Here is a 112722-nt window from a genome sequence, read left to right on the forward strand (position 1 = left end):
GAGCAGGGGGACCAATGCGGCCGGTTCAAATACGCGCAAGCCCGGGCGCAGAATGATCAGCACGCCGACAAAGCCGATGGCAATTGCCACCCATCTGCGCCAACCTACACGCTCCCCCAAGACCGGGCCGCTGAGGGCCGCGATCAAAAGGGGGTAGAGTGTGAAGACCGCGTGGCTTTCGATCAGGCCCAGCAATGTGAAGCTGGCGACCATGACGCAAATTTCCGCCACCAGCAGGACACCGCGTCCGATCTGAAGCCAGGGTTGCGAGGTGCGTGCGGTGGCCATGACGCCGCCGGGATGCCGCGCGCTGAGCGCGATCACGAAGGCCGCGAAAAACCAGTAGCGGATCATGACCACCATGATGGTGTTATATTCGGATGCGAGATGCTGACTGATCCCATCCTGCGCTGCAAAGACAAAGGTTGTTGCAATCATCAACCCGATGCCGCGCTTGGTGTCGTTCGATTGCATTTGCCAGCCTCCGGTCCTGCGGCTAGGTGAGGGGCGATGCACATCCACGTCAACATCAAACCACCGCCACTGGAGGACTATCATCCGCCGCAAGGTCCGCTTTGCGTCGTGCATGAAGACGAAGCCCTTTTGCTGGTCGATAAACCCTCTGGCCTGCTTTCAGTGCCGGGCAAAGGCGCACATCTTGCGGATTGTCTTGAGGCACGGGTGCGGGCGGCCTATCCCGAAGCGCTGCTGATACACCGACTTGATATGGACACGTCGGGTCTGATGGTGTTTGCACGCTCCCCGCTGGCGCAGAGGCATCTGAACTGGCAGTTCGAAAAGCGAACTGTGCACAAGCGCTATCAGGCGCTGGTCGAGGGCCGCGTGGCGGGACAGGCCGGGTTTGTCGATCTGCCATTGATCGCGGATTGGCCGAACCGCCCCTTGCAGATGGTGGATTTCGAACGTGGCAAGCCGTCGCTGACACATTGGTCCGTGCTCGACCGGGGGAGGGATTGGACCCGCCTCGATCTGCGGCCAAAAACCGGCAGGTCCCATCAACTGCGGGTTCATTGTCTTGCCATGGGACATCGGATCGTTGGCGATCCATTTTATGGGGGGGACCGGTCAAGTCGCCTGATGCTCCATGCGCACAGTCTCACCCTTCGTCATCCAATTGGAGGAGCTTGGCGTATATTTGAGTGCAAGGTCCCCTTCTGATCCCGGAACACCACATGAAAATCAGCCAAGTTCTTGTTGCTGGAAGCATCCTTTGCGCCACGCCAGGTCTGGCTGACATTGATGTCAACTTCCGCGAAGGGGCCCCAAAGGATCGGTTCACGATTTCTCAAGACGGCACATGTCCGCTTTCCGGCCGCTTGGTGATTGATCTCGGGACGGCGCCCGCTGGTCTGATCTTCGATACCGATGTGCGGGGGGTGGGCTTCGAAGTTGCGCAACCGTTCGAGCTTGTTGAAGGCGGTCAGTATCTGGCAGCAGAGCCAGCACTCCTCGACGGAGACAGCTCCATCGCGCTCGATTTGCTCGATCTGCCAAACGGCGCGCCACTGGTCTTTACGATTGACATCGACAACACCATCGGCGCGCGCGGGATCACGGTGACCGGCTCGGAAATTGCGGGCAGTACAGTTGTGTTCAACGACGGCACGCCAGCGGTCTTCGAGAGCACCGCGCGGGCGTCGGTCGTTGACGCGGAATGCGCAGCCGGAACCTAAACACGCCTGCAATCGTTGATCCGCCGAACTGAAATTTCGGTGAGGACACGATGGATATCGTCAGAATAATTTTTGCAATCCTGCTGCCGCCATTGGGCGTGTTCCTGCAAGTCGGCTTGAAATGGCCGTTCTGGATCAACATCTTGCTGACCATCCTGGGCTACATCCCCGGCATCGTGCATGCCGTGTGGATCATCGCGCGGAGGTAAGGATCGTGGACAATACAGCGCGTCTGAAACGGATCGAATGGCTGGCCGAGATGCTCGACAGCCGCTACCGCATCCCCGGAACCAAGATTCGTTTCGGGTGGGACGGTATCCTGTCCGTGCTGCCTGTTGCGGGTGACACTGTCGCGCTGGGACTGTCCGCCTACCTGATGTACGAGGCGTGGCAAGGTGGTGCGTCGAAAACCACAATGGCGAAGATGGCCGGCAATACCGGAGTGGACTATGTGATCGGTTCCATCCCGGTTATCGGTACGGTGTTTGACATCGCGTTCAAAGCCAACACACGCAACCGGGAACTGTTGCTGACGGAATTGCGGCGCAGAGAAGAGGCACGCTTGAACGAAATAGAGCGAGACGCCGCCTGACGCGCGGACCGTCAGTCCCCGCCGCCCCCATCGCCACCGCCGAAACCGCCACCCCAACCATCGCCGTCGTTTCCGCCAAAGCCGATGCTCCAATCGCGTCGGTCGCCGGTCTTCTTGTTCCACTCGCCGCCTTCCGCGTCCGGATGAGTGCGAGAGAACATTTCAACGCCTCTCGTATCCGTCCAGTACCAGAGCTCACCTTCTTTACGTAAGGACGACCGCATTTTCGCACGTTTTTGGTAGACGACCAGTTTGTAGATAAAGAAAGCGAGTGCTGCGACTATGAAAATATATAGCATCGGTCCTACGTCTCACTGAGGCTCATTCTAAGATCGTGCATCAGAACAGAAAAACAAAGGCCCCGATGTTTCCACCGGGGCCTTCTGCATTCCAATCAGAAAGGAGGATCAGTCCTCTTTCTTGATCTCTTCGCCGGTTTCCTGATCCACGACTTTCATGGACAGGCGGACCTTGCCGCGGTCGTCGAAGCCCATCAGCTTGACCTTCACTTCCTGACCCTCGGACAGGATGTCCTTCGGGTGGCCCACACGCTCATTGGCGAGTTGGGAGACGTGGACGAGGCCGTCCCGCTTGCCAAAGAAGTTCACGAAGGCGCCGAAGTCCATCAGCTTCACGACCTTGCCGGTGTAGATCATGCCCACTTCCGGCTCTGCCACGATGGAATGGATCATCGCGCGGGCCTTCTCGATCGCCTCACCGTTCGGGGATGCGATCTTGATGGTGCCTTCGTCGTTGATGTCGACCTTGGCACCGGACTCTTCGACGATGGAGCGGATGACTTTACCGCCGGAGCCGATCACTTCACGGATCTTGTCGGTCGGAACCTGCATCGTTTCGATGCGCGGCGCGTGGACGGAGAATTCCGCCGCACCGGTCAGGGCCTTGGACATTTCGCCGAGGATGTGCATCCGGCCGTCCTTGGCCTGCGCCAGAGCGGTCTCCATGATCTGGGGCGTGATGCCTGCGACCTTGATGTCCATCTGGAGCGAGGTGATGCCGTTCTCGGTACCTGCAACCTTGAAGTCCATGTCGCCCAGGTGATCCTCGTCACCCAGAATGTCGGTCAGGACCGCGTAGTCGCCATCATCCTCAAGGACGAGGCCCATCGCGACGCCAGCCACAGCGGATTTCAGCGGAACGCCGGCATCCATCATCGACAGCGACCCGCCACAGACCGACGCCATGGAGGAGGAGCCGTTCGACTCCGTGATCTCCGACACCACACGCACCGTGTAGGGGAAATCTGTTGCTGCAGGCAGCACCGCCTGCAGCGCGCGCCATGCCAGCTTACCATGACCAATCTCACGACGGCCCGGGCCCATCATCCGGCCTGCTTCACCGACGGAGTACGGCGGGAAGTTATAGTGCAGCAGGAAGTTGGAGCGGCTCTCGCCATGCAGTGCGTCGATGATCTGCTCATCGTCACCGGTGCCGAGCGTCGTGACCACAAGGCCCTGCGTCTCACCACGCGTGAACAGCGCGGAGCCGTGGGTGCGCGGCAGAAGGCCGGTCTGACAAACGATGTCGCGCACTTCGTCGAGGCGACGGCCATCGATACGGTTGCCGTTCTTGACGACGTCGCCGCGCAGAACACCGGATTCCAGCTTCTTCATCGCGGAGCCAAGGTTGCCGTCTTCCAGCTCTTCCTCGGTCAGCTCTGCCTTGATCGCTTCGCGGGCGGCAGAGATTGCGGCCTGACGCTCCTGCTTGTCGCGGATCGCGAAGGCGGCCTTCATCTGCTCTTCGCCGAGGCCTTTCAGGCGCTCGAACAGGGCAGAGTAATCGGGCGGTGTGAAGTCGAACGGCTCTTTCGCACAGTCTTCCGCGAGGTCGATGATCATGTCGATCACCGGCTGCATTTGAGCGTGGCCGAAGTTCACAGCGCCCAGCATGACCTCTTCCGAGAGCTCATAGGCCTCGGACTCAACCATCATCACGGCGTCCTTGGTGCCTGCAACGACGAGGTCGAGCTGCTGCTCGGGGTTCTCGCGCAGCTTGTGCATGTCATCGACGGACGGGTTCAGCGTGTACTCGCCGTTCGCATAGCCGACGCGCGCACAGCCGATCGGGCCCATGAACGGCGCACCGGAGAGCGTGAGCGCGGCGGAGGCTGCGATCATCGCGACCACATCGGGGTCGTTTTCCAGATCGTGGCTGAGCACGGTGCAGATCACCTGCGTCTCATGCTTGAAGCCCGGCACAAAGAGCGGACGGATCGGACGATCGATCAGGCGGGAGGTCAGCGTCTCTTTCTCGGTCGGACGCGCTTCACGCTTGAAGAAGCCACCGGGGATCTTACCGGCGGCATAGTATTTTTCCTGATAGTGGACCGTCAGCGGGAAGAAGTCGAAGCCCGCCTTGGGCTGCTTCTCAAACACGACGGCAGCCATCACGGAGGTCTCGCCATAGGTGGCGACAACAGCGGCATCGGCCTGACGGGCGATCTTGCCGGTCTCCAGGGTCAGCGTGTCGCCGCCCCATTCGATGGACTTGCGGAATTCGTTAAACATTCTCAGTTCCTTACTGAGGCTCACCCGGCCCTCCGGGCGCCCCTTTGCATACGCGGCCCCATTGCCGCCAACCCCTCATCCTCTTCGCGCGCACCGGGGTCGGAAATGCAGCGTTCCAGATGCGCGCGTGTGTAGCTGATTTTGTGAAGGAGCGGTAGGGGGTGTAGAAATGCAAACCGCGCGCAGAGTACGGCTCTGCGCGCGGTCGAACTGAGCTCTTGTGCTTTTAGCCCCGGCGTTCCATGACCCGGAACATGGCAACCAGCACGATGCCGTAGAGGACGTGGCCGACAAGGGCGACCCAGGTGATGCCGGTGAAGTTGAGGAAGAAGGGCAGGCCAGCAACGCTCGTGATGCCGCCAATGGCGAAGACCCAGAGACCGAAGCCGTAGATTGCGGATGGTACGAACCAGCCCAGTTTGGTGCCGACAACCCGGCTCCAGATCGGGGCGAAGACGAAAAGCCAGCCAACCGGATAGCCGATCAGGCCCACCAGATAGAAGTGCACGAAATAGCCCGCGAAATTGTTGTTGGGCAGGCCGAGCGAGCCGAGCAGGCTGCGCGCGAGACCATGGGGCGACAGGTTGGCAAAGCCAAGCGCCGGGCTGATCACCTGTCCCCAGAGGTCAAAGGCATTGGTCGCCATGAAACCTGCGATGAACATCGCCCCGATCACGGGGATACCGAGTTTTGGAAGCGGGCGGGCGGTGACGAGGGACATGGTGTTTTCCTAACTTGAATGGTGCGTTTCTCGATTGCATCCGAGTTAGGCAGTCTGACTTTCCATGTCCAAACACGTCCCCTGACATACGGTCACGACCGGGCGACAGCATTGAAACATTCCTGCACATCCTATGCGTTGCGAACGCCCCGGTCTCGGCTTTGGCCAATCCATTTCGGGCGCGGTGCTTGCTGATTGATCGGATTTCAAGCGACTCAAACTCAATCGATCCAAGGGCCATTGGAGCACTGCGTGGGCCGCTATTCGCGTGAGCATCTGATGACGCGCTTGTCCATCGCGACCAGGCCGCTTCAGCCGCACGCGCGCCCTCGACGACGCGTAGATTGAGATCCCAATTCCAAGGCGCATTGGGAAAAAGGCGGGGATTTCAGCATAAACCTTCGGCCTAAGCCGGTGCAGATGGGCTGAAAGTCCAATTTCGATACGCCGCGCATCCCGCGAGATCGAGGGAGCCGCATCATTGTGGTGAGAAACGATCTTGAAAGGATGATCACATGACGACTTTGGCCAAATCCGCGCTCTTCGCTGCTCTGTTCGCGCCCGGCATCGCCTTGGCACAGGTGGATATCGGCGACCGGCTCGGCACGACCGAAAATGCCATCCGCGCCTCGCTTCAATCGCAAGGCTACGATGTGCTGGAAGTGGAGCGTGAGGGCGATGAGATCGAGTTCGAGGCTGTGCGGGACGGCACGTATTGGGAAATTGAGGTTTCCGCCGTCACTGGTATGGTCGTTGGGATTGAGCTGGATGAGGATGACGACGCCAGCTGACCGCTGACCGGATGGGGAGCCGTTTTTCATTGCTTCCCCGCTTCATTCGAGGAAGATCGCAATGTCCCGTACCACGATCCTCTGGTCGCTCTTCGCACTTCAGGCGGCATGCTGTGCCTATTTTCTATACGACATCACGATTGACTTGTTCTGGCCCGCCGCTGCGGGCGCGCTTGTCGAAAGCGATGTGATAGAAGGCGTCGTGACGCTGGCACTGTTTCTGGGCCTCGCGTTCACTGGTAACGAGCTGCGTCAGGTTCAAACCCGCCAGACCGCACTGGAAGAACAGATCAGAGTGGCGTCTGGCGCGTTTGCGGAGGTGCTGGACGCCCGGTTTGCGGAGTGGAAGCTGACCGAGGCAGAGCGTGCCGTCGCCGTATTGGCGATCAAGGGCTATTCCGTCGCTGAAATGGCCGACCTGCGCGATACGCGGCAAGGCACGATCAAGGCGCAATGCGCGGCTGTCTATCGCAAGGCCGATGTGTCGGGCCGGTTGCAGCTTCTCAGCCTCTTCCTCGACGATCTCATGGCGGACACGCTCGTTCCTGCGATGCGGTCCGGATCCTAAGGAAATCTCATGAATCCAATTGGATTGCTCCTCATAGGCGCCTCGGCGCTCCTTCCGGCATGGCAAATGTTCGGCTTCGCTGATCTTGCGGATCATTCGGCATTGGTCTCGCAATATCTGGGCATGCTGGCCTTGGTCCTGATGGCATGGACCCAGATCCTCGCAGCGCGCGTTCCTGGCATGGAGCGGCTGTTTGGTGGGCTCGACCGCATCTATGTTCTTCACAAATGGTCCGGGATCACGGCGCTGCTCGCCCTCGTGATGCACGATCTGATCGATGCTGAGGTCGCTGGGGCGCGCGCCGGCGCCCTGGCGGATCTTGGGGAGGGGTTGGGTGAATTCAGCTATTATGGCCTGCTGGCTTTGACCGCACTCTCGGTGGCGATGGTGGTGCCCTATCATCTTTGGAAATGGACCCATAAGGCGATGGGGGCGATGTTTGCGCTGGGCGCGTTGCACTTTGCCTTGGTGGCGAAACCGTTCGCGATGACAGATCCGGAAGGGGCCTTCACTGGCTTGCTCTGCGTCGCGGGTGTTCTGGCCTATTTCTGGACGCTGATCCCTGACAGGTTGCGCCGTCGCCAAAGCTATGAGATCGCGCAGGTCGAGCGCACGGGGGACGCCGTTGCGGTCACGCTCTCACCCCGGGGTCGCGGTTTGCGTCCGGAACCGGGACAGTTCGGTATCGTCGCCTTTCAACAGGGTGAACCACACCCGTTCAGCATTTCCGGGATTGGCCCGGACGGGCAGGTGCGGATCACGATGAAGGCGCTGGGCGATGATACATCCCGACTGGCAGAGCAGCTGCGAGTCGGTCACACAGTGGCAGTGCAGGGGCCATTTGGACGGTTCCGTCGACGGGGCACCGGACCGCAGGTCTGGATTGCCGGTGGGGTTGGGATCACGCCGTTTGTGACCTGGGCAAAGGCTCTGCCAAAGGGGACAGGTCCAGTGCATCTGATCCATTGTGTCCGCGATGCGTCATGCGCGGCTCACCATGAGGAGCTGACGGCTCTTGCCGCAGAAAAGCCCGAACTCCGCGTCCATCTGGTCGAATCCGGGCGGACCGGTCGTCTGACGGCCGACGGGCTCGCCGCAATTGTTGGACCAGATCTTTCGAGGTCCAGTATCGCATTTTGCGGCCCGACCGGGCTGCGAGAGGCGCTGAGCCGCGATTTGGCTGCGCGGCGGCTGCATTCTGGCCGAATGCAATATGAGGCCTTCGAGTTCCGCACAGGTATCGGCATCGAGGCGATTGCGCAGTGGATCGGACATCGCCTGCTGCAAACGATGCGAAGGTATCGGCTGTTACCGCTCTAGTCCCAGACATGAAAAAAGCCGCCCCGATGTCGGGGCGGCCTTGGATCGTTTCTCAAGTCTGGGCTGCAATTAGCGGCGGATGCCAAGCTTGCCGATCAGATCCTTGTATTTCGCTTCGTCGCGCGCGCGGACATAGTCCAGCAGCTTGCGGCGCTGGGAGACCATTTTCAGAAGACCACGGCGGGAGTGGTTGTCCTTCTTGTGGGTCTTGAAGTGCTCGGTCAGCGTTGTGATGCGGCTGGTGAGAATGGCGATCTGCACGTCGGGCGAACCGGTGTCGCCTTCCTTCGTCGCAAACTGCTTGATGAGCTCTTCTTTTTTCTCAGGCGTAATCGACATCGGGTATCCTTTCCAAATGAAGGGTTTAAAAGACCTCTGGCCGCCGGCCAGCGCCGGGATGTCGTCCAGCGCGGTCGGGAATGACCGAAGGGTCGCGCACCGGTCCCGATCCGCAACCCGCGCCCTATGCCATGATTCCCGTCCGGGGAAAACCCCCTCAACTTCGGCGCAATGCGGCCAGGTTCGACAGCAACAGGGCAATGACAACGATCCCACCTCCGATCAGGGCATTCTGGCCAGGATTTTCACCGATGATCCACCAGACGAGGATCGGCGCGAGTGCGGTCTCCAACAGCAGCATCAGGCTGACCTGAGCGGAGGGGATGAACCGCGCCGCGGTTGTGAGCAACGCAAAACTCAGCGGGGCAATGACTGCGCCTATGACGAACAGAAGCGGCATGTCTCCGGGCAGGGGCATCACAGCCCCACCCATCGCCGCCCCGAAACACAGCGGTAAAACAGTTGCCACCGCAAGACCCGGGATCATCGAACGGTCCCCCGCGCGCCGTGCAAGGGTGAAGCCGATAGCCATGCCTAGCGCACCACCGAGCGCGCAGAGATTGCCGCTCCAATGCGCGATCCCGCCGGGATCTTTGCCGACGGCGATCAATGCAATTCCAATGCCGCAGACCGCCATCGTCGCCAGCACACGCGGCTCCAGCCGTTCGCCCAGCCACCTGCGTGACAGCAGTGCGGCCCACAGCGGCGTTGTTGCCACAATGAACAGCGTATTCGCCACGGTTGTCCAGGCGATCGCCAGATTGAAGCAGATCGCCGCAAATCCCATGGCTGCGGCAAAGGCAGGGCCAAACCAGCCGAGTTCACGCATATCGATCAGCAGGGCTCCGCGCCGGGTCAGACACAGCCAAAGCCACAGGACAAGCCCCTGGTAGAAGGCACGCCAGACCATCAGCACCCAGATTTCGGATTGCACCATCCGAAACAGAACAGTGTCGGGCATCAGGATCAGAATGGCCGCCAGCGCGGTTAGCACGCCACGCGATTGATCGCTCATTCCCATGCTTCCGGCTGCTGTGCATAGGCGATGTAAAGCGGATGCTTTGGATGCCCCGCCTTGCTCAACCCCAAATGCAGCAAGGGTCGATGAGTGTCTCGCAACAGCGCTTCGACGGCCTGTCCGCGATTGAGATATGCACCATGTGTGCCCCACGCGCAGACCGTCGCGTCGGCCCAGTTCGCACCCTCCAGGATCGCGACGTCATTGGCCGAACCACCGACAGGATCTGCGGCGGCCCGCATGACCTTTGGATCGGTCGCGCGAAAGGCGAAGATGTTGGTGACCCGGAACGCCCCATATCCGAGCGTGCGCGCACGCCGCTCGCACCGCTCCACGGTCGGGTCGTTCCTGAACTCATCGGCGGTAGAGGGGTTCAGCATCACGAAATGCAGCTTTCCCCCCGCTGCATCCCAAACGCGGGTCAGGCGATACCGATAGTGCTCACAATCCGAGAACAGTGCTTCGCTTTTGGCACGGTCATCGCTGTTGGTGCGTTGGATCATGATGTGCCTTCGCAAGTTGACGCCGGTGCGTGCACCACTCTGAACCACCTCAGAGATTGAATACCCGGCTTGGGTGAAGTTCCCCGGCCTTGAAGATGCCGATTGCAACGGGCTCTCCATCGAAGCTGGCCCAGACCTCATCGCCATATTCGGCCTGTGCTGCAAGGACCATGCCCGGATTGCCGTTGCGCAGGCGCGCGGCCCCCTCAGCCGTCGCGGGAACCTCATCCAAGTCCTGCAAGCCGACACGTAGCGGGTGAACCTTTGCATCGAGTTCGGGGGTGCGCGCCAATGCTTCGAGTTGGTCCAGCGTTATGCCGTCGCTTGGCTCGAACGGGCCTGACCAGATGCGGCGCAATTGCTTCACGTGTCCAAGGCACCCAAGCGCCTCTCCCAGATCACGCGCGATGGATCTGACATATCCGCCCTTACCGCACACCAGTTCCAGCGTGGCAATGTCGCCCGCCACACCGACCAGATCGAGGCGCTCCACATAGAGTGGGCGCGCGGCAAGTTCCATTTCTTCCCCGCCGCGGGCGCGGGCATAGGCACGCTCCCCATCCACCTTCACAGCGGAGAATTGCGGGGGAACCTGTTCGATGTCGCCAACAAAAGCGGGCAGAGCCGCGCGGATCGCATCTGCATCGGGCCGGGTGTCTGATGTGGCGATCACCTCTCCCTCCGCATCATCGGTATTCGTGGCCGCACCCATGACCATGTCAAAGCGATAGGCTTTCAGCGCGTCAGTGACATAGGGAACCGTCTTCGTGGCCTCGCCCAATGCGATGGCCAGAACGCCGGTAGCCTCGGGGTCCAGCGTGCCCGCATGACCGGCTTTTTTGGCGTCCAACGCCCATCTGACCTTGTTGACCACACTGGTCGAGGTGATGCCCGCAGGCTTGTCGATGATCAGCCAACCGCTGATCGCCCGTCCTTTTTTGCGTCGTGCCATGCCGTGTCCGTCTGTCGCGCGGCTCAGGCACCCTCCGCCTGCAACCGCTCGTAAAGCTCAAAGTCAGCGCGATACAGGTTGCGCACCACCTCGGCAAGCTCTGGTGTCAGGGCTTCGCGCCACATCTCCAACCTAGCATCCTGTGCCGCACTCATGGGCAGCCCCCCGGCATTGACCGGGTCAGCGCCGCAGACAGGTCGCATACCCTTGTCCAACGCGGCCTGCACATAAGGCTGCTGCGGGTCCAAGCCATGACGTGCGAGCAGGCCGGGCAGCTTGCGGATGATGCCGACAAAGGACGCAACCGCACCCAGGATCTGCTCAGGCGTTTGCGGCTCCAGCGGCCATTGCCCGCCCTGCTGCGACCTCCGCCGCGCACGGCCATAGCGGTTGATATGCATCTTCCCATCAGAGCCGAGCGTCATTGTGGCCTCAAGGAAACGATCCACAGGATCGCGCACCAGCACCACGCCGCGCGCGGAGAGGGAGCCATTTGCAAAGTCCTGAACTGTGCCGTCCAGCCGCTCAATCCCGCTGAGCATCGCGCCGGTAACAGGGCGCGGTTCTACACCGGCTGTAACCAGAACCCGATGATGTCCGATCAGCGGTACGGGTGCGGCTGGGTGTGGTGTCATCTCGGGCGCAAAGGGCGCCCAGCGGGCGCGGGCCTTCTCGTAATTGACCCAATCCTGCCCATAGACGGTGTGGATATGCCCGATCAGCGCGTCATCCAGAATGCTGGCAGCCGCGATGGGCGGCCTGCTGACGTTACGCTCCGTCACAGCGGCCATCTGCTCGGCTATATTCGGCAGGACCGGGCCGACAAGCTTGGGCAATTGCCAGTCTAATCCGTCGAGCGTCAGGCATTGCACAGGAAATCCACGGCCCCGGCGCAGGCGGGACGTCTGGCGCCGCCAATGATAGTTCAGCCCAAGCTCGGTTTGCCCGGCCAGGTTCTGTTCCAGCCATCCGATGAAGTTGCGAGCGTTCTGTTGGTGGATTTCAACGTCGCCGTCTTCGGCGGGCGCGATGACACCGCGCGCCATCAGATGTTCGCGCACTTGAGGAAAGCTGGTCGGTCCGGTGCCCGCGATCTTGTCGAAATAGAGGGACGTGAACCGCGCAACCGGATCGCGCAGGACGGTAAAGCAGTATGGGCTCTCGCTCACGGCATCGAGGTCACCGGCAGCAACCCGGGCCAGCGCCGTGTTTTCCTCATGGATATGAACACCAGACGGATGATCCTCCCCATGATCGAGCCGGTAGAGCAGATGCTTTACAAAAGTACATCCGCATTTGGTGATGGAGAGATAGTAGATCGGCGCGGTATCGCAGGTGTAGAAGAGGTTGTCCGCACGAGGTTCAGGAGCAGGTCCACCCCGCTTGTCAGCGTCGCGGCTGCGGCGCGCGCGCGCCATCTTTGCCCGAACGGTCGACAATAGGGACATCACATAGCGTCTCCGGCGAACTTTCTTGCGCCCGGAAACCCGTGCGCGGCCTAGTCTTCTTCGCCCCCAAGGTCGCGCCGCACTTCCTCGCTGTCAAGCAAACGGCGTGTTTCATCCATTTGATCGAAACTGACATCGGGACGAAAGCGCAGATCGGGGGAGAATTTTAGTGTCATGGACTTTGTGACCGCCCGGCGCAACTCGCCCTTGTTGCGGGCAAGTGCCTTGATCACAGATTGCACATCTCCGCCCCCCAGGGGCATCACAAAGGCCGTCGCGTGTTTAAGGTCCGGACTCATTCGCACCTCACCAACCGTGACAGAGGTATTTGCCAGGTCGGGGTCGTGAATGTCGCCACGCATCAGGACATCGGACAACGCCCGGCGCACCAACTCGCCAACCCTGAGTTGCCGTTGAGACGGGCCTGCGCCCTCATGAAAGGTTCGTTTTGCCATGGCGCGCATGTCGGGCAGAGTCCGTCCGCTGTCAAGGTCACTTGCGAAATTGAGTGATTGTCGCGGGGGTCGCGACCACGCTATGTGAGGCAAATTCAGGCAAGGAGGCTGCGATGATTGACGTGACGGTGACCGGTGTATCGGGACGTATGGGCCGCCAGCTTGCCAAGGCGGTTGAAGAAAACGACCGCACCCGCCTCGTGGGCGCAACTGTGATTGAGGGCGATCCGTGGGCCGGGCAGCGCATGCGCGATGTTTTGGACCTTGAAACGGACATTGTGGTCGAGGTCGACCCTCTGGAGGCGATTGCAAGGTCAGACGCGATCATCGACTTTACCGCTCCGCAGGCAACACATGATCACGCGACACTTGCGGCACAGGCGGGGGCTGCGCATGTGATCGGAACCACGGGGCTGGAGGCGGACACGCTTGCCCATCTCAGCCGGTGCGCGGTCCACACCAAGATCGTGCGTGCAGGCAATTTCAGCCTCGGCGTCAATCTGCTCACGGTCCTGACCCGCAAGGTTGCTGCGGCCCTCGGCCCGGAATTTGATATCGAGATTGTCGAGATGCACCACAGGCACAAGGTCGACGCCCCATCGGGCACGGCTCTGATGCTGGGCGAAGCCGCGGCGGAGGGGCGCGGCATCGACCTCGCCGCCCACACCGAAAGCGGTCGCCACGGCCTGACCGGCGCGCGCGAAGAGGGCGCGATTGGCTTTGCAGCCTTGCGCGGCGGTGCCGTAATCGGGGAACACTCCGCGATTTTCGCGAGCACCGGGGAGCGGATCACGCTGGGCCACATCGCAGAAGATCGCATGCTGTTCGCACGCGGCGCGGTGACTGCAGCGATCTGGGCACACGCGCAAAAGCCTGGCGAGTACGACATGATCGACGTGCTGGGCCTGCGCGACTAAACGGCCAGAGCCGCCTTCAAATAAGGCAGCACCGCAGCCGCGGCGATCCCGACAACGGCACCAATGGCCAGCCGAGACATTGGCTTGCCAAATGCGGGGCTGGCAAAGCTCAGTACCCCGCAGATGATCGCATAGAAGGTAAGTGCTATGATATCCATGCGGGCATCATAGCACGTCTCCTCAAGGTTTGATGAAAACCTTACCATCCTGAATTTTCGTGGCCGCGGGCAGCTTGTCCATCGCCTCGCCCAATGGCACGACAGCGGCAACATCCGTGGTCCAGGCGCTTGAGACGAAGCGCTCCTGCACAGCCGCGATGGTCTTGCCAATCGTGGCCTGATCGACTTCCTGCATCCAACGCGTCAGCCAAAAACCCTCGATCCGCTTGTGCTGGAAAATCAGCTGACCCATCTGGCTGAGCTTCGGCGGCTCGGTAGAGAGCTTGCCATAATTCACCCAGCGCGCCCGGTTGGGCATGGCAAAGAACAGATCGGCCGTGTGCTGATCACCGACCGCATCGAGCAGCACGCGCGGTTTCATCGCACGCATGATGCCCTTGGCCTTGTCCATAAAATCATCGTCCGAGGTCACCAGCACCTCTGCTGCACCCAACTCCTTCAAGGCATCCGCCTGCTCCGTCCGGCGCACCACCGCAATCGGCGCACAGTCATGGTCACGTCCCAGCCCGATCAGCAATTTGCCCAGCTGCGATCCGGCGGCGTTCAGGATGAAGCTTTTGACATCCCCCTCCCGCGCGATATCGAACATCGCCATTGCCGTCAGCGGATTGACCAGCTGGCCGGCGGCATCCGCCTCCGCCAGATCAGGGCGGCAGGGCACCAGACCCGCAGCATCTGTCAGCGCATAATCCGCCCAGCAGCCCGAATGGGCGGCAAAGAAACTCACCCGCTGCCCCACAAAGGGCGTGTCGCCAGCAACCACCTCGCCAACAGCCTCGAACCCGGCGGGGCGGTCCTTGACGCGCGGCTGGCCATACTCGCCCTTGATGAAATGCAGGTCAGAGGGGTTCACGGCGGCAAGATGCACCTTGATCAGCGCCTGACCCTTCCCGACCTGCGGCACCGGAACCTCACGAAATTCCAGATAGGGTTCCAACGTGTCGATGGCCGGGCCTTCTGCCGTGCCGGAATAGCCGTCATGCAACTGGACAAGCGCTCTCATCGTTTCGGGCAGACTCATCGGTGTTCCTCCTGATTTTGCTTTGGCTGCAAAGCTAGGCACTCCCCCGCCTGCTGCACAGGGTGACGCTGGGGCATCGGGCCGGCTTCTTTCACTTTCCACAAAATATCCCCGCCGGAGGCATCGCACCGATGGCTCCCTTACGTCACATTTGCCCTTCGCACGACTGAGCGCCATGCTGCCCCAAACAAAGAACAACGCCCCCCTCGGGCGGTCAGGGAGACATTCATGAGCTATCTCGACAACCTCTTCTCGGTCTCTGGCAAGGTGGCGCTCGTCACAGGCGGCGCGACAGGCATCGGCCGGATGATCGCAGAGGCACTGGTGATGGGCGGCGCACATGTACTGATCGCCAGCCGTAAGGGCGCGGCGTGTGAGGCGGTGGCCGACGAGATCAATGCCGCAGGCGGCGCTGGCCGGGCCGAGGGGTTCGCGGGTGATGTCTCGACCGCCGACGGGATCGCGGCGCTGGTTGCTGAGGTCAAGGCGCGCAGCGCCCGGCTCGACATTCTGGTGAACAATGCGGGCATCACATGGGGCGAGCCCTATGAGACCTTCCCTATGGAGCAGTGGACCCGGATCATGGATGTCAATGTCGGCGCGATGTTCACGCTGACCCGCGATCTCACGCCGATGCTCGAAGCCTCCGCGACGGACGCGGACCCCGCCCGCATCATCAACATCGGTTCTGTCATGGGCACGGTGCCGCTGGCGGAGGGGGCCTATTCCTACACCATGTCCAAGGCTGCGGTGCACCATATGACCAAGACGCTCGCGACAGAGCTTGCGGGCAGGCGCATTACTGTGAACGCTTTCGCCCCCGGTCCTTTCCCCTCCAAGATGACGCGCTTTGCCACGGGTACGCCCGAGAAGGCGGAAAAGGTGGGCAGCAACGTGCCCCTTGGCCGGATCGGCAATGCAGAAGATATGGCCGGTGCCACGCTATATTTGTGCGGGAAGGGCGGGGCCTATGTCTCTGGCGCGATCTTGCCGCTCGATGGGGGGATGAGCGTCCAGACCCCGCTCAACCTTTTTGCCAACACGTAAAGGATCGCCGCAATGTTTGAGAACAGAACCGTCCTGATCACGGGTGCCGCCGCGGGTCTTGGTGCCGCTGCCGCGGAAGCCTTTGCGGCCAAGGGCGCGACCCTCATTCTGTCGGACCGCTCCGACAAGGTGATGGGGGTGGCAGAGCGTTTGGGCGCAACCGGCCTGATCGCGGATGCAGCGTCGCTCGACGATCATAAGATGCAGGTGGCCAAGGCTGTGGAGCAGACCGGTCACCTCGACATCACCATCAATAATGCAGGCATCGCGCATCCGCCCATGCGGATCGAGCAAACGCCAGAACAGGTGGCCCGCATGGTGGTGGAGGTCGATCTGCTCGGCATGATGTGGGCGCTGCAAACCCAGATTCCGCAAATGCAAAAACAGGCGCTGGAGCGGGACGGCGATGGCGGCTGCATCCTCAACGTGGCCTCCATTGCGGGCCTTGTGGGCGCAAGCACGCTCGGCATTTATGGCGCGGCGAAACATGGTGTGGTCGGTTTGACGAAAGCCGCCGCCATCGAGAATGCGCGGCGTGGCATCCGGGTGAACGCGATCTGCCCGGGCTTTACCCGCACCGCAATGACCGGCGATCTGATCAACATGGCGCCGGACGCCGAAGCAGCCGAAGCCGACATGGTGCGCGGCGTGCCGATGCGCCGTCTGGGTGAGCAGGCCGAGATCGTGTCCGCGATGCTCTTCGCCGCAAGCCCGGAGAACAGCTTCATGACGGGCCAGACCATCGCCCTCGACGGTGGTGTGACGGCCTATTGAGGGCGGATGCGAATTCAACACCAGTGTGTTGAAGTGGCGGTGCTTCTCCTGTGCTCTTCCCCGCTATGACAGTTTGAATAGCGCCGCCCCGTGGGGACGGAACGGCGCGGCGCAACAGTTCCTGTTGCGCGAACGACTTGCTCTGCGCGTAAGGTTTAAGTCTTAACCTCGAAAACTAGCGACTTGGCGCGCGACACACTTGATATCAACGGAACACAATCCGGCAAGATGTAGCGTTCTGCTCTCCCGAGTCTCTCACTCCGTGTAACCACCCGAATGGCAGAGGCAACATACGGTTCGCTCGCCCCCCAACATCCTCTGGACCATACGGTGTCTCTCCGCTAACAGAGGGGCCATGAGACGGACCCAGATATACGCGATCCGAATTAGCCGCCCGGCACGCTGAACGCGCTGCCGGGTCAATGGCGTATGGATCAGCCGCGCCGCCTGCCTTTCCCAGACATTCCAAGACTGACGGAGCCGCATGATGTGCGCCGATACGCCTGAGTATAAAGACACGCTCAATCTGCCCGAAACCGATTTCCCGATGCGCGCGGGCCTGCCCAAGCGCGAACCCGAATGGCTCGCCCGTTGGGCCGACCTCAACGTATATGACACGCTGCGCGCGCGCGCTGAGGGGCGGGAGCCGTTTGTGCTCCACGACGGCCCTCCCTACGCCAACGGCCACCTGCATATCGGCCATGGGCTGAACAAGATCCTCAAGGACATGGTCGTCCGCTCGCAGCAGATGATGGGCCGCGACGCGCGCTATATCCCCGGCTGGGACTGCCATGGGCTGCCCATCGAGTGGAAGATCGAGGAGAAATATCGCGCCAAGGGCCGCAACAAGGACGACGTCCCTGTCAACGAATTCCGGGGCGAGTGCCGCGACTTCGCCGCCGAATGGGTCGGCATCCAGTCCGATGAATTCCAGCGCCTCGGGATCACGGGCGACTGGGCAAACCCCTATCTGACCATGGATTTCGGGGCCGAGGCGACGATTGCTGAGGAGTTCATGAAATTCGTCATGAACGGCACGCTCTATCAGGGCTCCAAACCCGTGATGTGGTCCCCGGTCGAGAAGACGGCGCTCGCCGAGGCGGAGGTCGAGTACCACGACCGGCAGGTCGATGCGATCTGGGTAAAGTTCCCGGTGACGGCGGCTGCGGTCGATGCCGATGGCTCTGACGGTCACGCCAATGCGAAACTTGCCGACGCCACTGTCGTGATCTGGACCACCACGCCTTGGACGATCCCGTCCAACCGCGCGGTCTGCTTTGGGCCCACGATCTCATACGGTCTCTACGAAGTCACCGGACGTCCCGAAGAATGCTGGATGTCCATCGGTGAGAAACTGGTTTTGGCCGACGCGCTGGCCGAGGAAGTGCTGGCCGCCGGTCGCATCCAGCCGGAGATGTTCCGCCGCCTGCGCGATGTGACGCCTGCCGAACTGGAAGGCTTGACCCTAGCCCACCCGTTCGCAGGTATCGCAGACGGGCAGGGCGAGTGGGACTTCGCCGTTCCCATGCTCCCCGGCGATCACGTCACCGATGACGCGGGCACGGGCTTTGTGCACACCGCGCCCGCACATGGCGACGACGACTACCAGATCGGCCTCAAGCATGGGCTGGAGATGAGCTATAATGTCGAGGTCGACGGAACCTATCGCATCTCTCTGCCGCTCTTCGGTGGTGAGGCGATCATCACGCCCAAGGGCAAGCCGGGCGGCGCGGGCAAGGCGGTGATCGCCAAGCTCAAGGAGGTCGGCAAGCTCGCCGCCACCCGTCGCCTTACCATCTCTGACGCGCATAGCTGGCGCTCCAAGGCCCCGGTGATCCGCCTCAACCGTCCGCAATGGTTCGTTGCCATCGACAAGGCCGCCGGTGGCGATGATACCTATGGCACCACGATCCGTGAGCGCGCCCTGCGCTCTATCGACGAGCTGGTCACCTGGACCCCTCAAAAGGGCCGCAACCGCCTGCATTCGATGATTGAAAGCCGTCCCGACTGGGTCCTCTCGCGCCAGCGTGCCTGGGGCGTGCCGCTTACCTGTTTTGTGAAGCGGCATGACAACGGGCAGGTCGAATTGCTACGCGACGATGCGGTCAACAAGCGCATCGGCGACGCGTTCCGCGAGGAAGGCGCCGATTGCTGGTTCGAGGACAGCGCCACCGAACGCTTCCTCGGTGATCGCGCCTCCGAGGGGTGGGAGAAGGTTGAGGATATCCTCGACGTCTGGTTCGACTCTGGCTCGACCCACGCCTTCACCCTGCGCGATCGGGGTGAACCATGGCCTGCGGACCTTTACCTCGAAGGCACCGACCAGCATCGCGGATGGTTCCACTCCTCGCTCTTGCAGGCGTGCGGCACGGTGGGCCGCGCCCCCTACAAGGGCGTGCTGACGCACGGCTTCACGCTCGATGAAAAGGGCCTGAAGATGTCGAAATCCATCGGCAACACCATCGCGCCGGCGGATGTGGTCAAGCAATATGGCGCGGATATCCTGCGCCTATGGGTCGCGCAGACGGACTACTCCGCCGATCAGCGGATCGGGCCGAACATCCTGAAAGGGGTTGCAGACAGCTATCGCCGCCTGCGCAACACGTTCCGCTTCATCCTTGGCAACATGGACGATCACATCGCCGTCGAGCATGCCGATATGCCAGAGCTGGAACGCTGGGTGCTGCATCGTCTTGCCGAACTGGATGTGCAGGTGCGTGAAGGCTACGCGAAATATGACTTCCAGGGCGTCTTCTCAAAGCTGTTCCAATTCTGCACGGTCGACCTTTCTGCGGTGTATTTCGATATCCGCAAGGACGCGCTCTATTGTGATGCGCCCGGCAGCATTGAGGCGCGAGCCGCACGGACCGTCTTGATCGAACTGCACCGTACGCTGACGACATGGCTCGCCCCGATCCTGACCTTCACGATGGAGGAGGTCTGGCTTGATCAGAACCCGGATGGCTGCGTCCATCTAGAGGATTTCGTGGCAATCCCCGCCGCTTGGCACGACGCCGCACTGGGCGAGAAGTGGTCCCGCATCCGTGCGGTCCGCCGCGTCGTGACCGGTGCGCTGGAAGTGGAGCGGACGGAAAAGCGGATCGGCGCCAGCCTCGAAGCTGCCCCGACCGTCTATGTGGCGGACGCCGATCTGCGTGAAGCGCTTCATGCGCTGCCCTTCGCGGATCTCTGCATCACCTCGCAGATCACGCTGAGCGGTGAAGCGGCACCCGAGGCGGCATTCACCCTGCCAGATGTTGAAGGCGTGGCCGTCTTGCCCGCCCGCGCGGATGGGGAAAAATGCGCCCGCTGCTGGAAGATCCTGCCGGATGTTGGAACGCACAACCACGCTCAGACCTGTCAGCGCTGTGACGAGGCGCTGAGCTAAGCACAACAGCAGATGTTAAGAAGGGCCGCTCGTTCCGGGCGGCCCTTTTGGGTCGACGATACTGTCCGCGACTGTCAGTAGATCGTTGTGCGCGGCTCCGCCTGCTCAACAGGTTGATAGATAAGCCCCACAAGCCCGTCTTGATCAAGGATCAGTTCCGCCCGAATGAACTCCGTCGCGGTCTGCTCGGATGGCTCCAGCGCCACACGGTCGCAGGCATCACCTTCTAGGATCGGGCTGAACTTGCACAGGTCGGACAGCAGGTTTGAGGCACTTGCGTATTCCATGCCAGAACGTGTGGGCGCGTCGGCTTCCGGTATCACTGGCTCTGCCACCACCGGCGCGGCGGCCATTGCTATGGCTAGGCAGAAAACTCTCATTGAACCACTCCAACACATTGGGCTGCGTGGTCGTCTAACGCAGCACCCCGGTCAAAGGTTCGCTCTCAGAAGGCGGTTTTACGCCATGCTACCGGTCTTTTCAGTTTTTCGCAGGGACCAGTTGTTGAACGATACCAACCAGTAACAGGTATAGGCTGGTGATCGCCAACCCGACTTGCGCAATCACTGGGCCGTCAAAATTCAGCCAGGCCAGCCAAGTGGCAAAGCCCGCCCACGCGAACATGATCGGCAGGCTCACCGCGCGCCAGCGCACTGTCCGGACGGGATGGATGAATTTCAGCGCAAAGAACTGGGAAATGGCAATCGCGATCAGCAGGAACATGGCGGCCCACCCGCCCATATCGATTGCGAAGAGCACAAGAACGATCATGTTCCAGCAGCCCGGAAAACCCGAAAAGCTGTTATCTGACGTCTTCATGCGCGTGTCCGCGAAATAGATCACGCCGCTGACACAGATCAGAAGCCCGGCGGCCAGCGACCAGCCCGGGCCGATCAATTCTGCACTGACCAGCGCATAGGCCGGAATGAACACATAGGTCAGGTAGTCAATGATCAGGTCGAGCAGGACACCATCCCATTGCGGCGCATTGGTCTTCACGTCCACCTTTCGGGCCAGAGGGCCGTCGATGCCGTCGACGATAAAGGCCGCAATCAGCCACAGCCACATCACCGCCCAATCGGCCTGAGCCGCAGCGATGACGGCCATCAGCGCCAGGCCAGCCCCGGTGGCGGTCAACAGGTGGACAGAAAAGGCACGCACGAACATCCAACACTCCAGTCCCGAATTGGGCGCAACCTAAACGGCACCCCACCTGAATGACACCCCCCCATTTGTCGCCAAGCCGTACCCACAGGCGTGATTACGCGGACTTTGCGCCTAGGTCAGTGCAATTTCTGAGAGTGTGAAGCTTTAGTTAACATATTGATTAAAATTAAGGTTTCGCGCGCGAAACCTTCGGTTGTCATTGTCAGTGGAGGTACTCTCCAAAGCTACAGACGAAACTAACGCCGCTTCGGGCGGGCTGCGTCGTAAACATCCATCAGCCGGGCCTGATCGAGCGCGGTGTACACTTGCGTTGAGCTCAACGACGCGTGTCCAAGCAAGGTCTGGATCGCCCGCAGGTCTCCGCCGGCTTCCAGCAGGTGCGTCGCAAAGGAATGGCGCAACGCATGTGGCGTCGCGGTAGCGGGCAACCCCAGTCGCGCCCGCAAATTCGCAACCGTCTTTTGCACAGTTGATGCGTTCAGCGCCCCACCCCGCACGCCCAGAAACAAGGGGCTTTCTGCGTTGGGCGCATGGGGATGGAGCGCGCGGTACTGTTCGACGGCCTCTCGCGCGACGGGAAGGACAGGAACAAGGCGCTCCTTCCCGCCCTTCCCGGTGATCCGCAGCATGTCAGGCAGCGGTGCGTCGCTCTGGCGCAAACTCAGCGCCTCTGAAATGCGCAGACCGCAGGCGTACAGCAATGTGAGGACGGCCATATCGCGCGCCGCAATCCAGTCGGTCGGCGTCTGCCCGGCTTCCGCGATCAGGGCCTTTGCGGCATCGGGCGCAAGCGGGCGTGGCAGGCTCGCCTTGATCTTGGGGGAGCGGGTGGCGATCACAGCCGTGGCGTCGATGCCTTCAGCTTCGGCCAGCCATCGGTGGAAAGAGCGTACCGCGCTCAGCGCGCGAGCAGCCGAGCGTGCTGACAGATCATCTCCACGCAGGCTGGCGATCCAGGACCGCATCTCGGACGTCGTCACCTCACCCAAACCCGCCTTACCGACAGGACCACCGCGATGTCCGTTGAGAAAACCAAGATAGCCCGCCACGTCGTGCCGATAGGCCTCAACCGTTTTGGGTGAGCGCCCGCGCACCGCGCCGAGTTGATCGAGCCATCGCTGCATCAGCGCGAGCGCGCCATCGGTCCCGACAGGCGCGGTCACGTAGAAATCCCCTGATGGGAAACGGGCTTCATCTCAAGGCCATCCGTGGTCTCGGTGCATTTGCCCTATGATCATGCCGCAACCCGGGATGATCTGTCGATCCCTAGGCCAGCCACCGTCGCACGGCGCGCTCAAAACAGCTTGCGAAGAAGTCGAGAAGATCGGTGCCCTGATCAGCGGCAAAGCGCGCCGGATCGCTGGCCCCGAAAACAAGCATGGCAGAGCGTCGGCCCTGTCCCAGATCTAGGCGCAGCAGCGCTTCGGACTGGATGCGCAATGTTTCTTCCTCGAACACGGCGGCCGCTTTCTGCCCCGTGGGTCGCAGCGTGATCCGAGCGGGATCGCGATCCCGGCCTGCGCCGATATAGCTGTCGATACCGCCCGGCGGAACGGCGACGAGCCCCGGGGCCGCAAGGCGTTCATCGTCGCGCATTTCAAGCACGAGACGCACGGTATCGACCGCCAGAATATCGGCAACCTCACCCTGAAGCACAGTCAGAAGACCAGCGAAATCCGTCGGGGTGAGCAGCGCGACAACCGCGCGCTGCACCTGATCATGCGCCGAAAGATTGTCATAAGCTGCCGCGATCACCTCACGGTGCGTACGCTCAAGCTCCCCCAGCCGGCCCTCCATCCGGGCGATCACGCGACCGCGCAAGTCGGTCACACGATCATTGGCCTGCGCCTCTGCCTCAACAAGTGAGCGCATGACATCCCCATCGCCCAGCACCAGTTCAGGCTGGGCGAGAATGGCGGAGCGAATGGCGTTCTCATCCATGGCGCGTATCCCGGCGGATCAGAGGATCTTCTGGCCGGTCTTGGCCCAATCGGCCAGGAACGTGGCAAGCCCTGCATCTGTCAGCGGGTGTGCTGCGAGTTTTTGCAGAACGCCCGGAGGCGCTGTGACCACGTCCGCGCCAATGCGGGCGCACTCGGTGATGTGATTCACAGTACGTGCCGATGCGGCGAGGATCTGTGTCTCAAAGCCATAATTGTCATAGATGATCCGGATGTCTTGGATCAGATCCATGCCGTCGAGGTTAATATCATCAAGCCGGCCGATGAAGGGTGAGATGAAGGTCGCGCCCGCTTTCGCAGCCAGTAGCGCCTGATTGGGCGAGAAGCAGAGCGTCACGTTAACCATCTGGCCCTCATCGCTGAGCGTCTTGCAGGTTTTCAGACCGGCCCAGGTCAGCGGAACCTTCACGGCGATGTTATCTGCGATCTCGGCCAGCTTACGACCCTCTGCGATCATCTCGTCTGCTTCGGTCGCCGCGACCTCGGCGGATACCGGACCATCGACGAGCGCACAGATTTCCTTCGTCACCTCGATAATGTCGCGGCCCGACTTCATGATCAGTGACGGGTTCGTGGTCACGCCATCCACAAGGCCCAGATCGTTGAGTTCTGCGATCGCGTCAATTTCAGCGGTATCGACGAAAAATTTCATGATGGTCCCTTCGGCTTGTGACTTTTCGCGCGGACCTTACACAAGGGGGCTGGGAAGCGCAAAGCAGGTTTCACACAGCGTCAGCTTTGCTGCGCGGCGGCCCTGCATGGGGTTGAAGACGGGGCGCAACTGCTCACATTGGAAGACCCGTTCCGGGGCAGGGGAATCGTTGTTTGAATGCCGATGTCGAATTTCTGGAGGAAGGCGCGCTTGCGGCGGTTCTGACAACCCAACCGCTTGACCGCACGCTTGACTATGTAGTGCCGGACGGCGGAGTACGCATCGGTGCCTTTGTGAGCGTCCCGCTGGGCCCCCGCCGGGTGATGGGCGTCGTCTGGGGCCCCGGCGCGGGCGACTATGACCGCTCGAAAATACGCAGCATTGCCGCGATCTTGGATCTTCCGGCGATGAGCGCTGTGATGCGCAATTTCGTAGAAAAGGTTGCCGCCTACACCATGACACCGCTCCCCGCCGTTCTGCGACTGGCGACGCGCGTTCCGGGTCTGGGAGAGGCCCCGGGCACGCGCAAGGTCTTGCGCCTGACGGACGTCCGACCGGATCGGTTGACCAGCGCGCGTGAGCGTGTGCTCGCTTTTCTGGAAGAACATGAGGGCATGGCATTCGCCCCCGGAGAGCTGGCTTCGCTAGTCGGCGTGACAAGCTCGGTCATCAAAGGGCTGGAAGGGCAGGGGGTGCTGGTGCGCGAGGAGGCGCCGCGCGACGCCCCGTTCCTGCCCCTAGACCCGGACTTGCCGGGCAAGGAATTGGCAGAGGGGCAGCGCCGGGCCGCGGTGCAGTTACGCGAAGCCGTCCGCTCTCGCCGCTATGGCACGACTCTGCTCAAAGGTGTGACCGGGTCGGGCAAGACCGAGGTTTATCTGGAGGCCGTGGCAGAATGCCTGCGCGCCGGTCGGCAGGCGCTGGTTCTGCTGCCGGAAATCGCCCTGACCGGAGAGTTCATCGCGCGGGTCGAAGCGCGGTTTGGGCAGGCGCCTGCGGAATGGCACTCCGGTGTCACTCAGGCCGGTCGGCGGCGCGTCTGGGCCGGAGTTGCCAACGGACAGGCTCAGCTCGTTGTCGGGGCCAGATCATCCTTGTTCCTGCCCTATGCCGATCTGGGATTGGTGATCGTGGATGAGGAGCACGACGGCTCTTACAAGCAGGAAGATGGCGTCCTTTACAACGCGCGGGACATGGCCGTTTTGCGCGCGTCGCTGTCAGGGGCGCAGGTGGTGCTGGCCTCTGCGACACCTTCGCTTGAAAGCTGGGCAAATGCCGATGCTGGAAAATACGCGCGGATTGATCTGACCGAGCGGTTTGGCGCAGCGGTTCTGCCAGAAATGGCCGCGATTGATTTGCGCGCGGATCCGCTGGAGCGTGAGCGCTGGATGTCCGAGCCCTTGGCCCGCGCGGTCGCAGATCGCGTCGCGGCGGGCGAACAGGCGCTGTTGTTTTTGAACCGTCGCGGCTATGCCCCGCTGACGATGTGCCGGGCGTGTGGTGCTCAGGTCGGGTGTGACGATTGTGACGCGCGGATGGTGGAGCATCGGTTTCACGCCCATCTGATGTGCCATCAATGTGGTGCGACAAAGCCGATCCCGACAAGCTGCCCCAGTTGTGGCAACCCGGATCACATGGCGGTTTTGGGGCCGGGGGTGGAGCGCTTGGCCGAGGAGGTCGCCGCGCGCTTTCCCGATGCCCGCGTAGCCGTGTTGTCGAGCGATATGGCCATGAGCGCGCGCGCCCTGAAGGCAAGGATCGAGGAGATCGCCAAAGGTGCGGCAGACATCATCATCGGAACCCAGATGGTTGCGAAAGGGCATAACTTTCCCTTGTTGACGCTGGTTGGTGTCATCGACGCGGACCTTGGCCTTCAGGGGGGCGAGTTGCGGGCGGCAGAGCGGACATTTCAGCTGATCCGACAGGTCGCGGGGCGTGCGGGGCGCGCAGACCGTCCCGGTGAGGCGCTCATTCAGACGCATCAGCCCGATCATCCCGTCATCAAGGCGATCCTCAGCGATGATGAGGAGGCGTTCTGGCGGGCCGAGGCGGCATCGCGGCAAATGGCAGGTGCGCCACCCTATGGCCGGATGGCCGGTGTCATTGTCAGTGGCCCGGAGGAGCGTGAAACCTTCGAGCTCGCCCGCCAATTGGCCGCGCGGGCGCGCATTTTGACGGATGCGGGCGCGCAGATGTTCGGACCAGCGCCGGCCCCGATTGCGCGGGTGCGGGGGCGGACACGGGTGCGCCTTTTGGTTAAGGGACCAAAGGGGCTAGCGCTGCAACCGGTGCTCGCCCGCTGGGTGGACGGGGTTCGGCCCCGCGCGAATTTCCGCATCGCCCTCGACATCGATCCGCAGAGCTTTTTCTAATTCCGGCCGTCAGATGTTGAGGCGATAGGCGACAGCCTCTGCAATATGATCGCGTGAGACCTGCGCTTGCCCCGCGAGGTCAGCGATGGTGCGGGCGACCCGCAGAATCCGGTGATAGCCGCGGGCGGTCAGGCGGTGTGTCTCTGCGATTTGGGCCAGCAGGGCCTGGCCCTCTGCATCCGGGGTGGCGATCTGGTCGAGCAGATCACCCTCTGCATCCGCATTGGTGGTCAACTCCGCGTGGTCGGCAAATCGTTGCGCCTGCAGGGCGCGGGCCTGCGCCACGCGCTGGGCGATGGGGGCCGACGGCTCCCCCTGCTTTGCCCCGGCCAGATCGGCGACCGCGACGGGGGCCACGTCAATGCGCAGATCGAACCGGTCCATCAGAGGGCCAGAGATGCGGGATAGGTAGTCATGGCCACAAATCGGGGCCTTGGCGCAGGCGCGCGACGGATCGGGCAGATAGCCGCAGCGGCACGGATTTGCGGCTGCGACCAGCATGAAACGACAGGGATAGCGCACATGCGCGTTTGCGCGGGCCACGACCACGTCGCCAGTTTCGACGGGCTGGCGGAGTGTCTCGAGCACCTGCCGTGGATATTCTGGAAACTCGTCCATGAAGAGCACGCCATTATGCGCAAGGCTGATCTCTCCGGGTCCGGCGCGACGCCCTCCGCCGACGATTGCGGCCATGCTGGCCGTATGATGGGGTGTGCGAATGGGCCTGCGGGGCGAGATGCCACCATCCTCGATCAGGCCCGCAAGGCTGTGGATCATCGAGGTTTCGAGCGCTTCGGCGGCTGTAAGGTCCGGCAGGAGGCCGGGCAGCCGTGCGGCCAGCATGGATTTGCCCGATCCCGGCTCACCCACCATGATGATGTGGTGACGACCGGCGGCCGCAATTTCCAACGCGCGGCGCGCCCGCTCTTGCCCTTTCACATCGGCCATGTCTGCAATCGGCGTGTCGTCTGAAATCAAACCTGGTTCTGCGGGCGGCAGGGTCATGCGCCCGGCAAAATGGTTGACGAGGGCGAGCAGGCTGGGTGCGGCGAGCACCTGCACGGCCCCGACCCACGCGGCCTCTGCCCCGCACGCCTCGGGACAGATCAGGTCGCATTCAAGCTCTGCTGCCGCGACGGCGGCGGGCAGGGCGCCGGTCACTTTCACTGTACTGCCGTCGAGGGAGAGTTCGCCCAAGGCGACATGCCGTGCGGCCTCTTCCCGCGGGATGACGTCCATTGCGGCCAGTAGGCAGAGCGCGATGGGCAGATCGAAATGCGATCCCTCCTTTGGAAGATCGGCAGGGGAGAGATTGATCGTGATCCGCTTGGCGGGCAGCGCGAGGCCCATGGCCGTCATCGCAGAGCGCACACGTTCCTTCGCCTCACTGACCGCTTTGTCGGGCAATCCGACGAGGGAGAAAGACGGCATACCCGGTGTAAGCGCGCACTGGATTTCAACCGGGCGCGCCTCCACCCCCTGAAAGGCGACGGTATAGGCGCGGGCAATGGTATTCGCAGCGTCGAGCATGGCGCAGCGTTGCTGCACATTGGTTTATGAGGGGTTAACGCGGCGGCGGCAGATCGAAGCCCTTTGCCGTGATCCGGGCGCAAAGCCGTTCGAGGAAGTCAGGTGCGCGCGGTGCCAGGCATTGCGTCTCAAGATGCCAATACAGATAGGCGGCATAAGGCCAGTCTTGTGCCGTGGCCATTGCCATGGCTTGCGGAATCTGCCCGGCAGAGCGCGCCGTCACACCGTTGTGGTGAAAATCGGTTTGGCCGCACAGAACGGCCGGCACCTGGTGCACGAATCCTTCGAAGGCCACGGCGGAGGTTTGGGTGACGCAGAGCGACGCGTTCGCCAGGATGTCGTGGATCGACGCGTCCCCGACAATAACGCCATTGGCCGGATTGTGGTGCTGCATCAGTTGCCTGCGGACCGCATCTGACTGCAATGGATGGGGCTTGATATAGACGGGCCGCCCGTCGCGATGGGTCAGCACTGTCTCGATCATCGTCATCAGGTCCACATGGATGACGTTCTGATCCGCCGGGTGGATCTCTTGCGTGAAGATCGCGATGAGGTCTTTGGGCAGGTTTTCGTCGCGGTGCGATTGATCGAATTTGGAGCGGTTGTTGCCGATGAACTTTCGCTTGAGCCGTTCGAGAAGGGCGTTTGCGGCCTCTGCGTCAATCTCTGCCGGGTTGAAGGGAAGAAGCCGAAGGGTGGAGTTGTGGCGTGTCGCGACCTCATCGCAATACCAATACCCGTTGAGGTAATGCGGGGTTGTGAAAAGGGTGCCAGGGGCGAAGCCGGGGCGATCTGTCACAAGGAGATGCAAGTCGTCTGGCGCCCGGTCCAGCTGAGCGGCTCCACCGCGCAAATCATAGGCGTGAACGTGTATTCCGAGGCTTTCGGCATGGGTGCGCAACCGCTCGAAAAACAGAAGCTTCCCCGCCAACAGGGCTTCGAGCCGCGCCTCCTGCGCCATGATGTGGATGTTGCGCGGTCCCGTGCGGGTCAGGGCCGGTCGGAACCGGCCCAGTTTGGTCAGAACAAGGTTCGCCACGGCGGTTAGCCGCGCACGGCCTCTAGCATACGGTGGACATTGTCCGGGCTGGCGTCGGGTGTGATGCCGTGGCCCAGATTGAAGATATGCGCACCGCCCGAGAAGCCCTTGACCACGTCCTTGGTGGCCTTGGTCAGCGCCTCGCCACCTTGCACCAGCAGCAGCGGGTCGAGATTGCCCTGCACGCAGGCATGGGGCTGAACATGTTTTGCCGCCCAGGCCGGATCGACCGAGGTATCAAGTGCGACGCCCTGCACCCCCGTCTGCTCGACAAAGGTGGCGTAATTGCCGCCCGCGCCACGCGGGAAGCCGATGATCGGCAAATCGGGGTGTTCTGCGCGCAGCGCATCGACGATCTTCTTGCCAGGTGCGATTGCATATTTCTCAAAGACCGGTCCGGGCAGGGCGCCAGCCCAACTGTCGAAGATCTTGACGACTTCGGCCCCGGCCTCGACCTGCTTGAGAAGGTAGTGGATCGTGGCAGCGGTGATTTTGTCCAGAAGCGCCTCGAATGTGGTGGTGTCACCATACATCAGGCGCCGCGCCGGGGCCTGATCGGGTGTGCCGCGACCGGCGATCATGTAGGTGGCAACGGTCCAGGGCGCACCGGCAAAGCCGATGAGCGGAACCTCGGGTGGCAACTCACGACGCAGGATGCGTACGGTCTCGTAAACCGGTGACAGCACCTCATCAATGGCATCGAGGGGGCCCAGCCTGGCCAGATCATCCGCGCTGGTGATTGTCGACAGGCGTGGCCCCTCCCCCTGAACGAAGGTCAGATCCGCCCCAAGCGCCTGAGGCACCAGCAAAATGTCAGCAAAGAGGATCGCTGCGTCGAACGCGTATTTGCGGATCGGCTGCAACGTAACCTCTGCGGCCAGTTCCGGTGTGTAACACAGGTCAAGAAAGCTGCCTGCCTGGGCGCGGGTTGCGCGATACTCCGGCAGGTACCGTCCGGCCTGCCGCATCATCCAGACGGGCGGGGTTGGCAGCGTCTCGCCTGCGAGGGCGCGAAGAAGCAGTTTGTCGGACATTGGCAAGACTCCAGCATTGTCTGGCTCCGGTATGGCGGAGGGGTGGGGGCGGTGTCCAGCGTGATTTACACTTATGGCTTGGCGCCAAAACGCGCACCCAGCGATTCCGCGAAGTGATTTCCCAGCTTTCGCGTATCGTCCGCAGGCACGTTCAACAGCTCAGCCTCCATGAAGGCGGAGGAGAAGGCGACAAGCAGCATCATGCGCAAGAGCTCTGCCACCTCGATGTCATCTGTAATTGCGCCGGCGCGCTGGAGGGCATGGAGCCTTTGGCCGATATTGCTTTCGTGCTCGTCCGTGATGGCCGCCATCATGTCATCGCGAATCTCGGGATTGGTCAGCGCCTCGGTCACCACGATCCGCAACATGGCACGGGCGTCGCGATCAGCGTCATAGCGCTGGCGGAACCAGCATCGGGCCTCGGCCTCCAGCGTCGGCTGCGGGGGATAAGGCAGATCACCGGTTTGTTTCTCGGCCACTTCGCGTTGCATGACAGCGATGAAGAGACCGCGTTTGCTGCCGAAATACCGGTTGATCAGGGCAACATTTGCCCCTGCGGCTGCTGCGATGTCCTGCACCTTGGCGCGGTCGAACCCGTTGCGCGAAAACTCGGCGCGGCCAGCGTCCACAAGGCGCGCCATCGTCGTTTTGCGGCGTCCATTTGGTGAAGGTTTCGGCTCAGTCATCTCTGAGTAGTAAATCATTATTTACTTAATCGCAAAGTGGGTCTAAGAGTAAATGAAGATTTACTTTTGAGGGTGCTATGGTGGGGCGAGGTGCAGAATTGCGACTTTTGCGTCGCGTGGGACGCATCGAAGGGGCGACCCTGCTGTTGCTTCTGTTCGTCGCAGTTCCCGCAAGGCGACTCTTTGGTTTCGAGACAGCGACCGGGCTCATGGGGCCCATTCATGGCGTCGCCTTCACCCTCTATTTCCATGTGGCTTGTGCGGCCGTGTTTGATGGGCGGTGGAGCTTCGGGGGGATCGTTCGCGTGTTGGGCGCGGCCCTGATCCCCTTTGGGACGTTCCTCAACGAGCGCCTTCTTACGCAACAGTTGAATGCGCGAGGATTGAGCGATGTATGAACTGGCAAAGCTTTTCCATCTGATCGCTGTCCTGCTTTGGACCACCGCAATGCTTGGAGGCTGTGCGCTGCTATTGGCCGCAAAGGCCGAGGGGCGCGTCCGCGCGGCCTTGCCGGTCTTGAGGCCGTACTATTTGCGATCCGGCGGGGTCGGCTTGATCGCTGTCTGGGCGTTTGGCCTGCTGGTCGCCACATTGGGAGGCTGGCTGACGGCACCATGGCTGGGTGCGAAGATGGCAGTCGTTTTCTTATTGAGTGGGGTGCATGGGGCGCTGTCGGCGCAAATCCGACGCGCGGCGGAAGATCCGGGATACACCATCACGCCGCGGATAACGGGCCTGACCGTTGCTTTGGCCGCGGGTTTGGTCCTGGTGCTGACGCTCGTGATCTTCAAACCCTTCTGACCGTCGGTCACTTGATCCTGATCAAGTCGTGAAGTCTGGAATTGCTCTAAAACTTGACGCAAGCGTCTGGTTTGACGCAATGAACATTCAGACGTGCGGCGTTCGGGCGCTGGCCAAGCACTGGCCGATAGCCTAGATGAGCTGCAGACCGATCAGGGACGAGACGACGCATGGATTACGACGCGCTTTTTCGCACGCAGCTCGACGCACTGAAGACAGAGGGCAATTACCGTGTCTTCGCAGAGCTTGAGCGCTTTCGCGGGGCCTTCCCGCGGGCCAAGAACCACGGCGCTGGTGCGGAAGAAGTCACGGTCTGGTGCGGCAATGACTATCTGGGCATGGGCCAACACCCTGACGTGCTGGAAGCCATGCATGACGCGCTGGACAAATGCGGGGCAGGTGCGGGGGGCACGCGCAATATTTCGGGCACAAATCACTCGCATGTGCTGCTGGAGAACGAGCTTGCCGATCTGCATGGCAAGGATGCCGCGCTGCTCTTCACATCGGGCTATGTGTCGAACTGGGCGGCGCTGTCTACACTGGGCGCGCGTCTGCCTGGCTGCACGATCCTGAGCGATAGCTACAACCACGCCTCGATGATCGAAGGCATTCGTCATGCGCGCTGCGAAAAGCGCATCTGGGCGCATAATGATCCAGAGGATTTGGCACGCAAGCTGGCCGATCTTGATCCTGACGCGCCGAAGGTTGTTGCCTTTGAGTCCGTTTACTCGATGGATGGTGACATCGCCCCGATCGCTGAAATCTTAGACGTGTGCGAGCAGTACGGCGCGATGAGCTATCTGGACGAAGTTCATGCGGTGGGTTTGTACGGTCCGCGCGGTGGCGGGATCGCAGAGCGTGAAGGTCTGATGGACCGGGTGACGCTGATCGAAGGCACCTTGGGGAAGGCCTTTGGTGTCGTTGGCGGCTATATCACCGGCTCGACCGAGTTGGTCGATTTCATTCGTTCTTTTGCGAGCGGCTTCATCTTCACCACGGCCCTTCCGCCAGCGGTTGCGGCAGGTGCGGTTGCGTCCATCCAGACCCTCAAAGGGGCAGAAGGCACTGGCCTGCGTGCGCGCCAGCAACGTCAGGTCGCACGACTGCGGGCGAAGCTGGATCAGGCGGGTATTCCGCATCTCGACAATCCGTCTCACATCGTCCCCGTGATGGTGAAGGATCCGGTGAAATGTAAGATGCTGGCTGATTTCCTGATGGAGCGTCACGGCATTTATGTGCAGCCCATCAACTATCCCACGGTGCCGAAGGGAACCGAGCGTCTGCGCTTTACCCCTTCGCCGCTGCATGATGACGGCGATATTGATGCACTGGTTGGTGCGCTTCATTCCTTGTGGAGCCAGTGTGCGTTGGCTCGGGCTGTCGCCTGATCGCATTGATCGGGACGCTCTTCGAAAATTGATTGCGGTGCGGTGTGGTCCGATGGACGCATTGCGTGCGTATACCTATATTAATGATAACTAGGTCTGGCGCCTGCAAAGACGAAGGCGTCGCGCATGGGAGGACATCAATGTCTCGCAATCTCGTAATCGCTCTTTCTGCACTGGGTCTTGCCGCGACGACGGCACCTGTGATCGCGCAGGACGCCTCGACATTTCGGCAGTGCCAATCCTGCCACGTCGTGACCTCCCCCGATGGGACGAATATTGCGGGGCGCGGCCGCACAGGCCCCAATCTTTATGGCATCATCGGCCAGCAGGCCGGAACGGTTGATGGTTTCAACTATGGCCCGTCGCTGGTGGCGGCAGGGGAGCAAGGTCTTGTGTGGACGGAAGAAAACCTCGCGGCCTATATCGAAGACCCGACTGGCTTCCTGCGTGAATTCACCGGTGACAGCTCGGCACGCTCGCGCATGTCCTATCGCGCGCGCAGCGGACAGGCCGAAGTGGCAGCCTTTCTGGCTTCTGCGGGTTGAGCCCTTCGCCGATGCACGGGTCACCTTTGCGGGTGGCCCTCGTCGCACATGACGCGCGGAAGGATGCGCTGATCGAGTGGGCAGGCGGCCATCTCGATGCGCTTGAGCAATGTGAAATCTCGGCCACCGGTACGACCGGCGGTCGCTTGAAGGGCGCCTATCCAAAGCTGAATATCACAGCTTTGAAGAGTGGGCCGCTGGGTGGCGATCAACAGATCGGCGCGTTGATTGCGGAAGATCGGATGGACGCCATCATCTTTTTCATCGATCCGCTGTCACCCATGCCGCACGATGTTGATGTGAAGGCATTGACCCGCCTTGCGGTAGTCTATGATTTGCCGTTGGCCCATTCCCCACGGGCTGCGGATGTCTTGATGTGGGGCTTACGCCATGGCTGACATCCCGGCCTCGCCCGGGAGTGTCGCGGTCGCCGTACAAGAAGACGGGCTGCGACTGCGCACGGTCCTGAACCTGCGATGGCTCGCCATCGCGGGACAGGCGGCGGCGGTTCTGGTCGGGTGGCTGGCACTGGGCATGGACTTGCCCGTAATTGCCTGCTTTGCACTGATCCTGCTTTCGGTCTCGCTCAACGGTCTTGCCGCGATCGTATTGCCTGAGACGCTGCGGCTGTCGTCGCGATACACCACGGGTGTCATGCTGTTCGACCTTGTCCAACTGGCGCTTTTGTTGTTGCTGACAGGCGGACTGACCAACCCGTTTTCGATCTTGATCGTCGGCCCAGTGATGATTGCGGCCACGGCGCTGCCGTTTCGTATCACAGCAATGCTGGGGCTGGTCGCCGTATTCCTTAGTTCGATCTTGCTGGTTTGGTACATTCCGCTGCGCATGGCGGATGGAACGGTGCTGTCGCTTCCAGATGTCTATCTGTTTGGCATGTGGCTGTCGTTGACCATCGCGGTCGGTTTCTTCGGGATTTACGCAGCGCGTGTCAGTTCGGACACGGCCGCAATGTCGGACGCGTTGATCGCGACGCAGAGCGCTTTGGCGCGGGAACAGCAGCTCGCGGCGCTTGGGGGCGTGGTGGCGGCTGCGGCGCATGAGTTGGGCACGCCGCTGGCCACCATCAAGCTTGCCGCGAGCGAGTTGGTTGACGAGCTGGATCGTGACACGTTCGATCCAGCCCTGGCGGACGATGCGCGCCTGATCCGCGACCAAGCGGACCGATGCCGCACGATCCTTGCAGAAATGGGCAAGGCAGGACGTGAGGATCTGCATCTGCGCCACGTCCCGATCTATACTTTGATCGACGAAGCTGCTGCACCGCATCGGGATCGCGGTCCGCGCGTCTGGCTGCGGCTTGAGGGCGATGCGGATGGAAGCGACAATCCCAATCAGCCCGTCATGCGTCGGTCCCCCGAAATCATCCACGGATTGCGCAATCTGATCCAGAATGGTGTGGATTTTGCGCAGGGCCATGTCTGGGTCGACGTCACCTGGGATACGGACATTGTGCGCATTGTGGTCGGGGACGATGGACCCGGCTATGCCCCTGATCTGCTGCGCCGTATCGGAGAACCCTTTGTCGGTCGGCGCCGTCGACAGATCCGCCGTGGGGAATATGAGGGGATGGGCCTGGGCCTTTTCATCGCGAAGGCCTTGCTTGAGCGATCTGGCGCACGGCTTACCTTTGCAAATGGCAGCGAGCAGGGGCGCGCCCGGCGTGATTTGGGTACGCCCGATTTTGCCCGTCCACCCGGCGCGACGGTGGAGGTTGTCTGGCCGCGCGCACGGGTCGCCCCTCTTGATGATCCCAGCCGTCACGGGCTGGCGCGCAATCCTCTCAATCCAACATCTTAACACGGCGTTAACCTTTTCCGGGCCAGCGTGAACAGCGCTATTGGAAGGAAATGAGAATATGGAAGCCGTCATGAGTCTTGCCGGCCAGCAGTTGCTTGCCCTGAGTGCTTCTGGGTTGGCCATGCTGTTGTTGTCCGTTTGTGTTGTGCTGAGCCTGCGAGGTCAGAAGCGGCCGCGCGAGCAGTCTGATCCGCAAGGCGTTTGTGGTGTGCGCGAGGCGGTTATCATTATTCGCGCCGGTCAGGCCGAGGCGCTGAACGAGGTTGCGCGTAAAGCGCTGGGGGCTGCGTCCTGTACGGCCCGTGACCTTGCACAAGCGCTTCTGTTGAGCGACGGGCCGGGTTTCGACGCCTTCATCCGCGACAGTGTCGATCCGGGGCGGGCCCCGGCCGGACCGCGACAATTTCCCACCAAAGATGACAGGGTCTTGGACATTCGCGCTGACCCTGATGGGTGGCAGGTTCGCCTGTCTGTTCTTGATGTGACGCGGACCGCTGCAAGAGAGCAGCTCGCCGTCGTGCAGGCGCAACGCTTCCGCGACGCCTTTGACCGCGTGTCGGATCTGGCTCGTCGTGCGCCGGTACTGCAATGGCGGCAGGCCGCGGACGGGAGGGTCATTTGGTCGAACGTCGATGCTTTCGCGCGGCTTGGGTGGGAGGAAAGCCTACTCGCCCGGCTGATGGCATTGCCCTGTGATCGCGATGCGGAGGGCATCGCGCACGCCTTTCAGAAACGGGTCAGCTTGGACGATACGAACCATCCTGATGGCAAAGTCTGGTTCGAGGTCACCCATGTGCCGGACATGCAGGACGAGGTGTTGAGCTATGCGGTGCCTGCGCAGAAGGTTGTTGATGCCGAAAACAGCCTCTCCCGCTTTGTCGAAACACTGACGGAGACGTTCGCCCATCTGCCCACTGGATTGGCGATTTTCGATCGCAATCGCGAGCTGGGGCTTTTCAATCCGGCGCTGTCACACCTCTTGGGCCTCGATCCCGCGTGGATGGCAGCGCGCCCCAGTCTGGCGGTCGTGCTCAACACTTTGAGGGAGCGACGCGCGATCCCCGATCAGAGCGACTTCCGCAGCTGGCGCGATGCGCTTTTACATTTGGGAACACCGGGGCATCCCGATCACTATGAAGAGGAATGGCTGCAGCCCTCGGGCCGAACCCTTCGCGTGGTGGCGCGGCCCCACCCTCATGGGGCGATGGCCCTTCTGGTCGTCGATATCACCACGGATCTTGAGTTGGAGCGACAGTTTCGCGCCCGAAGTGACATGCGTGATGCGGTGCTCGAACTGGATGGAACCCCGCGTGTCATCATCGACATGGATGGGACAGTTCGCTATGCGGCGCCGGAGGTTGAGCGCTTTTCGCAAGAAGCATTGGAACAGGCCTTGCCGCCCCGTTTTGCGGCGTTTCTGGACCGGCTCAATGAGCGGTTTGTTCAGGATGCGTCTCTCGATGTGGCACGGATGACCCGATTCATCTCAAGGGCCGGTAAGGTGGATACGGTCCTGTTTGCGCCATTGCGGACCGATGTGGTGATGAAGCTGCAAAAGCTGCGCGGCGGTGCGACGTTGGCGACGTTCCGCGGACCCCTTGTAGATGCATCAATGCCGTCCAGCTGTGGTGGAGCGGGCGCGGGCGAGGTTTTGCAGGATGTGCTGAGGCAGAACGATCACCTCTTCGATTTGATTGTTCTCGCCCCCCCACTGATCAGCGACGATTTTTCGGCCCTTAGCTGCGAAAGGCCGGACCTTATGCGTCGGGTTGTTTTCAACATGTTGCTCAGCATGAGTGAAATTGGACGGAACCGCGGGACGATGCAGCTGGCCGCGGACCGCCTTGATGATCAGGTGGTGCTATCTGTGCAGCTCGTTCTGGCGACCCGAGACAACGATGTAATCGGACTTGAGGGGTTGCTGCCCGTAACCTTGCTTCGCCGCTATGTCGATGCCGAAGGTGGAACGGTCGAGCTGACCACCGAAGGCGGTGCGGGCATGCGTGTGTTGCTACCATTGACCACCCTTCAACCGGTGGACAGCGCGGTGGTTCCCGCGATTTCTGCCGCAGGATAGAGGGGCAAGCCGACTTTCACCGCGCAGGTTGCTCTGCTAGGTGTTGGGTATGACTAATCCCCCTGATGTAACTTACGAATTGGCGGATGCGGATGCGACCTCAAGCGTCGCCTCTGCCCTCGCAGCAGTGTTGGGGCCGGGCGATGTTGTGTTGCTCAATGGGCCTGTTGGCGCGGGGAAAAGCCATTTCGCACGAGCCGCCATTCGGTCGCAGACCCACGACGGGCAAGAGGTGCCGTCCCCGACCTTCACACTGGTGCAGGACTATACCGGGCGGAACGGTCCGATCTGGCACATGGATCTTTATCGTCTGGGCGATTCTGGTGAGTTGGTCGAGCTCGGTCTCGACGATGCAATGCAGGATGCGATCTGCCTGATCGAATGGCCTGAGCGTCTGGGCGAATTGCGACCCGAGCGGGTGCTGGACATCACCCTGATACCCCATGAGGATGCGGCTGATCGGCGGACGATGGTTGTTCAGGCAATCGGGCCGGCCTGGACACAAGCGCTAAAGGCGCTGGAGGATGTGAATGTCCCGACAGGATGAACTGGCCTCGTTTCTCGCTGCCAGCGGCTATGGGGATCGCGATGTCACGCTGCTGGCGGGGGATGCATCGAACCGGCAGTATTTTAGGCTATCGGGGCAGCCGCCATTGGTCGTGATGGATGCGCCTCCTGAAAAGGGCGAGGATGTGCGCCCGTTCGTGCAGATGACAGACTATCTGAGAGGTCTGGGATATAGCGCCCCTGCCATACCCGCACAGGATGAAAAGCGCGGGTTCTTGGTGCTCGAAGACTTGGGTGACGACCTTTACGCGCGTGTGGTTGAGCAAATTGGGGAGCAAGCGCTTTACTGCGCGGCCGTCGATCTGTTGGTCGACCTGCACCAGCGCACCTCCGCGCCGGATTTGGCACCTTACGATTGGACGGTCTACGCGCGCGAGCTGCGATTGCTGACTGAATGGTATCTGCCAGCGGCAGGCGCCCCCGTGTCGGATGCAGCGGAACGCGCCTTTTTGGAACTGTTTGAAGATCTTTGTGCGCCGCTGGCGACGGAGGTCACTGTCTTGCGGGACTATCACGCAGAGAACCTGCTCTGGCTTGGGGAGCGTCCGGGGTTAGGAGCTGTTGGTCTGCTCGACTATCAAGACGCGCTGATCGGGCATCGCGCCTATGATCTTGTTTCGCTGCTCGAAGATGCCCGGCGGGATGTGTCAGAACCTGTTCAGAAGGCAATGCTCGACCGCTATATCATGGCGACAGGAGTGGAGGCCGACGCGTTCCGGCGTGAGTATGCGATCTTGGGCGCACAGCGAAACATCAAGATCCTTGGTATTTTTGCCCGCCTTTGCAGGCGTGACGGCAAGCCCGGCTATGTTGACCTGATGCCCCGTGTGTGGGCGCATTTGCAGCGCGATCTCGCCCATCCCGCGCTTGCTCCGCTACGCACCTGGGTTGCGGCAAATGTGCCAGCGCCGACGGCTGAAGTTCGCGGTCAAATGGTGGCGCGGTCGTGAGCTTCCCGTCGCAGGCCATGGTCTTTGCCGCCGGTTTCGGCACGCGCATGGGAGCGTTGACCGCAAATCGTCCGAAACCACTGCTAGAGGTGAAGGGTATATCGTTGCTGCAACGTGCCATTGATCAGCTGCGTCGGGCGGGCGTGACGCGCATTGTGGTAAACACCCACTATCATGCGGATCAGGTCGAAGCGGCGGTCGGCGATGATGTTACCCTGTCGTATGAGCCTGAAATTCTGGAAACGGGGGGCGGGTTGCAGGCGGCATTGCGCCACTTCGATCCGGGGCCGGTCCTGACCGCCAATCCAGATGCGCTGTGGGCACCGGGCGCAGATGCATGGGGGACGTTGTCAAAGGCGTGGGATCCCGCGCGGGCGGATGCCTGCCTTTTGCTGGTGCCACGATCGCGGGCGCAGGGTTCGGTGAGCGCGGGGGATTTCTTTTTAGAGCCCGACGGCCAGTTGACGCGCCGTGGAGCGCAGGATCACGCCCCCTTTATCTATAGTGGTTTGCAGGTGCTGAACCCTGCAATGCTGACACAGATGGAGCGGGGGCCTTTTTCCCTCAATGTTCTTTGGAACCGCTTTGCCATGGATGGCAGATTGTCTGGAACGGTTCTGGACGCGGATTGGGTTGATGTCGGCAGGCCGGAGGGACTCGAACTGGCAAACCGGATGATGGACGATGCCGATGTTTGAGCCGCAGGATGGGCCCCGCTTGTTTCATCTGCCGCCCGGTTGCGATTTTGCGGGACGCTTCCTTGACGGGTTGGCCAAGCGGCTTGCGCCGCTCGGTCCGATTCAGCGGGCGCGGGTCCGGGTGATTGTCAACACCCGGCGGGCGGCGCGGGTGCTTGAGGACCGGATGGTGCGCGATGCACGTTTTGATGGTTTGTTGCCCCGTATCGAGGTTTTGGGCGACCTTGCTGACCGATCCGCGCAACCTGCCGCGATCCCCGATGTCAGACGCATGTTCTGGCTTGCCCGGCTGGTCGATGGGTTGTTGCGGGCGGAACCGGATCTTGCCCCCCGCTCGGCTCGGTTCGATCTGGCGCGCGCTTTGGGTGGCCTGCTCGACGAGTTGCAGGAGGCCGGGCTGTCGCCGGAGGAGTTGAGCGCCCTCGATGTTGCAGGTCTGGCCGAGCATTGGCAAACCTCTTTGCGCTTTGTCGATCTGCTGGTGCGGGCCTGGCCCGAGATGCGGGCGCAGGAAGAGGCCGGCATGCTGGATGCAGCAGAGCGGACGCGGCTGGCTCAGATTGCCTTGCTCGATCAGTGGAGAGAGACCCCGCCCAAGGACCCGATCATCATAGCAGGATCCACCGGAAGTCGTGTGGGTACGCAGGCTTTGATGCGCGCAGTCGCGCAACTGCCGCAGGGCGCTGTCGTTTTGCCGGGATATGATGCGCATCTGCCGGATCGGATTGTCGCAGACCGGAAAATTGCCGCCGATCATCCGCAGTTCGGATTGCGGCAAGTGATCAATCAGCTGGACGTGACGCAGCCGCAGCTTTGGGCCGCTTCAGTCGAGGACAATGCGCGCCAGCGCCTTGTCTCTGTCGCATTGCGTCCTGCGCCCGTGACAGATGAGTGGCTTGCACTGGCGCCCTCGCTCCAGCCGGAAATTGCCACTGCATTGAACGGGTTCAGCTGGCTTGATGCACCCGGTCCACGGGAAGAAGCCGAGGCGATCGCCTTTGCCATGCGCGAGGCGGTGGAGCAGGGACACACTGTCGCCCTCGTCACACCGGACCGGAGCGTGTCGCGTCGTGTCGCCTCCGCTCTCGACCGGTGGCGCATTGTCCCGGATGACAGTGCGGGGCGTCCGCTGCACCTGACACCACCGGGCGTTCTGATGCGGTTGCTGGGGCGGCATCTGGGTCAAGAGATGACACCTTCGGGGCTGATCGAACTGCTCAAGCACCCACTGGTCGGGGGCGATGGAAAGACCCGCAACGCCCATCTGCGCCGCGTGGGCGGTCTGCAGACTGACAGGGATGTGTTGGCGACAGCGACGGTTGATTGGGCGTTGCTGCGTGAGTGGGCCGGTGCGCGGCGGGATGCTGAGACGCGCGATTGGGTCGGCTGGTTGCAGACGGCGCTTGCGCCCTTGGCCGAAGGTGGAGCGGGCGATTGTGCGGCCGGGCTGGATGCATTGCGGGCCACGGCCGAGGCGTTGAGCCTGCCTTACGATAATGGCTCCTCGCCTTTGTGGCAGGAACGGGCGGGCGAAGAAGCACTGCGCAGTTTCGAAGCTGTCCGCACCGCGTGCGAGATGGCCGGTCCGATGTCGGACGCAGAGATCGCGTCTGTGCTGGAGGCGGAGTTCAGCACAACCCCCGTACGTGAAGAGGGCTTTCTGGCCCGGCCCGGGGTCTCGATTCTCGGCGCGCTCGAAGCGCGGATGCAGCACGCGGATCTCATCATTCTGGGGGGGCTGAACGAGGCCACATGGCCCGCACGTCCGTCCCCCGATCCGTGGATGAACCGGGAGATGCGCGCCCGCCTCGGCCTGCCCTTGCCAGAGCGTGAAATCGGCCTTGCCGCACATGATTTTCAGATGGCGGCCACGGCACCGGATGTGTTGGTCACGCGGTCTGTCCGGGTTGACGGGGCGCCAACAGTGGCGAGCCGTTGGCTGATCCGGCTTGAGAATTTGGTGAAGGGATTGGGCCCGTCGGGTGAGCATGCGCTGTCATCCGCGCGTGCACGCGGGGCGCGGCTTCTGGGTGAAGCCCACGCGCTGGACCGGCCCACGCAACCCTGGCCCGTCCCGGCGCGCCGCGAAGCCCCTGCGCCACCGTTCAAAGCCCGCCCGCGGGAGTTGGCGGTCACACGGGTCGAAGCGCTGATCCGCGATCCCTATGCCATCTATGCCCAAAAGGTTCTGGGCCTCTATCCGTTGAGCGGTGCGGGGCAGGAGGCTGATGCGAGGCTGCGCGGCACGGTGCTTCACAAGATCATGGAACGTTGGGCCGAATGGGTGAAGCAGAACCCTGCAGGTGATGCGCGCGCGGCGCTGGAAGAGATCTCGCTCTGCATGCACGCGGCGTTGGTACCATGGGCCACTGCACAAGTGTTGTGGCACGCGCGCCTCATGCAAATCGCTGACCCGCTCTGCGAACATGAATTGGCCCGGCAATCTGATGCTCATCCAATTCGCTATGAAATCGAAGGCCGGTGGACATTTGATGACATCAATTTCACGCTGACGGCCCGGGCGGATCGGTTCGATCTGACGGACGATCAGCGGTACCGGATCTATGATTACAAAAGCGGCGATCCACCCTCCGAAAAGCAGATCGCAGCCTTTGCCCAGCAATTGCCGCTAACAAAATTGATCGCTGAAAGGGGTGGATTCACGGGGATCGGCAGACGGCCTGTCGCGCAGGTTGCCTATCTGGGTCTGAACCGGGCGACGAAAATTGTTGCTTTAGACGATGGTAGCCCAGAGTTGGCTGAGGTCGCCGCGCGCTTTCCCGCGCTCATCCATGCCTATGACGATCCGGCCAAGGGTTACTCTCCACGCAGCCGTCCCGCCTTCATGAAGGACTATGAGACGACCTACGATCTGGTGTCGCGCTATGGGGAATGGGGTGACGAGGTTGAGGCGGTCACGGTGGAGGTTGGCCGATGAGCGTTCAATCCGCCGCGACGGCGCAAAACCGCGCGTCCTTCCCCTTCGGCTCGGCTTGGGTTGGTGCGAATGCCGGTTCGGGAAAGACACGTGTTCTGACGGATCGCGTGGCCCGGCTGTTGCTGCATGGGGCAGACCCGCAGAGCATCCTCTGCCTGACCTACACCAAAGCAGCCGCTGCCGAGATGAAGAACCGACTGTTCGCCCGTTTGGGCGAATGGTCGATGTTGGACGATGAAGCTTTGTCGGACGCGCTGCACGCGCTGGGCGAAGACCAGCAGGTGCATGTAGAAGGCCTTGCCAACGCGCGCCGTCTGTTTGCGGCTGCATTGGAGACACCGGGTGAGCTGAAAATCCAGACGATCCACGCCTTTTGTGCGGCGGTACTGCGGCGTTTCCCGCTGGAGGCGCGCGTGAGCCCGCAGTTTCGCGAAATGGACAGTCGTCAGGAAGCAGAGTTGCGCGAAACTGTCTTGAGCGCATTGGCGACGCAGGCGGAGGGGAGCTTCACCGCTTTGGCCGCTCATCTGCCCGGGGACGGCCCTGAAGCACTGCTGGCCGCTATCAGATCAGAGCGGGCGGCCTTTCGTCGTCGCTATGACCGGGATGCGTTGATCGCAGCCTTCGAGAGCGGCGGTGGCAATGGTGGGCCGCTGATTGGGCCCGAAGAGGTGACGCTGTTGGAGCGTCTGGCAGATGCGTTGCAGGCCGTTGGGTCGCCGGCGGAACAGAAGACCGCTCTGCCCAAGGTCAGGGCGATTTTGTGCGCATCGACACCGGAGCGCGCGGACCGATTGGCAGAGTCGGTGTTGTTGTTTGAAAAGAAGACAGACAAGCGCGACTACCTGACGAAACGAGACAAGTTTGCCAATAAGGGTACGATGGCCTCACTGGATGCCCGCGATATCGCCGCGATCAATGATCTTTGCGATGCGGTGGAGGCGGCACGGGCCGAACGTATCGCGCGGCTGACGCTGGCGCGGACTGATGCGCTTCACGCCTTCGCTCAAGACTATATCGCAGCCTATGAGGGCGAGAAGGACGCGCGGGGTCTGCTCGACTTTGACGATCTGATCGAAAAAGTGCTCAAGCTCGTGGATGAGGATCAGGGCGGTGCCGCGGCCTGGGTGCTCTACAAGCTGGATGGCGGGATCGAGCATGTGCTCGTCGATGAGGCGCAAGACACCTCACCGCTGCAATGGCAGGTGATCCGGGCGCTGACAGGGGATTTCTTCGCGGGCGAAAGCACGCGCGACCGACCGCGGACCATTTTTGTCGTCGGCGATGAGAAACAGTCGATCTATTCATTCCAGGGGGCAGAACCGCGGGCCTTTGGTGAAATGCGGGCAGCTTATGGTTCTCAAATCGCCCAGAGCGGTGCGAAACTGGCCGAAGTGGAAATGGCCTATTCCTTTCGCTCTGCCACGCCTGTCTTGGCGCTGACTGATAAGGTGTTCGACGTCGCCGGTCGTGGCGCGGTGAGCGGCCCCGTTACCCATCTGCCGACCGATCCTGACAAACCCGGACGTGTCGACCTGTGGACCTGGCGAGAGAAGCAGGAGGCGGAAGAAGCCCCCCCCTGGTGGACCCCGCTGGACGCCCCCTCGGACGAGCGGGCAGACCTCGCCCTTGCTCGGGACATAGCGGCAGAGATTGCGCGGATGATCCGCGAGCGTGATCCATTGCCGCGAGGCGACCATGTTCGGCCGGTGCAGGCAGATGACATTCTGATCCTCGTCCAGCGTCGCAGTGTCCTGTTTCACGCGTTGATCCGTGAGTTGAAGGCGGCCGGTGTCGCCGTGTCCGGTGCTGATCGCATGAAGCTGGGGGAAGAGCTTGCCGTGCGGGACCTGATGGCGCTGATGCAATGGGTCACGACGCCTGAGGACGATCTTGCATTGGCCGGGGTGCTGCGGTCCCCGCTCTTTGGGATGGATGAAGATACGTTGTTCCGCATCGCGCATGGGCGCAAAGGCGCGCTGCTGATCCAGCAGTTACAAGAGGTCCCCGCGCTCAAGCCAATTGACGACGTTTTGCAAGATCTGCGCGGGCAGTCCGACTTCCTGAGGCCTTTCGAGTTTCTGTCGCGCGTGCTGGTGCGCCATGATGGGCGGCGCAAGATCTTGAAGCGTCTGGGGCAGGAAGCGATCGACGGGGTGGATGAATTGCTGGCGCAGGCCATTGCATATGAGGCGACCGAGCCTCCGACGCTTACAGGTTTTCTGGAGTGGTTTGCCAGCGACGAGACTGAGGTGAAGCGTGAACTCTCCGATGGTCAGGGTGAGGTCCGTGTCATGACGGTTCACGGGGCCAAGGGTCTGGAAGCGCCGATCGTGTTTCTGCCTGACACTGCAAAGCGGCAAGGCAATCAGGCGGAACCGCTCTCAAATGTTGCGGACACGCCCGTGTGGGCCGGGTCTGAGCGGCCAGATGCCGTGAACGCCGCGCGCGAACTGGCCGCTGAAAAACGCAAGCGGGAAAGTGAGCGCCTGCTCTATGTTGCGCTGACGCGCGCGGAACATCACCTGATCATCGCGGGTGCCGGTGATGCCCGGCTGCGCAAAGGCGGCTGGTATGAAATGGTCGAGACGGCTTTTGCGGAGATGGAGCATCAGGTTCGTCCCTTCGGCTTGTCGCTGTCGCACCATTGGCCAGACGACGGCCCGGCGGGCCAGTTGGAGCAAGTCGATCAGGCCGACGTCGCGCCCAGCTTGATGCATCCGCCTGTTCCCCCAGCGCAATCTCGGGCCCTGCTTTCGCCTTCTGCGCTTGGCGGGGCCCATGCACTCCCCGGTGAGGGCGATTCCTCAGAGCTGGCCATGGCGCGCGGTACCGCGATCCATAGCTTGCTTGAGACGCTGCCCACATTGCCCCGGTCCCGCTGGGACGAGATGGGGGCCACGCTTGCGACGGACATGCCCGAGCTTCTTGCAGAGGCGATTGCCGTGCTGGATGCACATCCAGACGTGTTCGGCCCAGATACGCTGGCTGAGATCGCCGTCGCCGGAGAGATTGCGGGACACCGGGTGAGCGGGCGCATCGACCGGATTGCTCCGCGCGCCGATGGCTCTGTGTTGATCGTCGATTTCAAATCCAATCGCGTGGTGCCCGATAGCCCGGAGACCGTACCAGAGGCCGTTTTGCGCCAGCTTGGTGCCTATCACGCAGCTCTTGCGCCAAGGTTCGCCCCTGCCAAGCTTGAGGTTGCGGTCCTGTGGACTGCAACTGCGACCTTGATGAAGGTGCCGCACGCCCTTGTGAACGCGGCCTTGGGCCGAGCCTCTCTTGACCCTTCGGGGGCCGCTCCCTAGGTTTGGCCCCTGACGCGATATTGCGCACATCATATTGCTTGAAAGGAGCCAGGTTATGGCCACCGTCAAAGTCACCGATGACAGCTTTGAGGCTGACGTTCTGAAGTCCGACATTCCGGTCGTGGTTGATTTCTGGGCCGAATGGTGCGGCCCGTGTAAGCAGATCGGCCCGGCGCTCGAAGAGCTTGCGGATGCCTATGAAGGGCGCGTGAAGATCGCCAAGGTCAACGTGGACGAAAACCCCAACTCCCCGGCTCAGCTGGGTGTGCGTGGTATCCCGGCATTGTTCCTGTTCAAGGACGGTGCTGTTGTCTCGAACAAGACAGGCGCGGCACCGAAAGCAGCCCTGCAAGGTTGGATTGAAGAGAACACTTAAGCGATCTTTTTAAATCGCTTACTTTTGCAGACATTTCAGACGCCCCGGCCAGCACTGCCGGGGCGTTTTGCGTCTTCAGTCCACCGCCACGCGCCCGCGCAACTGGTGGAAGAGATGCGTGTAGGCGGCAACGCCGACAAAGGGAATGATGAGGTTCAGGATGGGAATCGATAGTGGCACCGCCATTGCGATGCCCATAACCCAGATCCGGCCCTTGTTCGCCTTGCGCAGCGCCACGGCCTCTCTCTTCGGCAGGCGGCGCAGTGCGACGAGATGAAAATATTCGCGGCCCAGAAGATATCCGTTCACGATGTAGAAGATGAACGGTGCGAGCGGCGCAACAAAGATGTAGATGATCAATGCGGCGAGGTTCGCGGCCACGAGAATCCCGAAGAATTGCAGGGAGTCGATGATCGCAGCCGGGACACTGAGCTTATTGGCCTTTGGCAGCGACGGATAATACCGATCCTCGACGGCGCCCGCGATATCTTCGAGGAAGAACCCGATACAGATCGAGGCAACCGGGATCATCAGGAAGACCGAGGCGAGCAGCATCGCGCCAATCGCCAGCCCGGTCAGCCAGCCGGAGGGGTCAACCTCTCCAATCCAGGGTAAGGTGAACGGGTCGACGCCTGAAACCGTCCAGCCTACCAGGGTAAACAGCGCCACAAGGACTGCAATTGTCAGCAGGATGGCCTTGATCAGGACGCCGCGAAAGCGGGGGTCGCCCAATTGATCCAGGGCGCGAAGAATGGCGGTGTTCATGCGGTGATCCAATTGGTGATCGCGGAAAGGTCGGGGCGCGGCCGTTCGGGCGCGCGCTGGCTGGCAGCGCCGATGTGGATGAAACCAGCCACGAAGTCCGGGTCCGACAGATCCAGCGCTTCATGTAGCCAAGCCCGATCATAGGCCATCCAGCCGGTCAGCCAGCTGGCCCCCCATCCGCTGGCAAGTGCCGCATTGACCAAGCTCAGGCAAACGGCTCCGGCACTCAGATGTTGTTCGACGACGGGGACTTTTGCACCGGGAACTTCACGGGTTGTCACCGCGACGACGACAGGGCTGTTCTCAAAACTGTCCGCATCTTTGGCCAATTTGTCCGGCGCATGGCCCAGATCCTTACCCCTGCGGCGCGTGATGGCGGCCAGGCGCTCAAGAGCTGCGCCCTCCAACACGGTAAGCCGCCAAGGTTCTAACTTTCCGTGGTCGGGAACGCGCACGGCCATGCCCAACAGGTTTTCGAGCGCCGGGCGGGATGGGCCGGGTCCTGCCAGTAAACGCGCAGGAGAGGATCGTCTCGTGCTCAGAAAGTCGAGAACATCGGGGCGGACGGGCAGGGTCATACGGGCTGGGGTCCTTCGCAACTTGTGCGACCTCATGTCGTGACTTTGCGAAAGCATTTCAAGCGGAACGCTTGATCCCAACAGTCGCGCGGACCACCATAGGCGGCATCAATTGCCCGGGTGCCCCATCATGTACCGCTTCGTGCGCTATACCGCCTTTCTCATTCTTGCGTTTCTTGCCGCAGTCTATCTGACGTTTTGGCCCACTGGAATTGCGCCCGTTGCGTGGGAGGCGTCGGACGATCCGGGGCTGACCGGCATGTTCGAGCCAAACCCCGATCTTGCCGCGCTCGATATTCTCGTGCCGGGGGAGGAACACGGACCAGAGGATCTGGCACTCGGGCCGAATGGCGATATCTGGACGACGACCGCTGAAGGCGGACTGTGGCGGATGGCGCCTGATGCGCTGGAACTGAGTTACGTCGGCCCACTGGCCGGACGACCGCTTGGGTTAGAGTTCGGGCCCGACGGTGCGCTTTATATCGCAGACAGCTATTTGGGCCTGCTGCGGTGGACCCCTGATGGCGGCTCCGAAGTTCTGGTGGATGAAATTGGCGGTATTCCTCTGCGCTATGCCAACCAGATCGATGTTGCGTCGGATGGAACGGTCTATTTCAGCGTTTCGACATGGCGGCACGACCCTGAAGCTTTGGGCGGTACCCTCGCCTCGTCTGTTATCGATCTTTGGGAGCATCGGCTGACAGGGTCGGTCTGGAGCTGGAAAGATGGCGAGATTGCCGAGGTGGCGCGTGGCTTCAGCTTTGCAAACGGTATCGCACTGACCCCGGATGAAAGCGCTCTGCTTCTGGCGGAAACCGGTGGCTATCGGATTTGGCGGATCGCACTGGGCGCCGATGGCCCGGGGGAACCGGAGGTCATTCTGGACGCGTTGCCGGGATTTCCGGACAACATTCAGGCGCAGGGCGATGGCACGTTCTGGGTTGGTATCGTCTCTCCCCGCCGGGCGATCGCGGATATGCTGGGCCCTTATCCGGGCTTGCGCAATGTGATCTGGCGGTTGCCCGAGGCTGTCCGTCCCAAGCCCGTGTTGCACGGTATCCTGATGCGGATCGACGCGAACGGCGAAGTGCTGGACGTGATGCAGGATCCTGACGGCGGTATGCACACCGTCACCGGAGGTCTGATCGTCGGCGAAAGACTGTTTGTCAGCTCGCTCAGCTCTGCCGGACTGGGCGTTATGCCAAGACCATAAGGACGAAAAGCACGCCCAGCCCGATGGCCCAGCTGCGCCACATGATGCGCACGGCTGCGCGAATATGCGTGTGGTCGAGCTCTCTTTGTCCCGAAGCGTTCAGGTAGGGATCAGTCGACGGACCTTCCTCATATTGGCGGGGGCCGGACAAGGCGACGCCAAGCGTTGCAGCCATGGCGCTTTCCGGCCAGCCCGCATTGGGGGAACGGTGTTTGCCTGCATCTGCCCAGACGACGGACCACACGGCACGTGGCTGGCCGCTGGCCAATGCAATCAGTCCTGCCGTCAGACGGGCCGGGATCAGGTTCAGCACGTCGTCCAGCCGCGCAGCAGCCCAGCCAAATTCAGCGTGGCGTGGCGTGCGGTATCCAATCATGCTGTCAGCGGTGTTTACGACCTTATAGATCAGAAGGCCCGGCAAGCCGCCGACAAGAAACCAGAAGGCCGGGGCGATGACACCGTCTGAAAGGTTCTCCGCGCCGCTCTCGATTGCCGAACGGGCTATGCCCGATTGGTCCAGCGTCTCGGTCTTTCGCCCGACGATCATGGCAACCGCACGCCGCCCTGCGTCCAGTCCCTTATCAAGACTGTCTGCCACGGCGAGGACATGCTCACTCAGGCTGCGCTGTGCCAACAGAATTGCGGCGACAATCGCTTCGATGAGAACGCCGGGCACGGCCACCAGGATGGAGCCGATCAGCCAAGCGCCAAGAACCAGCAACATCACTGCACCGACACCCTTCGCTTTGCGGGCGCTTCCGCTGTTCAGTTGCCTGTCGAGGGCACCGACCGCACGTCCCATCAATGCAGCTGGGTGCGGGATCCGGTGCCACAGAACGTCCGGCTCTCCAAACATGGCATCGAGGATCAGCGCAATCAGGAGGACGGCAATCATGCCAATGCCCTCTTCAACCGCTCAAAATCTTCACCAGGCGCGGGCAGCCCAATGCGCAGCCAGCCGGGCGCATAGTCGAAGGTCCGGGTCCAGATGCGGTGATGGGCAAGCTTTGCCTGCCATGCCCTGCCGTCCCGGACATCGTAGAGCCGAAAGAGGGTGGTTCCGCCAATGCAGCGTCCGCCACAGGTTTCGACCAATTGATCCAGCCGGTCCGCGTCCTGCTGCAGGCGGCGTCGGGTTTGCGCGATCCAGTCCAAGTCCGAAAGCGCACGCGCCGCGATGTGCAAGGCAGGGCCGGAGGCGTGCCACGGGCCGAGGGCCTGGCGCAGCGCCTCTGCATGGTCAGGATCACAGATCGCGAATCCAAGGCGCACGCCCGCCAGCCCCCAAAACTTGCCAAAGCTCTTTAGCACGATTGCCGGTCGTGGCATGGCCGCAAGGCTATCGACGCCGACATCCGCGAAACTCTCGTCCACAATGGCCAACGGGGCAGATTCAAAATCATTCTCTTGCCGCAAGGCGCCGTCAGGATTGTTTGGGTGAACGCCAACGATCACATCGGATGCATTGCCTGGATCATTCACGAGCCAGCCCGCCTGCGCGAAGGCTTTTGCATGTTCCGAATAGGTGGGTTCCAGAACGCGGACTGTCTTTCCGGACAGGATGCGGGGCAGGGCCGCGATGATGGCACTTGCGCCCGAGGCCAGAACCACGTCCTTCCCGGAAGGGACATGCCAAAGGGTCCTCGCCGCGTCGATCACGGCTTGGTATGCGGGTGTGTCTGGAAGGGCTGTCCACGCTGCCGGGGGAATGTCCCCGACCGGATAGGCCACCGGATTTATGCCTGTGGACAGGTCCAACCACGCGCCCGGTTCGCCGCCGAAAAGCGCGGATGCGCGCATCAGGTCGCCGCCATGAAGATGAGAGACTTGCACCATCCGGGCCGCGTCCTAATTTAGGTGTAATTGTTGCGAAGTTTTATCGGCTACCGTTGACATGTGCCAGTGAAACCGGTCAGCAATACAGGACCCCAGGGGGCTGGGGTGTGAATGGCAAAAATCTGAGATTACCGGTATCGTTTTACCGCATTTCGTGCAGCAGAACCGTACCGGACCTATGGTCCAGATGTCGTTCCGTGGGGTGCGGCGGTTCTTGCGGGGGCAAGATCAAACTGCCGCACCTCATTTTTTCCGAGTGGATGATCAGATTACGCAGCGTCGCGCCCGTGCGGCTCGTTCCAGTCGATTTCCGGCCCGATCGGCACGATCCGATAAGGATTAATGCTCTCATGGCTGACGTGATAATGTCGGATGATGTGGTCCAGATTGACGGTCTCCGCCACGCCCGGCCATTGATAGAGTTCGCGCGTGTAGGCCCATAGGTTTGGATACTCGATCAGCTTGGCGCGGTTGCACTTGAAGTGCCCGTGATAGACCGCGTCGAAGCGGAAGAGTGTCACGACAAGGCGCCAGTCCGCCTCGGTTATCTGCGCGCCCATCAAATAGCGATTTGTGGCGAGGCGCTTTTCGAGCCAGTCCATCGTCTCGCTCAGAGGGACGACCGCTGCGTCGTAGGCGGCCTGTGAGCCAGCGAAGCCGGATTTGTACACCCCGTTGTTGAGCGTGTGGTAAATCCGCTCGTTCACTTCCTCGATTTCGTCGCGCATCTCTTCTGGCCAGAAATCCAGAGTGTTGCCCGTCAGATCATTGAATGCCGAGTTGAACATCCTGATGATCTCGGAGCTTTCGTTCGACACGATCTGCGCCGTCTGCTTGTCCCACAGGATCGGCACCGTGACCCGACCCGTCACGTCAGGCTGTGACGCCTGATAAATCTCACGGGCATAGCGCTTGCCCATCAACGTATCGCCTGTTGCGCCGGGATAGCTGTCGTCAAACGTCCAGCCATCATCATACATATCGGGATGAACGACAGAGATATCGATATGCTGCGTCAGGTCTTTCAGAGCGCGGAAAATCAGCGTCCGGTGGGCCCATGGACAGGCATAAGAGACATAGAGATGATACCTGCCGCTTTCCGCTTTGAAGCCACCGGTCCCTGTGGGGCCGGGCGCGCCATCTGACGTGATCCAGTTCCGAAAGGATGAAGGCTGACGATTGAATGCGCCGCCATCTTTGTTTTGAACCACATCATCCGTGATCCACTCACCATCCACCAGCTTACCCATGTCGCTCTCCTCTCGAACACTTGTGTGGGAGATGTGGCCGCATGGGTGTGTTGCAATGGCCTAGATTGGCTCAAACTGTTTCGAATTTCGATACAGCGCCGCGGTGTCACAGGAAATTAACACTGTTCCCGGAAGAATCTGAGATAGTGCGCGAAAGAATCGGTCGCGGCGGTTGAAACCAATCGAGTCCGGTGCACGTTCGAAGCAGGCAAGGGCCGGCAAAAGGTGACGACATGGATGTTTATGTTCCAAAGCAGATCGCAGATGAGATTGTGCGTCAGGCAAATGCGGAAAACAAACGTCGCACCGCGATGGAGGTGGCTGACGCGAATGGTCAGATCATCCCGCTTTTGTCGTTCGGGCCAGAGGGCTTTTCGGTTGCCGATGATGCACCCCGACTGCGCGGAGAGGTGAAGATCAAGCAGGGTTCACGCCATATCCTTGATTGCCTGATCGTCGCGGCGACAGCTGAACCGGGCGCGATAGTCTATGAATACAAGCGGCGCACGCATGTTCTGGCAGGCCAGCCGCTGGACTATGTCTCTGACCGCGTGCGCCCAATCGGCCTGATCGAGCGCGGCTAGATTCTCGCCGGGCCGGTGCGGGCTATGGGATCGGTATCTACTCCGAGCCACACTCTGAGCCGCGTGCCCAGGAACGACCCTGCAAATCCCCAGATCAGCCACCAGACACCGTGCAGCGATCCGCTGGTCAATCCGCCGAGATATGCGCCAATATTGCAGCCATAGGCCAGCCGTGCGCCATATCCCATCAAGAGACCGCCTATTATCGCGGTCATCAGATCCCGTCCGCTCAACTGCCACTTTGGTGCAAAACGTCCGGCGACGCAGGCCGCAATCAGCGCGCCCAGGATGATTCCGACATTCGAGGCATTGGTACGACTTGATAGTGGTCCGCCCTCAACATGGCCGCTGCGCCATCCGCTCCAATAAGTCCATGTGAGCGGGTCTGCGCCAAGGCTATCGACGGCCTGCGCGCCCCAGACGGCAAAGCCATAGGTTATGCCCCAGGGCCGCCCCGTAATCAGAAGGAAGGCGAGCGTGACCGCGGCCAGCAGGACTGCACCGGTCCAGATACTCCAGACGGAATTGCCGTGTCCCCGTTCCAAGTTGCCGTGATGGCTTTTTTCCAGCCAGACACTTGTGGCCCAGATCGCGGCGAACAGGCCCAGCATCATTGCCACTGCGCCCGGTGCTCCAAAGGTGCGGATCAGCGACGTCCCAGAGTTGGTGCGTGGCAAGGCCGCCCAGAAATCCCAATGAGCCGTGGCCCAAACACTGCCGCCTATGAAGAAGGCGAGCACTACGATCATACGGGTGGAGCCGCCGCCGACAGTGAACAGCGTGCCGGACGCACAGCCTGATCCCAACTGCATTCCGACGCCAAAGACAAAGGCGCCGAATGCGGATGCGAGACCGAGTGGCAGGATCGTGCCGCGTACGTCCTGGCCCATGAACGAACCAGTTGCCAGAACGGGGTATGCGACAAGGATAACAATTCCCAGCAGGAGCATCTGCGCGCGCAGGCCCCGGCCGCGCCGGTTCAGCACCATATTGCGCCAGCCAGCGGTAAACCCGAAGCTGGCATTATAAAGCACCACACCGGCGGCCAGACCGATGGTCATCGAGATCAGGTGCCCTGACCCCTCCTCCCAATAGGCGTAGATGGCCAGAGAGATTGTAACAATTGAGGCAAAAATCAGGGCTTTTCTGTTCATAAACCGTGCATAACCCATGTTTTGGGGCTCTGTCTGGTCACGGGCACGTTATCTCACCCAATGGTGAAGTGGGCTTTGCGCGGCAGTAGGATATGTACGATTCAACCACAAATTCGAGCGGATGGATTCCTGCCCATGCAAACCGACATCAACGGATGTGACATCAGCCTCAAGACCCAAGATGCCGTCGCTCAATGGAATGCGATGCAGCGGGCTTTCCTGTCGCATGGGGCCGCGACGCCAGAGCTGCTCGGGGCGGTTCTGAAAGCCGAGCCTGAATTTGCACTCGGCCATGCCGTCAAAGGTTTGCTCTATCTATCGCTTGGGCGTAGCGAATTGCGCCCGACGGTGATGGAAGCGCTCGAATTGGCGCAAAACGCGGCGGCTCAGGGTGATGTCACTGCCCGTGAACGTCGGTTTATCGTGGCACTTGGTCTTGCCGTTGAAGGGCATATGGGACGGGCCGCTGCCGTGCTGGACGATGTCGTACGCACAACATCGGGCGATGCGCTGGCAATGAAGCTGGTCCAGGCCCTGCGTTTCATGTTGGGCGATGCAGCAGGCATGCGCGCCAGCATCGTTCTGGCGAAACCCGGATTTGCCGGCGATCATTCATTCCGCGGTTTTGTTCTGGGGTGCGAGGCCTTCGCGCTGGAAGAAACCGGTGACTATGCGGGCGCTGAACGAGCGGGGCGCGCAGGGCTCGAACTCGCGCCAGATGACGCGTGGGGGCTGCATGCCGTGGCCCATGTTCATGACATGACGGGACGTGCCGAAGATGGCGTGCGTTGGCTTGCTGGCCGGTCTTCTCACTGGGCGCATTGCAACAATTTCGGCTATCACGTCTGGTGGCACCTGGCGCTGTTCCATCTGGATCGTGGCGCCTATGGCCCGGTTCTTGAGCTCTATGATCGCAAGGTGCGGCCCACACAGACCGATGATTTCCGCGACATTTCAAACGCTGCCTCACTTCTGTATCGGCTAGAAGTGGAGGGCGTCGATGTCGGCACCCGTTGGGAAGAGTTGGCAGAGCTTTCGGCCAACCGGATCGATGATGGTGCGCTTATTTTCGCGGACCTGCACTATCTGATGGCCTTGGCTGCAACGGATCGCGGTGCCGAGCTGGAGACGATGACACAGCGCATCGCCCGTGATGCGGCCTCGATGGAACATGATCAGCACGAGGTCGCGGCGCTTACCGGCCTGCCGATGGCGCAGGGCCTGCTCGCACTGCGCGATGGCCACTATGGTCTCGCGGCGCAACAGTTGCAGCATGGTCTGGCGTTTTTGCCACGCGCGGGTGGCAGCCACGCACAGCGCGATGTGTTCTGGCGTCTGGCCGTTGAGGCGACATTGAAGGCCGGGGACTGTTCGGGTGCTGAAACGCTTTTGACACGTCGTGTGCTGGATCGCGGAGCCGAGGACGGCTATACCGCTCGCAGGCGGGAGCAGATCGCCGCACGCCGTGCCGATCTCGCCGCCGCTGGTATTGCTGCTGAGTGAGTATACTGACATGACGAGCAATTCTGCCGCCCCTGCTGGCAATGCAGCGGATGTACCGGGCACGCCCGCGACGAAGGTGCGCGATCCGCGTCTCGACTTCTTCCGCGGGGTTGCGATGTTCATCATCCTTCTGGCCCATACCCCGGGAAACGCGTGGACATTGTGGATCCCCGCGCGGTTCGGATTTTCCGACGGTGCCGATATATTTGTGTTCTGTTCCGGGATGGCATCAGCACTGGCATTTGGCGCAATTTTTGCCAAGCGGGGCTGGTGGCTGGGCGCGGCGCGTATCGCGCACCGGATCTGGCAGGTTTACTGGGCGCATATCTGCGTTTTCCTCGTCACTGCAATTATGCTGTTCACCATCGATCACCTTGGGATCGGCAATAAGGACACGCCCTACATCACCTCCCCCTATGTCGTGCCGTTCTTCAACGAAACGGGCGAAGCGATGCTGGGACTGCTCACCCTGACTTATGTGCCGGGGCTTTTTGACATCCTGCCGATGTATATCGTGATCCTCGCGATGATCCCGGCCTTGATGTTCATTCATCGTATTGCCGGTGTGCCTGCCGTTCTGGCGGCGATGGCGCTGCTTTGGCTAGGCTCGAATCTCGCGGGTTGGGCCTATCAGGTCGATGATCCGGCCGTGCTGGGCGGCTTGGGCTCTTTTATCTACAGTGTAGGCAGCACGCTTGATTTTCTGAACCTGCCGTCCAACCCATTCGGCAATGGGCGATGGTTCTTCAACCCGTTCGCGTGGCAGCTGATCTTTTTCACTGGCTTCTGTTTCGGCATGAAATGGCTTCCGGCCCCGCCGGTTAACCGGACATTGATCATCATCGCTGCGACCTACGTGATCCTCGTGATCCCCTTTGCATGGTTCAAGATCCACCGCGGACTGTACCTGCCCGATGATTGGGCGATCCAGAACTTCATTGAAGAGACGCGGGCTGCCATCCGTCCGCTTTGGTGGAAGACGGAGCAGGGTGCCTTGCGCTATCTGCACTTCCTTGCGGTCGCCTATCTGGCCTGGGTTGCCGTCGGTCCGATGGGTGCGCGTCTCAGCACTGGGTTCCGCGCGCCCGGCGCTGTCGGCAGATTTGGCTTGATCATCGCCGCCGTCGTTTTCGTCGCCACGATCCCCTACAATTATGTCGAATGGATCATGGTCTATGCACCGCCGCTGAACGACTTCATCGTATGGCTGTTCGACCCTGTCGCCACGTCCATATTCGGCACAAACCTTTTTGCCGATCCTGAGAAGATCGGAATGCTTCAGATTGCCCATGGCCTTGCAGCGATCGTGCTGATCTGGGCCGCGATCGGGCCAGAGCGTCGCCATTGGATGACCCATGATCTGGTGCAGAGGGTCGTGCCGGTTGTGCGGAAGGTCGGCACGCAGAGCCTCGCCGTCTTCATGCTGTCCATTCCATTGTCGCGGTTCAACGGCTTCCTGCTCGACCTGATCGGTCGGGAGTGGTGGAGCTGGTGGCTGGTCCATATGTGGGGCGCGGCCTGCCTGATCGCTTGCGCCTATTTCGTCGGGTGGATCAAGGGGCAGCCTTGGCGGGTCCCGCGCAAGCCAGCCCCAGTATCCGCGTCCAGCGCGAAACCGGTGCCTGCCCAATGAACGCAACACCGCAGCGCACCCTTGCCCCACTTGTGCCGGAGCGGTTCCGGGATGGACCGGTCGTGATCGCGCAGCTGGGCCAGACCCTCGACGGGCGGATCGCAACCGTGACCGGTGCCTCCAAATACATCAACGGGACAAGTGCACTCGACCATCTTCACCGTTTGCGGGCGGAGGTTGACGCCGTGCTCGTCGGTGTTGGTACCGCCATCGCGGATGACCCGCAGCTGACAGTGCGTCGCGTGGATGGGGCGCATCCCGTCCGCGTAGTGGTCGACCCGAATGGGCGTTCGCCGCAACATCTGACGATGTTTTCGGATGGTGAGGCGCCGGTCCTTGTCATCACCAAACCGGGTGTGCGCACGCCTGAAGGTGTCGAGCACCTTGAAATCGCCCCTGATCCGTCGGGCACGTTGCCACCATCTGCAATCATTGCAGCTTTGGCGGCACGCGGGTTGAACCGCGTTCTGGTTGAAGGTGGCGCAGATACGCTTGCCCGCTTCATTGATGCGGACAGCGTGGACTTGCTTCACATCCTGATGGCGCCCATGATCCTCGGATCGGGGAAATCCGGTCTTCTGCTCAACCCGGTGGAACGGCTGGACGAGGCCCGCAGGCCAGAAACGCGGGTGCATGTGTTCGAGGACGGAGATGTCCTGTTCACCTGTGACTTGCGCCGCAATTGGGAGAGATCGTAATGACCACCAACACCTATTCGCGCACAAGACGCTTTTTGCACTGGAGTATCGCGATCCTCGTGATTGCAATGATCCCGGCGGGCAGCATTTTCACCGATTTCGACAATCGTGCGGCGATTGAGGCGACGTTTGGGGAGGGGTCATTCGGCTTTTTCTATGACATGCACAAGAGTGTCGGGTTCCTTGTGCTGTTCCTGATGGTCGCGCGGATCGCTATGATCTTCATCCATCCAAAGCCGGACTATGACCCCGAACTGACCAAACCAGAGAAGGCAGGGTCCGGTGCTGTGCATGGCCTGCTCTACCTCGTGCTGATTGCAATGCCGATTCTCGGCTGGGCGGGTGTGAGCGCGTTTGATGCACCACTTCCGGTGTTCGGCCTGTTCGACATGCCTGCCATTCTTGAAAAGGATCGGGAGCTTTCGCGCACCCTTCTCGATTGGCACGAGATCGTGGGCAAGGTCATCATCGGCCTTGTTGTCGTGCACATCGCCGCCGCGCTCTTCCATCAGTTTGTGAAGAAAGACGGGCTTATCCGGCGTATGTTAGGCTAACAGCCTAAACGGGCGGCAGGGCCAGAAGGTCGAGATGACCAATCTCGACATGGCTCGCCGCCAGACGACCCTCGGCCCAATCAGACAAAGCCTGCGCAGGCAGTGCGCCGGTTTCCTCAACGGCTTGAATGCTACCCGCAGCCAGCTCTCGTATCAGTGGGCCATCCTCTGGCGCCAATCGCCAATCGCTGCGGGCGATGGAGACATTCCAGCCGCGTGCGGCCAAGCGCTCCGCCAGGTAAGTTGTGGCATCTGGCCCAAGGGCCGCACCAAATCCTTTGTCCCCGGCCTGATGCGCGTGAAATGCTGCAAGTGCCCGTTCTTCGTGTGGGGGGGCGGGGCGCCACGTTTCCTTGCCATCGTAGCTCAACGCCATGTACAGCGCCGTTCGGTCGGGTAGGCCGTCGGCAAGGGCGTCGAGCCATTGGGCTGATGCCAGATCGATCAACGCCGATCCGCTGACAAGGTCAGGATCGGTTTTCCAAACCTCATCAAGCTGCGTGGCCAGATCGAGCGGCAAACCCTCAGCAACGCGCGGGTCATCCCCGTGCGCGGCCCACAGTCGTGTCAGAAGGCCGCGGTCAATCTCCACCATTGTCCAGCGCCCCGGCACCGCTTCTGCCAGTGCGCGGAAGGTGGAACCAGTCCCCGATCCCAGATCTGTGATCCTCAGGGAGCGACCGGCACCCCATTCGGCCAGCTTGCGGACAAGCCCTGCATCCCGCGCGGCATGGTCGGCAGGTTCCCGCAGGCTAAGCCAGTCGGCAGAAAAACTCATTGAGCGATCCTTTTGATTGTTGCGGCGAACAGGGCTGCCTGATCGGACCAGCTTGGCAGGGTCAGGGCATGCGCCCGTGCCGCTGCCGCCATCCGTGTCGCCTGATCCTGGGATGTGAGCAGCGCGCGTAGCCGGTCCCCAAGTGCTACAACGTCGCCGGGTTCGACGATATGTCCGGCGGCACCTGGCACAACATCCGGCACGGCACCTCCGGCACAGGCAAGTATGGGCAATCCGGCCATCATCGCCTCGGCAAAGACCATGCCATATCCCTCATAGTGCGTCGGAAGCACGAAGAGGTCCGCGCCCGCCAGCATCTCATCACGTGCTTTGTCAGAGACGGGACCACGCCGCGTGATCCGTGCGCCAAGACCTGAGGCCGCGATGACCTCCTCAATCCGGTTGAGCCAGGCTTCATCCGGCTCGGCCCCCGCCCACACCGCCTGCCATGGTAGGTCTGCGACCCGTTCCAACGCACCAAGCAGGACATCATGGCCCTTGCGTGGCGTGAATGATGCAAGTGTCAGCAAGGTTGGCGGGGTATTGCCGCGCGCCGCGACTGGGCGCAGCGCAATCCCCGGCTCAATCACGACAGGGTCGTTCACATCGAATTGCGTGCGCAGGATCTGCCCCGTCCGTTCGCTCGTCGTGATCACGGCAGCGCAGGCGGAAAGTGCCGCACGCTCGCTCTCCATCAGGCGGGTCGCTTGATCTGGGGCGAGACCTGTTTCCAGTCCCAACGGGTGATGGCACAAGGCAATGATAGGTCGGTTGAGGCTGTTCAGCAGCGCGGCAGGCAAAACCCCCAACGCAAGTCCGTCGATCACAATCGGTCCGGTGCCTGCAAGCTCGCGCGCGGCGCGTTCCAGCGCCGCGTTGTCCGGGTCGAGGCCAAGATCCGTCAGGTGCACAAGCTCCAGCTCGGGCAGGGCCGCGAGCATCGCGCGATCATAGCCGTAGCCACCTGTGGGAAGGTTCAGATCACCGGGAATGGCAAATGCGCCAAGGCTCACAAAGGCGCCTCATACCAAGCCTTTGCCACGTGGCTTTCGTTGAGCGTAATGCGCAGCGCGCTCAATCCCTCAGACCCAGGACCCAGCGCGCCCTCACGCGCGGCAGACGCAATCGCCCCATGAATATGGCGGCACAGAAACTCTGTCGTCGTGACTTCCCCGGGGAAGACCTCGTCCAGATTGGCATAGTTGAGCGGTCCCAGGACGTCTTTCAGAACATCATGGGCCCGGCCCATATCAACAACGATGTTATCAGCGCTCAACGTCTCGCGCAAAAAGCAGACATCGACCACGAAAGTGGCGCCATGCATCTTCTGTGCTGGGCCAAATACCTCTCCCTTCAGGGAATGGGCGATCATGATGTGATCGCGGACTTCAACGGCAAACATCTTGTGTCCTTTCAATAGGTGATGACGGTTGCGATGCCCTCTGCGCCAGCTGCCAATCTGGCTGGCAACAGGGTGGGGGTCTCGCGAAACGGAATACGGTGGGTGATCAGAGTGTCGAGCGCAGGATCGTCGAGCAGCCCGATTGCGGTGGCCATCCGCTGGGCATGGTTTGTCGAGGCGCGGCGCGAGGGGGCAACGGCCCCGACTTGCGAACAGCGAATGGTCAGGCGATTGGCGTGAAAGGCGCCCCCAAGAGGTACCGAAACTGGCCTGTCGCCAAACCAGCTCATCTCGATCACTTGGCCCTCGAAGCCAAGCGCGTTGATCGCCGTTGCAAGCCCGGCATCATTCGCGGAGCAGTGGAACGCGGTGGGCACATCCGTTGGCGCCGCGTCTGGATGGCAAAAGGCCAATCCGAGCGCCTGCGCAATCTCTTCTCGTGCTGGATCAATGTCGATCAGTGTGACGTCGGCCCCGCCAATGCGGCTTGCAAGATAGGCCGTCAGACAGCCCACCAGCCCCGCGCCGACTACGATCACCGGGGTGTTTCGTTGTAATTCGCTATCCCAGATCGCATTCAGCGCCGTTTCCATATTCGCGGCCAACGTTGCACGCTCCACCGGCAAATCCGGGGGCAGTAACGCCAGACTGTCCCGTGTCGCCCGGATATGGGTTTGGTGGGGGTTGAGCGAAAAAGCATGCGCCCCGATCAGGTCCTGCGGGCCTTCAATAACCCTTGCCACATTGGCATATCCGTATTTCACGGGGAACGAGAAATGCCCCTCCATCCAGGGCAAGGCCATGCGGTCATATTCGCTTTCTGGCACTTTCCCTTCGAAGACCAATCGCTCGGTTCCGCGCGACACACCAGAGGCGAGGGTCTGCAAGATCACATCTCCCTCACCAAGTTGTGCACGCCGCAGTGCGACATGACCCTCGCCAAGATACCAAACCCCGTCTATTTCCATTGAGAACGCCTTTCGCAATGCAGCACGGACCATAGCCACATGACCGACAAGGTCCAGAGCGCCAACCTCCCACACGGTCACGAGACCGTGCGCACCCCTGCCGGATTGCAGGACGCCCGAGTCCTGACGTGGCGGCGGCGGATGGTTTTTGCGTTGAACCTTGTCACAATCGCAGCCTTGTTGACCGCGCTGCTCTTCGTGTTCGGGGAAGGCGGGTGGAACCTTACCGACATCGTGATTTTCGTCTGTGTGATGATCGGCGCGCCTTGGACGGTCATGGGGTTCTGGAATGCTGTCATCGGGCTGTGGCTGATGCATGGCGCGCGCGACGGTTTGCGTGCTGCTGCGCCGCAGATGCTCGATGTCCCGGACGCGGCGCTTTCCACGCGGACGGTGCTGACGATGTTCCTGCGCAACGAACCGCCAGAGGCGTCCTTTGCGCGACTGGTCGAAATGCGCCGCACGCTGGATGAGACGGGGCAGGGTGCCGCATTCGATATCGCAATTCTTTCTGACACGGATGATCTTGAAATTGCGGCAGAAGAGGATGCGCTGTTTGCGCAGTCGCGTATGCTGCTGGGAGCGAATGCCGTCTATCGCCGCAGAACGGACAATACGGGGTTCAAGACCGGCAATTTGCGCAGCTGGTTGTCCGCCCATGGCCGGGCCTATGACTTTTTCCTGCCTCTTGATACTGACAGCCTGATGTCAGGCCCCGCGATTGTGCGGATGGTCCGGATGATGGAATCGCATCCAAACCTCGGCATTCTGCAAAGCCTGGTTGTGGGTGCCCCCGCACGTTCAGCCTTCGCCCGCATCTTCCAGTTCGGCATGCGCCACGGGATGCGGTCCTTCACGATTGGGGCTGCGTGGTGGCATGGCGATTGCGGACCTTATTGGGGTCATAATGCCCTCATCCGCACCACGCCGTTCCTGCGCCATTGCCGCCTTCCAATCCTGCCGGGAAACGGGCCGCTTGACGGCCATATCATGTCCCACGATCAGGTTGAGGCCGTGTTGATGCGGCGTGCCGGGTTCGAATGCCGGGTCATGCCGGTTGAGGGCGAAAGCTGGGAGGAGAATCCGCCGACCCTGCTCGACTTCACGAAACGGGACCTGCGCTGGTGTCAGGGCAATATGCAGTATTTCCGCATCCTTGGCTGGAAGGGCCTTCAGCCGATGAGCCGGTTCCAGCTCTTTGCCGCGGTGATGATGTATTTTGGCGCACCCGCATGGATGCTGATGACAGGTGCTGCCGCCTTCAAGTTGATGGAGGGCGATTTTCAGCAGGTCAATCTCGCCTTTGGTCTGTCGATGTTCTTCATCATGGTCGCGATGAGCCTGTTCCCAAAGATCGCGGGCTGGATCGATGTCATGTTGCGACCCGGTGGAATCAAGACCTATGGCGGCGGTTGGCGCTTTGCTGCAGGTGCGCTGATCGAGACCCTGTTTTCAATCTTGCTTGCCCCGGTTGTTGCCTTTCGTGTCACGCTGTTTCTTATCGGGCTCCTGTTCGGGAAATCTGTGATCTGGGGCGCACAGAACCGCGACCCCTATGCGCTGCCGCTGGGCACGGCGATCCGCGGGTTGTGGCCGCAAACTCTGGCGGGGACCATTCTCGCCGGTCTTCTCCTCTCAATGGCTCCGGCCGCGCTGGTTTGGGCCCTTCCCGTCCTTGCAGGTCTCATATTTTCCATACCCTTAGCGCTGATCACGGCCTTTCCCGCACTGGGTCGACTACTCGCGAAGCGGGGGATCTGTGCCGTGCCGGATGAGGTCACGGAGCACCCTGTGCTCAAGGGTGCGACCCTTCCCATTCCGCTTCCGACAGAGGCGCGGCCGGCGGCGTAGAATAGCTTTGACGTGGCTCCACTTTCGGCCTTAGCTAGGCGCGATTTTGAGACTAGGAGCGCCGTCTGATGATACCTCACCCCTATCTGCTGTTCCTCGGCGATGCGCCCGATCCGCTCGCTGCAAAAGTTGCACAGGGCATCAAGGACTGGCGTCCTGACGCCGCGGCTGGCCAGTTCCGCCTACCGGGCTGCAACGCCGATATGGGCCTGCGTGATATGACCATCGCCGAAGCTGCGAAGGCAGGGTGCGGCACGCTAGTGATCGGCGTGGCCAATCGCGGTGGCGTCATTTCCGCCGAGTGGATGGACGTCCTCGAAGAAGCGCTCGCTGCAGGCATGGATATCGCCTCCGGATTGCACAACCTTTTGCGGGACGAGCCCCGCCTTGTTGCCGCAGCCGAAAAGCATGGCCGTACGTTGCACGACGTGCGCGTGCCCGTGGTTGATTACCCCATCGCAAATGGTGTGAAGCGATCGGGCAAGCGCTGCCTTGCCGTTGGTACCGATTGCTCCGTCGGCAAGATGTACACGGCGATGGCGATGGAAAAGGAAATGCGCGCGCAAGGCATGGATGCCACGTTCCGCGCCACCGGCCAGACCGGTATCCTGATCACGGGCGATGGCGTTCCGCTCGACGCTGTTATCGCCGACTTCATGGCCGGTGCGGTCGAATGGCTCACACCTGACAATGCGGCGGATCACTGGGACCTGATTGAAGGGCAGGGCAGCCTGTTTCACGCGTCCTATTCCGGTGTCACCATGGCTCTGGTCCACGGGGGGCAGCCGGATGCTCTGATCCTGTGTCACGAGCCGACGCGGACGCATATGCGCGGCTTGCCGACCTATGATCTGCCCACCCTGGAAGACCTGCGCGATACAGCGCTGCACCTGGCCCGTCGCGTAAATCCTGACTGCAAGGTGGTCGGCATTTCGATCAACACCGCAGCCTTGGGTGAGGACGAGGCGAACGCCTATCTCGCCGAGGTGGAAGAACGGATGGGCCTGCCCACCGTCGATCCGTTCCGGCACGGGGCCGCGCGCCTTGTCAATGCGCTCGACTGATCTTCAGTTGTTCTGAAATACCGCAGCCCGAGGCGCCCAGCATATGATCCAGGTCACCCAAGATCGCTTCCCTCTTGCCGAGGTATTCACAATCGCGCGCGGCTCCCGCACGGAGGCGCGTGTGACCACCGTGACAATCACGCGGAACGGCGTGACGGGTCGCGGCGAATGTGTGCCCTATCCACGCTATGGCGAGACGCCAGAGAGTGTCGCTGACCTGATTGAGGCTTTGCCCGCGGACATCACCCGTGAGCAGTTGCAGGTTGCTCTACCCGGTGGTGCTGCCCGAAATGCGGTTGACTGCGCACTTTGGGATCTTGAGGCAAAGGCCGCCGGTCAGCCTGCTTGGCAACTGGCGGGGCTTGCTGAACCGGGCACCTGTGTCACTGCCTACACCCTCTCGCTGGGCACGCCTGAGGCGATGGAGGCGTCTGCTGCCAAGCATGCCCATCGGCCCCTTCTCAAAACGAAGCTTGGGGGTGGGGATGAAGATGTCGCCCGCATCCGGGCCGTGCGTACAGGCGCCCCACAAGCCCGTATCATCGTAGACGCCAATGAAGGCTGGACGGCAGACCAGTACCGAACCCTCGCACCGGTATTCGTCGAGCTTGGCGTGGAGATGGTTGAGCAACCCTTCCCCGCCGGCCAGGATGATGCACTGTGCGATCTCGATCGCGTTCTGCCGGTCTGTGCGGATGAGAGCTGCCACGACCGCGCCAGTCTGCCAGATCTTGTCGGCAAATATGACATGATCAATATCAAACTCGACAAAACCGGTGGGCTGACCGAAGCGCTCGCACTCAACATCGCGGCACGCGAGGCCGGGTTCAAGGTGATGGTGGGTTGCATGGTTGGGTCGTCGCTGGCGATGGCCCCTGCCATGCTGGTCGCCCAAGGGGCAGAGATTGTGGATCTCGACGGCCCGCTTCTTTTGGCAGAGGACCGCGATCCTCCGCTCGATTTCAACGGCGCGGTGGTCTCCCCGCCGCGCCCCGCACTCTGGGGATAAGCCATGAGCCGCACCGTTTACGTGAATGGGGAATATGTCCCCGAGGAAGAAGCGAAGATCTCGGTGTTTGACCGCGGATTCCTGTTCGCTGACGGGGTCTATGAAGTTACCTCGGTGCTTGATGGGAAACTGGTGGACTTTGCCGGTCACATGACCCGCCTTGACCGCTCCCTGAACGAATTGGGCATGAAGCGTCCCGTCGATGATGCGCAGATGGAGGCAATCCATCGCGAGCTCATCGTACAGAACGAGCTGGAAGAGGGTATGATCTATCTTCAGGTCACGCGCGGTGCTGCGGATCGCGACTTTGCCTACCCGTCAGAGGACACGCCGCCGTCGCTGGTCCTGTTCACCCAGTCCAAGCCTCTCGTCGACACCGCTGCCTCGCAAAACGGGATCAAGGTCGCCTTTGTCGATGACATCCGCTGGGGCCGCCGCGACATCAAGACCGTCCAGTTGCTCGCACCGTCCATGTGTAAGATGGCCGCCAAGGCCCAAGGCGCCGATGATGCCTGGATGGTCGAGGAGGAGCACGTGACCGAAGGCACCTCCAACAACGCCTATATCGTCACGAAGTCGGGCACGATTGTCACACGCAACTTGTCGAACTCCATCCTACACGGCATCACCCGCGCCGCCGTTCTGCGACTCGCTGCAGAATCGCAGATGAAAGTGGAGGAACGCCCCTTCACCCCCGAAGAGGCGAAAGACGCAGCTGAGGCATTTGTCACCGCCGCATCCTCCTTCGTGCAGCCGGTCGTGGAAATCGATGGCGTGACTTTGGGCGATGGCAAGCCGGGCCCGATCGCAAAGCGCCTGCGCGAGATCTACATTGCAGAGGCCCGCGCCCAGGCGATCTGATGCGCCAGCCTCCGGCGGGGATATTTCAGGACAGATGAAACCGGGCGCGGGGTTGCAGAGCCTCGCGCCCTTGTCTATTTGGAGAGTCGAGAGGTTGGCGCGGGCAGGCGCCTCGCCAACCTGGTCAGGTCCGGAAGGAAGCAGCCACAACGAGCCCCGCTTGGGTCGTCGTCCAGCCTCTCACCCTTTTCCCAAAACATTTTTGGTCCATCATGTCTGTCATGTCAGATAAGAATGAACTTGCCAAAGATCGCACCGATTGGGCCGAAGACCGCACGGTCATGGCCAATGAACGCACTTTTGCAGGTTGGATGCGCACGGGCATGTCGTCGCTCGCCATCGCGATTGGCCTCTCGGCGGTCTTCAAAGAGGCTGAACCGACCTGGGTGCCAAAGGCGTTTGCCATGGTATTTGTCATCTGCGCCCTTCTGATCTTTGAAGCGGCGCGGCGCGCCTCCTGCAAGGTCACAGAGCGGCTTGAGGCCCACGCAGCAGAACCGCAGGACACGCGCGCCATGACGGCGGTCGCGATCTTGTTGATGATCGGGTCGGTCGCGGTGGGCGCGATTCTCTGGTTTCTATAGGCTGCGTCGCGCGCGCAGCGCCGCGGTGATTGTGCCATCGTCGAGGTAGTCCAGTTCCCCCCCAACAGGCACGCCCTGTGCCAGTGAGGTGACGCGCACGTCACGACCTTCCATCATATCAGCAATGTAATGGGCGGTGGTTTGCCCATCTACAGTCGCACCAAGAGCCAGAATGACCTCGCTGACATTATCGCTGCGAATCCGCGCATCGAGCCGGGGAAGATTCAGGTCGTCGGGTCCAATCCCATCCAAGGCGGACAGCGTACCGCCAAGCACATGATAGCGTCCCTTGAAAACCTCAGCACGCTCCATCGCCCAAAGATCAGCAACCCCTTCCACAACGCAGATCGTGCCGGGATCGCGGCGGTGATCGGCGCAAATATCACAGCGCTCCGCCGTCGCGATGTTTGAGCAGATCAGGCACTCGCGCACATCCCGTGCGACATCTGCCATGGCGCTGGCCAACGGTTCCAGCAGCAGCTTGCGCTTCTGGACGAGGGCGAGAGCCGCCCGGCGGGCCGATCGCGGGCCCAGTCCAGGGATGCGGGCCAGCAGCCCGATCAGCTCATCCAGCGCATTCTGGCTCATTCGGATTGGTCCAAATACCCAGACCGCATCTTCAACCTGCGCGCCGCACGATCACTGAACCCACGGAATACCCGGCTCCGAACGAGCAGATCACACCCAGATCGCCCGCTTCGAGATCGTCGGAGTATTTCGAGAAGGCGATGATCGACCCCGCACTCGACGTATTGGCATAGTCCTGCAGGATATTGGGTTGTTCGTCGCGAGTCGGCTCGCGGCCCATGACTTTCTTGCCGATCAGATCATTCATCGACTTGTTGGCCTGATGCAGCCACATCCGCTTGAGGCTTTCGGGCGCGATGTCATTGTCGGACAGATGTTCGCTCATCAGCTTGGCAACCGTGGGCACCACTTGTTTGAACACTTTCCGCCCTTCCTGCATGAACTGCATGTCACGACGATCCTCGACCCCATGGGGCCGGGTCCGGCGCAGAAAGCCGTTATTGTTGCGGATGTTGTTGGAGAAAATCGTAAGTAGCCGCGTATCCAGAATGTCGAAGCGCGCGGCCTGCGCGTCCTCCGCCCGCTCCACAATCACCGCGGTGCAGACGTCGCCGAAGATGAAATGGCAATCCCGGTCCCGCCACTCCAAATGGCCTGAAGTAATCTCCGGGTTCACCATCAGCACTTTGCGCGCGGAGCCCGACTTGATCATGTCGGATGCCTGCTGCAACCCGAAGGTCGCAGACGAACATGCGACATTCATGTCGAAGGCAAAGCCCTCGATCCCCAGCGCCTGCTGGATCTCCACCGCCATGGCAGGATAGGCCCGCTCCATGTTGGAGGCGGCACAGATCACTGCATCGATATCCGCCGCACTGATCCCAGCCTGCGCCATCGCTTTCGTCGCAGCGTCGACTGCAATCTCGGCCATCAGGCTCAGCTCATCATCGGCCCGCTCGCGAAAGCGTGGATACATGCGATCAGGGTCAAGCACGCCTTCCTTGTCGAGCACATAGCGTTGCTCGATTCCTGACGCGGCAAAGATGAAATCGCTGTTTGATTGCGGCTTGGCCTCGACTTCTCCAGCCGCAATCGCATCCGCATGCTCGGCATTGAACTTGTCGGCATAGGCGTTGAAGGCGGCGACAAGTTCGTCATTTGTGATGACCTGAGAGGGGGTGAACACCCCGGTCCCGGTAATGGCCGGTTGATGCATGCTATTCCCCTCTTTCAATTGGCTCTGCCTTAGAATGGCAGTTTCATGCCTTCGGGCAGGTTCAGCCCTTCCGTCACCTTGGCCATCTCGGCCTGAGCCGCTTCACCGGCTTTTGCTTGCGCGTCCTTGATTGCGGCAAGGATCAGATCCTCGACCACTTCGCGCTCTTCGGGGTTGAAGAGCGACGGATCGATGTTGAGCGCGGTCAGTTCGCCCTTGGCTGTCGCGGTCGCGGTCACGAGGCCCGCACCGGCCGTGCCGTCGACGGTGATCGTGTCGAGACGGTTTTGCGCCTCCTCCATCTTCGACTGCATCTCTTGCGCCTGCTTCATGACTTTCGCCATGTCGCCGAGCTGTCCCAATCCCTTGAGCATTCCGAGGCCCCTTGTCTCAACGTTATGTTGGTGTCGAATGTATGACGCCCGCCGGGGCTGAGCAAGCGGAGCGGCGGGCGATCTTCCGCCGCGTTTTTACCTTGCCGCGATCAATGTGGCGAGGCAGGCACCAGAATGGCCGAAAGTCTGCGCATCTCGAACTCGGTCAATCCTGCGGTCTGAGCATAGTCCATCGCTTGGCGCGCAGTTTGAATGGCTTGCGCCCTCAGCTCCTCGTCAGCAGCTTGCGACAGATCTGCAAGGGCTTTTCGCAGGGTCGTACCAACCTCAATTGTCCGTGCACCATCCCGCGCAATGGCCCCATACGCGGCTTCAATCAGGGCATCCCCACGAACTGCAGGCAGAAAAACATCTGGTGCCACGGGCCGCGAGGCAGGGCTTTCCACAGAACTGAAGCCGTGAACGAGGGCCTTGAGCCGCATGATCACATCTATCGCCGTGCCCGGATCGTTGACACCGGGCGACAGGGCACGGGATGCGATTTCGGACAGGACGGTCAGGCCGAACAGCGGATCCTGTTCATAGCTGCGCTGATCGGCAATGACGAAGCAATCTGCAAAAGCGTCGAGCGTAGTGCCCCGCGTGCCGTCGGTGACGTGGGCGATGACCTCCCCTTTGATCACGTGATCGCCTGGTCCGTGGGTGACATAGATGCACCCGCCACCATGCAGGCCCGCGTGCAGCCCTTCCACGTCGATCAACTGAATATAGCCTGACCGGCTGGCAACAACGGGCTGCGCACCTGCCGGAATATCGATTTCGTCGTCGAGAATCGCCCCGCCCAGGGCCGGCGCGCGGGCCAGTCTTTTCAATGACTCGCGCGTCTCGTCCGACACTCGGTCGAGCGTGTTGTCCACACTGCCAAGATCGCTGAGATGTTCGATCCATCGCAGCATGGCAAGGATCACCAAGGCGACAACCAGTACGGTCATCACCATGGCAACGAACGCAGCCCGATCATCGAAAACGCCTGATTCAAACAGAACCACCGACGAGAGCGAATAGACAAACGCTCCGATGAACGTCGCCAATGTCGCCTGTGTGGTCGTGTCGTCGAGCAGCATCCGATGGACCCGTGGTGTCGTGGTTGTCGCTGCCGTTCGGTGCGAGGTGATCATGATATTCAAAGAGAAAGTAGAGACCGCCAGCATGGATGAGGCGAGGATCGTCAGAACCTTCAGGACAGAGTCCGCATCGACCGTTGCGCGCAAATCTTCGCTGAGGAACCCTTGAGCCAACGGGTTGAGCACAAGGATCAACAGCGACGCGATGACGTAGAACGATACCCGCAAACCCAAGTTACGATAGTATCTCAGGAAGATCAGGATCGGCCAGCGCAGCGGCGCGGGTAACTCGGACGTCTTGTCTTTTTGCGTGCTCATGGCAGGTCACATAGTGCGAACTGCGCCAAGCGTCTGCGCAAGCGGGATTTTCTTTGATGCATGTCAATGCTGGCCTGCAACGCTAGGCCTAGTCTGATCTCATCACAGCGAGGGAGAAGACGTTATGTTCAAGACGGTTCTGCTATCTTACGACGGGTCCGATCACGCTCAGAACGCGCTGGCGACGGCCGTTTCGATCTGTAAGGCCTATGGCGCCAAATTGCATGTGGCGCATGTGCCTCAACTCGACACGCCTCCGGTCGTCGTTGGGGCCTTTGTTGGTGCTATCGAAATCCCACCCACCGCACAGCAGGTCGCCGAAGCGGGGGAGCATCTCATTGCCGATGTTACGTCGAAAGCAGCGGTGCAGGGGGTTGAGATCGCGAAATGCCATGTCGGAATGGGCGTGCCTGCGGACCATGTGCTCAACGTGGCACAGAGCGTCGGCGCCGATCTTATCGTGACAGGTCGGCGCGGCTTGGGCGCGCTGGGGAGCCTGGCGCTTGGATCTGTCAGTCTGGCCATAGCCCAACGCGCAAAATGCGCTTGCATGACCGTGATCTGAGATCGGTCACGGCATGTCGATCTGCTGTCATTTGCGTGTCGCCAAACCGGGCCATATATACGGTCCATGAGCACAGCCGATTTTCTTCATTCCGCCCCGCCCCCTGCCACAGAGCTTCCCGGCTTCAATCCGGATGGGCCGGAGCGGTTTTTCAATCGGGAGCTTTCGTGGCTTGCCTTCAACTGGCGCGTCCTTGAAGAGGCGGAAAACCCGAATGTTCCGCTCCTGGAGCGGGTGCGCTTTTTGTCGATTTCAGGCTCCAACCTGGATGAATTCTATACCGTCCGCGTGGCTGGCCTGCGCGGGCTGGTTCGTTCCGGGGTCGAAAAACCCTCTGCGGATGGGCTGACCCCAGCAGAACAACTCTTTCAGATTGACGCGGATGCGCGTGCGCTGATGGATCGCCAACAGACCTGCTGGGCCGCGCTGAAGGCCGCGCTGGCTGATGAACGGATCGCTGTGATCGGACCGTCCGATCTGACCCGCGCCGATCTCACCCAGCTCGAAGATGTCTTCATGGATCAGGTGTTTCCGGTTCTCACACCGCTGGCTATCGATCCCGCGCATCCCTTTCCGTTCATTCCCAACACCGGCTTTGCGATGGCGCTGCAGTTGCGGCGCACCGAAGACGGTGCGCCGCTTGAGGCCTTGCTGCCGGTCCCGCAACAGGTGCGCCGTTTCATCCGGCTGACCGGCGGGCGGCCCGGTGTGACCCGATTCCTGCCGCTTGAAGGGCTGCTCGAGGTCTTTCTGACCCGGCTGTTTCCGGGCTACGAGACGGTCGGCTCCTGCACCTTCCGCGTTCTGCGGGACAGTGATCTGGAGGTGGAGGAAGAGGCCGAGGATCTGGTCCGCGAATTTGAAAGCGCCCTGAAACGCCGACGTCGTGGCGAAGTGATCCGCATGAAACTGTCCAAGGGCGCCCCTGCGGATCTGAAGGACATGATCATTGAAGAGCTTCATGCGGCCCGCGACGAGGTGATCGAACTAGAGGGTGTGATCGGCATCTCCGACATTTCGGAGCTGGTGATTGACGATCGGCCCGACCTGCTTTGGCCGAAATACAAGCCACGCCTCCCAGAACGTGTGACGGATCACGAGGGCGATATCTTCGCCGCCATCCGGCAAAAGGACATGTTGCTCCACCACCCGTACGAGACTTTCGACACGGTGGTGCGCTTCATCCAGCAGGCCGCCAACGACCCGAATGTCGTTGCGATCAAGCAAACGCTGTACCGCACATCGAAGAATTCCCCCATCGTGAAGGCGCTCTGCGAAGCGGCGGAAGACGGCAAGTCGGTTGTCGCGTTGGTCGAGCTGAAAGCCCGCTTTGACGAAGCAGCCAACATTCGCCTTTCAAGACAGCTTGAGCGTGCAGGCGCACAGGTCGTCTATGGCTTCATCGATTGGAAGACCCATGCCAAGATCAGCACCGTGGTGCGGCGCGAGGGGGAGGAACTTGTCACCTATTCCCATTTCGGCACCGGCAACTACCACCCGATCACGGCCAATTTCTACACTGATCTGAGCCTGTTCACCTGTGACAAGGCGCTGGGTCGGGACGCAACGCGGGTTTTCAACTACGTCTCTGGCTATGCAAAGCCAGAGCGGCTGGAGAATTTGCACATCTCGCCGCACACCATGAAGCTGCACATCCTCGAAAGTCTTGAGCGCGAGGTGGAACACGCCAAAGCCGGGCGACCGGCGGCGGCATGGGTCAAGGTGAATTCCCTGATCGAGCCGGATGTGATCGATGCGATCTATCTGGCCAGCCAGGCGGGTGTGAAGATCGACCTGATCGTACGCGGGATCTGCGGTGTGCGCCCCGGTGTGAAAGGGCTGAGTGAGAACATCCGCGTCAAATCCGTTGTCGGGCGCTTTCTGGAGCATTCGCGCATTGCGTGCTTCGGAAATGGTGGCGGGCTGCCATCCCGGCAGGCGCGGGTCTATATCTCTTCGGCAGACTGGATGGGACGCAACCTGAACCGCCGGGTCGAAACACTTGTCGAGATCACCAACCCCACCGTCCATGCGCAAATCGTCGAGCAGATCATGGCCGCCAACTTGGCCGATGAGGCGCAGAGCTGGGTCTTACGCGCGGATGGCACCTATTATCGGCCGGATACCGAGGCTGAGGTGCCGTTCAATTGCCACCAGTTCTTCATGCAAAATCCCAGCCTTTCCGGGCGGGGCAGGGTGGGGTCCAAGGATGCCCCGCGTCTTGCAATGGCACCCGAAGAACCGGAGCGTCCGCTGGGCGAATAGCGCAAAGGCCTCAAAAAGACGAAGGGGCCGCATCCGGGTTCGCGGGAAGGAGCGAACCGGACGCGACCCCGATCAGGCCGGCAAGGAGTCCCACATCACCCGCCAGCCTGCCCCCTCAAGCGGGTGACGACGCCGACGGCATCCTCTCCCGCTGTGTCGGCCCATTGGGCGAGCAGATCGCCACTTGCCTGTTCGAATGCAGTGATAAGAGCCGGGCTGACCGGTCCCATGCTCAAGCCGTCAGAGGTTTCCATGACCTCCGTATCGGTCGTCAGGATGGTGACACCCCGGTCAAACAAGACCTTCACAGCCTCCACCGCGTCGATCATTGATGAAATGCGTCCCCGGTCCTCGGCCTCTTGCGCTGCGGCCAAAACCTGCTGTTGGGTTTGGGGTGGAAGCGCATCGAAGGTCGCGGCGTTCATGACAACGATGTTTTTTGGCAGCCAGGCCTGGATATCGTAGAAATACGGGAAGTAGTCCCAGCTTTGGGTGCTCACACCGGTGCTGGCAGAGGTCAGCATGACGTCCAGCTCGTCGCGGGCGATTGCCTCTGGAATATCGGCAACTTCAACCCTGACCGGTGTTGCGCCCATCAAGGTGGCAAGGGTTTCCAGCGTCGCATTATACGTGCGGAAGGCCATTCCATCGAGTTGCGCCGGATCTGAAATCTCCACCCGTGAATAGAGCCCCTGCGGCGGCCACGGCACGGCATAGAGTGCGATCAGCCCCCGTTCACGCAAGGCAGACTGGACGAGGGGGCGTTGCTCATCCCATAGATCGGCGGCCGAGCCGTAATCTGTCGCGACGAAGGGCAGGCTATCCAGCCCGAAGATCGCATCATCGCCTGAAAGGATGGACAGGAAGAATTCTCCGGCCTGTAGCTCCCCATTGGCAACCGCCCCCGGAATCTCGGTGTGCGAGACCAGCGTGCTGCCGGGATGAATGTCAAAGCTGACGGCGCCTGCTGTCAGTTCGGTGACGTTCTCTGCGAATTCACGAACATTCTGTGTCTGAAAGAAACTGTCGGCATAAGGCGTTGCCATGCGCAGCGGATCTGCGAATGCCCCGTTGGGCAGTGTCAGGACGAACAGTGCAGGCAGAAGGGTGGGGAACTTCATGATCTTTCCTCAAAACTGATTCGTGTGCGATTCAACTTCGTAACACTTACAAATTGTAAATAAATTACGGCAAAATTGTGACGTAAGCAATTCCGTTGACCCCCGCGCCCTACGCTCTAGGAATAGATGCAATGAATCGGAGGGGTTATGCCGACACGCACGAAGGCGCTTTTGGCCGACGCACCGCTCGCTGATCTCAGCCGGGTCGGTGTGGTCGATGTTGGATCGAACTCCGTCCGGCTGGTGATTTTCGATGGTGCGGCGCGGTCTCCGGCGTATTTCTTCAATGAAAAAGTGCTCTGTGGATTGGGCGCAGGTTTGGGCCAATCCGGTGTTCTCAGTCCCGAGGGACGGGTGCTCGCGCTCTCCACGCTTGCGCGGTTCTGCGATTTGGCCCGACGCATGAACGTCACTTCTCTGACAGGGGTTGCGACCGCTGCCGTGCGCGAGGCGAAGGATGGCCCCGACTTTGTTGCCCAGGTCGAGCGGGAAACCGGGCTGACACTGCGCGTGGTATCAGGACAAGAAGAAGCGCGACTGGCCGCACAGGGTGTTCTGGTTGGCTGGCCAGAGGCTTTGGGACTTACCGTTGATATCGGTGGTGCGTCGATGGAGCTTGCCCGCATCCATGGCGGGCGGATTGGCAGCTGTGTCACATCCTCCCTTGCGCCCCTCGCTCTGGCAGACCTCAAACCCAAGGATGTGGATCGGACGATAGAGACCACATTGACCGACCTGCGTGATCAGATGCCCGGCAATGTCGAGACGATGTTTCTGGTCGGCGGATCTTGGCGCGCGATTGCAAGCCTGCACATGGCCCGGACGGAATACCCCCTGCGCGTGCTCCACGCCTATCAGATAGACCCGGCGGACCTGGCAGAGACGGCAGAGTGGGCCGCGTCGCGCACGCTCGACGATCTCTCCGGCCTGACCGCGACATCCGATGCAAGGATGGCCCTCGTACCAATGGCGTCACGGGTGTTGGTGCGACTGCTTGATCATTTCACGCCGGGCAAGGTGCTGATCTCCTCTTACGGCCTGCGCGAAGGCGTGCTCTATGATCACATGAGTGCGGATGCCCGACGGCGCGACCCGCTGATTGAAGCGGCCCGGCACATGGAACTGGCAGCAGCGCGTTTCCCGGGCTTTGGCGATGCGCTCTTCGAGTGGATTTTGCCGATCTTCCCGGATCTTGACGAATACTGGCTGCGTCTGGTGCAGGCCGCCTGCCTTTTGCACGACGTGAACTGGCGCACCCATCCCGACTTCCGGGCGACGGCGGGGTTCGAGGCTGTCACCCGCGCAAATCTCGGCGGCATCGGCCATCGCGGTCGGATCTTCATCGGCCTCGTTTTGTCGCACCGGTATAAAAGCGGGCGTCGTGCCCGGCCTGACGAAGCGCTCCTCACTCTGCTCACCCAGGAAGAGCAGGTCTTGGCAGAGGTCGTCGGCCGCGCGCTGCGCCTTGGCTCGATGCTCACAGGGGCGTCCGCCTCCTGCCTTGAGGATGCGCCACTGCGCCGAAAAGCCGCTGTGCTGAGCTTGACCCTGAAGGGCGAGATGACACGCATGGGCGGCGCTGTGGTCGAGAAACGATTGGCCAAACTGGCACAGGCGCTGGAGCTTGAGGCAACTGTCGAGGTTTCAGCGCCCTAGGCGGCCAAATCCCATGTGGGATTGCTTTACCCCTGAAATGCAAAACGGTCCGGCAAATGCCGAACCGTTTTAAGTCTCCCCAGACTTGGGCCGTCTAAGCGGCTTTCTTCGGACACTAACCTGTCGCGATCCCTACGTCACTATGAAAGAACCTTTCGTGGTCAGATACTTGCGTAAAATGTGGTCAACCTGCCGTTTTGCTGGGCACGATTCTAACGCCCAAACGTCCCTGAGGGCCATTGCCGGGCCGCAGCAAAGCCCTTAGACCGATGGCAGATAACCTCTGTCGATTGGAGTTGGACCATGCGCCTCAGCCGCTATTTCATGCCGGTGCTCAAGGAAACGCCGTCCGAGGCGCAGATCGCCTCGCACCGTCTGATGTTGCGTGCAGGTTTGATCCGGCAGGCAAGCGCTGGCATCTATTCCTGGCTGCCCATGGGCTACAAAGTCCTGCGCCGGCTGGAGCAGATCGTGCATGAGGAGCAGCAGAAGGCCAATCACCATCCGATGCTGATGCCCACGATCCAGTCCGCGGACCTGTGGCGCGAATCTGGTCGTTACGATGATTACGGGCAGGAGATGCTGCGCATCACCGACCGCCATGATCGCGACATGCTCTACGGTCCGACCAATGAAGAGCTGATCACCGATATCTTCCGGCGCGAGGTCGGCAGCTATAAGCAGCTGCCCCTGACGCTCTACCACATCCAGTGGAAGTTCCGGGACGAGATCCGCCCCCGCTTCGGCGTCATGCGCGGGCGCGAGTTCCTGATGAAGGACGGCTACAATTTCGACCTCACGAAAGAGGACGCGCTCCACGCCTATAACCGCCACATGGTCACCTATCTCAAGACCTATGAGCGGATGGGCCTGCAAGCGATCCCGATGCGCGCGGACGGTGGCCCGATTGGCGGCGACTATACCCACGAATTCCTTGTTCTTGCCGATACGGGCGAGTCGGAAGTGTTCTACGACAGCGCCGTCACGGACCTGACGCTGGGCGACCGGGTGGTCGACTATGACAGCGTCGCGGAATGTCAGGCGATCATGGAGGAGTTCACGACCCCCTACGCCCGGACGGATGAGACCCATGACGAGGCGATCTTTGCGGAGGTGCCTGAAGAGCGTCGCCGTTCCGCCCGTGGCATCGAGGTTGGCCAGATCTTCTATTTCGGTACGAAATATTCCGACGCACTCAACGCGACCGTACAAACCCCGGACGGCACGAACGTGCCGGTGCACATGGGCTCCCACGGAATAGGCGTCTCCCGCCTTGTGGGCGCGCTGATTGAAGCCAATCACGACGAGAATGGCATCATCTGGCCGGAAGGCGTGGCCCCGTTCCCAGTGGCGATCGTCAACCTCAAGCAGGGCGGCGCCGACACTGACCGCGTTTGCGATGAGCTCTACGGCGCGCTGACCGCGGCAGGGCTCGACCCGCTTTATGATGATCGGGAAGAGCGGGCAGGCGCGAAATTCGCCACGATGGATTTGATCGGTTGCCCGTGGCGCATCACGGTCGGCCCACGTGGATTGAAAGAGGGCAAGGTCGAACTCACCTCACGCCGTACGGGGGAGAGCGAAGAGATGTCCCCCGAGGCCGCGATTGCACGCCTTAAGGAATTGCTCGCCAACCGCTGATGTTGCCCGCGACGCGCTGTCAGGGGACAGCGGCACGGATTGCACTAGGTCCTTTCTCGAACCGAGATGTTTGAGAAAGGATATTTCCCATGTTCGCCCGTTTTGCCGCGATGACACTCCTTTTGACTGGCCCCGCATTTGCGCAATCGGCTTCCCCAGTCGCGCAAGGTGCGCCAAACTTTGCGGAGGCTGAACCGGCCTTTCCCGAGCAGACCCGTGCCCCGGCCTCCGACAGCGGCGTAACGCTTTCGGTCGAAACTGTTGCCAGTGGGCTTGCTCACCCTTGGGGCATCGCCGTGCTGCCGGATGGCGGATATCTGGTGACAGAGCGTGACGGCCGCCTGCGCCACATCGATGCAAGTGGTCAGCTTCATCCCCCGATCACCGGTTTACCTGACATCTTCGCCGTGCGGCAGGGCGGTCTGCTGGACGTCGCGCTGGCGCTGGACTTCGCGGAAAGCAGGGTCATCTACCTTACCTATTCCAAACCAATGGGGGGGCAGAGTTCGGTGACAGCCGCCGCCCGCGCCGTGCTGTCGCGCGACAATGAAAGTCTGAGCGACGTGCGCGACATCTTCGTTCAGAATCCCCCCTCCAACAGCCCAATGCACTATGGTTCGCGCGTCATCGCGGCAGAGGAGTGGGTTTACGTCACAACCGGAGAGCACTCTATCCCGGCGGAGCGGGTCTTCGCGCAGGATCTCGATAAGAGCTATGGCAAGATCATTCGCGTGACCCCCGATGGTGACCCGTTGGTGGACAACCCGTTCACGGGCCAGGCAGGCGCTCTGCCAGAGATTTGGTCGACAGGCCATCGCAACATCCAAGGGGCAGCACTGCGCGAGAATGGAACTCTGTGGGCCATCGAGCACGGTCCGCGTGGCGGTGATGAGCTGAATTTGATCCAGCCCGGCGCCAACTATGGCTGGCCCGTCGTGAGCTATGGCATCAACTACAATGGAACCGAGGTCGGCAGCGGCGAATATGCTCATGCGGCTAACGGATATGCCGAGCCGCGCTACTATTGGGATCCGGTGATCGCACCGGGCGGCATGGTTTTCTATGATGGCAGCATGTTTGCGGACTGGCAGGGTGACCTTCTGATCGGGTCACTCAATCCCGGTGCCCTCGTGCGGTTGGAGTTGCAGGGCGACACAGTGGTGGGGGAGGAACGCCTGCTCACTGACATCGGCCGCGTCCGCGATGTGGAGCAGGATAGCGATGGTTCGCTCCTCTTGCTCATCGATGCAGATAACGGCTCTGTCGTGCGCGTCACGCCGGGTGGCTGACCGGGTTGGGGTATTTGGACCAATCCGAAAGGGCCGGATCCGCTTCGGATTGGATCAAATACCCAAAACGGGTGCAGGCAGCGTGCCTAATCCGGCACATTGTCGATGCCAGACCCGCCCAGCGGATGGCACCGTCCGATGCGCTGTGCGGCCAGCCAGCTGCCCTTGAGCGCGCCATGCTTTTCCAGCGCTTCCAGCGCATAGGCTGAACAGGTCGGCTGATATCGGCAATTGAACCCGACATAAGACGAGAAGGTCTTGCGATAGGCCTTCACGGGGAGGGCGAGCAGCCAGGCCAGCGGGGTCATTTGTGCAGCTTTGCAAGCGCGCCACGCAGATCATCGAGCAGGGCGGTGAACTCACGCTCCGCCGTGCCGTCTTTGCGACCGATCAGAACATAGTCCCAGCCCGGCTTTGCGTGATGTGGCAGGATCAGCCGGGCGGCTTCGCGCAGGCGCCGCTTGGCCCGATTGCGGGCCACCGCATTCCCAACCTTCTTGGAACAGGTGTAGCCGACGCGCACGGGGCTGACGCTCGGCTCGTCCGCTTTGCGCTTGCGCGCCTGCACGACCATCGAGGGTCGGGCCTGACGCTTTGCGCGGGATGCGGCAAGAAAGTCGCGCCGTTTCTGGATCACGGTGATTCCCTGATCCGATCCATAGTCCAGACATGACAAAACCGTCGCAGGTTGGCCTTCACCCTCCTGCAACGGCACGGTCATGCTGTCAGCAATCGCTTAAGCGCTGAGGCTCTTGCGGCCACGTGCGCGGCGCGCATTGAGGATCTTGCGGCCGTTCTTCGTCGCCATCCGCGAACGGAAGCCGTGACGACGCTTGCGAACGAGGTTGCTCGGCTGGAAGGTGCGCTTCATCTCATCTCTCCTGATCGTCCTGCCGGTCTGTTCCGGCGGGCGGGGCGATCCTGAAAACTGGACCTGCCCGGTCAATTCAATTCCTGAGCGGCTTGCCTAAGGCGGTCTCTCAATGAAGTCAATTGCCGCTTCACGGATTTGTAATGGGTGTCGTTTGAAACATTTGGCCTGATCAGGTCAACCCGGCGTGAGGGGGGCTGTGCAGCCCGATACGGACCGGTCAGATGTGCCTCAACGCAAACATTCAGACCCGTATTCGAGGATTTATTCATGAGCGAGACACAGGACACCAGCGAGGGTTTCACCCTTCGCCGCGCACTTCCCCTTATAGCGATTCTCATCGCAGCCGGCCTCGGCTTCTATTTTCTGCGCGACTATCTGAGCTTTGAGACCCTGCGTGACAATCGTGAGGCGCTGATCGCCTGGCGCGATTCGAATTATGTGCTGGCCGCCGCCGTCTTCATGATGATCTATATTGCGGTCGTGGCCTTCAGCCTTCCCGGCGCTCTGGTCATGACGCTGACAGGCGGGTTTCTCTTCGGGCTCTTTCCCGGTGTCCTGTTCATCGTGACGGCGGCTACGATCGGGGCGTTGGCCATCTTCCTCGCCGCGCGGCTGGGGCTCGGCGAACAACTCGCAGCCAAGATGGATTCGTCGGGCGGGCGCATCACGCAGATGAAAAAAGCGCTCAATGAAAATGAGGTCAGCGTCATGTTTCTGATGCGCCTTGTGCCTGCCGTGCCGTTCTTTGTCGCGAACCTTCTGCCCGCGCTGGTCGGGGTGAAGCTGCGCAACTTCGCGCTGACAACCTTCTTCGGGATCCTGCCGGGTTCCGCCGTCTACACTTGGGTTGGCGCCGGACTGGGTGAAGTTTTTGCCCGCGGTGAGACCCCCAACCTTGGCATCTTCTTTGAGCCGCAGATCATCGGGCCGATCCTGGGCCTCTGCGCGCTTGCCGCCCTTCCCATCATTATCAAGGCCGTCCGTGGCGGCTCCGCCCTGCCGGTCGAGGAGTAAGAGACATGAACCGCATCAAGACAGATCTGTGCATCATCGGAGGCGGCTCCGGCGGTCTCTCCCTCGCCGCTGGCGCGTCCCAGATGGGGGCCAAGGTGGTCCTGCTTGAAGGGCACAAGATGGGCGGCGACTGCCTGAACTATGGCTGTGTGCCGTCGAAGGCGATGATCTCTGCCGCGCACCACGCCCATGCACAGACCCATTCCGCTGCATTCGGCATCGCGAACCACACACCCGATGTGGATTATGCGGCTGTGAAGGATCACGTCGCCTTCGTTATCGCGGCCATCGCCCCCCATGACAGCGTGGAGCGGTTCGAGGGCTTCGGTGTCAACGTGATCGAGGAATATGGTGAGTTCATCTCCGAGACAGAGGTGAAGGCGGGCGACACGATCATTGAGGCGCGTCGCTTCGTGATCTCCACCGGCTCTTCCCCATTTGTGCCGCCGATCGACGGGCTCGACAGTGTCGACTACCACACCAACGAGACGATCTTTGAACTGCGTGAGACACCCTCCCGCCTCATCATCGTCGGCGGTGGTCCCATCGGGATGGAGATGGCGCAGGCGCATCAACGCCTCGGCGTGCCGGTCACCGTGTTGGAGGGCGACCGCGTGCTCGCCAAGGACGACCCGGAGATCACGGCCATCGCGCTTGAAAACATCCGCGCCGATGGCGTCGAGATCGAGGAAGGCTTCAAGGTCACCCGCGTCACGTCTGAGAACGGCGTGACGGTGGAGGCAGAAGACGGGCGTAAGGTCACAGGGTCTCACCTGCTTATGGCGGTTGGGCGTAAAGCGAATATCGACAAGTTGAACCTCGATGCCGCAGGCGTGAAATATGACCGCGCGGTGAAGGTCGATGACAGCCTGCGCACGTCGAATAAGAAGGTCTATGCGATCGGTGACGTGGCGGGCGGCCTGCAATTCACGCACAAGGCAGGCTATGACGCGACGGTTGTGATCAAGTCGATTCTGTTCGGGCTGCCGTCCAAACAGCGGACGGATCACATTCCATGGGCAACCTATACCGACCCGGAAATTGCACAAATTGGCCTGACAGAGGCGCAAGCGAAGAAAAAGCATGGCCGCGATGTCGAGGTGCTGCGCTTCAAGTTCGACCAGAACGACCGCGCACATGCCGAGCGTCGGACGGAAGGTCTGATCAAGGTGATGGTCTACAAGGGCAAACCGGTTGGTGCCTCCGTGGTGGGTATGCGGGCAGGCGAGTTGATCCAGCCCTATGCGCTGGCGATTGCCAACGGTCTGAAGATTTCGGCGCTGACCAACATGGTCTCCCCCTATCCGACGATGACGGAAGTGACCAAGCGGGCCGCGGGGCAGTATTATGCACCGCGCCTGTTTGAAAGCGACCGGGTCAAAAAGATCGTCGGCTTTGTGCAGAAATATCTGCCCTAAGTTGATGAGAGGTTAAGCGGGCGCGCTGTCGCCCGTTTCCTCCCGCCAGTGGCGGCGGCAGAGGGACACGTAGGTCTCGTTGCCGCCGATCTGAACCTGCGCTCCCTCAGTGATGGTTTGCCCGTTCTCATCCTGTCGGATCACCATCGTGGCCTTGCGTCCGCAATGGCATATCGTCCTGATTTCACGCAAGGAATCGGCGAGGGCGAGGAGGGTGGCGGAGCCGGGGAAAAGCTCCCCCTGAAAATCGACGCGCAGGCCGAAGGCCATGACAGGGACGCCAAGGTCGTCGGCGACGCGGGCGAGCTGCCAGACTTGCTCCTTTGTCAGAAACTGCGCCTCATCGACAAAGATACAGGCGAGGTCGCGGGTCTTCAGGTGCTCGGTGATCCTCGCGAACAGATCATCCGCAGGCAGGTAAGTCTCTGATTCAGAAGAGATTCCGATGCGGCTTGCGATGGTGCCGTGGCCCGCACGCTTGTCGAGGTCGGCGGTCAACAGCAGCGTGTCCATGCCGCGTTCGCGGTAATTGTAGCTGGCCTGCAAAAGCACGGTGCTTTTGCCCGCGTTCATCGTGGAATAATTGAAGTAAAGCTTTGCCATTGCTGGATAATTTCCAATCTCGTGCCGAATCCGGGATTGGCGCGAGGTTAGCTCAATATGTGGTTGACACAAACCGTTAACCAGCGAAATCTAGGCGTCATAGATATGACTTAGAAGACCACAACGTGTACGATTTCGCGGCCCCTTCCAGCACTATAAACTGCCTTGGCGCCATATGGCTCAACGGATCGAACGGTATGCGTTTTCGTTTTGAAGTCAGGGACTTGCATGTCACCAAACCCGGTGCTGTGGAGATACAGGCGCAGCTGCGAGGTGGTCGCTATGTGCCGCTGTCGATGCGCGAAAGCGGTCGTGGCATTCCTGATCCGCGTGCGACCCACATCCTGACCCACCGCCCCGACGCTTCGGACCCGCTGGGCCCCAAAGACGTCATTAAGGTTTTGCGCAAACGCTGAAATACGGTGTGCACAACCCGTACACAGAGCGTGCACAACCTGTGCACCGCGTTGTGTGCATGGGGGCGTTAACTATTTCTCAGTGCCAGCACGTCTGAGCCCGGATCGCGCTGCCTCTGAACCCGGATGTTTGATATCCCATGCGAGGCTGAATCTCGCGAGTGTCTTTATGAAGGTGAACCCGGGGTCCGTTTGTCCCGGCTCGACACCTAACTGAGCGGAGTGAGGGAAAGCGTGGTGGTTCCCGTGCCAGTTCTCGCCAAATGTAATGAGACCCAACCCCGGCAGATTATAGCCTTGCACGGGCAGACCCTGAACGATCCAGCCCCGTTTGCCCTGCCTATGCGCAAAGTGGCCGACGGCCCAGTGCCCGACCAGCGATACAAAGATTCGGAGAGAACACCCCCACAAGACCCAGCCCAATCCACCGACCGTAAATAATGCTGCTGCCAATGGAAGTTGCTGCGCCATCCAGTATCGCTCGACGAAAGTATAGAAGCGATCCCGCTTTATCCGTTCTTCGAGATGAAATTCGGGAGGGGATGTCAGACGAAGTTCACAGCAAAGCTGCCACCACGCATCTTTTAGAATTCCAGCATCATGTGCTGGATGTTTGGGGCAAGTTGTCTGACGCTGATGCCAGTCTCTCAGATCATGCGTGCGGATCATTCCGATGGGTCCTGCCATGCCGACAAGCGTTCCTAGCCAAACCAATCCATATTCAATTGGTCGGCTGGTTTTGAAGCTACGATGGATCAAAAGGCGATGCATTCCGACAGAGTGGCCCGCACAAATCGTGACGGTCGTCAGGACAACAAAGACGGCCAAGGCGCCAGGGCTCGGATAGACGAAGAGTCCGATGGCGCCAAACACACCATGCATGACCAGCCAGAAAGCCTTGATCGGCTCAAAAATGATTTGACCGTTTAGGTTGTTGGTCTGGGCAGTGACTGTGAAACGGTCCGTTGAAACCAGTTTGGCAGAGATGTGATCCATGCCAAACTATGCGCCGATACAGTCTTTCCTGCCACTGGCTTTATTGCGGGGGCAGTTCACCCCTCACAACTCCTGCAGGCTCGTGACGTTGATCTCACCTTCGAGGCTGTTGCGCATCGCGAGAGCGGCGGCGCGGGAGCCTGCGGCGGTCGTGTAGTACGGGATCTTGTCGTAGAGGGCGACACGGCGGATTTCGCGGCTGTCGGCGATGGACTGCGCGCCTTCGGTCGTGTTGAAGACGATCTGGACGTTGCCGTTTTTCATCTCATCCACGATGTTCGGGCGGCCCTCATGAGCCTTTTTCACACGTGTTGCCGCGACCCCATTCTCGGCAAGCCAGGCAGCGGTGCCGTCCGTGGCGAGGATCGTGAAGCCGAGGGCGGCGACGGTTGTTGCGGCCTCCAGCATGGCGGCACCTTTGTCAGCATCCTTGATCGAGATGAAGGCCGTGCCGTGGTCGGGCAGCTTCACGCCCGCGCCCATCTGTGCCTTCAGGAAGGCGCGCGGGAACGAGGTGTCGAGGCCCATGACCTCACCGGTTGAGCGCATCTCTGGGCCGAGTAGCGTGTCGACGCCCGGGAAGCGGGCGAAGGGCAGAACCGCTTCTTTCACGGCGATGTGGTCGGTTTCGGCGGGCTTGAGCGTGGGGCGCTCGAACCCCTCGATATTCGCCTCGGGCCGGTCGGCGAAGTGACTGAGCGGCTCCCCTGCCATCAGGCGGGCGGCGATGCTGGCGATGGGGGAGTTCACAGCCTTCGCGACGAAGGGCACGGTGCGCGAGGCGCGCGGGTTCACTTCGAGGACGAAGATGTTGCCGTCCTTGATCGCGAATTGCACGTTCATCAGGCCAACGACGTTGAGCTTGAGGGCCATGGCCTCGGCCTGCCGCTTCAATTCGGCCACGGTGTCCGCGTCGAGGGAGTGGGGCGGCAATGAGCAGGCGCTGTCGCCGGAGTGGACGCCCGCCTCCTCGATATGCTCCATCACGCCTGCGACGTGGACATTCTGGCCGTCGCAGAGGCAATCGACGTCTACCTCAACCGCGCCGGTCAGGTAGCTGTCGAGCAGGACGGGGCTGTCGCCGGAGACCTGCACAGCGGTGGCGATATAGCGTTCGAGATGGGCGGTGTCGCGCACGATCTCCATCCCGCGGCCACCCAGGACGTAGGAGGGGCGGATGACGAGCGGGTAGCCGACATCTTTCGCAATCTCCATCGCCTCTTCGGCGGAGGACGCGATGCCGTTGACCGGCTGCTTGAGGCCCAACTCGTTGAGCATGGCCTGGAAGCGCTCGCGGTCTTCGGCCAGGTCGATGGCGTCCGGCGAGGTGCCGAGGATCGGAATGCCCTCCGCCTCCAGCGCGTTGGCGAGTTTCAGCGGAGTTTGGCCGCCGAACTGGACGATGACGCCGTGCAGGTTGCCCGCCTCGCGTTCGACGCGCAGGATTTCGAGGACGTGTTCCAGCGTCAGTGGCTCGAAATAGAGGCGGTCGGAGGTGTCGTAGTCGGTGCTCACTGTCTCTGGGTTGCAGTTGACCATGATCGTCTCATAGCCCGCCTCCGTGAGCGCGAAGCAGGCGTGGCAGCAGCAATAGTCGAACTCGATGCCCTGACCGATGCGGTTGGGGCCGCCGCCGAGGATCACGACTTTCTTGGCGTCGGTGGGGCGTGCTTCACACTCCACCTCGCCCATCACGTCCGCTTCGTAGGTCGAGTACATGTAGGGCGTCTGCGCCTCGAACTCTGCCGCGCAGGTGTCGATGCGTTTGAACACGGCCTTCACGCCCGCGCGCAGGCGGGTGTGGCGCACTTCGGTTTCGGTCACGCCTGCAAGGGTCGCGAGGCGGGCGTCGGAGAAGCCCATCATCTTGAGGTGGCGCAGGGCGGCGGTGTCGGCGGGCAGACCGTTCGCGATGACCTCGGCCTCAGCCTCCACAATCTCGCGGATACGCTCAAGGAACCACGGGTCGAAGGAGGTGACGGCGATGATGTCGTCATTGGAGAGCCCCATGCGCATGGCCTGCGCGATCACCCGCAGGCGGTCGGGGGTCTGTTGGGCGAGGGAGGCGCGCATCGCCTCCTCACTCTCAAACGGGATGTCGTCGAAGCCGGTGATGCCCGTTTCCATGGAAGCGAGCGCCTTCTGCATGCTCTCATGGATGGTGCGGCCGATGGCCATCGCCTCTCCCACCGATTTCATCGCGGTGGTCAGCTCTGGCTTGGAGCCGGGGAATTTCTCGAAGGCGAAGCGCGGGATCTTGGTGACGACATAGTCGATGGTCGGCTCGAAGGACGCTGGCGTGACGCCGGTGATGTCGTTGTCGAGCTCATCGAGCGTGTAGCCTACGGCCAGTTTCGCGGCGATCTTGGCGATCGGGAAGCCGGTGGCCTTTGAGGCGAGCGCTGACGAACGGGAGACGCGCGGGTTCATCTCGATCACGACCATTCGGCCATTCTCAGGGTTCACCGCCCATTGGACGTTGGAGCCACCCGTCTCTACCCCGATCTCGCGCAGGACAGCGATGGAGGCGTTCCGCATCTCCTGATATTCGCGGTCGGTCAGCGTCAAGGCCGGGGCGACGGTGATCGAGTCGCCGGTATGGACGCCCATCGGGTCTACGTTTTCGATGGCGCAGATGATGATGGCGTTGTCCGCTTTGTCGCGAACGACCTCCATCTCGTATTCCTTCCAGCCCAGCAGGCTTTCGTCGATCAGGATCTGGTTAACCGGGGACGCGTCGAGGCCGGACCGGCAGATCGCCTCGTAATCCTCACGGTTATAGGCGACGCCTCCGCCTGTGCCGCCAAGGGTGAAGGCGGGGCGGATGATAGCGGGCAGGCCGACCTCGTTGATGGCAGCCATGGCGTCATCCATGGACTCGGCAATGGTGGCTTTCGGATTTTCGAGGCCGAGGCGGTCCATCGCTTCACGGAACAGCTTGCGGTCCTCGGCCATTTCGATGGCAGCGCGCTTCGCGCCGATCAGTTCCACGTCAAACTTCGCCAGCACGCCCATATCGTCCAGCTCAAGCGCGGTGTTCAGACCCGTCTGGCCGCCCATGGTGGGCAGCAGCGCGTCGGGGCGCTCTTTCTCGATGATTTTGGCGACCACTTCGGGGGTGATCGGCTCAATATAAGTCGCATCCGCCATGCCCGGGTCGGTCATGATCGTTGCGGGGTTCGAGTTGACGAGAATGACGCGGTAGCCTTCCTCGCGCAGTGCCTTGCAGGCCTGTGCGCCGGAATAGTCAAATTCGCAGGCCTGTCCGATGACGATGGGCCCCGCGCCGATGATCATGATGGATGAGATATCGGTACGCTTGGGCATGGAGGTATCCTCGACAGGGCAGCGGCAAATTGTCGGTGGTCTAATGGCGTGGCCCGGATCGCGCAAGGGCCTGTGGCGCTGCAATTCGAATGCAATCCGCTGCTCCTGTGCCATCGGGTGGAACCAAGCCATGCCGATGCGTGTTTATCTTCATAGCGCAAGGCGCGGATTTGGAGTTTCACCATGGAATCGGCTGACCGGGTCACGGGCGTGCTGGACGTCTTCGCAGAAGATGTGGAGGAGCACGGAACAACCGTTGGCGCGGTTGTGCGCAGCTTCGAGGATCGTCCGTTGGGTGTCGGCCTCGTGATTGTCGGTGCGTTCCTGATGATTCCCCTGATCGGTGGCATTCCCGGAGCGCCTGATATCGGCGCATTGCTGATACTGCTGCTCGTCGTGCACAGCTGGTTTAATGACATGCATATCTGGTTGCCACGCCGCGTGCGGACCTATCAGGTTGATCCAGACAGGTTCGATGCCGCCATGGCGCGCCTGCGCCCATGGGCGGCGCGCCTTGATACGGTCGTGTCACGGCGGGCAGATTTTCTGGTGTCCAGCGCGCCGGCGCGGTTGGTGATCTCGGTCATCTGTGTCGTGCTGGCGCTTGCCATTTTCGTGCTGAGCCTGATCCCCTTTGCCATGATGCCCGCCGCGGCAGCCGTGTTCCTGTTCGGTTTGGCATTGATCGGGCGGGACGGTTTGCTGGCCGGGCTTGGCTATGCATTCACGCTGGGCACTGGCTATCTGATTGTAGCGGCCTGGCCCTTTTGAAACTTCAAACCTGGGTGGCCCGTGGTTGTGGCAACTGAGGCTGATGTGAGACGGATATGTATCTCATGAGAATGGTGGGCTGTGCGCTGGCCCTTGGAACGCTGCTTGGCGCATGTTCCGCGGCTGATCTGATCAATCGCGGCATCGGGTCGGAGCGTGTGACGGAACAGACCGACCTTGCCTATGGTCCCGGTCCATGGGGAACCTACGACCTTTACACACCAGATGCGCCGAGCGGACCCGTGGTGGTGTTCCTGCAAGGCGGTGCCTGGGCTCAGGTTGAAAAGGGCTATTACCGCTTTGTTGGTGTGAAACTGGCCGAGGACCATGGTTGGACTGTCGCGATACCCGACTACACGCCCGGGCCCCGGGATCCCTTTCCCCGCTTTGTCGAAGATGCAGCCCGTGCCATCGAGACGATCCGCAGGGATGTGGCGGACGGTGCGCCGATCTGGTTGATCGGTCATTCCGCCGGTGCGCATATCGGCGCGCTGATCACCCATGATCCGTCCTATCTGGATGCATGCGAAGCCATTGCGGGGTTCGTGGGAATTGCCGGGCCCTATGATCTCGACACAATTGAGGATTGGCGTATGCCGCAACTCTTCCCGCCGTCACTGCGCGACCGGGCGCAGGTGATCAATGCAGTCGAGGGTGCTGCGCCGCCGACCTTGCTGCTCTATGGCCAGAACGACGATATCGTTGATCCTGAGAATATCGAGCGGTTCGAGGCGGCGCTGCGTGCGGCGGGCCAGCGGGTCGAGGCACGCATCTATGAGGATGTGCGCCATCTCGATATTCTGGGTGTGATCGGGGACCGGCTGGACAGCCCGGCCCCCACTCAAGCCGATATTGTACGCTTCGTCGCGGAAACGCCGCCGGGATGTTAGCCGCGGCCGCGCATCCATGCGACGAAGGGCAAGGCCACGAAATACATGGTGATGCCATAGACGCCTGAGGCAAGGGCGAAGGTCGACAGCGTTTCCCCGCCACCGATGATCGCACCCACGGTGATGCCCAGCGTGGAGTTTTGCACCCCTGCCTCAATCGCGATCGTGATCCGCTCGCGACGCTCAAGGCTGCCTGCGGCGCCAAGTGCATAGCCTATGCCCAGTGTGAGAATGTTGAGCACGATGAGCAGGGGGCCGAGGATTGGCAGGTTTTCGACGAAGACGCCCCAGTTGGCAGCCAGTGCGCCTACGACGATGACCACGAACAGCACGGTCGCGATGACAGAGATCGCCCGCTCGATCTTGCCGACGAAGCCTGCGGCCAGTGCGCGGATCAAAACGCCCAGACCGACGGGCACAGCGGTCAGCACAAACATGCTGATCGCCAAAGAGGTGACGTCAACCGGCGGGGCATCTGCCCCCATGAAGGCCCCCATGGAAAAGGCGACGATCAGCGGGACCGTGATGACGCTGAGCAGGCTGACAATTGCGGTCAGCGTAACCGACAGGGCCACGGCCCCGCCCGCCAGTTTTGTGATGATGTTCGAAGTCACTCCGCCGGGGGCGCAGGCCAGGATCATGACGCCCACCGCCAGTTCCGGTGGCAGGGAAAAGACCATCAGCAGCACATAGGCGATGATCGGCAGCAGGATCACCTGTGCGGCAAAGCCCAATGCAAAAGCCTTTGGCATGCGCAGCACGCGCCCGAAATCGCCCGGCGTCAGGCCGAGGCCCAGCGAGAGCATGATGAACGCCAGCGAAAGCGGGAGGAAAACGTCGAGCAGCATGGAGTGTCCCCGGTTTATGTTGGTTTTTTTGATCACTTTGCCCACGCGATGGGCGTATGCCTAGCCTAAACAGTGCATGTGACGCACCGAAACCGCTTTGAATTGGAAACAGGCGGCCACCCCCCTTGATCCGTGCGACGGCCTGCCGCAAGACAACTCCAAATGGCGCAATGGAGGCCCTTATGTCCAAAACCGACCCGATGTTTTCCGACCGTATGCTCAGCCTGGGCCTGGCCCGTGTGTCGGAGGCGGCGGCGATTGCGTCGGCAAAGCTGATCGGGTCTGGGGATGAGAAAGCGGCCGATCAGGCTGCGGTCGACGCGATGCGAAACCAGCTCAACATGCTCGACATCAAGGGTGTTGTGGTGATCGGCGAGGGGGAGCGGGACGAGGCGCCCATGCTCTATATCGGTGAAGAAGTCGGCACCGGTACGGGTCCGGGCGTGGACATCGCGCTCGATCCGCTGGAGGGCACGACGCTGACTGCGAAGGACATGCCGAACGCGCTTGCCGTGATCGCGATGGGGCCGCGCGGCTCGATGCTGCATGCGCCTGACGTCTACATGGAAAAGCTTGCCATTGGGCCGGGCTATCCGGAGGGCCTCGTCAATTTGGATATGTCGCCCACCCAGCGCATTCAGGTGATGGCCGCGGCCAAGGGCTGCCGCACCTCCGACGTGATGGTCTGCGTGCTGGAGCGTCCGCGCCATCAGGATCTGATTGCCGAGATTCGCGCCACCGGGGCGCGCATCCGCCTGATCACGGATGGTGATGTTGCTGGCATCATCCACTGCGCGGAGGCCGAGAAGACCGGGATCGACATGTATATGGGGTCGGGCGGCGCGCCCGAAGGTGTTTTGGCTGCCGCGGCCCTGCGCTGCATGGGCGGCCAGATGCAAGGCCGCCTTCTGTTCCGCAATGCGGATGAGAAAGCCCGTGCGGAAAAGGCCGGGATCACCGACCTCGATAAAATCTACAGCCGCGACGACCTGGTCACCGATGATGTAATCTTTGCTGCGACCGGTGTGACCGACGGTTCCATCGTGCGCGGCGCGCGCCGGGATGGTGACTATCTTGAGACGGAGACGATCCTCATGCGCTCGAAAACCGGTTCGGTCCGGCGCCTGATCTATCGTCAGAAAAACCATTGAACGGCCTGATCCTGATCGACATCCAGCGCGCCTTTGATGCGGCGCGCTGGGGTGATTATTGGGGTGCGCGCAACAACCCGGAGGCCGAGGCCAATGCCGGGCGCCTGCTGGAGACGTGGCGCAAGCGGGCCCTGCCGGTTTTTCATGTCTGCCATCATTCGACGAACCCGGCCTCGCCGCTTTATGGCGCGGATGGACAGGGTTTTCACCCGGCAGTGGAACCGCTGGCCGAAGAGCTTGTCTTCCCGAAATCGGTCAATTCGGGTTTCATCGGGACGGACCTTGAGGCTGAGCTGCGAGCTGCGGGATGTGACGCCGTGACGATTGCCGGTCTGACCACACCGCATTGCGTTTCCACCACGACGCGCATGGCGGCAAATCTGGGCTTCGACGTCACCCTCGTCCATGATGCCTGTGCGGCCTTCACCCAGAATGTCGATGTCGCCTGGCGCGGGGGTCAGATGCCCTCTGCCGAGCAGATCCACGATGCGGCGATTGACGCGTTGAGCGTGGAGTTCGCGACGATCCGGGCGACGGCAGATTTGCTGGGCTGAGCGCCGCCTCCGGCGGGGATATTTGAGCCAAGAAGAAGAGCCGGGTGCTTGACGCAGACAGGCGACTGCGCGTCCATGCGTCATGGCTGATGCAGATCTGATCATCGTAGGTGCCGGGTCCGCCGGATGTGCCCTTGCCGGGCGACTGGCCGAGTTGGGCCATAAGCGCATTCTTGTGCTTGAGGCGGGACCGAGCGACGCGCATCCACTGGTGCGCATGCCCTTTGGTCTTGTCTGGTTGATGGGAAGCGGGCGGGACTGGTCCTATCGCTCGACCGCGCAGGCCCATGCGGCTGGGCGCGATATATCCGTGCCGCGCGGCCGTATGGTCGGTGGGTCAGGCTCTATCAATTCAATGGTATGGTTTCGGGGGCAGCGCTCGGACTTTGACGGTTGGAATGTACCTGGATGGGATGCCGATGCGGTCTGGCCGAGTTTTGAAGGAGTGGAGGCGGCGGTGCGTCCTGGCCCGTTGCCGGACCCGCACAGGCTGACGCGCGACCTCGCACAGATATTTCCGGGCCAATCCGTTCCGGTTCCCGAGGCCGAGAGCGCGGGGCCATTCCGGGTGAACATGCGGCGGGGGCGGCGTTGGTCAGCGGCCGATGCGTTTTTGCGCCCGGCGCTGCGCACAGGCGCCGTCGAACTGCGTACCGGTTGCGAAGTCGATCGCCTCATCTTCGAGGAGGGGCGTGCCGTTGGCGTGCTGCTGGGCGATGGGCGGCGGGTGCGGGCAGCCCGTGGCGTTGTGATGGCTTGCGGCTCAATCGGGTCGCCGGCGATTCTGATGCGTTCGGGGATCGGTCCGGCTGCACATCTGCACGCGCTGGGCATTGAGCCGCTTGCGGATCGGCAGGAGATCGGGCGCAACCTGCATGACCATCCGGCTGTCCCCGTGTTTCACGAGGGCGCAGGCTCCGGCTATGGGTTGACTGTCGGGCAGCTACCGCTTTGGGCCTTGGCACCGCTGCGCTGGTCACTGACCGGGCGGGGGCGCTTTGCCTCGAACTCCGTTGAAGGGGGCATGTTCTTCGATGCAAGCGGGCAGGGCGGTGCGCCCGATTGTCAGGTGCATTTCATCCCCGCCCGATTGGGCCATAAGGGCCGCGCCATCGGATGGGGGGCTGGTTACTATGCCGATGTCTGTCTGTGCCGCCCGAAATCGCGTGGGGTGCTTCAATTGAAATCTCCCGATTGGCGCACAGCCCCTGACATTGACCTGAACCTGTTCTCGGTCGACGAAGATTTGGAGGTGCTTGCCCAAGGCCTGGCACGGTTGCGCAGCCTGCTGGCTCAGGCGCCGTTCGGGAAACGACATGCGCCAGAGGTGTTTCCCGGGCCTGCTCTGAAGGGCCATGACGCATTGCGGGAGGATATTCGCGCGCGGTGCGGCACGGCCTATCACCCTGTGGGCACGTTGCGCATGGGGAAAGAGTCGACTGCGCCAGTGGCCCCCGATCTGCGCCTGCGCGGGGTCGAGGGGGTTTGGGTTGCAGATGCCAGCATCATGCCAAATGTGACCAGTGCGAACACAAATGCCCCGTCCATGATGATCGGCTGGCACGGCGCTGCCCTGATGACCTGATTTGCCCGGGAAGATTTTTGCGAAATCGCGCGAAACTGTGCGCATGGTCACCGAGGAATCACCGGGTTTGCTCGTAACGTCCCGTCATCAACGAGTTACCCATCCATCCCGAGGTGACCGTTGCCCGTGTTGCCTCCGGCTACGTCCCGCGGAAGCAATGCATTCGACCGGGAGCCTGCACGCCCCCCGTGGGTTCCCGGTCACCCCCGCCCCCTCGGACACATTTGGATGAGGTCACGTTGCCTTGATGCGATCCGCGATAGTCATAAGCCCGTCCGCGTCGCGAATGACGACGCGCTGGCGGTGGGTTTCGATCAGTCCTGCGCTCGACAGGGCCGACATCTCGCGGCTGACGGCCTCTCGGTTTGCGCCGACCCTTGCACCGATTTCCGCATGAGTGGGCACGCCCATCACAACGCCGCCATCGCGCATGACGTCCGCCTCTACCGCCATGCGCAGCAGGAACAGGCACAGGCGGTCTGCCAGCTTCAGCGCTGTCAGTTCAAAGCTGCGCTGGGTCAGGTCGCGCACGCGGGCGGCAAGGTCCTTGAGAAGCTTCAGCGACATATCCGGTTGATCGGCCAGAAGCTCACGAAAGGCCGCTCCGGGCACGCGGGTCAGCCGCGCCTCGGTCCGTGCATAGATCGAGGCGGAGCGTGTCCCGCCATCCAGGGCGTTGAGCTCTCCGAAATACTGGTTGGTGGAAATCTCACCCAGCGCGACCTCACGCCCTTTGCCCGACAACAGGATCGCGTTCATCCGGCCGGAATGGACAAGGAACATATCCTCGCCCTCATCCTCATGCTCCAGCACCATCGAGCCGCGCGGAACCGTCAGCGTCTCGCAAGAGGCGGCAAAACGTTCGAGCCTGTCTGTCGGAACATCGGCAAAAAGTTTAAAGGCGCGCAGCTGTGCGATCTGCGGTATCCGTCTGTTCAAAACCCTGTCCCCCCGGCACATTGGTCACACCTGTCCGACCAATTCGGTAAATTTCGTAAGGCATACCAATGAGCAAGACAAGCAAGACCCGCGTTCTGATCCTGGGCGGCGGCTGCGGGGGAATGGCCGCAGCCTATACGCTGGGGGCCACGGCGCAGCGGCGGGAGGCATTTGACGTAACGCTGGTCAGTCAGGGTTGGCGGGTCGGCGGCAAGGGGGCCAGCGGGCGACGCACCGATGAGCATGACATGATCGAAGAGCATGGATTGCACATCTTCCTTGGGTTCTACCGCACTGCCTTTTCGATGCTGCATGAGGCTTATGGCAAGCTGGACGGTGCGCGCGATGGCGTGTTTGAGAGTGTCGCCCATGCCTTTACGCCGGATCGCAAGGTCACGCTGTGGGCGGCGCCCGGCAATGGTGGGGGGGACGGATGGGCCGAGTACACGCTGCATGCCCCACGCTGGCCGGGCAAGCCGTGGGAGGGAAGCGTCGATGATCTGCGCCATGCGCCGGAACGTTTGGCCAGCATGCTCTATCGCCACTCGCAGCCCGTCGACGTTGACAGTGATCTGCCAAAGGCTGCAACGCGTCAGGCGCCAGATGCGCCCCATGCCGCGGCCGGGATCATGGACAGTTTCCTGGATCGCCTGCGCGAATTGGGTGAGGACATTCGCCTGACCTGGCATGTCCTGGGCGATCTTTTGGAGCTGGGGGGGGCGGTGCTGCGCGGGTATTTCGCCGACATCCTGCCCCATGGCTGGAATGCTTGGGACCGGATCAACGATGTCGATTTCCGCAAATGGCTGATCTCGCACGGTGCCAGTGAGAAGGCCGCGTGGTCCGAGACCGTGCGCGTGATCTATGATCTGGCCTTTGCCTATATCGGCGGACGCGGACGGACCGAGGAATATGCCGACATTGCTGCGGGCGCCTGCCTGAAACTGGTGCTTGATCTTTGCGCGGGGTATCGCGACGCGCCGATGTGGCGCATGAATGCCGGTATGGGGGATACGGTGTTCACCCCGCTCTGGAAATGTTGTGAACGTCAGGGGGCCACGTTCCGCCTGTTCCGTCGGGTGAGCGGGATCGAGACGGATCGATCGCGCATCACCAGAGTTCGCCTTCAAGTGCAGGCAGAGACCCTTGGCAACTATGATCCGTTCGTGCGTGTCAAATCCCTCGATTGTTGGCCGTCTGAGCCGAAATGGGATCAGTTGCAGGGGGGTGATGCCCTGCGGGGCATCAACTTCGAGAATCCGTGGCAGCACCACAGCCTGCGCGAGGAAGTGTTGGACGTGGGTCGTGATTTTGATGAGGTGATCCTGGCGATCCCCCCACGCGCGGCAGAGCCGATTACGACCCAGTTGGCCGAGAGCAATCGCGACTGGGCTGCGATGCTCGACAAAGTGGGGCGGTTCAGCGTACCGACCCATTCGGTCCAACTCTGGTTTGATCGGGACAGCGTGGCCGCTGGATGGCATGAGGCGGGCGCGATCAGCGGGGCTTATGTCGCTCCGCTCGGAACGTGGGCAGACATGTCTGAATTGCTGGCTGAGGAGACGTGGCCCGCAGGCACCGCGCAGAGTTGCCAATACCTCGTCGGCGTGGTGCCGATGCCCGATTTCGTGCCACCGATCAGTGTTGAAATGCCCGACGCGATTGAACGGGCCAATGCGCTGGGCCAGGGCATGACACAGGATTGGCTGGATGAAAGCGCAGGTGCACTTTGGCCTGATCTGATGGGGCCGGATGGTTTCAATATGGACGCGGTTCTGGGTCAGTACGATCACATCAACATCGCGCCGACCGAGCTGTATGTACGCACCCCGCCGGGGTCCATAGCCTATCGTTTGCCGCCCGATTGGGATGGGTTTGCAAATCTGTCGCTTGCCGGGGACTGGACGATCACCTCGATCAATGGGGGATCAGCTGAGGCGGCGTTGGAATCTGGCAAGGCGGCGGCAGACGCGCTCTGCGCACGCGACGGCCTGTGACCCTATGACAGATGGCGTTCTCTGCCCCTGCGTCCTACCTTATGTGTCGAAGGAGAGATGCGATGGCTGACACACCTGCTGAACCCAAGGCGACTGTCTACTATGATGGCTCCTGCGCTCTTTGCTCTGCCGAGATTGGTTTGTATTCCCGTCAAAAAGGGGCTGAAGGCGTCTGTTTTGTCGATATTTCGCAAGAGGGCGCGGATGCCGGTGCGGATCTGGATCGCACGGATGCGATGAAGCGGTTCCATGTCCGCGACGCCGACGGCACATTGCGATCCGGGGCGCGCGGTTTCGCGCATCTCTGGCTGCAATTTGACCGGTGGCGCTGGCTGGCACGGATCGCCGCAATTCCGGGGATCGCGCAGCTTCTCGAACTGCTCTATCGCGGGTTTTTGCCAGTGCGTCCGCTTTTGTCCCGGATCGCACGCCGATTGGGCGCGCGCCCGGTGAATGATCAGGGCTGAACGCCCTGGAAAATTCTTTGAATCCTCGGTCGTGGAGGGGAGAGGGGCGTCAGCCCGCCTCCCACAACGTGACGCCGTTCAGTGTCGTAAAGTCGAACTCCACCCAGAACGCAAAGCGCACATCCGTGGTCAGAATGTCACCATCCACAGAACCATGCAGCCCCAGATCGTTGACGATCTGGTGGCTGTCACACATCCGCACGCTGGCCTGCCAGTCGCCGGGCAACAGTCCGCCACGATGGACGGCGTCCAGATGGGCAGGGCTTTCACACACCGCCTGATAGCAGGCGCGCTGCCAGTCTTCCGCCGCGCGGAATTGCTTGAGATTCACAACATGCACGTTGAAATCAAAGGCGAGCCGGGCGATGTCGAAGGCGAAATCCGTTGCACCCTCGACCACCGTTTCGAGCAAACCACGCTCATGCCGCATTTCGCGCTTGATGGCGTGCAGCAAACCTTCCGCATTGTCGAACTCGGTCTGCGCATCGGTGAGAGGTTTGGTACCTTGAACGGTCACGATTTCCGCATGCTGGGCGCGGGTCGTGTCTGAAAACGTCGGGAAAATGGTTGTTGAACAGACAAAGCGGCTCTCCCCCGGTTCGGGCAGGTCGATCACCCCCAATGTCTTGCGATAGCCCCAGATCTCACGCCCGACGACGAGGCCAGTGTCCACATTGATGAAAAGGTAAGGGACAAAGAAGGTGAGACGCGGCAGCAGGCGGCCCTTTTTCCACTCCCACATTGGGATCCAGAACATGCATTCCCGATCTCCCTGCACGCCGATTGTCTGGCTGAGCGACGTGGCCGTCTCCACTTCCAGATAAGTCAGCAGCACACTGTCAGAGACTGGCGTATATCGCAGATCTGGCGCGCAGGCGCTGTTCAGCTGGCTGTCGAGCAGGGCCTGAACCTTGTCGCGATCTGCCGCGATGTTGAATGCGTAGGACCGTGTGCCCTTCAGTTGCAGCGGTTGGGGAAAGCAGATTTCCCCATGTCCAAGGCGATCCACATAGCGGGGCAAATGGCTGACATCTCTGCTCATCGGTCTTGGTCCTTTAAAGGTAGTGTTCGCCCGGCACATGCCGGGGGCTGCCGCAAATCGCGCGGGAGGCTTGCTTGCCACTCATCACCGCGCCTTCCACACAGGTCGTGTTCAGGCCGGTCTTGGTGTAGCAACCGGTCAGGGTCAGGTTTTCGATCCCCGTCTCGTCAACCTTCAATCGCAGGGCAACCTCGCCTGCGGCGGCACCGACCGTGCATTCCGAGGGGTCGATATTGGCCCGCAGATAGAGCGCCCGGGGCGGGATCGCGCCCTCTGGCCGATTGGGCCAGGCCTCGTGGCCCCAGGCGGTGACCCAGTCCTCAAAGCTTGCGGTGACTTCCGCCATCGCCTCTGCCTGTGCATCCGCATTGGCCGGGGCACGGTAAAGTGTCGTGTTATAGGCGCCGCAAAGGTAATGAACCGACCCGCTGTGCAGGCCCTCTGCGGGCAGGGTCTGGCTCATATCCGCCCAGATGTCCCAGGGCTCTGGCCCTCCGACCGTGGCCGGGCGCTCCCGCCAGCCCAATTCCTGCGTGTCTTGTGGCAGCCAGACTTGCGCGGCCAGGGTCGGTACGATCCCAGTGCCTTCGACCATGCGGGCAAAGCGCCCACCCCGGTCCAGCAGCTCTTGCGCGAGGCTCGGCTCCTCATGATTGAGGCGTTTGAGAGCGCCGATGCTGATGCCCAGAACGATCTCATCAAAATCGGTGCCCCGCACCAGCTCGACCGGAGCGGTGGGGTAGCCGGGCGACCAATGGTTTTCGAAATCAACACCGGCCTGCTGCAAGGCCCGGCCATCGACAAGCTGGTCCCAGTAGGGCTCCGCAGGCCAGGTCGGAATGCCTCGGATCACCTTGGTTGCCGTGTAGTCGCCGATCAGCTCTGCCTGCCGCGCCAATGTGACCTTGTCGATCCGGCCCTTGTCTTCAGACAGGTGCAAATGCGTGGTTTTGTGAAAGAAGTTGAATGTCACGCCACGCGCACGCAGCACGTCATACATGGGGGCTACAACGGCCTCTCCCATTCCGGCTTTGATCGTGAACATGACCGACTCTTTATAGGTCGTGCAGATGCGCAATATCACCCGCAGCGCTGTGCCCGTGCCGCAGGACGGCGCGGAGTGGTTGCCGTTCACATACCAGAAGCAGCAATCATAAATCGCGCGCACGACCGAGGAATGCGTGACCATTTCGACATCCGCACCGTGAGAGATCAGCCAGTCGCGAAACTCCACCGCGTTCAGCTCATCAAGTGACTTGCCGCGCACGACGATGTCCCACATCGCACCGCGCAGGAAGGCAAATCCCAATGCCAATACATCGCGGAACAGGCCCGAAAGCGGTACGGCATTCGCGTCTCCGGGTGCGAATTGCGCCTCAAGCTGCGCCATTCGGTCATGCAGATCGCGCCCGGGATCCCCGTTGTCGAGCGCCTTTGATACGGTGTGCAGCACCGCCTCATGATCAGACGTGTCGTGCTCGGTGCGTCCAAGCAATTCGCGCAACAGATTGGCCAGCTGCGACAGCATTCCCCGAAAGCTGAGATTGACGTGCCCGTTCCCACGCTCGTCATCATTGGTGGGCCAGGTCACATTGTAAAAGCCCCAATCATCAGGAGAGATTTCCGTCCACAGCGGGGTGTAGTTCTGTGGCTCGAACGCGTCGAACCCCGTGCGGTAGGGGCAGTTTGAGGGGCGATCCTCCCACTCGGCATAGACATCGCGCAGCATTGCCCAGGCGTTGTCATAGCACCCGAACCAGAAATGCAGGCCATGTTCCAGAATGCGGCCCTGTTCATCGCGGCCAGTGGCGCATTTTCCGCCCAGCCGCCACCCCATCTGCCAGATGCTAACATCGTGCTTCGCACGCAATTCCGGCGTGGCGGTCAGTTCCAGTGCGGTGGTCAGCGCGCTGATGCCGCCACCCAGAATCGCGATCTTTCGCTTGGTCATGAAGGGGGTCCGTCGTTCGTCTCATGATCTGCCATGGCTTGCGGCCAATGTCCGAACCGCTTGCCGCTGCGGCAAGTGTCAAAACGCACAGTTCTCATCGCTTTTGTTCGTCTGGCCAAAGCTCAGGTGAAATTTCGAGTGCGCTGAGCGTGGCGTGCAGCAGATCGGCGCTGCGTGTCTGGGCGTTTTGCAGGCTCACGGCACGGCTGCGCGCAAATTGAAGGCGCGCGCGACCGGCTTTGCCTTGCGCGCTGTCATGCATGGCCTTGGCAAAATGCAGTGTGGGTCGCGCCACGGGCAACGTGCGTGCCAGCCGGGCGGCGATGGTGCGGGCGCGCTGAAGCCGCTGGATCGCGACAGGCGTGCCCGGATCGGTCAGTGCGGCGGCGACGGTCAGCGCATCCAGCGCTGACGCCACATGCCATGCGGCTGGCGGGCGCCGTTCAGCCAGATCGAGGGCGCGCGCCACGGTCGCGCGCGCGCCTTCGCGATCCGAACACCGCAATTGGGCCAGCGCTGCGATCGACAATGCGCCCAGACGATCTGCCTCGTTCAATTTTGGATGATCGAGCAATGCTATTAGCGCGTTCAATTGATCGGTATCCGGCCTTTCGGCCCCACGCATCGCGGTGAGCAGATGCGCCCAGAGCGACCAAACGCGGATTTGAGCGCTTGTCCGGATATCTGCCGCAGCATCCAGTTCGGCATGGAAAGGGGACGAACGCGGTGGTCCTTCGCGCGCCAGATCGGCATGAACCAAGGTCGCCATGGTTTGTTGCCAACGTCCGTCTGCCCCGAGATCTTTGTAGAGGTCCGCGGCCTCCACCCCGGCTGTTCGGGCCACCGACCAATCGGCACGACCTGCGTGTAGAACCAGTGCGACGAGCGCGGCGAACGCAATATCCGGGGGATTATCGCCAGCGGCGGCTGCCGCGCGTGCACGGCGGGAATATCCGTCAGCAAAGCGGCGTAGCCCAGCGGTCTCCAGCCCGATGGATAGGGCTGCAAATCCGGCGACCGTTTCCGCGACACTGCCCGTCCGCTCCGCTTCATTCAGCGATTGAAGGGTGTGGAGCAAAACCAGATCGGTTTCCCCATCGAAATAGGCGATCTCTGCCAGGTGCTTGCGGGCCAGCGCGCTCATCGCCATTCGCTCGTCCGGGATGATGCGGGGCGCGCGGGTCCGGTGGCGCAACTGCCGACCCAAAGCGGTGGAAATCGCAGCCGCGCGTCCCCTCTGGGATCGTGACGTCAAGATCGGCCAGAAGATCGGTCAGACATTGGCGGGCGTGGGCCAGCTCGACGTCTTCAAGTGCAGCCGTGCCCTCGATCAAGGCCAGCTTTTGCAGCCGCGCGCGGCTGACCTGATCGCCTGCGTCAGCGGCCAGACGGCGCGCCTGAGCCGCATGGGCAATCGCTGTTCCATAGGCGTGGGCCTTCACAGCGTCCTGGGCCATACGCTCATGACACGTGATGGCCTCGGCCAATTGCCCGGCCCCGGCCCAATGCCGCGCCTCCTGCGCAAGATCACCGGCAGTCCCCCGCTCTGCGATCCGCAAATGCAAGCCAGCACGGGTGCGATAGGGTAGCGCCTCATAGGCGACTTCGCGGATCACGGCGCTGGGCACGAAGGCCCTTCCGGTCGGACTGGTTTCCAGCAAACCGGCGCCTTTGAGCGTCGCAATCCCGTCTGAGACGTCTTTGACCGCCAATTCCGAAAGGCTTGCAATGTCATCAGAGTCGAAAGGTTCGCCGAGTACGGCGGCAATGGACAGGATCGCGCGTTGTTCGGAGGGCAGCGCGTCGAGACGGCTGAGCGCGAGGTCGCGCAGGCCGCTTGCCTCGGACGCCCCGACGCTCAGGCTGCCTGACCCATCCGTCACGAGGCGCAGGGCCCCGCCCTCGTCGATCAAGCTGCCATCGCCGAGCATGGCCTCCACCAGTTCGCGCAGGTGCAGGGGGTTGCCGCCCGTCCGCTCCATCAAAAGGCCCAGTGCTTCCGGCTCGCAATTGGCGGTCTTGGTCTGCGCGCAAATAAAACTGCGCGCGTCCTCAGCACGGAACGGGGTCAGCAACACCTCCGCCTCGGTCGGTGCAATGTCAGCCTCGGTTGGTGCGCTCAGGATCAGGCGCAGGGACCGGCGCGCGCTTGCCTGGATCAGCAGCTCGGCGCTTTCCCGATCAAGCGTTTGCGCGTCGTCAATCACGACAAGGATTGGTGATGTCGCCCGACGTGAAAACAGATCCAATTGTGTGGCGAGGTTAGCCGCTGTTTGCTGCGCCTCGGCGGCAGGTTGCGCTTCAGGATCCAAGGCCCTGATCACACGATTGAGCCCGGCCAGCGGTTGGGTGATCGCGCCGGGACGTGGCACGGTTTGAACCGCAATCCAACCACCCGCGCGGGCAGCCTCGGTCGCTGCTGCACACAGCCGCGACTTGCCCAAGCCCGATGCGCCCCGCACGGTGAGGCTGCGTGTCGATGTTTCGGGGTTGAGGAGGGCGGCGAGACTGTCGGGCAAGGCAATCGGCGCCTTACTGGCCGCACTGCGCCAGCGCCGCAGCACCCGCGCGGCGTGAACCGGCCCGCGCGCGCCTTTCAAATCGTCAATGGTTTCGGGGGCCAGATCGAACTGCTCTGAGACCGCAGCGCCCGTGGCCTCGTCGACCAGTACGGTATCGCCTTGCCGCTGCATCAGCCGCGTCGCAAGCGCGCTGGGCCATCCAAAGGCCGAAACAGCCCGCACCGGTCCACTTCCAAGTGCCGCCACAAACATCCGGCCACTTGCGACTCCAATTGGCATGTCTCGCGTTTTTTCCGACCTGCGCAGGTTGAGCGCGGCATCGACGGCGCGCACCACGCGCTTTTCGGGGCCAGCGGGCGGCAGCCCGAAGGCTGCGTGCAGGATCACGCCTTTCTCTTCGGCCAGCACATTGATGGCGAGGCCCTGCCAGAGTTCGATTTCAGCCAGGACTGCCTGCAATCGCATGTCGAGCTGTTCGGGTGAGAGGCCGGCAGGGCCCGCACCTTCGGACAGGTCAATCGACAGGATCGTCAGGTCGCGGAAAAATGCGTTTCCCGCCTCTGAAAGGGCCAACCGGCTTGTCGCATCCTGCCAAACGAGCGACAGCGGCGCCCGGTCATGTCGCGGGAAGGGCCAGATTTCAGATGCCGGGGCGGGCGCACCGGACCAGACAGGCTGACCCTGTGCGACGAGTTGCGGCTGATCATCCCAGTCCGCTATGACGGCATCGAGCGATAGGCCAGATGCCTGGGCGGCGGCGGCCAGATCCGGCTCTAACATCGTGCGGCCGGCTGGCGTCTGTGCGTTGAGCAGGGCCGCCCGCAGAGGGGCTGAGCCGGACAGCAACCAGACCTCTCCGTCACCGGGCGGTTGGTGCCGCGACAACGCGACATCTCCACGGGCAAGGCTGATCCGGCAGGTTAAACCCATTGGCATAGAGTCGTGACATATCTGCGCTGCGGCGATGGCATTGCAAACCGCCTGCGCGCCCTCTCCGTCGGGCCAGAAGGCCGTCAGTGCATCGCCGACCATCCCTCCGATGATTCCGCCACGCGCCCGGCACGCATCGATCACGGCACAGAAGTAGCGGTCGAGCTCTGCCGCGAAGGCTTCTGCGCCTGCGGGTCCACGCCGCTGTGCCTGCCGGGCCAACAGGGAAAATCCCACCAAATCAGCATGCAGGACAACGGCATTGCCTTGATGCCCGCGCACAGGGCGCGCGCGCCGGTCCGGCGAAGCTGGCGGGTCGTGTCTCAACCTGATCTGTCCCTTGCATCCCGACTGTCTGTCCCGGCCGGGTCTGTCCGCGGTCACCTTATCAGGCCAGCAACGGTAATGGATAGTTTTTCGTCCAAGCGGTCAAAAGCACGCGCTGACCGGTGCAAGCAAGGGGTTTCCAACCCGCGCATTCGCTTCTAGCGTTCGGCCAGATTTGACAGGATTTCCCATGACAGACTTTGCCGCCACCCGCACCCTGTTTCACTTGCCCGAGGGGATGATTTACCTCGACGGAAACTCCCTTGGCCCCTTACCGAAAGCAGCACAGGCGCGTCTGACCCAAACCCTGGCCGACGAATGGGGTGAGATGCTGATTACCGGCTGGAACAAGGCGGGTTGGATGGCGCAGGCCACGGCATTGGGGGACAGGATTGCACCATTGATCGGCGCAGAGCCGGGCAGCGTGACCTGCGGCGACACCTTGTCGATCAAGGTCTATCAGGCGCTTGCCGCCGCGCTCGACATGACGGATCGCAAGATCATTCTCAGCGATACGGGCAATTTCCCCTCTGATCTCTACATGGCGCAGGGGCTGATCGGCGCGCTGGATCAGGGGCATGAGCTGGTGACGGTCGCACCCGAGCGGATTGCCGAGACATTGAGTGAGGATGTTGGCGTTCTGATGTTGACCGAGGTCGACTACCGCTCCGGACGAAAGCATGACATGGCCGCGCTGACGAAGGCCGCACAGGCGTTGGGGATCATCACGATCTGGGATCTGGCCCACAGTGCGGGAGCGTTGCCCGTTCACCTGTCCACATGCAACGCCGATTTCGCGGTCGGGTGTACCTACAAGTATCTGAACGGCGGGCCGGGGGCCCCGGCCTTCATCTATGTAGCCCCCCGGCATGTGGAGCAGGTGCGTCCGGCGCTGTCGGGCTGGTTGGGCCATGAAGCGCCCTTTGCCTTTGATGCGGATTACCGTCCCGGTGGCGGTATTGAGCGTATGCGCGTCGGCACGCCGCCGATCCTGCAATTCGCCGCACTTGATGCCGCGCTCGATGCGTGGGAGGGAGTCGATCTGCACGATCTGCGTGCAGCGTCCATCGCCTTGTCCGAGCGCTTCATTGCAGAGGTCGAGGCGCGCACCGATCTGGTGCTGGCCTCCCCCCGCGTGGCCGAGCAGCGCGGCTCGCAGGTCAGCTTTGCCCATCCACACGGATATGCGGTGATGCAGGCATTGATCGCGCGCGGTGTGGTGGGCGATTTCCGTGCGCCTAACCTGATCCGCTTCGGGTTCACGCCGCTCTACCTGTCAGAGGAGGAGGTCGTGCGCGCCGCCGAAATCCTGGCAGAAATTCTGGAGTCAGGCAGCTGGGACCGCCCGGAATTTCATGCACGATCCGCTGTGACATGATGCTGTTCGAAAGAGGCTTGCATCCTAGTCGTTTGCGGGACATCGTCTTGACATGAAACGAATATTGCTCTGTTCCCTGTTGGCCGCTCCGGCTGGCGCGCAGGAGTTTTCCGCCCCGACGGATGCGGATTACTTTCCCATCAATCACGCCTTGGCTGAGATCGGGCGTGATCTGTTTTTCGATCCGATCCTGTCGGGCAATCGCACGATCTCTTGCGCCACCTGTCATCACCCCGACCATGCGACGGCAGACGGTGTCGCATTGAGCCTGGGTGAAGGCGGGCAAGGGCTGGGACCGGAACGCGTGGCGAGCACCGACAACCCGCCAGAGCAGCGCATTCCGCGCAACGCGCCTGCGCTTTTCAATCTTGGCGCGCGGGAATTCACCGTGATGTTCCATGATGGTCGGCTGGAAGCGGACGAAACCCGTCCCGGCGGCATCCGCACCCCATTGGGGCAGGACATGGTTTCTGGGTTCTCGGGCGTGTTGTCGGCTCAGACCATGTTCCCGGTTCTGTCCGATGATGAGATGGCGGGACATTATTCAGAGAATGATATCTCGCAGGCGGTCCGGCAGGGGTTCATCACCGGAGAGCAGGGCGCGTGGGCGCTGATCAGCGCGCGTGTTGCCGCATTGCCGGGCTACGCGGATCGTTTCGAGGCCGTGCTGGGCACCCGCGATATCGGCTTCACCGACATTTCGGATGCGGTGGCGGAGTTCATGGCGCTTGAATGGCGCTCTGATCAGAGCCCGTTCGATGCCTATCTGCGCGATGGGACGCCGTTGCCCGACGCGGCTGAGCGCGGGCGCATTCTGTTCTATGGTGAAGCGGGCTGTGCCGAGTGTCATTCTGGCCCCTTCCAGACGGATCACGATTTTCATGCGCTCGCCATGCCGCAGGCCGGGCCGGGAAAGGCCGCGAGTTTTGAGAGCCACGCCCGTGACGAAGGCCGTCTGCGTGTCACCGGCGACCCGGCTGATGCCTATGCGTTCCGCACGCCGTCCCTGCGCAATGTGGCGCTGACCGGGCCGTATTCCCATGCCGGGGCCTATGCGACACTGGAAGGGGTGATCCGTCATCACCTGAACCCAGCAGAGTCCCTGATCAGCTATGATCGCACGCAATTCGTTGTACCCGCCGGGTTTGACGACTGGCAGGTTCTGGACGGTCCGGATCTGGAGCCGCTATTGGCCAGTGCGCCCGCACCCGGCCCGCAACTCGATGACGCAGAAATCGCGGACATCATCGCGTTTCTCGAGGCGCTGACCGATGAGGCGAGCGTGGCCGGACGGCTCGGAATTCCCGATACTGTTCCCAGCGGTCTGCCGATTGACCGTTAACGGTTGAGCCTGTGCCGCGCGCCTGCGGTCAGCTCCTGCCACGGGCTGACCGTGCCATCAGGCCAATGCAGGCGGGCACGGGTCGAGGTCAGGTCGCCAATTCCGAAATGATGGCCGACCGCCTGCCCGCCACCATGGCCACCGCCGACGGTTATTTCGCGCCATTGGGTGCCGTATGGCCCTTCCAGCTCAATGAACCCGCCCACCGCACGCGTGTTGGGTGCTGCGTCCCGCACATCGATATGAACCCAGTTGCCGGTCTCGGTGCTGACATTCCGGTAGACAAGGGCGGGCGCGCGTCGGTTGATCACAACCAGATCGAGCAGCCCGTCCGCGTTCAGATCCACCATCGCCCCGCCACGACCCCGCGCCAGAGACGCGATGCCCGCCACGTCGCCAACCTCAACAAAGCGTCCATCGGCGTCCTGCATCAACAGGTTGTCCGGATCGTCATGGGCAAGGCCCGGCATCTGATCGACATTGCCCTTCGCGATAAACAGATCATCGCGCCCGTCATTGTTCATATCCCCGAACTCTGAGTGCCAGCCGGTTGAGGGCCGTCCATCCCCGCCTGTGTAGGGACGTTGAGAGGCCGTGCCGCGGTCAAAAGGTGCATCTGCCCAGCCATGCCCCCCCTGATTGATCTGAAGCCGTTGGTCGCCCATCGACGTGAGCATCACTTCAGCCGTTCCATCCCCATCCAGATCGCGGCTCGCAATGCCCATGCCCCAAAGGAGATGTGTCTGCCAGCCATCCTCCTCGGTCAGCAGGCGCGGTTCCGCGCTGAGCGTCCACATCTGCTCAGACCCGCCGCGCACGTAATAGTGTCGGTCATTGCTCATCCGAAGCATCGGTGTGCCGGAGCGCGTCGCATCCGAGATCAGAATCGAAAGCGGACAGAACCCCGGTTCCAGCGCCTCCGCGGCGAACGCTTCACCCGTCCAGCGGTGCAACTCATTCGCATCGCATGCGCCGAAGGGCCCCTCGGGATCGGTGCGATCCACATAATTGCCGATGGCCAGCGCGGGCGCCCCGTCGAGCCAGGTGGCGCTGAAGGCGGTGGACCAGCGCGTCCCGCCCTCAAAGCCCCAATCCTCATTGGCGCGCTCAAACCCACAGGATCCATCGCCGCGCAGCAGCAGGTTCTCGCCCGCGCGCAATACTGCTAGGTCGAGCTTGCCGTCCCCATCCACGTCGAGCGGCCACGCCCCTGTCACATCCGTATGGGGCAGGGTGGATGTTTCAAACTGCAGGGGCGCACCGGCATCAGAGCGGTTCACCGCCAGCGTCATCGGCTCCGCGCCACCGGCCATCACAAGATCGGGCCGCTGATCGCCATTGCAGTCGAGCACGGCGACACCGCCGCCAACGAAATGCTCCCACCCACCGACATATTCGTGGACGAACCCGGCTTCCTCGACGAAGAGCGGTCCGGCCTGTGCGGGTCCGGCGGCCAAGAGCAGCGCAATGGCCTTACGCATCGACCGATCCCCGCGCCATGATCTGATCAGACAATCGGTCTAGCGCATAGGCTCCCGCGCCCTTCGCCCATAGCTGATCTTCCCACTTGTGAACCCGAAACTCGACCGGCTCTCCGCCCAGATCGAGGGAGTTTGCCGCCATCTCCGCCTGCACGTCCCCGGAATAGAGATAGTCATATCGCATTTGTTCGCCGGACAGGATCACCAGCTCGGGATCGAAAATATTGCAGATATTGGCAAGCCCGATGGAGAATTGCCGCGCTGCGCGGCGAAAGATCGAGCGTGCCGCCATGTTTCCCGCCTTGGCCTCCGCAAAAAGCTGTTCCAACCGCTCGCTGGGGTTGTCGGGGGCATGGGGCAGGGCGGTTCCCGCCTCGCGCAACAGGGCATAGTCAGCAACATAGGCTTCCAGACAACCGCGTTGCCCGCACCGGCACAACGCGCCTTCGGGCTGGATCTTCATATGTCCGAATTCTACGCCGCGCCCCCGCGTGCCACGATAAAGCCGATTGTTGATCACGATCCCCATGCCGACACCCTGTTCGATGGTGACGACCAGAAAATCGCGCATTGTCCGCCCGACACCGAACCACAACTCGGCCATGGCCAGCAGGTTCACGTCATTGTCGATAAAGACCGGGCGACCCAAGGCGGCCGTCAGCGCTGGGCCAACGGCGACATTGCGCTCAGGCAAGAGCGGACACCAATGGACGACCCCGCGCGAGGCATCGACGAAGCCGGGCACACCGATCCCAATGGCCGACAGATCCTCCATGACCAGACCGGCCTTGTTCAATCCATCCGTGAGTGTGGCGCGCACGTGATAGATCAGCGCATCTGGATCGGCTGGATCCAGCCGCGTGCGCATGAAACTCTCCGCAAGTATCCGCCCCTGAAAGTCGAGGATCACCAGCGAGGTCACCTTGTCCCCCAGCTTGAGCCCGGCGACCACATGCGCATCGGCGCAAAGACGCAGCGAGACGCGCGGACGCCCACGCGCCTTGCCGTTGTTGGGCGTATCGTGGGTCTCTTCAATCAGACCCTCATTCATCATGGCGGCTGTCAGTGTAGTCACAGTGGCCGGGCTGATTCCCAAATCACGGGCGATATCGACGCGCGCAATCTCTCCGGCCGCTCTGATTCTGGCGAAAATCAGGTCGCGTGCACTGCCTTCCGATGCGGATTGCGAGACGCCTGCTGGTCCGTACCCTGTCACTTCGTTCCCCACCATTTATTTTTCCAATCCAATTTAAACCGCTTTGAATTGGGTTTTATTGCACCCGCGAACACGTCTGGGCGTCCTATTTATGGGTTAGCGTGCAAATTTCCCGGTTTCGGGTCAAATATTATTTTGACAAACGAATTTAATTGTCCATTCTGAGGCTGTCCAAAGCCGCCGGACCGTTCGGCGGTGCGTAAGACACCAATAATGTGGTCGCTATGGCCACGTCCACGGGAGGATAACATGAACACCATCAAGCTGATTTCCGCAGCTGCCATCATGGCTGCCGGTTTCGCAGCCCCGACCCTTGCACAGGACCTGACGGTTGGCGTGAGCTGGTCCAACTTCCAGGAAGAGCGTTGGAAGACGGATGAGGCCGCGATCGTTGCAGCTCTCGAAGCGGCAGGCGCAACCTACATCTCGTCCGACGCGCAGTCCTCTGCCTCCAAGCAGCTGTCCGACGTCGAGTCCCTGATCGCTCAGGGCGCGGACGCGCTGATCATCCTGGCACAAGATGCCTCGGCCATCGGCCCGGCAGTTGAGCTTGCGGACGATGAAGGCATTCCGGTTGTTGCTTATGACCGCCTGATCGAAGATCCGCGCGCCTTCTACCTGACCTTCGACAACGTCGAAGTTGGCCGCATGCAGGCCCGTGCCGTGCTGGAAGCACAGCCCGAAGGCAACTACGTGATGATCAAGGGCTCCCCGACCGATCCGAACGCAGACTTCCTGCGCGGCGGACAGCAGGAAGTGATCCAGGCGGCTGTTGATTCCGGTGCGATCACCATCGTTGGTGAAGCCTACACCGATGGCTGGCTGCCTGCGAACGCACAGCGCAACATGGAGCAGATCCTGACCGCGCAAGACAACAACGTTGACGCAGTGATCGCCTCCAATGACGGCACCGCAGGCGGTGTTGTTGCAGCGCTTACCGCTCAGGGCATGGAAGGTATTCCTGTCTCCGGTCAGGATGGTGACCACGCCGCGCTGAACCGCGTTGCGCTGGGCACGCAGACTGTCTCCGTCTGGAAAGATGCACGTGACCTCGGCCGCGCAGCAGGCGAAATCGCCGTGGCGCTGGCAGGCGGCACAGACATCTCTGGCATCGACGGTGCAGAGCAGTGGACCTCCCCGGCCGGCACCGAGATGTGGGCTGAGTTCCTTGAGCCGGTTCCTGTGACCGCATCCAACCTGGGCGACGTTGTCGAAGCAGGCTGGATCGAGCAGGAAGCACTCTGCCAGAATGTGCCCGCGGGCACCGTCGAGGTTTGCGGCTAAGTCGCAACTTCCCCGCATCCCGGCTCGGCCAGTGGGCCGGGATGCACCCCCACACAATTCCACAATTCACACCGACCGGGCATGAGGCCCGAACCGACGCCGCCCACACGGCATCGGACGATTGCGTATAGTTTAGGGACACGTACGACGATGAGTCAGTCAGGCACCGCAGAAACGGCCGGAACCCCCGCCGCCCCACCACAGCCCAAAGGCTTTGCCGCACTGGGTCTCGACATGCGCCTTGTCGGCATGATTGCCGCACTCTTTGTGATCTGGATCGCATTTGCCGCCTTCACGGATGGCCGCTTCCTGACACCGCGCAACATTTTCAACCTGACGATCCAGACCGTTTCCGTGGCGATCATGGCCACCGGCATGGTCTTTGTGATCGTCACCCGCCATATCGACCTGTCTGTCGGATCGCTTCTGGCCGTCTGTTCGGCTGCCATGGCCATGCTGCAAACGCAGTTCCTGCCCGACCTGCTGGGCCTGGGGTCTCCGTTCATCTGGATCATCACGATCATCTGCGGCCTGATCGTCGGCACTGCAATCGGTGCATTTCAGGGCTGGATGGTCGGCTACCTGACGATCCCGGCCTTTATCGTGACGCTGGGCGGCCTGCTCGTCTGGCGCAACGTGGCATGGTACATGACCAGCGGTCAGACCATTGGCCCGCTCGACCCCACCTTTTCCATCTTCGGTGGCATCAACGGCACGCTGGGTGAGACCGTCAGCTGGATCATCGGTATCGTTCTGACCATTGGCGCCATCGCGCTGCTCGCGCAGTCCCGCCGTGCGAAAGCCTCCCACGGCTTCCCGGTGAAGCCCATGGGCGCAGAGATTGGCCTCGGCGTGATCTTCGCAGGCTCGATCCTCGCCTTCATCTGGGTTTTGAACGCCTACACCATCCCCGAGCGTCGGCTTGAGCGGATGTTCGAGGCGCGCGGCGAAGTGCTGCCCGAGGGGCTCGTGATGGGCTACGGCCTGCCCGGCTCGGTCCTGCTGCTGATCGTGATTGCGATTGTCATGACCGTGGTTGCCCGGCGCACCCGTCTGGGCCGCTATATCTTCGCAACCGGCGGTAACCCGGACGCGGCAGAGCTTTCGGGCATCGACACACGCATGCTGACGGTCAAGGTCTTCGCCATCATGGGCGCGCTCTGTGCGATTTCCGCCGTTGTCGCTTCGGCGCGTCTGACCAACCACTCGAACGATATCGGCACGCTCGATGAGCTGCGCGTGATTGCGGCCGCTGTCATCGGGGGCACGGCGCTTGCGGGTGGTATCGGCACGATTTACGGCGCGATCCTTGGTGCGCTTATCATGCAGTCCCTCCAATCGGGCATGGCCATGGTCGGCGTGGACGCACCGTTCCAGAACATCGTCGTCGGCTCGGTCCTGGTGCTCGCCGTTTGGGTCGACATCATCTATCGCCGCCGCGCGGGTCTTTGAGAGGAGTTGAGATCATGAATACCGGAACCCCTCTCGTCGAGATGAACAACATGTCCATCGCCTTTGGTGGTGTGCAGGCGGTCGATGATGTCAGTGTGAACCTCTACCCGGGTGAAGTTGTGGGCCTTCTGGGCCACAACGGCGCGGGCAAGTCGACGCTCATCAAGATCCTGTCCGGCGCGTACAAAGCGGATAGCGGTGAGATCAAGGTGAACGGCACGCCCGTCACCATCAACTCGCCCCGTGATGCGCGCGCCAACAATATCGAGACGATCTACCAGACGCTCGCTCTGGCCGACAATCTGGATGCGGCCTCGAACCTCTTCTTGGGGCGTGAGATCACCAACGCCTTCGGGATGGTGAACGATGACGCGATGGAGGCGGAGACGCGCAAGATCATGGCGCGGCTCAACCCGAACTTCAAAAAGTTCGGCTCCCCCGTCTCCGCGCTCTCTGGCGGTCAGCGTCAGTCCGTTGCCATTGCCCGCGCCGTCTATTTCAACGCCAAAATCCTCATCATGGATGAGCCGACAGCCGCCCTCGGTGTGCATGAGACACAGATGGTCGCCGAACTGATCGAGGAGTTGAAAAAGCAGGGCATCGGGATCTTCCTGATCAGCCATGACATTCAGGACGTCTTCAAGCTGTGCGATCGTGTCAGCGTGATGAAGAACGGCCAGCTTGTCGGGACTGAGCGCGTCGAGGATGTGACCGAGGATGATGTGCTTGGCATGATCATTCTGGGCAAACAGCCGCAAAGGGCAGCCTGATGTATCTGGGCCTCGATCTGGGCACCTCCGGTTTGAAGGGGGTGCTTTTCACCGAGGATCAGGTGCTTGCCGATCAGGCCACCGCTCCACTCAGTGTGGAGCGGCCCCACCCGGGCTGGTCCGAGCAATCCCCGGCGACGTGGTTGCAGGCGGCGACCCATGTGCTCGACACTTTGGCCGCCCGCAATGATCTAAGCGCGGTTCGCGGCATTGGTCTTTCCGGCCAGATGCATGGGGCGACCTTGCTGGATGCGGCGGATGACGTGCTGCGACCTTGCATCCTTTGGAATGACACCCGCTCTCATGTCGAGGCGGCGGCGATGGATGCTGATCCTCGCTTCCGCCAGATCACCGGCAATATCGTCTTTCCCGGCTTCACGGCACCAAAGCTTGCATGGGTGCGGGCCAATGAACCCGCTATCTTTGCGCGGGTCGCGAAAGTGCTCTTGCCCAAGGATTACTTGCGTCTCTGGCTGACCGGAGAGCATGTGGCCGAGATGTCGGATGCAGCGGGCACCAGCTGGCTCGACACCGGGGCGCGCGACTGGTCTGATGATCTTTTGAGCGCGACCGATCTGTCCCGCGATCACATGCCCCGGCTCGTCGAGGGGGCAGATGTGTCCGGCACGATCCGTGCGGCGCTGGCTGATCGTTGGAATATGCGAT

Annotated in this window: 107 protein-coding genes and 1 other RNA gene (2 of these 108 running past the window's edge); 58 read left to right on the plus strand and 50 right to left on the minus strand. The window is 61.5% G+C overall.

The window, feature by feature from the left end:
* Nucleotides 1–474, minus strand: the 5' portion of a protein-coding gene (locus POI8812_RS15470; RefSeq protein WP_108783506.1) for a DMT family transporter. It extends 393 nt beyond the left edge of the window; 474 of the gene's 867 nt are visible here — the first part of the coding sequence; it begins with the start codon at nucleotides 472–474; its stop codon lies off the left edge, out of view.
* Nucleotides 475–510: 36 nt separating this feature from the next.
* Here POI8812_RS15470 and POI8812_RS15475 point away from each other — a divergent pair, with 36 nt between their 5' ends.
* Genes POI8812_RS15475 through POI8812_RS15490 form a run of 4 tightly spaced genes read left to right on the plus strand, consistent with a single transcriptional unit; the run spans nucleotide 511 to nucleotide 2286 of the window.
* On the plus strand, nucleotides 511–1179 hold the full coding sequence (locus POI8812_RS15475) for an RluA family pseudouridine synthase (protein ID WP_181377208.1): 669 nt from the start codon (nucleotides 511–513) through the stop codon (nucleotides 1177–1179).
* Between the two features lie 14 nt (nucleotides 1180–1193).
* Nucleotides 1194–1694, plus strand: a complete 501-nt coding sequence (locus POI8812_RS15480; RefSeq protein WP_108783507.1) for an aggregation factor core — start codon at nucleotides 1194–1196, stop codon at nucleotides 1692–1694.
* Nucleotides 1695–1744: 50 nt separating this feature from the next.
* Nucleotides 1745–1903 (plus strand): YqaE/Pmp3 family membrane protein, encoded by a 159-nt coding sequence (locus tag POI8812_RS15485; RefSeq protein ID WP_108783508.1) that lies wholly within the window; start codon nucleotides 1745–1747, stop codon nucleotides 1901–1903.
* Between the two features lie 5 nt (nucleotides 1904–1908).
* On the plus strand, nucleotides 1909–2286 hold the full coding sequence (locus tag POI8812_RS15490) for a DUF4112 domain-containing protein (RefSeq protein ID WP_170142240.1): 378 nt from the start codon (nucleotides 1909–1911) through the stop codon (nucleotides 2284–2286).
* An 11-nt stretch (nucleotides 2287–2297) separates the two neighbouring features.
* Here POI8812_RS15490 and POI8812_RS15495 read toward each other — a convergent pair whose 3' ends face one another.
* From POI8812_RS15495 to POI8812_RS15505, 3 genes are all read right to left on the minus strand, one after another.
* Nucleotides 2298–2585 (minus strand): hypothetical protein, encoded by a 288-nt coding sequence (locus POI8812_RS15495; protein WP_108783510.1) that lies wholly within the window; start codon nucleotides 2583–2585, stop codon nucleotides 2298–2300.
* Nucleotides 2586–2693: 108 nt separating this feature from the next.
* Nucleotides 2694–4817 (minus strand): polyribonucleotide nucleotidyltransferase, encoded by a 2124-nt coding sequence (pnp, locus tag POI8812_RS15500; protein WP_108783511.1) that lies wholly within the window; start codon nucleotides 4815–4817, stop codon nucleotides 2694–2696.
* A gap of 226 nt (nucleotides 4818–5043) precedes the next feature.
* On the minus strand, nucleotides 5044–5538 hold the full coding sequence (locus tag POI8812_RS15505; protein ID WP_108783512.1) for a hypothetical protein: 495 nt from the start codon (nucleotides 5536–5538) through the stop codon (nucleotides 5044–5046).
* A 515-nt stretch (nucleotides 5539–6053) separates the two neighbouring features.
* Here POI8812_RS15505 and POI8812_RS15510 point away from each other — a divergent pair.
* The 3 genes from POI8812_RS15510 (at nucleotide 6054) to POI8812_RS15520 (ending at nucleotide 8217) form a co-directional block, all read left to right on the plus strand.
* The gene (locus POI8812_RS15510) at nucleotides 6054–6329 is read left to right on the plus strand and encodes a PepSY domain-containing protein (RefSeq protein ID WP_108783513.1); all 276 of its coding nucleotides are present in this window, start codon (nucleotides 6054–6056) and stop codon (nucleotides 6327–6329) included.
* Between the two features lie 61 nt (nucleotides 6330–6390).
* Nucleotides 6391–6897 (plus strand): helix-turn-helix transcriptional regulator, encoded by a 507-nt coding sequence (locus tag POI8812_RS15515; RefSeq protein WP_108783514.1) that lies wholly within the window; start codon nucleotides 6391–6393, stop codon nucleotides 6895–6897.
* A gap of 66 nt (nucleotides 6898–6963) precedes the next feature.
* Nucleotides 6964–8217 (plus strand): ferredoxin reductase family protein, encoded by a 1254-nt coding sequence (locus tag POI8812_RS15520; RefSeq protein WP_162844982.1) that lies wholly within the window; start codon nucleotides 6964–6966, stop codon nucleotides 8215–8217.
* A 69-nt stretch (nucleotides 8218–8286) separates the two neighbouring features.
* Here the strand turns inward: POI8812_RS15520 and rpsO are convergent, their stop codons facing one another.
* The 6 genes from rpsO to rbfA form a co-directional block, all read right to left on the minus strand.
* A complete protein-coding gene (rpsO, locus tag POI8812_RS15525; protein WP_108783516.1) occupies nucleotides 8287–8556 on the minus strand; it encodes a 30S ribosomal protein S15 in 270 nt (89 codons plus the stop codon).
* 157 nt (nucleotides 8557–8713) lie between these two features.
* Nucleotides 8714–9571, minus strand: a complete 858-nt coding sequence (locus POI8812_RS15530; protein ID WP_162844983.1) for a DMT family transporter — start codon at nucleotides 9569–9571, stop codon at nucleotides 8714–8716.
* A complete protein-coding gene (locus tag POI8812_RS15535; RefSeq protein WP_108783518.1) occupies nucleotides 9568–10077 on the minus strand; it encodes a DUF1643 domain-containing protein in 510 nt (169 codons plus the stop codon). Before POI8812_RS15535 ends, POI8812_RS15530 begins: the two co-directional genes overlap by 4 nt.
* A 49-nt stretch (nucleotides 10078–10126) precedes the next feature.
* Nucleotides 10127–11029, minus strand: coding sequence for a tRNA pseudouridine(55) synthase TruB (truB, locus tag POI8812_RS15540; RefSeq protein ID WP_108783519.1), 903 nt, complete (start codon nucleotides 11027–11029; stop codon nucleotides 10127–10129).
* Nucleotides 11030–11052: 23 nt separating this feature from the next.
* Nucleotides 11053–12477 (minus strand): sulfotransferase family 2 domain-containing protein, encoded by a 1425-nt coding sequence (locus tag POI8812_RS15545; RefSeq protein WP_108783520.1) that lies wholly within the window; start codon nucleotides 12475–12477, stop codon nucleotides 11053–11055.
* Nucleotides 12478–12527: 50 nt separating this feature from the next.
* Entirely contained in the window at nucleotides 12528–12932 is a 405-nt protein-coding gene (rbfA, locus tag POI8812_RS15550; RefSeq protein WP_108783784.1) for a 30S ribosome-binding factor RbfA, read from the minus strand.
* A 113-nt stretch (nucleotides 12933–13045) separates the two neighbouring features.
* Here rbfA and dapB point away from each other — a divergent pair, with 113 nt between their 5' ends.
* Complete coding sequence (gene dapB, locus POI8812_RS15555; RefSeq protein ID WP_108783785.1) at nucleotides 13046–13849, plus strand: 4-hydroxy-tetrahydrodipicolinate reductase; 804 nt, start codon at nucleotides 13046–13048, stop codon at nucleotides 13847–13849.
* On the opposite strand, the gene POI8812_RS17735 is transcribed toward dapB, so the two are convergent.
* Together POI8812_RS17735 and POI8812_RS15560 are read right to left on the minus strand one after the other, a co-directional pair.
* Entirely contained in the window at nucleotides 13846–14007 is a 162-nt protein-coding gene (locus POI8812_RS17735; RefSeq protein ID WP_162844984.1) for a hypothetical protein, read from the minus strand. The two genes, dapB and POI8812_RS17735, sit on opposite strands and share 4 nt — an antisense overlap.
* Nucleotides 14008–14029: 22 nt before the next feature.
* Nucleotides 14030–15049, minus strand: coding sequence for a zinc-binding dehydrogenase (locus tag POI8812_RS15560; protein WP_108783521.1), 1020 nt, complete (start codon nucleotides 15047–15049; stop codon nucleotides 14030–14032).
* A gap of 228 nt (nucleotides 15050–15277) precedes the next feature.
* On the opposite strand from POI8812_RS15560, the gene POI8812_RS15565 reads away from it, so the two are divergent.
* The 3 genes from POI8812_RS15565 to ileS all read left to right on the plus strand — a co-directional run bounded on the left by POI8812_RS15565 (nucleotide 15278) and on the right by ileS (nucleotide 20258).
* Nucleotides 15278–16096 (plus strand): SDR family oxidoreductase, encoded by an 819-nt coding sequence (locus POI8812_RS15565; RefSeq protein WP_108783522.1) that lies wholly within the window; start codon nucleotides 15278–15280, stop codon nucleotides 16094–16096.
* A gap of 12 nt (nucleotides 16097–16108) precedes the next feature.
* Entirely contained in the window at nucleotides 16109–16870 is a 762-nt protein-coding gene (locus POI8812_RS15570; protein WP_108783523.1) for an SDR family NAD(P)-dependent oxidoreductase, read from the plus strand.
* A gap of 487 nt (nucleotides 16871–17357) precedes the next feature.
* Entirely contained in the window at nucleotides 17358–20258 is a 2901-nt protein-coding gene (gene ileS / locus POI8812_RS15575) for an isoleucine--tRNA ligase (protein WP_108783786.1), read from the plus strand.
* A gap of 74 nt (nucleotides 20259–20332) precedes the next feature.
* Here ileS and POI8812_RS15580 read toward each other — a convergent pair whose 3' ends face one another.
* The 5 genes from POI8812_RS15580 to fsa form a co-directional block, all read right to left on the minus strand.
* Nucleotides 20333–20638 carry a hypothetical protein gene (locus tag POI8812_RS15580; protein ID WP_146186185.1) on the minus strand — a complete coding sequence of 102 codons (306 nt, stop codon included), beginning with the start codon at nucleotides 20636–20638 and terminating at the stop codon, nucleotides 20333–20335.
* Nucleotides 20639–20738: 100 nt separating this feature from the next.
* Nucleotides 20739–21425, minus strand: coding sequence for a CDP-alcohol phosphatidyltransferase family protein (locus tag POI8812_RS15585; protein ID WP_108783525.1), 687 nt, complete (start codon nucleotides 21423–21425; stop codon nucleotides 20739–20741).
* A 236-nt stretch (nucleotides 21426–21661) separates the two neighbouring features.
* A complete protein-coding gene (locus POI8812_RS15590) occupies nucleotides 21662–22549 on the minus strand; it encodes a tyrosine recombinase XerC (RefSeq protein WP_108783787.1) in 888 nt (295 codons plus the stop codon).
* A 142-nt stretch (nucleotides 22550–22691) separates the two neighbouring features.
* Nucleotides 22692–23366, minus strand: a complete 675-nt coding sequence (locus POI8812_RS15595) for a DUF484 family protein (RefSeq protein ID WP_108783526.1) — start codon at nucleotides 23364–23366, stop codon at nucleotides 22692–22694.
* A gap of 18 nt (nucleotides 23367–23384) precedes the next feature.
* Entirely contained in the window at nucleotides 23385–24038 is a 654-nt protein-coding gene (gene fsa / locus POI8812_RS15600) for a fructose-6-phosphate aldolase (protein ID WP_108783527.1), read from the minus strand.
* A 173-nt stretch (nucleotides 24039–24211) separates the two neighbouring features.
* On the opposite strand from fsa, the gene POI8812_RS15605 reads away from it, so the two are divergent.
* The gene (locus tag POI8812_RS15605) at nucleotides 24212–26410 is read left to right on the plus strand and encodes a primosomal protein N' (RefSeq protein WP_108783528.1); all 2199 of its coding nucleotides are present in this window, start codon (nucleotides 24212–24214) and stop codon (nucleotides 26408–26410) included.
* A gap of 9 nt (nucleotides 26411–26419) precedes the next feature.
* Here POI8812_RS15605 and POI8812_RS15610 read toward each other — a convergent pair whose 3' ends face one another.
* The 4 genes from POI8812_RS15610 to POI8812_RS15625 all read right to left on the minus strand — a co-directional run bounded on the left by POI8812_RS15610 (nucleotide 26420) and on the right by POI8812_RS15625 (nucleotide 30717).
* On the minus strand, nucleotides 26420–27940 hold the full coding sequence (locus POI8812_RS15610) for a YifB family Mg chelatase-like AAA ATPase (protein WP_108783529.1): 1521 nt from the start codon (nucleotides 27938–27940) through the stop codon (nucleotides 26420–26422).
* A gap of 34 nt (nucleotides 27941–27974) precedes the next feature.
* On the minus strand, nucleotides 27975–28979 hold the full coding sequence (locus tag POI8812_RS15615) for a capsular polysaccharide export protein, LipB/KpsS family (protein ID WP_108783530.1): 1005 nt from the start codon (nucleotides 28977–28979) through the stop codon (nucleotides 27975–27977).
* A gap of 5 nt (nucleotides 28980–28984) precedes the next feature.
* Nucleotides 28985–30013 carry a uroporphyrinogen decarboxylase gene (gene hemE / locus POI8812_RS15620; RefSeq protein ID WP_108783531.1) on the minus strand — a complete coding sequence of 343 codons (1029 nt, stop codon included), beginning with the start codon at nucleotides 30011–30013 and terminating at the stop codon, nucleotides 28985–28987.
* Between the two features lie 71 nt (nucleotides 30014–30084).
* The gene (locus tag POI8812_RS15625; RefSeq protein ID WP_108783532.1) at nucleotides 30085–30717 is read right to left on the minus strand and encodes a TetR/AcrR family transcriptional regulator; all 633 of its coding nucleotides are present in this window, start codon (nucleotides 30715–30717) and stop codon (nucleotides 30085–30087) included.
* Between the two features lie 59 nt (nucleotides 30718–30776).
* On the opposite strand from POI8812_RS15625, the gene POI8812_RS15630 reads away from it, so the two are divergent.
* From POI8812_RS15630 to trxA, 13 genes are all read left to right on the plus strand, one after another.
* On the plus strand, nucleotides 30777–31097 hold the full coding sequence (locus POI8812_RS15630) for a DUF3817 domain-containing protein (RefSeq protein ID WP_211310415.1): 321 nt from the start codon (nucleotides 30777–30779) through the stop codon (nucleotides 31095–31097).
* Complete coding sequence (locus tag POI8812_RS15635) at nucleotides 31090–31500, plus strand: CopD family protein (protein WP_108783533.1); 411 nt, start codon at nucleotides 31090–31092, stop codon at nucleotides 31498–31500. The genes POI8812_RS15630 and POI8812_RS15635 overlap by 8 nt, the downstream gene beginning before the upstream one ends.
* Nucleotides 31501–31670: 170 nt before the next feature.
* The gene (gene hemA, locus POI8812_RS15640; protein ID WP_108783534.1) at nucleotides 31671–32888 is read left to right on the plus strand and encodes a 5-aminolevulinate synthase; all 1218 of its coding nucleotides are present in this window, start codon (nucleotides 31671–31673) and stop codon (nucleotides 32886–32888) included.
* 140 nt (nucleotides 32889–33028) lie between these two features.
* The gene (locus POI8812_RS15645) at nucleotides 33029–33433 is read left to right on the plus strand and encodes a c-type cytochrome (protein WP_108783535.1); all 405 of its coding nucleotides are present in this window, start codon (nucleotides 33029–33031) and stop codon (nucleotides 33431–33433) included.
* A gap of 11 nt (nucleotides 33434–33444) precedes the next feature.
* Nucleotides 33445–33831 (plus strand): methylglyoxal synthase, encoded by a 387-nt coding sequence (locus POI8812_RS15650; RefSeq protein WP_108783536.1) that lies wholly within the window; start codon nucleotides 33445–33447, stop codon nucleotides 33829–33831.
* The gene (regB, locus tag POI8812_RS15655; RefSeq protein ID WP_108783537.1) at nucleotides 33824–35251 is read left to right on the plus strand and encodes a sensor histidine kinase RegB; all 1428 of its coding nucleotides are present in this window, start codon (nucleotides 33824–33826) and stop codon (nucleotides 35249–35251) included. Before POI8812_RS15650 ends, regB begins: the two co-directional genes overlap by 8 nt.
* A 58-nt stretch (nucleotides 35252–35309) precedes the next feature.
* Nucleotides 35310–37328: a PAS-domain containing protein gene (locus POI8812_RS15660; RefSeq protein WP_108783538.1), complete on the plus strand. Its 2019-nt coding sequence runs from the start codon at nucleotides 35310–35312 to the stop codon at nucleotides 37326–37328.
* A 49-nt stretch (nucleotides 37329–37377) separates the two neighbouring features.
* Nucleotides 37378–37875 carry a tRNA (adenosine(37)-N6)-threonylcarbamoyltransferase complex ATPase subunit type 1 TsaE gene (gene tsaE, locus POI8812_RS15665; protein WP_108783539.1) on the plus strand — a complete coding sequence of 166 codons (498 nt, stop codon included), beginning with the start codon at nucleotides 37378–37380 and terminating at the stop codon, nucleotides 37873–37875.
* The gene (locus POI8812_RS15670) at nucleotides 37859–38845 is read left to right on the plus strand and encodes an aminoglycoside phosphotransferase family protein (protein WP_108783540.1); all 987 of its coding nucleotides are present in this window, start codon (nucleotides 37859–37861) and stop codon (nucleotides 38843–38845) included. The genes tsaE and POI8812_RS15670 overlap by 17 nt, the downstream gene beginning before the upstream one ends.
* Nucleotides 38842–39543, plus strand: a complete 702-nt coding sequence (locus tag POI8812_RS15675; protein ID WP_245895444.1) for a nucleotidyltransferase family protein — start codon at nucleotides 38842–38844, stop codon at nucleotides 39541–39543. The genes POI8812_RS15670 and POI8812_RS15675 overlap by 4 nt, the downstream gene beginning before the upstream one ends.
* Nucleotides 39536–42481, plus strand: a complete 2946-nt coding sequence (gene addB, locus POI8812_RS15680) for a double-strand break repair protein AddB (RefSeq protein WP_162844986.1) — start codon at nucleotides 39536–39538, stop codon at nucleotides 42479–42481. Before POI8812_RS15675 ends, addB begins: the two co-directional genes overlap by 8 nt.
* On the plus strand, nucleotides 42478–45792 hold the full coding sequence (gene addA, locus POI8812_RS15685) for a double-strand break repair helicase AddA (RefSeq protein WP_108783543.1): 3315 nt from the start codon (nucleotides 42478–42480) through the stop codon (nucleotides 45790–45792). Before addB ends, addA begins: the two co-directional genes overlap by 4 nt.
* A gap of 55 nt (nucleotides 45793–45847) precedes the next feature.
* Nucleotides 45848–46168, plus strand: coding sequence for a thioredoxin (gene trxA / locus POI8812_RS15690; protein ID WP_108783544.1), 321 nt, complete (start codon nucleotides 45848–45850; stop codon nucleotides 46166–46168).
* Between the two features lie 75 nt (nucleotides 46169–46243).
* On the opposite strand, the gene POI8812_RS15695 is transcribed toward trxA, so the two are convergent.
* Nucleotides 46244–46933, minus strand: coding sequence for an EI24 domain-containing protein (locus tag POI8812_RS15695; RefSeq protein WP_108783545.1), 690 nt, complete (start codon nucleotides 46931–46933; stop codon nucleotides 46244–46246).
* On the minus strand, nucleotides 46930–47511 hold the full coding sequence (locus POI8812_RS15700; protein ID WP_108783546.1) for a nitroreductase family protein: 582 nt from the start codon (nucleotides 47509–47511) through the stop codon (nucleotides 46930–46932). The genes POI8812_RS15695 and POI8812_RS15700 overlap by 4 nt, the downstream gene beginning before the upstream one ends.
* A gap of 130 nt (nucleotides 47512–47641) precedes the next feature.
* On the opposite strand from POI8812_RS15700, the gene POI8812_RS15705 reads away from it, so the two are divergent.
* Nucleotides 47642–48724 carry an SMP-30/gluconolactonase/LRE family protein gene (locus POI8812_RS15705; protein WP_108783547.1) on the plus strand — a complete coding sequence of 361 codons (1083 nt, stop codon included), beginning with the start codon at nucleotides 47642–47644 and terminating at the stop codon, nucleotides 48722–48724.
* Here POI8812_RS15705 and cbiB read toward each other — a convergent pair.
* The 3 genes from cbiB to POI8812_RS15720 form a co-directional block, all read right to left on the minus strand.
* Nucleotides 48708–49619 (minus strand): adenosylcobinamide-phosphate synthase CbiB, encoded by a 912-nt coding sequence (gene cbiB, locus POI8812_RS15710; RefSeq protein WP_108783548.1) that lies wholly within the window; start codon nucleotides 49617–49619, stop codon nucleotides 48708–48710. The genes POI8812_RS15705 and cbiB overlap by 17 nt on opposite strands.
* Nucleotides 49616–50560 carry an aminotransferase class I/II-fold pyridoxal phosphate-dependent enzyme gene (locus POI8812_RS15715; RefSeq protein WP_108783549.1) on the minus strand — a complete coding sequence of 315 codons (945 nt, stop codon included), beginning with the start codon at nucleotides 50558–50560 and terminating at the stop codon, nucleotides 49616–49618. Before POI8812_RS15715 ends, cbiB begins: the two co-directional genes overlap by 4 nt.
* A gap of 269 nt (nucleotides 50561–50829) precedes the next feature.
* Entirely contained in the window at nucleotides 50830–51810 is a 981-nt protein-coding gene (locus POI8812_RS15720) for a glutathione S-transferase family protein (protein ID WP_108783550.1), read from the minus strand.
* A 233-nt stretch (nucleotides 51811–52043) separates the two neighbouring features.
* Between POI8812_RS15720 and POI8812_RS15725 the strand changes: the two genes are divergently transcribed.
* Nucleotides 52044–52394 (plus strand): hypothetical protein, encoded by a 351-nt coding sequence (locus POI8812_RS15725; protein WP_108783551.1) that lies wholly within the window; start codon nucleotides 52044–52046, stop codon nucleotides 52392–52394.
* On the opposite strand, the gene POI8812_RS15730 is transcribed toward POI8812_RS15725, so the two are convergent.
* Nucleotides 52391–53548 carry a YeeE/YedE family protein gene (locus POI8812_RS15730; protein WP_211310416.1) on the minus strand — a complete coding sequence of 386 codons (1158 nt, stop codon included), beginning with the start codon at nucleotides 53546–53548 and terminating at the stop codon, nucleotides 52391–52393. The genes POI8812_RS15725 and POI8812_RS15730 overlap by 4 nt on opposite strands.
* A gap of 135 nt (nucleotides 53549–53683) precedes the next feature.
* Between POI8812_RS15730 and POI8812_RS15735 the strand changes: the two genes are divergently transcribed.
* Genes POI8812_RS15735 through POI8812_RS15750 form a run of 4 tightly spaced genes read left to right on the plus strand, consistent with a single transcriptional unit; the run spans nucleotide 53684 to nucleotide 57936 of the window.
* A complete protein-coding gene (locus POI8812_RS15735; protein ID WP_108783553.1) occupies nucleotides 53684–55051 on the plus strand; it encodes a tetratricopeptide repeat protein in 1368 nt (455 codons plus the stop codon).
* Between the two features lie 10 nt (nucleotides 55052–55061).
* On the plus strand, nucleotides 55062–56684 hold the full coding sequence (locus POI8812_RS15740; protein ID WP_108783554.1) for an OpgC family protein: 1623 nt from the start codon (nucleotides 55062–55064) through the stop codon (nucleotides 56682–56684).
* Entirely contained in the window at nucleotides 56681–57382 is a 702-nt protein-coding gene (locus POI8812_RS15745; RefSeq protein WP_108783555.1) for a RibD family protein, read from the plus strand. The genes POI8812_RS15740 and POI8812_RS15745 overlap by 4 nt, the downstream gene beginning before the upstream one ends.
* Nucleotides 57382–57936, plus strand: a complete 555-nt coding sequence (locus tag POI8812_RS15750) for a cytochrome b (protein ID WP_108783556.1) — start codon at nucleotides 57382–57384, stop codon at nucleotides 57934–57936. The genes POI8812_RS15745 and POI8812_RS15750 overlap by 1 nt, the downstream gene beginning before the upstream one ends.
* Nucleotides 57937–57940: 4 nt before the next feature.
* Here the strand turns inward: POI8812_RS15750 and POI8812_RS15755 are convergent, their stop codons facing one another.
* The 4 genes from POI8812_RS15755 to POI8812_RS15770 are packed head-to-tail and all read right to left on the minus strand — an operon-like array spanning nucleotide 57941 to nucleotide 61084.
* Nucleotides 57941–58714: a hypothetical protein gene (locus tag POI8812_RS15755; protein ID WP_108783557.1), complete on the minus strand. Its 774-nt coding sequence runs from the start codon at nucleotides 58712–58714 to the stop codon at nucleotides 57941–57943.
* A complete protein-coding gene (locus tag POI8812_RS15760) occupies nucleotides 58711–59727 on the minus strand; it encodes a glycosyltransferase family 4 protein (protein WP_108783558.1) in 1017 nt (338 codons plus the stop codon). The genes POI8812_RS15755 and POI8812_RS15760 overlap by 4 nt, the downstream gene beginning before the upstream one ends.
* Entirely contained in the window at nucleotides 59724–60116 is a 393-nt protein-coding gene (locus POI8812_RS15765; RefSeq protein WP_108783559.1) for a 6-pyruvoyl trahydropterin synthase family protein, read from the minus strand. The genes POI8812_RS15760 and POI8812_RS15765 overlap by 4 nt, the downstream gene beginning before the upstream one ends.
* An 11-nt stretch (nucleotides 60117–60127) precedes the next feature.
* Nucleotides 60128–61084: a zinc-dependent alcohol dehydrogenase gene (locus POI8812_RS15770; RefSeq protein WP_108783789.1), complete on the minus strand. Its 957-nt coding sequence runs from the start codon at nucleotides 61082–61084 to the stop codon at nucleotides 60128–60130.
* 39 nt (nucleotides 61085–61123) lie between these two features.
* On the opposite strand from POI8812_RS15770, the gene mdoH reads away from it, so the two are divergent.
* From mdoH to POI8812_RS15800, 6 genes are all read left to right on the plus strand, one after another.
* Complete coding sequence (mdoH, locus tag POI8812_RS15775) at nucleotides 61124–62935, plus strand: glucans biosynthesis glucosyltransferase MdoH (RefSeq protein ID WP_108783560.1); 1812 nt, start codon at nucleotides 61124–61126, stop codon at nucleotides 62933–62935.
* 68 nt (nucleotides 62936–63003) lie between these two features.
* Entirely contained in the window at nucleotides 63004–63999 is a 996-nt protein-coding gene (dgcN, locus tag POI8812_RS15780; protein WP_108783561.1) for an N-acetyltransferase DgcN, read from the plus strand.
* Nucleotides 64000–64042: 43 nt separating this feature from the next.
* Nucleotides 64043–65008, plus strand: coding sequence for an N-acetyl-D-Glu racemase DgcA (dgcA, locus tag POI8812_RS15785; protein WP_108783562.1), 966 nt, complete (start codon nucleotides 64043–64045; stop codon nucleotides 65006–65008).
* A 3-nt stretch (nucleotides 65009–65011) separates the two neighbouring features.
* The gene (locus POI8812_RS15790) at nucleotides 65012–65869 is read left to right on the plus strand and encodes a D-amino-acid transaminase (RefSeq protein WP_108783563.1); all 858 of its coding nucleotides are present in this window, start codon (nucleotides 65012–65014) and stop codon (nucleotides 65867–65869) included.
* An 87-nt stretch (nucleotides 65870–65956) separates the two neighbouring features.
* An RNA gene (gene ffs, locus POI8812_RS15795) (signal recognition particle sRNA small type) lies at nucleotides 65957–66055 on the plus strand.
* Between the two features lie 35 nt (nucleotides 66056–66090).
* A complete protein-coding gene (locus POI8812_RS15800; protein ID WP_108783564.1) occupies nucleotides 66091–66453 on the plus strand; it encodes a YidH family protein in 363 nt (120 codons plus the stop codon).
* Here POI8812_RS15800 and recR read toward each other — a convergent pair.
* The 4 genes from recR to POI8812_RS15820 all read right to left on the minus strand — a co-directional run bounded on the left by recR (nucleotide 66448) and on the right by POI8812_RS15820 (nucleotide 69974).
* The gene (gene recR / locus POI8812_RS15805) at nucleotides 66448–67041 is read right to left on the minus strand and encodes a recombination mediator RecR (RefSeq protein ID WP_108783565.1); all 594 of its coding nucleotides are present in this window, start codon (nucleotides 67039–67041) and stop codon (nucleotides 66448–66450) included. The genes POI8812_RS15800 and recR overlap by 6 nt on opposite strands.
* 31 nt (nucleotides 67042–67072) lie before the next feature.
* Nucleotides 67073–68197, minus strand: coding sequence for a beta-ketoacyl-ACP synthase III (locus POI8812_RS15810; RefSeq protein ID WP_108783566.1), 1125 nt, complete (start codon nucleotides 68195–68197; stop codon nucleotides 67073–67075).
* 29 nt (nucleotides 68198–68226) lie between these two features.
* Nucleotides 68227–68571, minus strand: coding sequence for a YbaB/EbfC family nucleoid-associated protein (locus tag POI8812_RS15815; protein WP_108783567.1), 345 nt, complete (start codon nucleotides 68569–68571; stop codon nucleotides 68227–68229).
* 110 nt (nucleotides 68572–68681) lie between these two features.
* Nucleotides 68682–69974 carry a DUF2254 domain-containing protein gene (locus POI8812_RS15820; RefSeq protein WP_108783568.1) on the minus strand — a complete coding sequence of 431 codons (1293 nt, stop codon included), beginning with the start codon at nucleotides 69972–69974 and terminating at the stop codon, nucleotides 68682–68684.
* A 124-nt stretch (nucleotides 69975–70098) separates the two neighbouring features.
* On the opposite strand from POI8812_RS15820, the gene POI8812_RS15825 reads away from it, so the two are divergent.
* Together POI8812_RS15825 and POI8812_RS15830 are read left to right on the plus strand one after the other, a co-directional pair.
* Nucleotides 70099–70539, plus strand: a complete 441-nt coding sequence (locus POI8812_RS15825; protein ID WP_108783569.1) for a universal stress protein — start codon at nucleotides 70099–70101, stop codon at nucleotides 70537–70539.
* 66 nt (nucleotides 70540–70605) lie between these two features.
* A complete protein-coding gene (locus POI8812_RS15830; RefSeq protein WP_108783570.1) occupies nucleotides 70606–72804 on the plus strand; it encodes an RNA degradosome polyphosphate kinase in 2199 nt (732 codons plus the stop codon).
* A 95-nt stretch (nucleotides 72805–72899) separates the two neighbouring features.
* On the opposite strand, the gene POI8812_RS15835 is transcribed toward POI8812_RS15830, so the two are convergent.
* Entirely contained in the window at nucleotides 72900–73925 is a 1026-nt protein-coding gene (locus POI8812_RS15835) for a TRAP transporter substrate-binding protein (protein ID WP_108783571.1), read from the minus strand.
* 147 nt (nucleotides 73926–74072) lie between these two features.
* Between POI8812_RS15835 and POI8812_RS15840 the strand changes: the two genes are divergently transcribed.
* The 3 genes from POI8812_RS15840 (at nucleotide 74073) to POI8812_RS15850 (ending at nucleotide 78511) form a co-directional block, all read left to right on the plus strand.
* Entirely contained in the window at nucleotides 74073–75581 is a 1509-nt protein-coding gene (locus POI8812_RS15840) for a Ppx/GppA family phosphatase (RefSeq protein WP_108783572.1), read from the plus strand.
* Between the two features lie 303 nt (nucleotides 75582–75884).
* Nucleotides 75885–77222 carry a proline--tRNA ligase gene (gene proS, locus POI8812_RS15845; protein ID WP_108783573.1) on the plus strand — a complete coding sequence of 446 codons (1338 nt, stop codon included), beginning with the start codon at nucleotides 75885–75887 and terminating at the stop codon, nucleotides 77220–77222.
* Nucleotides 77223–77311: 89 nt separating this feature from the next.
* Nucleotides 77312–78511 (plus strand): PQQ-dependent sugar dehydrogenase, encoded by a 1200-nt coding sequence (locus tag POI8812_RS15850; RefSeq protein ID WP_108783574.1) that lies wholly within the window; start codon nucleotides 77312–77314, stop codon nucleotides 78509–78511.
* A gap of 86 nt (nucleotides 78512–78597) precedes the next feature.
* Here the strand turns inward: POI8812_RS15850 and yidD are convergent, their stop codons facing one another.
* Genes yidD through rpmH form a run of 3 tightly spaced genes read right to left on the minus strand, consistent with a single transcriptional unit; the run spans nucleotide 78598 to nucleotide 79382 of the window.
* Nucleotides 78598–78819, minus strand: a complete 222-nt coding sequence (yidD, locus tag POI8812_RS15855; RefSeq protein ID WP_108783575.1) for a membrane protein insertion efficiency factor YidD — start codon at nucleotides 78817–78819, stop codon at nucleotides 78598–78600.
* Nucleotides 78816–79232: a ribonuclease P protein component gene (gene rnpA, locus POI8812_RS15860; protein ID WP_108783576.1), complete on the minus strand. Its 417-nt coding sequence runs from the start codon at nucleotides 79230–79232 to the stop codon at nucleotides 78816–78818. Before rnpA ends, yidD begins: the two co-directional genes overlap by 4 nt.
* Before the next feature lie 15 nt (nucleotides 79233–79247).
* The gene (gene rpmH / locus POI8812_RS15865; RefSeq protein ID WP_037094141.1) at nucleotides 79248–79382 is read right to left on the minus strand and encodes a 50S ribosomal protein L34; all 135 of its coding nucleotides are present in this window, start codon (nucleotides 79380–79382) and stop codon (nucleotides 79248–79250) included.
* Nucleotides 79383–79652: 270 nt separating this feature from the next.
* Here rpmH and POI8812_RS15870 point away from each other — a divergent pair, with 270 nt between their 5' ends.
* Both POI8812_RS15870 and POI8812_RS15875 read left to right on the plus strand, forming a co-directional pair.
* The gene (locus POI8812_RS15870; RefSeq protein WP_108783577.1) at nucleotides 79653–80399 is read left to right on the plus strand and encodes a TVP38/TMEM64 family protein; all 747 of its coding nucleotides are present in this window, start codon (nucleotides 79653–79655) and stop codon (nucleotides 80397–80399) included.
* A 5-nt stretch (nucleotides 80400–80404) separates the two neighbouring features.
* Entirely contained in the window at nucleotides 80405–81817 is a 1413-nt protein-coding gene (locus tag POI8812_RS15875; protein ID WP_108783578.1) for a dihydrolipoyl dehydrogenase family protein, read from the plus strand.
* A gap of 12 nt (nucleotides 81818–81829) precedes the next feature.
* On the opposite strand, the gene POI8812_RS15880 is transcribed toward POI8812_RS15875, so the two are convergent.
* Nucleotides 81830–82420 (minus strand): thymidine kinase, encoded by a 591-nt coding sequence (locus POI8812_RS15880; protein WP_108783579.1) that lies wholly within the window; start codon nucleotides 82418–82420, stop codon nucleotides 81830–81832.
* Nucleotides 82421–82617: 197 nt separating this feature from the next.
* Between POI8812_RS15880 and POI8812_RS15885 the strand changes: the two genes are divergently transcribed.
* Nucleotides 82618–82836, plus strand: coding sequence for a hypothetical protein (locus POI8812_RS15885; RefSeq protein ID WP_108783580.1), 219 nt, complete (start codon nucleotides 82618–82620; stop codon nucleotides 82834–82836).
* Nucleotides 82837–82908: 72 nt separating this feature from the next.
* On the opposite strand, the gene POI8812_RS15890 is transcribed toward POI8812_RS15885, so the two are convergent.
* A complete protein-coding gene (locus POI8812_RS15890; RefSeq protein WP_108783581.1) occupies nucleotides 82909–83832 on the minus strand; it encodes an acyl-CoA desaturase in 924 nt (307 codons plus the stop codon).
* A 63-nt stretch (nucleotides 83833–83895) separates the two neighbouring features.
* Nucleotides 83896–87159, minus strand: a complete 3264-nt coding sequence (gene carB / locus POI8812_RS15895; protein ID WP_108783790.1) for a carbamoyl-phosphate synthase large subunit — start codon at nucleotides 87157–87159, stop codon at nucleotides 83896–83898.
* Nucleotides 87160–87342: 183 nt separating this feature from the next.
* Between carB and POI8812_RS15900 the strand changes: the two genes are divergently transcribed.
* Nucleotides 87343–87930 carry an exopolysaccharide biosynthesis protein gene (locus POI8812_RS15900; RefSeq protein WP_108783582.1) on the plus strand — a complete coding sequence of 196 codons (588 nt, stop codon included), beginning with the start codon at nucleotides 87343–87345 and terminating at the stop codon, nucleotides 87928–87930.
* Between the two features lie 56 nt (nucleotides 87931–87986).
* On the plus strand, nucleotides 87987–88820 hold the full coding sequence (locus POI8812_RS15905; RefSeq protein WP_108783583.1) for an alpha/beta hydrolase: 834 nt from the start codon (nucleotides 87987–87989) through the stop codon (nucleotides 88818–88820).
* On the opposite strand, the gene POI8812_RS15910 is transcribed toward POI8812_RS15905, so the two are convergent.
* On the minus strand, nucleotides 88817–89668 hold the full coding sequence (locus tag POI8812_RS15910; RefSeq protein ID WP_108783584.1) for a bile acid:sodium symporter family protein: 852 nt from the start codon (nucleotides 89666–89668) through the stop codon (nucleotides 88817–88819). The genes POI8812_RS15905 and POI8812_RS15910 overlap by 4 nt on opposite strands.
* 182 nt (nucleotides 89669–89850) lie before the next feature.
* On the opposite strand from POI8812_RS15910, the gene glpX reads away from it, so the two are divergent.
* From glpX to POI8812_RS15925, 3 genes are all read left to right on the plus strand, one after another.
* Nucleotides 89851–90819, plus strand: coding sequence for a class II fructose-bisphosphatase (gene glpX / locus POI8812_RS15915; protein WP_181377209.1), 969 nt, complete (start codon nucleotides 89851–89853; stop codon nucleotides 90817–90819).
* A complete protein-coding gene (locus POI8812_RS15920; protein WP_108783586.1) occupies nucleotides 90816–91373 on the plus strand; it encodes a cysteine hydrolase family protein in 558 nt (185 codons plus the stop codon). The genes glpX and POI8812_RS15920 overlap by 4 nt, the downstream gene beginning before the upstream one ends.
* Before the next feature lie 82 nt (nucleotides 91374–91455).
* Entirely contained in the window at nucleotides 91456–92958 is a 1503-nt protein-coding gene (locus tag POI8812_RS15925; protein WP_108783587.1) for a GMC family oxidoreductase, read from the plus strand.
* A gap of 234 nt (nucleotides 92959–93192) precedes the next feature.
* On the opposite strand, the gene POI8812_RS15930 is transcribed toward POI8812_RS15925, so the two are convergent.
* Nucleotides 93193–93897, minus strand: coding sequence for a Crp/Fnr family transcriptional regulator (locus tag POI8812_RS15930; RefSeq protein ID WP_162844987.1), 705 nt, complete (start codon nucleotides 93895–93897; stop codon nucleotides 93193–93195).
* Nucleotides 93898–93965: 68 nt separating this feature from the next.
* Here POI8812_RS15930 and POI8812_RS15935 point away from each other — a divergent pair, with 68 nt between their 5' ends.
* A complete protein-coding gene (locus POI8812_RS15935; RefSeq protein WP_108783589.1) occupies nucleotides 93966–95894 on the plus strand; it encodes an FAD-dependent oxidoreductase in 1929 nt (642 codons plus the stop codon).
* Between the two features lie 62 nt (nucleotides 95895–95956).
* Nucleotides 95957–96361, plus strand: a complete 405-nt coding sequence (locus tag POI8812_RS15940) for a thiol-disulfide oxidoreductase DCC family protein (RefSeq protein ID WP_108783590.1) — start codon at nucleotides 95957–95959, stop codon at nucleotides 96359–96361.
* 49 nt (nucleotides 96362–96410) lie between these two features.
* Here the strand turns inward: POI8812_RS15940 and POI8812_RS15945 are convergent, their stop codons facing one another.
* From POI8812_RS15945 to POI8812_RS15960, 4 genes are all read right to left on the minus strand, one after another.
* Nucleotides 96411–97403 (minus strand): hypothetical protein, encoded by a 993-nt coding sequence (locus POI8812_RS15945; RefSeq protein ID WP_108783591.1) that lies wholly within the window; start codon nucleotides 97401–97403, stop codon nucleotides 96411–96413.
* Nucleotides 97404–97416: 13 nt separating this feature from the next.
* On the minus strand, nucleotides 97417–99354 hold the full coding sequence (locus tag POI8812_RS15950; RefSeq protein WP_108783592.1) for an FAD-dependent oxidoreductase: 1938 nt from the start codon (nucleotides 99352–99354) through the stop codon (nucleotides 97417–97419).
* 94 nt (nucleotides 99355–99448) lie between these two features.
* Entirely contained in the window at nucleotides 99449–100498 is a 1050-nt protein-coding gene (locus tag POI8812_RS15955) for a hypothetical protein (protein ID WP_147298298.1), read from the minus strand.
* Entirely contained in the window at nucleotides 100404–103133 is a 2730-nt protein-coding gene (locus POI8812_RS15960) for an AAA family ATPase (protein ID WP_146186186.1), read from the minus strand. Before POI8812_RS15960 ends, POI8812_RS15955 begins: the two co-directional genes overlap by 95 nt.
* A gap of 190 nt (nucleotides 103134–103323) precedes the next feature.
* Here POI8812_RS15960 and kynU point away from each other — a divergent pair, with 190 nt between their 5' ends.
* The gene (gene kynU / locus POI8812_RS15965; protein WP_108783595.1) at nucleotides 103324–104511 is read left to right on the plus strand and encodes a kynureninase; all 1188 of its coding nucleotides are present in this window, start codon (nucleotides 103324–103326) and stop codon (nucleotides 104509–104511) included.
* Between the two features lie 52 nt (nucleotides 104512–104563).
* A complete protein-coding gene (locus POI8812_RS15970) occupies nucleotides 104564–105853 on the plus strand; it encodes a cytochrome-c peroxidase (protein WP_108783596.1) in 1290 nt (429 codons plus the stop codon).
* Here POI8812_RS15970 and POI8812_RS15975 read toward each other — a convergent pair.
* Together POI8812_RS15975 and POI8812_RS15980 are read right to left on the minus strand one after the other, a co-directional pair.
* Nucleotides 105850–107334: an FG-GAP repeat domain-containing protein gene (locus POI8812_RS15975; protein WP_108783597.1), complete on the minus strand. Its 1485-nt coding sequence runs from the start codon at nucleotides 107332–107334 to the stop codon at nucleotides 105850–105852. The genes POI8812_RS15970 and POI8812_RS15975 overlap by 4 nt on opposite strands.
* The gene (locus POI8812_RS15980) at nucleotides 107327–108565 is read right to left on the minus strand and encodes an ROK family transcriptional regulator (protein WP_108783598.1); all 1239 of its coding nucleotides are present in this window, start codon (nucleotides 108563–108565) and stop codon (nucleotides 107327–107329) included. Before POI8812_RS15980 ends, POI8812_RS15975 begins: the two co-directional genes overlap by 8 nt.
* Nucleotides 108566–108799: 234 nt before the next feature.
* On the opposite strand from POI8812_RS15980, the gene xylF reads away from it, so the two are divergent.
* From xylF to xylB, 4 genes are all read left to right on the plus strand, one after another.
* A complete protein-coding gene (gene xylF / locus POI8812_RS15985) occupies nucleotides 108800–109834 on the plus strand; it encodes a D-xylose ABC transporter substrate-binding protein (protein WP_181377210.1) in 1035 nt (344 codons plus the stop codon).
* A 150-nt stretch (nucleotides 109835–109984) separates the two neighbouring features.
* Entirely contained in the window at nucleotides 109985–111286 is a 1302-nt protein-coding gene (locus tag POI8812_RS15990) for a sugar ABC transporter permease (protein WP_108783599.1), read from the plus strand.
* Between the two features lie 14 nt (nucleotides 111287–111300).
* A complete protein-coding gene (locus tag POI8812_RS15995) occupies nucleotides 111301–112056 on the plus strand; it encodes an ATP-binding cassette domain-containing protein (protein WP_211310417.1) in 756 nt (251 codons plus the stop codon).
* Nucleotides 112056–112722, plus strand: partial view of a xylulokinase gene (xylB, locus tag POI8812_RS16000; protein WP_108783600.1) — the start only. Its footprint extends 779 nt past the window's final position; the window shows 667 of its 1446 coding nt (coding positions 1–667); it begins with the start codon at nucleotides 112056–112058; its stop codon lies beyond the right edge, outside the window. The genes POI8812_RS15995 and xylB overlap by 1 nt, the downstream gene beginning before the upstream one ends.

Origin of the sequence: Pontivivens insulae, from assembly GCF_900302495.1 — a bacterium.
Lineage (GTDB): Bacteria > Pseudomonadota > Alphaproteobacteria > Rhodobacterales > Rhodobacteraceae > Pontivivens > Pontivivens insulae.

What these genes read in the sequence shown, in the direction of transcription:
- ileS (WP_108783786.1), top strand. Translation starts at nt 17,358, where the DNA reads ATGTGCGCCGATACGCCTGAGTATAAAGACACGCTCAATCTGCCCGAA.
- POI8812_RS15505 (WP_108783512.1), bottom strand. Translation starts at nt 5,538, where the DNA reads ATGTCCCTCGTCACCGCCCGCCCGCTTCCAAAACTCGGTATCCCCGTG.
- POI8812_RS15945 (WP_108783591.1), bottom strand. Translation starts at nt 97,403, where the DNA reads ATGAGCAGAGATGTCAGCCATTTGCCCCGCTATGTGGATCGCCTTGGA.
- POI8812_RS15480 (WP_108783507.1), top strand. Translation starts at nt 1,194, where the DNA reads ATGAAAATCAGCCAAGTTCTTGTTGCTGGAAGCATCCTTTGCGCCACG.
- POI8812_RS15910 (WP_108783584.1), bottom strand. Translation starts at nt 89,668, where the DNA reads ATGCTGCTCGACGTTTTCCTCCCGCTTTCGCTGGCGTTCATCATGCTC.
- POI8812_RS15995 (WP_211310417.1), top strand. Translation starts at nt 111,301, where the DNA reads ATGAATACCGGAACCCCTCTCGTCGAGATGAACAACATGTCCATCGCC.
- POI8812_RS15900 (WP_108783582.1), top strand. Translation starts at nt 87,343, where the DNA reads ATGGAATCGGCTGACCGGGTCACGGGCGTGCTGGACGTCTTCGCAGAA.
- trxA (WP_108783544.1), top strand. Translation starts at nt 45,848, where the DNA reads ATGGCCACCGTCAAAGTCACCGATGACAGCTTTGAGGCTGACGTTCTG.
- POI8812_RS15750 (WP_108783556.1), top strand. Translation starts at nt 57,382, where the DNA reads ATGACCACCAACACCTATTCGCGCACAAGACGCTTTTTGCACTGGAGT.
- POI8812_RS15905 (WP_108783583.1), top strand. Translation starts at nt 87,987, where the DNA reads ATGTATCTCATGAGAATGGTGGGCTGTGCGCTGGCCCTTGGAACGCTG.
- POI8812_RS15485 (WP_108783508.1), top strand. Translation starts at nt 1,745, where the DNA reads ATGGATATCGTCAGAATAATTTTTGCAATCCTGCTGCCGCCATTGGGC.
- POI8812_RS15545 (WP_108783520.1), bottom strand. Translation starts at nt 12,477, where the DNA reads ATGTCCCTATTGTCGACCGTTCGGGCAAAGATGGCGCGCGCGCGCCGC.
- POI8812_RS15510 (WP_108783513.1), top strand. Translation starts at nt 6,054, where the DNA reads ATGACGACTTTGGCCAAATCCGCGCTCTTCGCTGCTCTGTTCGCGCCC.
- POI8812_RS15570 (WP_108783523.1), top strand. Translation starts at nt 16,109, where the DNA reads ATGTTTGAGAACAGAACCGTCCTGATCACGGGTGCCGCCGCGGGTCTT.
- pnp (WP_108783511.1), bottom strand. Translation starts at nt 4,817, where the DNA reads ATGTTTAACGAATTCCGCAAGTCCATCGAATGGGGCGGCGACACGCTG.
- rnpA (WP_108783576.1), bottom strand. Translation starts at nt 79,232, where the DNA reads ATGACCGTGCCGTTGCAGGAGGGTGAAGGCCAACCTGCGACGGTTTTG.
- POI8812_RS15590 (WP_108783787.1), bottom strand. Translation starts at nt 22,549, where the DNA reads ATGCAGCGATGGCTCGATCAACTCGGCGCGGTGCGCGGGCGCTCACCC.
- proS (WP_108783573.1), top strand. Translation starts at nt 75,885, where the DNA reads ATGCGCCTCAGCCGCTATTTCATGCCGGTGCTCAAGGAAACGCCGTCC.
- POI8812_RS15830 (WP_108783570.1), top strand. Translation starts at nt 70,606, where the DNA reads ATGAGCACAGCCGATTTTCTTCATTCCGCCCCGCCCCCTGCCACAGAG.
- POI8812_RS15595 (WP_108783526.1), bottom strand. Translation starts at nt 23,366, where the DNA reads ATGGATGAGAACGCCATTCGCTCCGCCATTCTCGCCCAGCCTGAACTG.
- POI8812_RS15990 (WP_108783599.1), top strand. Translation starts at nt 109,985, where the DNA reads ATGAGTCAGTCAGGCACCGCAGAAACGGCCGGAACCCCCGCCGCCCCA.
- POI8812_RS15940 (WP_108783590.1), top strand. Translation starts at nt 95,957, where the DNA reads ATGGCTGACACACCTGCTGAACCCAAGGCGACTGTCTACTATGATGGC.
- dapB (WP_108783785.1), top strand. Translation starts at nt 13,046, where the DNA reads ATGATTGACGTGACGGTGACCGGTGTATCGGGACGTATGGGCCGCCAG.
- addA (WP_108783543.1), top strand. Translation starts at nt 42,478, where the DNA reads ATGAGCGTTCAATCCGCCGCGACGGCGCAAAACCGCGCGTCCTTCCCC.
- POI8812_RS15800 (WP_108783564.1), top strand. Translation starts at nt 66,091, where the DNA reads ATGTCAGATAAGAATGAACTTGCCAAAGATCGCACCGATTGGGCCGAA.
- hemE (WP_108783531.1), bottom strand. Translation starts at nt 30,013, where the DNA reads ATGTCCGACAAACTGCTTCTTCGCGCCCTCGCAGGCGAGACGCTGCCA.
- fsa (WP_108783527.1), bottom strand. Translation starts at nt 24,038, where the DNA reads ATGAAATTTTTCGTCGATACCGCTGAAATTGACGCGATCGCAGAACTC.
- POI8812_RS15645 (WP_108783535.1), top strand. Translation starts at nt 33,029, where the DNA reads ATGTCTCGCAATCTCGTAATCGCTCTTTCTGCACTGGGTCTTGCCGCG.
- POI8812_RS15730 (WP_211310416.1), bottom strand. Translation starts at nt 53,548, where the DNA reads ATGAACAGAAAAGCCCTGATTTTTGCCTCAATTGTTACAATCTCTCTG.
- rbfA (WP_108783784.1), bottom strand. Translation starts at nt 12,932, where the DNA reads ATGGCAAAACGAACCTTTCATGAGGGCGCAGGCCCGTCTCAACGGCAA.
- dgcN (WP_108783561.1), top strand. Translation starts at nt 63,004, where the DNA reads ATGATACCTCACCCCTATCTGCTGTTCCTCGGCGATGCGCCCGATCCG.
- POI8812_RS15955 (WP_147298298.1), bottom strand. Translation starts at nt 100,498, where the DNA reads ATGAGCGCGCTGGCCCGCAAGCACCTGGCAGAGATCGCCTATTTCGAT.
- mdoH (WP_108783560.1), top strand. Translation starts at nt 61,124, where the DNA reads ATGACCGACAAGGTCCAGAGCGCCAACCTCCCACACGGTCACGAGACC.
- yidD (WP_108783575.1), bottom strand. Translation starts at nt 78,819, where the DNA reads ATGACCCCGCTGGCCTGGCTGCTCGCCCTCCCCGTGAAGGCCTATCGC.
- POI8812_RS15695 (WP_108783545.1), bottom strand. Translation starts at nt 46,933, where the DNA reads ATGAACACCGCCATTCTTCGCGCCCTGGATCAATTGGGCGACCCCCGC.
- POI8812_RS15870 (WP_108783577.1), top strand. Translation starts at nt 79,653, where the DNA reads ATGAGCGAGACACAGGACACCAGCGAGGGTTTCACCCTTCGCCGCGCA.
- POI8812_RS15630 (WP_211310415.1), top strand. Translation starts at nt 30,777, where the DNA reads ATGGTGGGGCGAGGTGCAGAATTGCGACTTTTGCGTCGCGTGGGACGC.
- POI8812_RS15660 (WP_108783538.1), top strand. Translation starts at nt 35,310, where the DNA reads ATGGAAGCCGTCATGAGTCTTGCCGGCCAGCAGTTGCTTGCCCTGAGT.
- POI8812_RS15880 (WP_108783579.1), bottom strand. Translation starts at nt 82,420, where the DNA reads ATGGCAAAGCTTTACTTCAATTATTCCACGATGAACGCGGGCAAAAGC.
- POI8812_RS15650 (WP_108783536.1), top strand. Translation starts at nt 33,445, where the DNA reads ATGCACGGGTCACCTTTGCGGGTGGCCCTCGTCGCACATGACGCGCGG.
- POI8812_RS15885 (WP_108783580.1), top strand. Translation starts at nt 82,618, where the DNA reads ATGCGTTTTCGTTTTGAAGTCAGGGACTTGCATGTCACCAAACCCGGT.
- POI8812_RS15725 (WP_108783551.1), top strand. Translation starts at nt 52,044, where the DNA reads ATGGATGTTTATGTTCCAAAGCAGATCGCAGATGAGATTGTGCGTCAG.
- POI8812_RS15720 (WP_108783550.1), bottom strand. Translation starts at nt 51,810, where the DNA reads ATGGGTAAGCTGGTGGATGGTGAGTGGATCACGGATGATGTGGTTCAA.
- POI8812_RS15515 (WP_108783514.1), top strand. Translation starts at nt 6,391, where the DNA reads ATGTCCCGTACCACGATCCTCTGGTCGCTCTTCGCACTTCAGGCGGCA.
- POI8812_RS15925 (WP_108783587.1), top strand. Translation starts at nt 91,456, where the DNA reads ATGGCTGATGCAGATCTGATCATCGTAGGTGCCGGGTCCGCCGGATGT.
- kynU (WP_108783595.1), top strand. Translation starts at nt 103,324, where the DNA reads ATGACAGACTTTGCCGCCACCCGCACCCTGTTTCACTTGCCCGAGGGG.
- addB (WP_162844986.1), top strand. Translation starts at nt 39,536, where the DNA reads ATGTTTGAGCCGCAGGATGGGCCCCGCTTGTTTCATCTGCCGCCCGGT.
- POI8812_RS15835 (WP_108783571.1), bottom strand. Translation starts at nt 73,925, where the DNA reads ATGAAGTTCCCCACCCTTCTGCCTGCACTGTTCGTCCTGACACTGCCC.
- POI8812_RS15810 (WP_108783566.1), bottom strand. Translation starts at nt 68,197, where the DNA reads ATGCATCAACCGGCCATTACCGGGACCGGGGTGTTCACCCCCTCTCAG.
- POI8812_RS15530 (WP_162844983.1), bottom strand. Translation starts at nt 9,571, where the DNA reads ATGAGCGATCAATCGCGTGGCGTGCTAACCGCGCTGGCGGCCATTCTG.
- POI8812_RS15935 (WP_108783589.1), top strand. Translation starts at nt 93,966, where the DNA reads ATGAGCAAGACAAGCAAGACCCGCGTTCTGATCCTGGGCGGCGGCTGC.
- POI8812_RS15585 (WP_108783525.1), bottom strand. Translation starts at nt 21,425, where the DNA reads ATGTTCGTGCGTGCCTTTTCTGTCCACCTGTTGACCGCCACCGGGGCT.
- rpmH (WP_037094141.1), bottom strand. Translation starts at nt 79,382, where the DNA reads ATGAAGCGCACCTTCCAGCCGAGCAACCTCGTTCGCAAGCGTCGTCAC.
- recR (WP_108783565.1), bottom strand. Translation starts at nt 67,041, where the DNA reads ATGAGCCAGAATGCGCTGGATGAGCTGATCGGGCTGCTGGCCCGCATC.
- POI8812_RS15815 (WP_108783567.1), bottom strand. Translation starts at nt 68,571, where the DNA reads ATGCTCAAGGGATTGGGACAGCTCGGCGACATGGCGAAAGTCATGAAG.
- POI8812_RS15890 (WP_108783581.1), bottom strand. Translation starts at nt 83,832, where the DNA reads ATGGATCACATCTCTGCCAAACTGGTTTCAACGGACCGTTTCACAGTC.
- glpX (WP_181377209.1), top strand. Translation starts at nt 89,851, where the DNA reads ATGTCCAAAACCGACCCGATGTTTTCCGACCGTATGCTCAGCCTGGGC.
- POI8812_RS15625 (WP_108783532.1), bottom strand. Translation starts at nt 30,717, where the DNA reads ATGATTTACTACTCAGAGATGACTGAGCCGAAACCTTCACCAAATGGA.
- POI8812_RS17735 (WP_162844984.1), bottom strand. Translation starts at nt 14,007, where the DNA reads ATGGATATCATAGCACTTACCTTCTATGCGATCATCTGCGGGGTACTG.
- POI8812_RS15840 (WP_108783572.1), top strand. Translation starts at nt 74,073, where the DNA reads ATGCCGACACGCACGAAGGCGCTTTTGGCCGACGCACCGCTCGCTGAT.
- POI8812_RS15790 (WP_108783563.1), top strand. Translation starts at nt 65,012, where the DNA reads ATGAGCCGCACCGTTTACGTGAATGGGGAATATGTCCCCGAGGAAGAA.
- POI8812_RS15700 (WP_108783546.1), bottom strand. Translation starts at nt 47,511, where the DNA reads ATGACCCTGCCCGTCCGCCCCGATGTTCTCGACTTTCTGAGCACGAGA.
- POI8812_RS15715 (WP_108783549.1), bottom strand. Translation starts at nt 50,560, where the DNA reads ATGGTGCAAGTCTCTCATCTTCATGGCGGCGACCTGATGCGCGCATCC.
- POI8812_RS15475 (WP_181377208.1), top strand. Translation starts at nt 511, where the DNA reads ATGCACATCCACGTCAACATCAAACCACCGCCACTGGAGGACTATCAT.
- POI8812_RS15770 (WP_108783789.1), bottom strand. Translation starts at nt 61,084, where the DNA reads ATGGAAATAGACGGGGTTTGGTATCTTGGCGAGGGTCATGTCGCACTG.
- POI8812_RS15560 (WP_108783521.1), bottom strand. Translation starts at nt 15,049, where the DNA reads ATGAGTCTGCCCGAAACGATGAGAGCGCTTGTCCAGTTGCATGACGGC.
- POI8812_RS15495 (WP_108783510.1), bottom strand. Translation starts at nt 2,585, where the DNA reads ATGCTATATATTTTCATAGTCGCAGCACTCGCTTTCTTTATCTACAAA.
- POI8812_RS15875 (WP_108783578.1), top strand. Translation starts at nt 80,405, where the DNA reads ATGAACCGCATCAAGACAGATCTGTGCATCATCGGAGGCGGCTCCGGC.
- rpsO (WP_108783516.1), bottom strand. Translation starts at nt 8,556, where the DNA reads ATGTCGATTACGCCTGAGAAAAAAGAAGAGCTCATCAAGCAGTTTGCG.
- POI8812_RS15825 (WP_108783569.1), top strand. Translation starts at nt 70,099, where the DNA reads ATGTTCAAGACGGTTCTGCTATCTTACGACGGGTCCGATCACGCTCAG.
- hemA (WP_108783534.1), top strand. Translation starts at nt 31,671, where the DNA reads ATGGATTACGACGCGCTTTTTCGCACGCAGCTCGACGCACTGAAGACA.
- POI8812_RS15745 (WP_108783555.1), top strand. Translation starts at nt 56,681, where the DNA reads ATGAACGCAACACCGCAGCGCACCCTTGCCCCACTTGTGCCGGAGCGG.
- POI8812_RS15970 (WP_108783596.1), top strand. Translation starts at nt 104,564, where the DNA reads ATGAAACGAATATTGCTCTGTTCCCTGTTGGCCGCTCCGGCTGGCGCG.
- POI8812_RS15980 (WP_108783598.1), bottom strand. Translation starts at nt 108,565, where the DNA reads ATGGTGGGGAACGAAGTGACAGGGTACGGACCAGCAGGCGTCTCGCAA.
- POI8812_RS15705 (WP_108783547.1), top strand. Translation starts at nt 47,642, where the DNA reads ATGTACCGCTTCGTGCGCTATACCGCCTTTCTCATTCTTGCGTTTCTT.
- regB (WP_108783537.1), top strand. Translation starts at nt 33,824, where the DNA reads ATGGCTGACATCCCGGCCTCGCCCGGGAGTGTCGCGGTCGCCGTACAA.
- cbiB (WP_108783548.1), bottom strand. Translation starts at nt 49,619, where the DNA reads ATGATTGCCGTCCTCCTGATTGCGCTGATCCTCGATGCCATGTTTGGA.
- xylF (WP_181377210.1), top strand. Translation starts at nt 108,800, where the DNA reads ATGAACACCATCAAGCTGATTTCCGCAGCTGCCATCATGGCTGCCGGT.
- dgcA (WP_108783562.1), top strand. Translation starts at nt 64,043, where the DNA reads ATGATCCAGGTCACCCAAGATCGCTTCCCTCTTGCCGAGGTATTCACA.
- POI8812_RS15850 (WP_108783574.1), top strand. Translation starts at nt 77,312, where the DNA reads ATGTTCGCCCGTTTTGCCGCGATGACACTCCTTTTGACTGGCCCCGCA.
- carB (WP_108783790.1), bottom strand. Translation starts at nt 87,159, where the DNA reads ATGCCCAAGCGTACCGATATCTCATCCATCATGATCATCGGCGCGGGG.
- POI8812_RS15755 (WP_108783557.1), bottom strand. Translation starts at nt 58,714, where the DNA reads ATGAGTTTTTCTGCCGACTGGCTTAGCCTGCGGGAACCTGCCGACCAT.
- truB (WP_108783519.1), bottom strand. Translation starts at nt 11,029, where the DNA reads ATGGCACGACGCAAAAAAGGACGGGCGATCAGCGGTTGGCTGATCATC.
- POI8812_RS15735 (WP_108783553.1), top strand. Translation starts at nt 53,684, where the DNA reads ATGCAAACCGACATCAACGGATGTGACATCAGCCTCAAGACCCAAGAT.
- POI8812_RS15610 (WP_108783529.1), bottom strand. Translation starts at nt 27,940, where the DNA reads ATGCTCGACGCTGCGAATACCATTGCCCGCGCCTATACCGTCGCCTTT.
- POI8812_RS15535 (WP_108783518.1), bottom strand. Translation starts at nt 10,077, where the DNA reads ATGATCCAACGCACCAACAGCGATGACCGTGCCAAAAGCGAAGCACTG.
- POI8812_RS15765 (WP_108783559.1), bottom strand. Translation starts at nt 60,116, where the DNA reads ATGTTTGCCGTTGAAGTCCGCGATCACATCATGATCGCCCATTCCCTG.
- POI8812_RS15975 (WP_108783597.1), bottom strand. Translation starts at nt 107,334, where the DNA reads ATGCGTAAGGCCATTGCGCTGCTCTTGGCCGCCGGACCCGCACAGGCC.
- POI8812_RS15950 (WP_108783592.1), bottom strand. Translation starts at nt 99,354, where the DNA reads ATGACCAAGCGAAAGATCGCGATTCTGGGTGGCGGCATCAGCGCGCTG.
- POI8812_RS15670 (WP_108783540.1), top strand. Translation starts at nt 37,859, where the DNA reads ATGTCCCGACAGGATGAACTGGCCTCGTTTCTCGCTGCCAGCGGCTAT.
- POI8812_RS15520 (WP_162844982.1), top strand. Translation starts at nt 6,964, where the DNA reads ATGTTCGGCTTCGCTGATCTTGCGGATCATTCGGCATTGGTCTCGCAA.
- POI8812_RS15820 (WP_108783568.1), bottom strand. Translation starts at nt 69,974, where the DNA reads ATGAGCACGCAAAAAGACAAGACGTCCGAGTTACCCGCGCCGCTGCGC.
- POI8812_RS15740 (WP_108783554.1), top strand. Translation starts at nt 55,062, where the DNA reads ATGACGAGCAATTCTGCCGCCCCTGCTGGCAATGCAGCGGATGTACCG.
- POI8812_RS15580 (WP_146186185.1), bottom strand. Translation starts at nt 20,638, where the DNA reads ATGAGAGTTTTCTGCCTAGCCATAGCAATGGCCGCCGCGCCGGTGGTG.
- POI8812_RS15565 (WP_108783522.1), top strand. Translation starts at nt 15,278, where the DNA reads ATGAGCTATCTCGACAACCTCTTCTCGGTCTCTGGCAAGGTGGCGCTC.
- tsaE (WP_108783539.1), top strand. Translation starts at nt 37,378, where the DNA reads ATGACTAATCCCCCTGATGTAACTTACGAATTGGCGGATGCGGATGCG.
- POI8812_RS15635 (WP_108783533.1), top strand. Translation starts at nt 31,090, where the DNA reads ATGTATGAACTGGCAAAGCTTTTCCATCTGATCGCTGTCCTGCTTTGG.